Source organism: Streptomyces sp. NPDC019443 (assembly GCF_044389785.1).
In the GTDB taxonomy this organism is placed as follows: domain Bacteria; phylum Actinomycetota; class Actinomycetes; order Streptomycetales; family Streptomycetaceae; genus Streptomyces.
In genome coordinates, this window is the sequence record NZ_JBIRYJ010000011.1 from 113,229 (window position 1) to 228,571 (window position 115,343).

The following is a 115,343-nucleotide window of genomic DNA, read 5'->3' on the forward strand; positions in this document are numbered from 1 at the left end:
CAGCGATACGCGACCTGGTCCCTGATGCCGACAAGGGTGTGCGGTTCATCGCCGCCCGCGACTACAAGGGCAAGATCGACGGAAATTCGACCGTCATCGACCTCGCCCTCGCACTCGCAGCTGCCTCGGAGGAGGGCCTGCAGGCCATGGGTCAGGTACTGGCGGATGCAGAGCACGCGGCCGACGACACCTTTCTGTGGGCCGCAGTCCAGTTCCTCGCGGATCGGCTTCCCGACAACGACCCAGACTCCGTCCGCTTCACCCGCGTGCTGCGCAACCGGGCCGGCGTGGTCAGTGCCGCCGAGACAGTCGCTGAGAACAACTACGAAGCATCCCAGCTCCAACTCGACGTCCAGTTGCGGCTCACGCGATGACGACCAACACCACCTCCGTGATCCTCGTGTCCACCAGCCCAGGAGAGAAGCCATGACGACCAGCGTGACGCCGTGGTGGAAGGCACTCAAGCTCCGCCAGGAGATCCGGAGCGCCTCCGGGCAGATCGATGACGTACAGATGTCGCTGTTCCGAGCCGTTCACGCCACGGGAGCCGACCGGCCGCCCTATGCCGACGCCGACTACTACGGTGACATCACGCACCCGACCGAACGGCTCATTGACCTGCTCACAGAAATCGCAGTCCGCATCGGTGGTGGCGACGACTACTTGAAAGCCCGAGCAGTCACCCGACTCGACCAGGGCATGGGCGGCGGTAAGTCGCACGCGTGCATCGGCGCCTACCATCTGGCCGCCAATCCAAGGGCGCTGCTGGGAACCGAGCTCGGCCAGAAGGTGACCGAGCGCGCGAGGGCCAGAATCGGCCACCCGCTTGCCGGCGGCCTTGGACGTCCACATGTCGTCGTGCTGCCCTGCGACAACATGACCCCAGGGGCCGCAGTACAGGAGCTCGATGGGCCCGCGGTCAACCTCTACGAGCGTTTCCTGTGGCGTCTTTTCTCCAAGGACTACACCCTCTTCGAACGCTACCGGCGGTTCTGGAGCGACAAGCACAAAATCGCTGAGGCCATCAGCGCGCTGAACCGACCCGTGCTGATCATCGTCGACGAGGTGCTCGACTACATCGGCAACGGACTGGACGGCGCAAACCAGATCGACCTGGCGGCCCAGGACATGGCGTTCCTACGGGCTCTGCTCGATGTCGTCAACGATGTCCCCCACGTCGCAATGCTGGTCGTGATGATTGCCTCCGACATCGATAAGACCGCGCTCTCGCCCGCCGCTCAGGCCCGCCGTGACGACGTGAATAGCCATCTCGACCGCAACGGCCTGCCGACCACTGTGACCGGCGTGGGCGACTTCGCCGACATCCTCCGCCGGCGGCTGTTCGACGCCGAACCCGCCGGCGAGGTGCTGGCTGCGACTGCTGCGCTCTACGAGGAAGTGCTGACGGACAAGACCTGGAGCAAGCAGGTCTGGGACCCGATCGGAGCCGCGTGGCGCCGCAACTGGCGTGCGGAGATGACATCTTGCTACCCGTTCCACCCCATGCTGCTGAGCCTGGCGCAGGAGGAGTGGAGCAAGGTCACCGGATTCCAACGGGTCCGGTCCACGATCCGCATCTTCGCCGCCACGGTCTATGCCCTGCAGCAGCGCGGCAAGTCAGGCGAGTGGGTGCCGGCTCTCATAGGGCCCGGCGACCTGCCGCTGTCGGACAGCACCGTCCGAGAGGCGCTCCTGGGCAGCGGCCTGGTCGAGGACGACCGCACCATCGCGAACTATCGGAGCCTGGCCGAGATCGAGGTCATCAACCACGACGGCTCGTCAGGCGCAGCGCGCCGCCAGGACCTCGAACGGCATTCCAGCACTTGGGGCACGAACAATCCGCGCGCGGCTGAACGGGCGGCCACCTTCATCTTCCTGGCGAGTGTTGTCGGCACACTGCGCCCGGGGCGGGGCCGCGGAGCTAGTGCTCCTGAGGTCAAGGCCGCCACCAGCGTGCCGGAGGCCACGTACACCGTCACCGACGCCGACGGCGTCGTCGATGAGCTGGTCAACCCGAACCAGGGGATGAGCGCGCTCGACATCACTCCCGGTCAGGGCAACAACAAGCCGGCCCGTTACTTCCTCTCCACCCGGCTCACCCACCGCATGCTGGTGAAGAACATCCGGCGCACCATCACCGAGGCCGAACGCGACCAGGTCATCGCCGATATCGCGAAGAGGCTGGCCAGCAACGGCCCGTTCCGCGATCTGCAGTTCGTCCCTGCGGACTCTCAGCGCAGTCCCGCCGACGTCCTCGCCACGGCCGGCCTGGACACCGCCTACACCACACGGCTCATCGTCCTCGACCCGGCGCAGTACAGCCTGCGAAACGGCATGGAGAAACCGACCCTCGAGGCACTCACTGTCGCCATGGGGCTCGGGCAAGGTGCGCAGCAGCTCCCCATCCAGTGGGCCAGCAGCGCGGTGTACGCCGTGGTGAACACCCAGCAGCGTGCTCTTGCGCGGAACTTGGCGGTGGAGTACCTGGCAAGGCAGAAGGCTCTGCAGGCGCCCGAGATTCAGAACGACGCCGAACTCAAGACGATCGGTGCCAAGGAGCTCGCCGAGGCCAAGACTCAACTGGAGAGAGCGCTCAAGCGGGCGTACCAGCATGTCGCCTACCTGGCCCAGCCCGACCCGGACGGGGAGCGGTACCTCGACCAACTTACATTCGACAAGGACAACATCACCGCCCTCGACGGCATGCTCGTCTGGAAGGGCCTCGCTGCTCGGGACAAGGTTTTCGACACTGGCCAGTTCAGCGCCAAGGCCCTCCTGCATAACCTTCGCGACCACGACTACGGCAAGACCCTCTCTGACATCCGAGCCGCCTTCTACAGCGCCCCACGATTGCCGCTGCTGTACGGCGGTGACCGCGACCTTCAGCAGGCGATCTACGATGCTGTCAGCCAGGGCCTGCTGAGCATCGTCGACGGAGCGGGCACCGAGGTGGAGGTCACAGCACCCGGACAGGTCAACCTCGCGAGCACGGGCCTGCGCCTCGCCAAACCACAACCCAAGACGTGCGCCAGCTGCGACCAGCTGGTTCACGAAGGTCGATGCTCCTTGAGTGCCGACGACACCGTCGATAACGGCTCGACGCGCAAGACAGGCAGCCCGGGGGGCGACACACCGAGCGTGCCCCGGCAACGGGAGACCGATGGGCCGAGTCCGGAGCAATCCCCGAAAAGGGAGCAGGCCAGGGACCGGCAGGTCGCCTTCTCGTTCACCAAGAACCTCCTGGCCAACAGCGACAGCGCCGACGGTTTTGCTGCACTCTTCCGGGCGTTCTACATGGCCCTAGACGAAAGGCAGATCAGCTATCTGCAAGGCACACTCCAGTTGGTCATTCAGGCCGATGAGGCCGAGCAGATCCAGCAACGCCTAGAAGAACTTGGCATAAATGGGATGTTCAAGGAGGTCTAATGCAAAAGTGCCTCAGCTCTCTTGAGGCGGAGCAGGGGTCCCGACAGAAGACGTCGAGCACGTCGTTAGCAGCCGGTCCGTCTCATATCGGCCAGTGTCCCGACGGGCGCCCTTACGGCTCCACAGTGAATCCCGAGACTGCTTCTGGACCTGGGGAGGATCATGGCAAGGGCACGGAAGCGGCGAGGATCGGCTGCGCGGAAGCGTCGCCAGCGACGGCTCAAGACCGGCGGCGTCAGTGGGGGCGTGATCGTCGTCTTGCTGGTGGTGTTCTGGGCGGCGATCTGGCCGTATCTCGTGGGCGCGCTCGTGTTCGGCGCCGCCACTGTCGGCGGGTGGTGGCTGTGGCGGACGGATCGGCTGATCAAGGGTAGTGATCGGCAATGGCGACAGGACGAAGCCGTGAAGGCCGGGCACCGGACGCTCGCCGAGGTCGATGCGATGACGGGCACGGAGTTTGAGGGCTTCGTGGTGGAACTCTGTCGGCGGGATGGCTGCACCGAAGTGCGGAGGGTCGGCGGCTCCCACGACAACGGCGCTGACGTGCTGGGTCGGCTCCCTGACGGCCGCAGCATGGTGATCCAGTGCAAGCGCTACACGCCCAAGAACAAGATCCCCAGTCGGGAGGTCCGTGACCTTCTCGGGGCGAAGGTGCACTTCAAGGTCGACGTGGCGATCTTCGTGGCCACGACGTACTTCAGCGGGCCGGCTGAGAGCTTCGCCACGGAGAACGACATCCTCGCCGTCCACCGTGATCACCTCGGGCTGTGGAACAACGGCGCATCGTTGGTGTCCCTCGGTGCGGTGAACGGCTCGGGGCAAGGGGACCGCCAGCATCGGGCTCGATGGAAGGAGACGTACGAGTAGGAGCGGAGGACTGCCGGAAAGCGTCGGCACTGGGGTGGGTGGAGTGGCCGGGGCGGGTGTCCGGCGTCGGTACCCTGGAGCGCATGTCTACTGCCCCGGTTCGCGTTCGTTTCGCCCCGTCCCCGACCGGCATGTTCCATGTCGGTGGTGCACGGTCCGCTCTCTACAACTGGGCGGTGGCACGACAGTCCGGCGGCACGTTCGTCCTGCGCATCGAGGACACCGACGCGGCCCGGAACAAGCCGGAGTGGATCGACGGCATCATCAACGCTCTGGCCGCGATCGGCATCCACGGCGAGGACGCCGCATTCGAGGGCCCGTACTTCCAGTCGCACAACGCCGCCCGACACAGCGAGGCCGCTCAGCAGCTGTACGCGGCGGGCCGGGCGTACTACTGCGACTGCACCCGGGAGCAGCTGAAGGAGCGCACAGGTTCGGAGCACCTCGGGTACGACGGGTTCTGCCGTGAGCGCGGGCTCGCGTTCGAGGAGGGGCGCGCGCTGCGGTTCAAGACCCCGAACGAGGGCGAGACTGTCGTTGTCGACCTGATTCGCGGGGAGCCGGCGTTCCCGAACAACGCGATCGAGGACTTCGTGATCGCGCGTGGTGACGGGTCCCCGGTCTTCCTCATCGCCAACGTGGTCGACGACCTGGACGAGGGCATCACGCAGGTCATCCGCGGAGAGGAGCACCTGTCGAACACGCCGAAGCAGCAGTTGCTTTGGGAGGCGCTCGGCGCCAAGCCGCCGGTGTGGGCGCACCTGCCGGTGATCGTGAACGAGAAGCGGCAGAAGCTGTCCAAGCGCCGAGACAAGGTGGCGCTGGAGGACTACCTCGGCGAGGGCTTCCTGCCCGAGGCCATGGTCAACTACCTGATGCTGCTCGGCTGGGGGCCGGGCAACGACCAGGAGATCCTTCCGTACGAGGAGCTGGAGCAGCTCTTCCAGATCGAGGACGTCAACACCGCCCCTGCCTTCTTCGACGTGAAGAAGCTGACGGCCTTCAACGGCGACTACATCCGCGCTTTGGCACCGGAGCAGTTCGCCGCCGCGTGCGCGCCGTGGCTCGTCGCCCCGTACGCGCCGTGGCAGCCCGAGGCTTTCGACCGGGCCGTCTTCGAGACGGTGGCGCCGCTGGCCCAGACTCGGCTTGCGCTGCTGTCGGAGATCACCAGCTATGTGGACTTCCTCTTCCTCGACGAGCCGGTCGAGGAAGAGGCGTCGTGGAACAAGGCGATGAAGGCCGGTGCCAACGACGTCCTGAGTGACGCACGCGCCGAGCTGGCTGCTGTCGCGAACTGGAGGGCGGACGACCTGAAGGCCGTTCTGCTCGCCGTCGGTGAGAAGCACGGGCTGAAGCTGGGCAAGGCCCAGGCGCCCATCCGGGTTGCGGTCACCGGCCGGACGATCGGGCTCCCGCTGTTCGAGTCCATGGAGCTGCTCGGCCGGGACCGCATGCTGGCCCGTCTGGACGCCGCGGCCAAGAAGCTGGCCGCGCAGGCGTAGCCGCCGGTCAGGCGACCTTCGCGAGGAGGTCGCCCCAGGCGTTGCCGAAGTAGTTCAGATCGAACCCGGCCAGGGCCTCGTACGCGGCCTTGGCCTCACTCTGGCGCGCCGCCGCGCGTTCCCAGACCTGCGCCGGCAGGCGGCCAAGGTCCGGGGCTGGCTGGCCGGCCAGCGTGGCAAGGTCGCCCAGGCCAGCCACCGGGCGGATCAGGCAGGGCAGGCCCAGCAGCAGGGCCTCGGCCGCACAGCGGCTCCAGCCCTCTCGCATCTGCGGGAGGAAGACGCCGACGTCGCAGGCGAACAGCAGCCGCAGGTACCGCTCGCGCTCCACGTCGAAGTGCGCGCCGTCGAAACCGATGGTGTTGCTGCCGCTGGTGATCACCCGTAGTCCGGAAGCGCCGGCCAAGGCTGCCGAGACCTCCTCCGTGCCCTTCCAGTGCACGGCCTTACCCGCATACACGCCGATCACGTCCGAGGGCAGTCCGAACTCCGCACGGCACTCGGCTCGGTCGAAGCCGCGAGCACGCTCCACCTCGGCCATGTCGAAGGCGTTGTAGATCACCCGTACGTTGCGCACTCCTCGGGCGCGGAGGAAGTCGGCCCAGTACGGGGCAACGCACACCACGGCGGCGCACTGCGGCAGCACCTGGAACATCCGTTCCCAGAGCATGGCCTCGACGGGGGCGGAGTCATGCTGCAACGGCTCGTAGTGGTGGAGAAGAAACACTGTGCGGGCCCGCATCGCGGGCGTGAAGAGCAGCAGGCTCAGGTCGTCCCACACGAACGAGCCGGTCGCACTGTGCAGTGCCCGCACGGTCGGGACCAAGCGGGCGAGGTGGCGCAGCTTGCGCCATCGGCGGACGCGGTAGGTGCGTTTGTGGTCCGGGACCGTGCGCCACTCCACATCGTCGGCCGTCGCCTCGTGGAGCATCCGCAAATAGACCCGGCCGCCGGTACGACCGACCGGCTCCATCGAGTAGACGACCCGTTTCACGGACGTACCTCCTGTTGGTGTCGGACGTACTCGGCGTGAAGCAGTGCGTGCGCGGCTCCATGCTCCGGGCTGAGGGGACGGGCGGCCTCGGCGAGCGGGAGATGGAACTCGGTCAGGTTCCGTACGAACTTCCGCCGGCGCTCGTGATTCGGCGAGGCAGCCAAGTCGCGCAGGTTGTGGATGCGGTCGGCGAGCCTTACGAGGAGTTCCTCGCCGGGAAGCGCGGCCGTCTTCCTGCGCCAGCGGGTCTCGTCTCCAGGCGCCTTCGGGCGGCGTTCGAGCCGGTGGTCGGGCGTCATCGCGCGCAGCCGGGCGGTGAACGCTTCGCCCAGCTGATGGGTGACGAGAGCTTCCGAGCCCGGATCAACCTCCAGGGCGTCGTGCAGGAGGCCCAGGAGGAGCGTCTCGGACTGCGTGACGCCGAGCTCGGAACGCAGGATCGTGACGACGGCGAGCGGGTGCTGGAGGTAGGGGGTGCCCTGGTCTCGGGTATGGCCGGCGTAGATCGTCAGGGCCAGGCCGGCGGCCACGCGGGCGCGGGAATGCTCATTGGCGGGGCATGCGGCGGTTCTGAGCGTGGACAGAACGTGGGCCAGATCGATGGCGCCCATCTGCGTCACCCTTCCCCTACGAACGAGCGGGCCTGCACACGGGGATCGGGGACGTGGTCGGCGAGCAGCAGCGTGTCGCCGACGGCGAGTGCGTCGAGCCCGAGGTCGACCGCAGCGGGTACGGCATCCTCGACGGTGCGCAGGATCGGCGTGCCCTTGCGGTTGAAGGAGGTGTTCAGCAGGAGCGGAAGGTCGGTGCGCTCGTGGAACTGCTCCAACAGCTCGCGCAGGCCCTGGTGGTTGTCCGCAACGGCCTGGACGCGGGCCGTGCCGTCATGGTGGGTCACTGCGGCGATGCGATCGGCTCGGCACTGGCGGACGCGGGCGACGCGGTTCATGAAGGGGTCGCCCTCCGACATGAACCACTGCGTGGCGTGCTCGGCGAGAACCGCCGGGGCGAACGGGCGGTACGCGGCTCGCTGCTTGATCGCGTTGAGTCGGTCCCGCGTGGCGGCGTGGCCCGGGTGGGCGAGGATCGACCGGTGTCCGAGGGCCCGGGGCCCGAACTCGAGCGGCCCCTGCACCCAGCCGACGATGCGGTGCTCCGCGAGCAGCGCGGCCACCGTGGGCGCCAGCTTCGCCCCGAGGCCAGTCAGGGCGCGGTAACCCGACGTCATCGCCCCCGCCGACAAAGTGCCGGGGCACGGGCCCCAGGCCGCGTCGGTCGGCACCGGAAGGCGCTCCTGTCCGAGCTGGTAGTGCCAGCCGTACAGCGCGGTGCCCACGGCGGTGCCCGCGTCGTGCGGCGCCGGCGCCACGAAGAGGGTGTCGAACCCGCTGTCGGCGGCCAGCTGGCCGTTGAGGTGGGAGTTCAGTGCGCATCCGCCAGAGAACACCAACGCGGAGGCCCCAGTGAGGCGTTGCAGGTGGCGGGCGATGTGGACAACCGATTCGGCGAAGACCTCCTGCACGGCGGCTGCCAGGTCGGCCTGCACGTCTTCGGGCTGCTCCGTGACGTTGTCGGCTGTCCAGGCCCGGCCGCCGAGCAGCAGCGGAGTGGCGCTGTCCGCCGAGCCCCAGGGGTGGTCGATCCGGACCTCGCCGTCGTCGCCGAGCCGGACGAGTTCGCGGACCTGCGCTCCGTAACGCTGGGGATCACCGAAGGCTGCGAGCGCCATCATGCTGCCCTCGGGCTCGTCCCCGGGCGGGATCACCCGCCGGGCGAGGTTCCGATAGAAGTGCCCGAGGGAGGAGTGGATACGCCGCGGCCCGGCGGGGCCGGGGACCACGGTCGGCATGCCCTGGTGAAGGCGGTCGATGTGATCGGGCCGCAGGTCGTAACCCGTGATGCGCTCCCGGCCCGGCCCGAAGTCGGAGCCGAGGGAGGAGCCGCCGGCGTCGATGACCAGGCCCGCCGCGTGCTCGTGCTCGGAGAGCAGGTAGCCGGAGAGCACGTGGGCCGTGTGGTGGGAGAGGAGGCGGAGGTGTTCGCCGAGCGGGGCGGGCAGGAGGGCGGCAAGTTCGTCCCGTTCCTCGGCCAGCCACCAGCCGGCGGCGGGGTTGGGGCGCATGGATGCCGCCCAGACGGCGTCCACGTCCTGCGGTTCGATGCCGGCCGCCTCCAGGCACCACTGGAGCCCACGGGTCGGGGCGGTGAGCGTGCCCTTGCGGTTGGGGTGGTTGTGCTTGATGCCGCTCCAGCGTTCCTCTTCGGCCGCGTAGAGGCGGCCGTCGATGACTAAGGCGGCGCTGGTGTCGTGGTGGAAGTTCAGTCCGAGGACTGCGGGCATGGTGGTGGACCTCCGGTCTGGGTTCAGATGGCGAGGGCCGGGGCGGGGAGGAGAGCGGCGCGGGAGTCGGTGTACTCGTGGCAGCGCAGGCAGAACTGGAAGTGGTGGCCGCGGGGCGCGAACACTTTGGCCGCGAAGTCCTCGTCCCAGATGCTGAATTCGCTGTCGTCCTTCGCCATGGCGTTGAAGCAGCGATAGCAGGACCCATCCATCTCGATCATCAGGTGCTGGTCGAGGTAGCGGTCGCAGATGCCGCGCAGCTCGTTCGCCGGCTGGCCGACGTCGACGTGGTGCACGTGGTTGGTGACGTGGATGGCGCCGTACGTGTCGCACAGCCTCGCGAGCTGCGTGAGGCGGGAGGAACTGATGCCTTCCAGGACGCTGTTGATGACCACGGTCTTGTCGGCCTCGCGGAGGCGGGGCACTACGGCGTGGACCTCGTCGTAGTTCTCGTGCTCGTCGTCGCAGCCGATGAGGACCTGGTCGTACGAGCGGAGGGTGGCCTCCATGATCCGCTTGTTGCGGGCCAGGGTGATGGCGTTCGTGCCCAGGACCATGACCTTGTCCGGCAGACGGGTACGGGCCGCGTCGCTGAGGGCGAGGAAGTTCCGGTGCACGGTGGGCTCGCCGCCGTTGATGTGCAGCTGCTGGAAGGGGATGGTCTCCAGCCGGGTCAGGATGGTGGAGAACAGCTCCTGGGACATGTTCTCGCCCTGGGCGCCGTCGGCGAAGATGCAGAAGTCGCAGGACCGGTTGCACTTCGTCGTGATCTTGATCTTCGCCGTCTTCAGGGCGCGGGGCAGGGGCGCACGCGCGGGCATGGTGGGACTCCTTGTGTCAGGGGTGGATGTCACCGGGGGTGAGGCTGAGGAAGTCCTGCACGGTGGACTTCTGCCGGTGCCAGAGCGCGAGGGTCGAGCGCAGGGTGCCGGCGGTGGTCGGTCCGGTGGGGATCAGCGTCGCCATCCGGGCGGCCAGCCGTTGGGCGGAAGTGGCCTCATCCGCCGCGAGCGCGTTCAGGGTCCGCGCGGCGGCTCGGAGTTCCTTCGCCTCGCGCCGGATCAGGTAGTCGGTCACTACGCCGGGCGGCGGGTCGAGGTAGTACAGCCAGCGGGCGACGCGTACGCGGAGCATCCCGGCGGTCATCACCCAGTCGGTACGGGCGTGCTCCTCGTCCTGGCCGGCGGGGCGGTCCGCGTCGGGGACGCGGCGCATCGCCGCCTCCAAGGCGACATGGGCCGTGCGGAGCAGGTGACGCGGGCCGCGAGGACGGGCGTTGGGTTGGTCTTCGGAGTGCCCGAGGAACAGCTCGGCGTACCCGTCCAGCCCGGTCGGCCGCCATTGCGTGAGGGCGGCCGTCTTGCCGGGACAGCGGGTCCGTGTCGCGAGCGCGGCTGCGGCGAACCAGCATGGGGCGAGGTAGTGCCAGGCCACGCAGTGGCGCCGGTACGCGGCGATGTCCTCCACCACGTTGTCCGTACTGTCCGCCGCCAGCTGGTACCGGCCGCCGAGCCGGGCCTGGAGGATTCCCCGGTAGAACCGCTCGTCGACCTCGCACCAGGGCGCCATCTGAGCCCGGGACTTCCAGCGCTGGAATTCCCGGGCGCTCCCGCTGATCAGCGACCAGGTCGCGAGCTCGGGCGCGGAGACGTGTCGCCCGTCCGCCTCGGCCAGGGTGAACGCGAAGCCGGGCGGATGCTCCAGAAGGCGCCCGTGGGAGATCTCCCGGCCGACCGCGGCGGTGTGCGCGGCGGCCAGTCGGTGGTTCCACTCCTCCCAGTCTTCAGGTGCCTCGCATAGGAGGACGCGTACGTCGACGTCGGAGTGGGGAGCCAGCAGGTCGGCCGGCTGCCACTTGTGGGTGAGCATCACCGCCCCGACGCCGTGGGCCTCCAGCTCGCGTTCGTACAACCCTCCGATCCCCGCGTAGAGGGGCGGCGCCTCGACCACGACCATCACCGCTCCCCGGTGGCGGGGCGGGCGCAGGAGGGCCGGGCCGTGTCCGTGGCGAGCACGGGGAGCAGGGGCAGGACCGGGGTGCCTTCGGGACGTTCCATCCGGTCCCAGCGCAGGTCGTAGTCGACGTAGTGAAAGCCTTGCCAGGCGTCGTTCGCGTTGCGTTCGAGCATGGCCTGGAAGAGGTGCGCGAAGGCGTCGTCGAGAGTGCCGCCGGCGAGGTGGGGCTTCAGGGGGATGTCGCGGTTGTGGAGGATGCAGGGGCGGGCCACGCCCGTGGGCGTGATCTTGATGCGGTTGGCGTCCGAGCAGGTGGCGCAGCTGGAGTTGGAGATGAATGCGATGGAGCCGGCCCAGCCTTCAGGGCTCAGGTAGCGGCCGGGGCTGCGGACGCCGAGCTGGTCCCTGGGGACCTCGCCGGCGTTCGCGAACCACTCGTGGAGACGGTCGCGGACCTCCGCCTCACTGATGAACTCGGTGTCGAACAGCGCCTGGGCCGGGCCGATGTTCTGGAGTTCGATCAGGCGGACGGCGATCGGCAGTTCCCTGGCGAGCTCGGCCACGGCGAAGGCGTCGTCCAGGTAGGTGCGCTGGAGGACACAGTTGATCTTCACGCGTAGGCCGAGGGAGAGCGCGCTGTCCACCGTGGCCCGAGCGAGGCGGGGGTCGCCGCCACCCATGATCGCGGCGGACCGTTCCGGGTCGAGGCTGTGGAGGCTGAGGTTGAGGTACGTCAGGCCGGCGCGCTGGAGCTTTTCGACGCTCAGCCCGCGGCGCAGGTTGCCGTGGCTGGTCATGCCGATCGCGGCGTCGGGCCCGAGGCCGTCCGCGAGGCCCGCGATCACGTCGAGGATGTCCGCCCTCAGGGTCGGTTCGCCGCCGGAGCAGTGCGCCTTCCTGATCTTCCAGGCTCCGGCCTCGGCGGCGATGGCCGCGTAGTCGGAGGCGGTCAAGGGACGGTCCTTGTGCCCGTAGTCCGGCATGCAGCGGGGCTTGCAGAACACGCAGTCCAGGTTGCACAGGGAGTTCAGGGTGAAGGCCAGGTAGGGGTGGTTGCGGCCGGTCGCGGCGAAGGCGGCGGCCAGGTCGTGGTGGCGGGTGGTGAGCATCGGGTCAGCCTCCTGCGAGGGGAGAACGGGCAACGGGGACCCCGGCAAGGCCGTCGAGCGGCTGGCCGGAGAGGTAGCGGTGCAGGTTGTCGGCGAAGAACGCGACCGCCTCGTCCAAGTACGTGCGGCAGAGCGTCGAGCTCTTCGGCGTGAGCACGACCCGGGGGTGGAGCCGCAGCGGATGGCGGGCGGGCAGAGGTCTCGGGTCGGAGACGTCCAGGGCGGCGCCGCGAAGGTGGCCGGCGTTGAGGGCGGCCAGGAGGGCTGGCTGGTCGACGGTTGCCGCACGGCCGAGGTTGAGGAAGAGGGAACCAGGCTTGCAGGCAGCGAAGAGGTCGTGGTCGAAGAAGTGGTCCGTGGCCCGGGTGGCGGGCAGCAGATCGACCACCACGTCGGCGACGGCGACCGCCTGGTGCACCGCCGAGGCGTGCATCCAGGTGATTCCTTCCCCAGCAGCCGCGGGCGGTGTCCGGCGTACTCCGATCACGTCCATGCCGAAGGCTCGGGCGGCGCAGGCGAGGTGTCCTCCGATGCTGCCGCAGCCGACGATGGTCATCGTTGCTCCGGCCAGGTCGAAGAACTCCTCGGCGAGGTCGTCCTTCCACCAGGTCCGGTTCCGCTGAACGCGCTGGCTCATGAACAGCCCGCGGGAGAAGCCCAGGACCAGCCCCATGGCGTGCTCGGCCATGGGCCCGCCGTGGAACCCGTACGAGCGGGTCAGGGCCACCCCGACCGAGTGGGCCTCGGCGACGGGCAGATGATCGGTGCCGGCGGCCGGGGAAGCAATCCACTTCAGCCGAGGCGCGCCGAACAGCCACGACGGCTCGAACCTCCAGCCGAAGTAGACATGCGCCTCGGCCAGCCGGTGCGGCACGTCCCCCTCGGTCGCCGTGTGGAACTCGACGTCGGGGAATGCGGCACGCAGGGAATGCTCGTGTTCGGCAGACAACCGCCAGAAGGAGTGCGGGGACTCCAGGCTTATCAGCACCGCCGGCCGGTTCATCGTGACCTGTCCTCAGCAGTAGGCGCAGGAGCCAGCGCCCACGGGGCGATCCGGCCCATGACGGAGGCGATGCTCGCCTCGTAGTCGTGGTGCGAGCGCACCAGGGCCGTCCCGGCTTGCCGAAGGCGATCGCGTTCTCGGGGCAGGGCGGTCAGGGCGCGGTGAATAGCGGAGGCCAGGGACCTGGAGTCCCGTGGCGCGGCGGTGAATCCGGTCTCACCCTCGACGACGGTCTGGGCTAGCCCGCCCGCGGTGGTGGCGACGACTGGGCTGGCACCTGCCGCGAATGCCTCCAGGGGTATCCGCCCGAAGGGCTCCTCACGCGAGGGAACGACGACCGCACGCAGTGCCGGGCTGTGCAGCCAGGCACGGACGGCGGGAGTGAAGCGAGTGATCAGCGTCGCGTCCAGGCCGTACGCACGGATGGTTGCGGCCAGGTCCTCTTGGTACGCCGTGGGTCGCTCGCGATCCTCCGAGGTCACGGCCGTCAGCACCAGGTGCGGAACACGGATCCCTCGTTCCTTCAGAACGTGGAGCGCCTCCAAGAGGTCTTCGAAGCCCTTGGTGGGCACGGCGCGTCCCATGGCCAGGAGGAATCCGGCTCGGGCGTTGGAGGGCAGGGGTGGCAGGCTTGCCGGCCTGGTCATCTCCTCCGGGATCAGCCCGTTCGGGATGCTCACGATGCTTGCTCGTGGGACGGTGCAGCTCACGGCGAGGTGGCCTCGCATGTGGGTGGAGATGGCACCGATCCGCGCGCCTCGGGCGGTCGCCGTCCGCAGGGCGTCGCGCTCCCAGCGGATTCGTGGCAGGTCCCTGGGCCGCGTCAGTGCCGCTGTGGAGCGCGGGACGAGCAGCAGGTCCATCGTCGGAGATGTGTAGGGGGCAAGCCCGAGGAAGGGGACATCGAGGCCGATGAGGAGGCATCGGCTGGCGCGATCGGCGATGCGTACGGCTGCCTCGCCCGCCAGGTCACACAACTGCACGGAGCCGTGGACCGAGTCCGGCGGCGCCTGGATCTCCGGGAGGGTGACGACCTCGGCCCCGGCCCGCCGAAGCATCTGCTCGACCTCGTCAGTCCAACGTCGATCGTGTGCTCCCGCCGTCTCCGGAACATGCGGGGCGATCACGGAGAGGCGCCCCGCCGGCAGCAGGCGGGTGAGCGCCGTGAGGAAGGCGCGGTTGCTGAAGCCGGTGCCCGACGCGGTGCCGTAGAAGCCCTCATGGAGGGCGACGACCACCCGGGGCTGGCGAACCGCTCCCGGCTCGTCCGTGGGCGTGAGTGGCGGGGTCGCATGGTGGATGCGCACCGTGTGGTGCCTCCTTCGAAGCGGGATCTCGGGGGCGGGGATCAATTGGTGTCGGCGGGCGAAGAGAGAACCCCGCGTGTGAGTCGGCACCAGGCGCGGGTGCCGTGGGTGCCGGTCGTCAGCGACCAGGCGTCGGCCAGGGCCTCGACGATGACCAGTCCCCGTCCCGATTCGGCCTCATCCTCGGGTGCCGGCAGGGAGGTAGGACCAGGGAGCGGGCAGCCGCCGTCGGTGACAGTGATCTCGACTTCCAGGCCGCCGACGGTCGGGCTCCTGCGGTCGACGCACAGGACCAGCGGCGGGCTGCCCGAGGTGAACGCGTTCGTCGCGAGCTCCGACCCGATCAAGCGGGCATCGTTGAGCAGGTCCGTCTGCATGGGGCCGTGGAGCGCGACCGCTACGGCCTCCCGAGCGACTTCCGCCGCCCTCGGCCCGTAGGGGAGATCGGTGATCAGCGTGGTCATGTCGCCGCCATCCGCGCGGCGCTGCGTCCGTGCGGCGGCGGGTCGCCCGCTGTCGCGTTGCAGCACACTGCCCGGACGGCCTCGGGAGGTACTCATGCTGTGTTCCAAGGCCCATCCCTTTCTCCGTCGGCGTCGAAGGCGGCGCCTTCTGCCGGGAACCAAGAACACCGGAGGAAGGTGGTCCCGCAGGACCCCATCAGTGGGTCAACTCGGTCAACTTCCTTGCGATGGCGGTGTTTCAGTCACCTGTGGGCATCACCATGGGGAGCGCGAGTGGATCGACGAGCCGCTGGGGCATGAGGTGGTCGCACGTGGCACTACAGGCAGGGCAGCAACCCAACGCGTTACTGGCGGGGTGCCTTGACGAACTCGGGTGGAGCCCGAAGGCGCTCGCACGGAAACTCAACAGGGTGTTCGGCGCAGGGACGGTGGCCGAATCGGCGCCGTACCACTGGAGGGACGCCGGCTCACTGCCGCGCTCGCCGCTGCCGACGATGGCGGCCTATGTGCTGTCCCAGGAACTGGGCAGAACCGTCTCGGTGGCAGAGCTGTGGCAGGGCCGCGTCGGCGACTCCTCGGCGCTCGTCTCGGCGGACACCGATCTCGCGCGGCCTTGGACCGCGCAGGGCATGGAGGCGATCGTGGAGGACTGGGTGATGGGCGGGCTCGTCGACCGGCGCCGCTTCCTCGCGATCTCGGGTGCGGGGCTCCTCGCGGTCGTCGCTCAGTATCTGGACGGCACTGCGGGACGCGGCCAGTACGCGTCCCGGATGATGCCGGCGATCGGGGTCGATCCGCTCGTGGACCAGGTGGAGCAGCACCTACCTATGCTCCAGATGCTCGACGACGAACACGGAGGAGCGCGGCATCTCCCCTACGTGGGGGCCCAGTTCCGTGCGGTGGGGCTGTTGATTCACGAAGGTGGTCACTCCCCCGCCGTGGCAAGCAGGCTGATCCGCGCTCTCGCTGAGATCGGCCAACTCGCCGGCTGGATGGCCTTCGACGCGGCGGATCACGGTCTGGCGCAGCGCTACTTCGCCACCGCGCTACGGGCTGCGCATCAAGTCAACGATCTGCCCCTGTGCGCCCACATCCTCGGCGATCTCTCCTTCCAAGCCGCGAGCCGGGGACACCCTGCGGACGCCATCGCGCTAGGTGAAGCAGCCCGCCGCGCGAGCGACGCTGCCCCGCCTGCCGTCCGGGCATCCGTCTTGTCCCGTCTCGCCTACGCGTACGCCGCGGCAGGCCGCGAAGACGACTTCGCCCACACACGCGGCTCCGCCCGCGAACTGATCGCGATTCGCGACGGCAGCCAAGAGGAGCCCCGCTGGATGTACTTCCTCACCGACAACCACCTGGACTGCCAGGCTGGCTACGGGCTTGTCCAGATGGGCCGGGCACAGCAGAAGAACGGGAACAGCGCGAAGGGCCGACGTCTCCTCGCTCAGGGGACGGAGATGCTCCGATCCGGGGCGTACGACGTTCCGCGCGGCGACCCCAGCCAGAGGAGGGCCATGTTCGAGGGAGCGTGGCTGGCACTCGGTCACAACGCCCACGGGGAGCTGGAGGCCGCCTGCGAGACCGCCCAGATCGCGGCGGACCGCCTCGACGTAGTGCGCTCACCGCGCAGCGCGGCCCTGCTCCACCAGCTCGCCGTCGACCTCCGCCGCCGCCAGCGCAACGCCCACGTGCGCAGCTTCCTGCCGGCCCTGGAGAACGCCCTCGCCCAACACGCGCCGTTGGCACCGCCCGGCCGCTAGGGTCGAGACCATGACCGCAGGCGGGCGCGTTGTCGTTGTCGGGGCCGGGGTGGCAGGGCTCACCACGGCCGTCGTTCTTGCCGAGGCCGGGACACCGGTGTACGTGATCGCCGAGCACGTACCCGGCGACACGTCACTGGCGGCCGGGGCGATGTGGGGCCCGTACCTGGTCGAGCCGAAGGACAAGGTCGACCAATGGGGACAGCGGTCGCTGAAGACCTTCCGGGAGCTGGCCGAGGATCCGGGCACGGGTGTCCGGCTGACCAGCGGCATCGAGGCGTCCCGCACGGCCGACGCCCCGCCAGACTGGGCCACTACCCTGCCGAGCTTCCGGCCCTGTGACCCGGCCGAGCTCCCGGCCGGGTTCACGGCGGGGTACCGATTCACCGTGCCGCTGATCGACATGCCGGTCTACCTGGACTACCTCCTCCGCCGGCTCCGCGCCGCCGGGGGAACGGTCGAGCAGCGGCGCCTCGCCTCGCTCGCCGACGCCGGCCCCGTCTCGGTGATCGTCAACTGCACCGGCCTCAGCGCCCATGACCTGGTTCCGGATCCCGACCTGCGGCCGATCCGTGGCCAGCACGTCGTCGTCACCAATCCGGGCCTGACCGACTTCTTCTCCGAGGACACCGGCTCCTCGCCGGACCTGCTGTGCTTCTACCCCCACGGCGACACCGTCGTCCTGGGCGGCACGGCCATCGACGGCGAAGGCGACCTGGCCCCCGACGACAAGGCGGCGGCCGGCATCCTCTCTCGATGCGCCGAGGTTGAACCTCGCCTCGCCCAGGCCCGCGTCCTGGAGCACCGGATCGGTGCTCGGCCGACCCGTTCCACGGTCCGAGTGGAGGCGGAGCAGCGGGAGGACGGCACCTTGGCCGTGCACAACTACGGGCACGGTGGTGCCGGCGTCACGCTGTCGTGGGGGTGCGCTACAGAGGTCCAGCTGCTACTGGCCTGACGTGAACTGACCGGGTACGCGTTTCAGATCGCCTGTTCGGCTCGAAGGCGTTGATTCTCTTCCTCCAGGGCAGCGATGCGCCGTTCCAGCTCCGCTCGGCTGGGCTTCCTCGGCGCCGATGGTGTCGCAGTTTGGGACTGTGGAGGTTCGCCAGCGAGGCCGATCGGCTCGAACGCAACGATCGTGGATGGGTCTTTGCCACATTCGGGGCACTTCGTAGAGCGGGGCGGCTCGTCGTTCTCCGCGTGACGCGAGGTCGTGACGATGTGCCCGCAGTAGAGCCGCACACGCCACCGCATGATCCTGTGGGGTGGCGTCTTGGACGACTGGATAAGCTTCCATACCTTCGTGAGCTGCTCGTGGTGGGCGGCCGTCAACTCGGGGTCTGCGTAAACCTCGTCCAGGTGCTTGGCGACCTGCTCGTGGGCGGCTCTCCGGATGCCCTCCAGATCCTTCTGCCACCGGTGATCGCGCCGGGTGAGTTCGTACGCCTCAAGCGGCACACCACGGCTCATGTACTGAACATCGCGCATGCGAGGCACGGTAGTTCCAGGGGACTGACTGGCATGGCCTGGGACCGTTCTTGCTCGTTTGGCGGTCAGGACGGGCATGCGCTGATCAGCTGGCGCGCGGTTCGCATACAGAAACGGATCGGCACGCACTCCGCCGCGCTCAACCGCCGGAGCTACCGACGGCGTCGGTTGTGCTGACGAGGTGTATGCCTTGGCGATGCTTTCCTGAGCCGATCCGGTTGCCCCTGATCCCGTCCCACGGCCACGAGGTGCTTGCCCCGGGTCGTGGGACGCGGCCGGCGGCTGGTTACGGGGTGAGCCGGTTCGGCCCGCGGAAGAGGAAGGTGGCCTCTCGGATGGAGTCGAGGCCGAGCATGACCATCAGTACCCGCCCGAGGCCCATGCCGAGGCCGCCGTGCGGCGGGCACCCGTATCGGAAGGCGTTGAGGTAGTCCTGCAGCGGCTCGGGACTCATGCCCTTCTCGGCGGCTTGCTTCAGCAGCACGTCGTACCGGTGCTCACGCTGCGCGCCGGTGGTGACCTCCAGCCCCTTCCAAAGCAGGTCGAAGCTCAAGGTCACGCTCGGGTCGTCGGCCGGCCGCATGTGGTAGAAGGGCCGGATGCCTACCGGGTAGTGCGTGATGAACACGAACTCGTGCCCGGTGGCCTCCTTGATGTGGGCCGAGATGCTCCGCTCGCCCTCCGGGTCCAGGTCCTCCTTGATACCCGCCGGGTCCCAGCCGCCCTTGCGCAGGATCTCGTGCGCCTCGGCCATGGTGACGCGAGGGAAGGGCGTGGTGGGGACGGTGACCTCGATGCCGAAGTGCTCGGCGATCGCCTCGCCGTGCGCGTCCGCGACCTTGGAGATCGCGTGGGCGAGCATCTGCTCCTCGAACGCCATCACGTCCTCGACCCCGTCGATCCAGGCCAGCTCCACGTCGACTCCGGTGAACTCGGTCGCGTGCCGGGAGGTGAACGACGGCTCGGCACGGAAGACCGGCCCGATCTCGAAGACCTTGTCGATCCCGGCCGAGATCGCCATCTGCTTGTAGAACTGCGGCGACTGCGCCAGGTAGGCGCTGCGGTCGAAGTAGCCGAGCTTGAAGACCTCCGCACCGGACTCCGAGGCGGTGCCCATCAGCTTGGGCGTGTGCATCTCCGTGGCGCCCAGCTTGTAGGCGTACTCACGCATCCCCTTCTCCAGGGTGGTCTGCACGGCGAACATCAACTGGGTGGCGGGACGGCGGCGCACGTCCAGGAAGCGCCAGTCCAGCCGCTGCTCCAGGCCGGTGTGCTCGTCGATCGGAAGCGGTGTGGCGGCCAGGTTCAGGACCTCGACCATCTCGGGGACGATCTCCAGGCCGCCGAGCTTCACCTGGGTGGCGTTGACGACGCGGCCGGTGATTCGTACAGCGGATTCCGGGGTGAGGGCTTCGAGCTGGGCTTCCAGGGGCCCGCCGTCGCGCTTGTGGGTCACCTGCACCATGCCGGTGCTGTCCCGCACGATGACGAACTGTATCTTGCTCTGCAGTCGGAGGGTGTTCACCCATCCGCAGACGGAAACGGTGCGGCCGACGTGTTCTCGCAGGTCGGAGACGTGTACGCGGCTGTGGATCATTTCGGTCCTCCGAAGGACGTCGTCATGATCCCTTGGGAGTGCGGGCGAGAAGGGCAACTCGCGGTACCACCGCACTTTCGCCGCCACCAGGTGGCGGCCTCATTCGAGCCCGGTGACGGGGGCCGACCGGCGGGGCATTAGACCATCAGGCGCGATCGTTCCTCCCCGCGCTCGGGAGGGTCTTCGCCTCGGGGTGCGAGACCGCCTTCACAGCTACCGGCGGCTCTCTCGGCTCGCGTGATCCGTGGCTACTCGTCTCCGTCAACGCGTTGCCCGGAAGGATAAGTAGAGCGCGATCGCGCCCGCAATCCAATAGAGCCGCACGGCCGCCTTACGCATGGACTCGGAGGCCGGGAAGCAGCCTGCCCCTGGCCTCGCGGCCACAGCCGCCGAGGCGCGAGATCACGGCACCCGGAGGCCGGTGGTCGGGCACGGACAGGACCGATGGGGAACGAGAATCAGGCAACTTCTTGACGCTCATCCGGCGAGGGACGACGAGGACGCCACCAACGTCGAGGCGTTCGGCTCGGGCGCCCCGGCGTGCGATTCGGCCGACGGCTGGACCAGCCACCTCCGCAGCGCCGGGGCCCGGTCCTCAGCGAGCTGCTGGTCGTGGAGGTCACATCTCCCACCATGACCCGGCCCCCGGAGCCGCGACCTCTACGACGTCCCGCTTCTCACGTTCGGCTGGCCGGCAGAAGCGACAGTCGCCAGGGGTGGTCTGGCGCGATCACCTGGATCGCGTCCGCCAGCCAGACGCGTTGCGACGCGTCCAGCAGCGGCAGCACCGCTTTGAAGTCGGTCTCGTCCTTGTCCCGGGTGGCCTTCGCCTTGTAGAAGAGCTGCACTTCGGGCACCAGGTAGGGAGTTCCGGTCGGGCTCGTCCGCCCCAACCGCACGATGGGAAGCCGGATCTGCGGGGCGCGCCGCGAGACCCATTGGTCGCCCTCAGCCTCATCCAGCATGAGCTGCACCGACCAGGGCGCCACCGGCGTGCGCCGGCACCAAATGTCGTGAAGCGGTGGGGGCAGCGACTCCCTGGAACGCCATGGTCGTAGCTGCCCCTGGCCGGGTGGGTCCGCTACGTACAGGTCCCAGCTGGCCAGGAGGTCACGGGCGAGGGCTTGGTCGCGACGGAGAACCAGGACGTCGAGATCGGCGTGCGGACGCAGCTCACGACCGACGGCGAGCTCGATCGCGTATCCGCCGGCGATCCACCAGGGGAAGGCCGCCTTGGCGAACACCTTGGCGACTTCTTCGGGGCTGTCCGGCACCCAGTGCCCCAATTCGTCAGCACTCACATGTCCATGCTCTCAGTAACCTGGATCTGGATCTGGATCTGGATCGGGGAGGTCGAGGCGAGCCGACTGCGTCCGCGAACCCGTCAGGATGCGGCGTCGGGCATGCGTGCCGTCGATCGGCGGAAACTGCTGCGCTGCTGTGACCTGCGCTGGAGCCCTGGGAGCAGACGTGCGTGATGCACGACCGCTCCCTAACGCTGGCCTCGCGCCCGACGGCAAACTCGTTCATGGAGTTCCACCGCGCTTGTAGCCGACCCAGAACCGGCCGCCGATCTGCGCCATCACATCGTCCACGACGGCCACGAGGGGCTCTATCCGCCCCTCCAGTACCTCGCGTAGGCCATGGTGCAGGCGCATGCTGAGCCCCGGCGCCGAGGTCTCAAGACGGCGTGCCAGCCACTTTCCGCCTCCACCCCAGGACCCGTCGATGGTCAGCGCCAACTCGCCGGTTCGCCGTACCAGTTCGGTGGCGATGAACAACCGCTCGTTCTGGTCGGTGCTGCCCGCGAGGTCGTCGAGCAGGTCGGTGATTGCGTAGCGGCAGTCGTCGATCTCTTCAGCCGACGCCATGGGCGGACCCGCGGCGGTCAGCTTCCCGGCCTCAGCGGCGAGGTGTGCCCCGACGCCATCGGTGTCGAAGAGCAGCAGTCCGTCGGCACACATCCAGAGCAGCGGTGACCGGCGCTTGCGTACTTCCCGCTCGACGTACGAGTGCCATGTTGCTTCGGTGTGCACGAACAGCTCCACTGGCCAGTCGTCGTGCCGGAGGCTTGCCCGGTACGGGGCCGGGGCACCGTGGAGCAATACCACGATGTCGAGGTCCGACATCGCCGTACGGCGGCCCGTCACGACGCTGCCTCCCAGGAACGCCGCCCGAGCGTCAGGGTGGTGTTCCTCTACAACGGCACGCGCAGCGTCAATCGCATCCATGCGGCAACTATCAGCACTCTGCTCACCGTGCGCACGGGGTTTCTTCGGGGACGGCAGTGCTGTCTCACGACCTTGTCCCCTGAGGCTGGCCTCCGCCGGCGGTGCCGTGACGCGGCTCACGGTGATGCCGTACAGAGGGGCGTGGCTGGGGGCGGACTCCTCGTACGTGGCGCTTCGGGCGCTGTAGGGGAGTGGCCCGTGCCCCGGTTGTCCGTTGACCGCGAAGTTAGTCCGCTGTTGGTCTGTGATCTGGGCGGACTAACTTGGTTGGCAAGAAGCTCCCTTGGTTGGCCTAGAGCAGGAGGCTCTTCGAGCCGGAGGAGCCAGGTGCAGGTCGAACTCCTGCGTCACCCCTCATGGAAACCCGAGGCGCACGAGCGGGCCGCGCTGGCAGGATCACCGCATGCTCATCACACCGCGCCCCGGCGCAGACCGGAAGAACATCCGGCAGGCCCTCAGCGGCGTCCACACCACGGCGATGAACCTGCAGCGGCCGTACGGCAGCGCCTTCGAGGGGCTGCTGACGTATCTGGAGTGGGCCACGGAGTCCGCGCGGATGCTGCGCTCCCAGATCAGCGACCGGGACCTCGACCAGCTCGTGTTCACCGACCGCTACCGGGCGCTGCTGGGCAGCTGCGGCACCCTCGCCGGGACCGCCCAGCAGCGGCCTCGTGAACGGCTTGGTCCAACTTGAGGTCGCCGAACGGATCGAGGCGTTCGAGGCGGCCGTGGCCGCGCTGGATACCCGGATCGGCCGCTGGAGCCAGCGGGAGGTGTTCGTCGTGGCCGACTCCAGCTTCTACATCCAGAACGAGGTGAAGCTGGCCGACGTCGACCTGCACGAGGTGCTCGACGTGCCGCGCTGGCAGTTCGTGCGCCTGCTGTTCCCGATCGTGGTGGTCGACGAGCTGGACGACCTCAAGGACGCCAGCAAGCAGCGGGCCCGCTGGCGTGCCGCCCACACGCTCGGTCTCCTCGACGGGGTCCTCAACGGCGGCAGCCACGGGGTCCTGCATGAGGGGGAGCACACCGTTCAGGACGGCGAGACCCGCGGCAAGGTCAACGTGGAGATCGTCCTCGATCCCCCCGGCCACGTGCGCCTGGACCGCCCCGATGTCGAGATCATCGACCGGACGGTGGCCATCCAGGGCCTGGCCGGCCGCGACGTTTGGTTGCTGACGTGCGATACGAGTCAGCACACCCGGGGCCGAGCTGCCGGACTGAAGGTGTCCAAAGTGGCGACGAAGGACCCCGGGCCGAGCCAGACTGGTCGGCCCCGGACAGGTCTGGCACTGGCGTCCGCGCGCAGCGGCGCGCCCGACTGGCCGAAGCCGAGGCTCCTACGGTCAGTTGAGAAACGAGGACCACGGCAGTAACACTGCGCTACACGCCACCTGACGGTAGTTAGCGAAGTGGCCGCACCGCAGCCACGTGCTCGAACAGCGCGCCGTCGCGCAGTCCAGAAGCGGACGTCGCTGACGCTCGTGCGCAGCATCCACGTACGACAGCTCGACGTACGGCTTCGCAAGATCCACCCCGATCGGTACGGCCACCCACCCCCAGCACATCACCTCGCACGACTAGGTTCGCTGGCAAGGAACCCAGGACGACTGGGTTCAATGTCAAACGCCTCGATCGGATGACAGCGGACACCGGTTCGCCGGGGGCAGACAGGAAAGAGTCTCGAAAGACTGGTCAACGGGTGCAGAGGGATGTCAACGTAGACGACCTTCCGGAACCCCAGGTCAGAGAGGTGATCGCCGTGACCGTGGCTCCCAGGAGCCCCGGCTTCTCCACCACCGTCAAGGCTCTGAAAGTGCGTGACTGGCAGCTCGGCCCGGGCGAGCCCACGCTCGTGATGGATCAGTTCTGTGCCGAGGATTTCCACATGGTGGTGGACGACCGCGCCGACGTGCACGTCAATTCGAAGGATGGTCGGTTCTACTTGGGCTGGTCTCCGCTCGGCCGTCCCGGAACCGACGGCGAGGGCTGGAAGATCGCAGTCACCGGTACAGCGAAGGTCCCCGGGTACAGCATCTCCTTCGACACCGAGACGCCGGCCGACATCGTCGCCGCCGCTGTGAAGCGCGTGCTGCAAACCACCCATCCCTGATGAGCACGCCAGCAGGCGTCAGCTGACTCGGTGCCCATCGCGCTCCACAGGTTGTGGAGGCCCGCGACGAGACCGGACGGCCGGCCCGTTGTCTGTCTGGCTGAGACGCGGGACGCTGACAGCCAACTCGGGTATCTGCCGCCCGAGGTAGCCGTAATCCTGACCTGCCAGGCTCCCGTCCCGGCGCCGCAGTGCAGCGCCGCGCCGCCCCGCCGCATCGCCGGCGGCAAGTAGACCCGCGCCAAGCCCTTGGAGGCGCCCCTGTATCCCGACCCTCTGCTCGACCCGTCCACCTCGAACCGGGGCGCCCTGCCCTCGTACTGGGTCGGTCCGCGGCACCTGGCCGGTGACGACGGACGTCTCTACGACGCCATCGCCGACACGCTCGCCGGCCTCGGCTGGACCAGCCTTGTGATCGTCCGCGGACGCCAGGAGCCCGACGAGGCACCGGAGGACCGGCAGGTTCTGCGCAGCACCGTCCTCCACATCAGCCCCGACAGCCTCCGCTGGGCCCAGTGGGTGCTGCCCGACGAGCCGTTCCAGCTTGGTGGGCTGCCGATCGCCTGGCAGGTCTCCGCACGCTCCGACGCGAGCAGTCCGCTCGCGGAATGGTCCGCCTACTTCACCCTCGATGTCCCCGGCGAGGTCCTCACCGACTTCCTCCTCGCGCTCGACGAATGCGACCATCCCACGGCCTCGTTGACCGGGCCCGAGGTGGTCCTCGACGCGGTCACCGCACAGGGCTGGCTCCGCGAGGCCGACCAGCCCCACTCGACGGCGGTGCATCCCACGTTCACCTCCCGCCTCAGCCTCAGCGAGGTCCCGCCCCTCATCCAGGACGCTGACCCCAGCGCCCTGACCACCGGGCCGGATGAGACAGGGCCCTTCGGATGGCAGGCGTGGGCTGAGCCCGCGGTGGGCGCCCCGTATCTGTGGGCTGTGTCGTTCGGTGCCAGCGTGCCGCACGACCTCGTCGCTGCGTTCGCCCACTCCCTCAGCTCCACCGCACCGGTCCTGCGCCGGGTGCTACCGGAGAGCACGCGGGAGCGCCTCCTGCGCGTCCCCGCTGGTTGATTGTCGCTCCGCGCTACGAAGCCGGGCCTCCCGAATCGGGAGGCCCGGCTTCGTGCTGTATCGGCCTGACTGAACATGACGGTGCTCTCGGCCGCGTTCACCATCCGCAGTCACGGCCTGCGGGCGCGGGTGACGGTCCGTCCCTGTGCCGGGCGCTGCGCACGGCGTCGACTGCATTCCCCTGTGCTCGTGGGGCCACATGCCGGTGGTGTCGGCGGGCAGGTCGGCAGCCCGGCGGAGCCGCCATACGAGCACGTCGCTGACCGACTCCGCGCTCTCCAGTTCCCGTTTCCCTGCCGCCTCCGAGAGGAGCGTGGCGGGGGAGTGGCCAGCGTTTTCGGCGTCGGTGAGAGTGACGGCGAGGGCGTACCAGCCGGGTTCGGCGAGGATCTTCTCGGCCAGCTCCGGCAGCGCCTCGCGCAGCGCCGCCGTTTGCCGCTGCAGCAAAGGATGGCCCAGGTGTCGGCCGCGCTGGTAGAGGACGCCGAGGGGCTGGGCTGCGGCGGTCTGGTAGGCGGCGCGCAGGTGATCGGCTGCTTGGCGGGCGGCGGCGGCCTGCTGGGCGTGGCCCTTCTTCGCGTGCCAGTGGGCGGCGGCGATGATGAGGAAGAACAGCATGTCGATCGCCATGGCGGTGGTGGCGCCGTCCTCGCTCCGGCCGAGCGCTGGGCCGCTGCGGACCAACTCTCGGGCTGCCCGGCGTAGCTGCTGGCTGTGACGGAAGTCCTCGCGAGCGTGGGAGCGGGAGGCTCGCTCGAATGCCGACGCCGCCTTCTGTAGCTGGTGCCGGGTGTGGAGGGCGGAGGTTCTGGCGAGGGCGTCGAGGACCTCGCCGGTGGCGGTGATCTGCGCGGCGGCTGCCCTGTCGTTCCCCTGGTCGAGAACGAGAAGGGCCGCCCATGCCGCGTGCGTGGCGGTGCGCCGTGCTGCGGACGGCGCGGGCCACTGCAGTGGATGGTCCTGGTGGTCGGTGCCGGTCTGCGCCGACGCGACGGCAGACGTGTCGAAGCGGGCTTGGAGGCGGGGCAGGGACAGGTCGGGTGCGAGCGTGGAGCCGGAGTAGAAGACCGGTTCTCCATCCTTGTTGCGGTCGCCGGGCAGGGCGACGGTGTAGCCGCGCAGGTCACCCGAGGGCAGGACGCGGGTGCGCACGAGGAGGCCGGCGGCTTTGAGGCGGTCGAGGAACTCCTGCTCGGTTTCAGCGCCGGCAACTGCGCGGCGGACGGTCTCGCGCAGTTCCTCCCGTACGGTGCGGTCCCGGCCCTGGCGTTCAGCTTTGTGCCGTTCGGCGCTGGTGGGCCGCTTGGCGGCGGTGCCGTCGCCTGGGGTGACGCGGTGGAGGTCGTAGTCGGCTTCGATGAGGCGGGCTTCGGCCTGGGCACGTTTGCCGGAGCGGTGGTGGTCGGGGCGGCGGCCGTCTTCGCGTACGAGCGTGGCGATGATGTGGATGTGATCGTCGGCGTGGCGGACAGCCGCCCAGCGGCAGCCCGCGCCGTCGCCGGGGTCGATGCCGGTGGCGGCGACCATGCGGCGGGCGATGTCGCCCCACTGTGCATCGCTGAGGACCGGGTCGTCGGGAGCGGCGCGCACGGAGCAGTGCCAGACGTGCCTGTCGGGACGCTGGTCCGCATCGAGGAGGGACAGGGGCTGGTCGAGAAGGTGCTGGAGAGCCTTCTTCGTCGCCGAGGGGTCGCGTCCGGGGTCCGGAGCCATGTTGTCGAAGGAACGACCAGGTGCGGGTCGACGTGTTCCTCGTGGGTGCCCTTGCCGTACAGGTAGTGAAGAAGGCCGAGGGTGTTGCTGCCCTGCTTGTGGATCCGAGGGATCAAGCTGCCTCGTTCTCCTGTCGGCTGGTGATCCTGTCGGACGCCCGCTGGACGGCCTGCGCGGCGCGTTGCAGATCGTCAAGAGCGGTGACGAAGTGTGGCGCGTCAGCACCGGAGTTGAGCGCCTTGGCGATTTGGTTGACGTTGCCGCCGGCCCAGCCGAGCTGACGGCGTACGCCGAACAGGGCGGTGAGGACGTCGCGCTCGGTGGCGATGGCGGCTGCGGTCCGCGCTTGGTCACGGGCGGCGGCCAGGGCGGAATAGGCGAGGAACCCGGCCACGCTCATGCCGACGTGTTCGGCGCCGGCCTCGATGATGGCGAGTTCTTGCTCGTTGAGACGGACGCTGTGAGCGGGGCGCTGCTTCTTGTCGCGCGGGCGCGACTTCCCCGTCTTGGCCTTGCCCTTGTGGCTGGCCCTGACTGGCTGCGATCCGCCCTCGGTCGCAGCCTTCCCGCCCGGTGCCCCCTGGCGCCGGTCGGGCCCCGTCACCCCTGGGGCGGTGTCGGGTTCGGGCGCTCCCCCTGCGGGGGAGTGTCCGAACCTCCAACTTGCTCCCTCTGGGGCAGGGGTGGTTGGTAGGGAGTTGACGTGGGTGGTGGGTTCTTCGCGGTGCGGGTCGTGCATCGGGCCTCCATCTCAGGGTGTGGTTGTTGGAGCCGTTGGACGTTGGGCGCGGCCTTGAGTTGGATCTTGAACTCGCGGACGACGCGTCCGGCGTCGTCGCTGGAGACGGTGTAGTCGGCGTCGCGCAGGGCGCCCTCCACCCGGTCGCGGCTGACGCTCCCGGTCTCGTCGTACATGCGGCGGGCGACGTCGAGGATGACCTCTTCCGAGGCGCGGGGTTTGCGGTCCTCACGTTCCTTCCGGGCAGCCCGTTTTCGTTCGCGCCTGCCCGGTGCGCTGCCCGAGGTGTCGCCCGTGAGCGACGGGCCGTCTTCGGGCGGGCGGACCGCAGGCTCCGCCCGTGAAGGCGGTCCTGGCGTCGGGCGGGCAGGCTGTGGGCGGGCAGCCGGGGGCAGTTGGTCGTCGCCCGGTTCCGACGGGTGCGGGCGGGCGGTGTCCTCTGCCTGTTGCGCTGGTTCCGGGTGGACGGAGTGCGGGCGGCTGTGTCCGAAGTTACGGGCGGCATACGAGGTCGGGGCGTGCCAGCGCGGCGGCAGTGTGATGGAGCCGAGGCCGAAAGCCTGCTTGCGGGTGGCGAGCTTGCGCAGCAGCAACTCGTCCTGGAGGGGATCACTGTCGACATCGGCCCGCTCCAGGGCCCCGTGCAAGCGCTCTGCCAGGCGTCGTCCCCGCCGCTTACCGCGCTGCTGATCGGTCATCGCCTCGACGCGCAGGATCAGGGCAACGGATTCGCTCAGCGCCTGCTCGCGGATGAGTCGGGCGGCATCCGCGTCCTGGTCGGCTATGCCCAACCGGGCCAGCAGGTGTTCGCGTGCCTGGCGGACGAGGACGGCAGCCAGGCTGCGTGAGGCGGCCTCGGGGGTGCGGTGGCGCAGCTCGATGCCCATGGCCAGGTGCCACAACATCGCGGCCATAACCGGCCCTACCAAGGCCCGCACAGTGCCGCCGACCGGTCCGAACTCGGCGTAGGCCGGGATGATCTGCACTGCGGTGATCACCCATACCAGGACTCCGGGCAGCCCCGGCGCCCGTGCGGGCCCGTTGAGGTTCTGGCGAGCCATCAGAGCAGTGGCGAACAGGGTCAGTTCGGCGGTGGCGAACATGAAGGCGCGCTCGACGGTACTGCCCATGTCCAGGTAGTCGGCGGCGAACCGCCAGCTGGTGTCCGCGCTGTAGGCGGTGCAGCCAAGCGCGGCAACGGCAGCGACTCGCACTGCGACAGTCCCGCGCCAGCGGTTGGCGCTGGGCGGCTGGCGGCGCTGCTGGCGGATCATCCATCCGGCAAACAGCGCGAGAAGCACGAGCAGCACGAGCAGCACCGCTGTCATCGTGGGGGAGGTGGCCCAGCCGCGGAGGAGCGGAGTGCCGGCACTCCCGGCAGCCAGGGGCGCGAAGGCGATAGGGGGCATGGATGGGTCTCCAAGGTCAGAGGAAGCGGAAGGGGAGGACGATCACGGCGGGGCGCTTACGCGACCCCTCCTGCAAGGAGGCGGCCACGCGTAGGTGCCGCGCAGCGGCGCGTCATACAGGGGCCCTCCAACGGGCCCGCGCGGTCCAGGGCAGGTGCGAGCCTGGGCGGTGAAGCGAGGCAGGGCGGGGGAGGAGGCGCGTGGGCCGGTTAGGCGGTGGGCGCGGTGCGGCGTCGGTCGGGGCCGGTGAGGATGACGCGTTCGGTCATCTCGGCGAGGCGGGAGGCGACGCGGTCGCCGAGTGCGGTGCGCAGCTCGGCGGTGGGGAGGTTGGTGGTGATGAGAGTGGGGCGCAGGTGCTCGTACCGGTGGTTGATGAGCCGGTAGGTGAGTTCCTCGGTCCACTCGCTGGTCTTGGCCGCGCCGAGGTCGTCCAGGAGCAGCAGCGGGCAGCGGGCCAGCGTCTGCAGGTCGCGTTCGGCGTCGTGCCCGGCCCGGGGGCGGAGGCGCGCGTACAGGTCGGCGGTCGTGATGGCTTCCCAGCGCAGACGGACGCCGCGGGCGAGGAGGGCGCGGATGGCGCCGTACGCCTGGTGGGTCTTACCGGTGCCGGTGGGGCCGGCGATCAGCAGCGACGGGCCTTCCGCGATGCCGGGTCCGCCAGGGCCGGGGCATCCGGCGTGGGCGACCTGGTCGGCCCAGGCGGTGACCTGTGGGTGGTCGGCCAGGGCGCGGCGATAACGGGCGGGGATGCGGGAGTCGGCGAGTTCCAGCGCGGTGAGGGCCGGCTCGGTAGGTTCCTCGGCTGCGGTGCTGGCGTCGATGCCGCGGCTGGCCAGGATGCCGTTGAGGCGGTCGGCGAGAGGGCCGACGCGCTGGGGCGCGCGGGTGAGGGTGTCGGTCAGAGCTCTTCTCCGTAGGCGGTGGCGATGTCGCCCGGGTTCGTCCACGGCTTGTGGGCAACCGGCATGGTGGGCGTGGGCGTGGGCGTGGCGTTCATGGCCTCGTGCACCAGGCTCGGCAAGACGCTGGCGTGCAGGCCCTTGGCGCGGTGCCGTTCGAGCCCGGACCGGATGTGGGCGGGGGCGATGCCCTCGTCGAGCAGCTTGCGCACTTCCCGGCCGAGATGGCCCAGGACGTCCCTGGGCGGGCGGTGGGTGCAGGCGGCGGCGTACTCGGCAATGAGCTGCTGGGCCGAGACGGTGTCGGGTGCGGGGGCGCTTGCGCCCCCCGAAGGGGTAGTTCCTAGATCCATGATCCTAGGTCCTAGATCCGGACCGTGAGGCGTCACCGCAGCCGCAGGGAATCCTCCGTGCTCCTTCATGGAGGGCTCCGTGAAATTCGTCTGACCTGCGGTTTCGTCATCAGCGTCTGGGTTCACCGCAGGCTCCAGCACTTCGCCGGAGCCTTCACGGTGGGCTCCGTGAGGCGGCGGTGCGGGCTCCGTGACGCTGCCGCGTGTGGCGCGCTCGGCGGTGCTCGGCATGATGCCGGCCGGGGCGTCGTGGTGTGGGCAGGCTGGGAGGCGGCTCTTGCTGGGCCGGTTGATCTTCTGATGCTGCTGCCAGGTCACGATGTGCAGGTAGCGCTTGTGATCCGGGCCCTGGTAGCGGCAGATGAGGCCGGCGTCGGCGAGTTGGGCGAGGTCCTCCTCGACGTAGGCGGGGGTGTGGTCCGGGCGCAGGACCCACAGCTGTCCGGCGATGATCGCGGCGTGGTCGCGGTGGCGACCCTGGTCGTCGGCTTGGGTGAGCAGGCCGAAGAAGGTGCGCTCGGCGGTCAGGGTGATGGCGGCCAGGGATTCGGAGACGAAGGCTTCGGGCTTGATGGTGCGGATTCGTGCCAAGAGGTGGCGGTCCTCACTCGGTTACTCGTGGGCGGGCACCCACGGCTCACCGTCGATCGCGGCTGTTCGGGTGCAAGGGCAGGGCGTTGACCGGCTGTTGGCGCCGGGTGCGCTGAGAGCCGGTCGCGTTTCCAGGGGGTGTCGTCAACATAGCCACACCCAGGTCGCGCAAGTCCAGCCCAATCCAGTCGAATCTCTGACGGCAGAAAGGCTGCCGGGAATCGGGCTGCAAAGGACGGTGCGAAAACGGTAGGGCACGATCGCCGGTTGACCAAAAAGTTGCCCCGGATGCCGAGCCAGAAGCATCACATCGCCAAGTCGTTGACGTGCTAGCGACGAGGAAGCTACAACACAACACCCCACGTCAGAGCCGTCTCTGGGTGCCGCGCAGCATTGCGGAACCAGGGCTAAAGAAGCGGCGAATCTCCACACGTGCGAACTGCGCGCGGCGGAACATAGGCCACGATCGCCGGTTAACCAAACCGGCGAATGGACGCTACAACTGGAGCCATGGCAGCACGATCATTGGAAATCGGGTCCGCAGGAATACGGGCCGCCCGAACCATCGAAATCCTCCGCATCGAACGCGGCCTTGCCCAGCGTCAGTTGGCCGACCGCGTGACCGTCCTCGGGCGCCCCATGTCCAACACGATGCTGTCCCGCATCGAACGCGCCCAGCGCCGCTGCGACGTCGACGACCTCGTCGTCATCGCCGAAGCCCTCCTCGTCTCGCCCCTCGTGCTGCTGCAGGGGCCGAGCGCCCTGTGACGAGGTCCGTCCAGCACCGCTGACCGAGCACACCCGTCACCGAGATAGGACCCGCCTCCCTTGCATCACTCCGCGATGCCCCCTGCCCGCACGCCCGGCCTTTCCGGCACAGAGGGCGAAGCTGCGCTGCCGCGCCTCTACCGCCCCGAGGAGATCGCCGAGATCCTCGGCTGCTCTGCCTGGTGGGTCAAGGACCGAGCGCGACGCCGACTGATCCCGCACACCCGGGTCGGCCGCGCCTACCGATTCACCGTCGGTCATCTCGCCGAGATCGTGCGCCTCTACGAGGAGCGTCCGGCGCGGCCTCGGCAAGGCGTCGCAGCGGTGGCTGCTCCGATCTCGACGCCGACGGCTCAGGCCACTCCGCAACCTCGCCGGTCGCTCGGTGCCTCGGCGCCGCGCCTGCGTGCCCGGCCGCCGCGTCGGACGCAGTACGACACCGTCGCGTAGCGCGCCACCAACGAAAGCGGAACAAGGGGAGGAAAGCGGGACTTGGGTTTCGCGGAGAAGCGCGGAAACTACTGGCGCGGCCGATACAAGACCGCGCCCGGCAAGCACCTCACGGTCGTCGATGACAACGGCAAGGCGATCAAGTTCGCCACCAAGGGAGAGGCCCAGCGCGCCGCGAGTGAGGCCGAGAACAAGTACCGGCGCGGGGACTGGCGCGATCCGGCGCTCGGCCAGGAGACCTTCGGCGAGTACGCGAACCGCTGGTACGAGGCTCAGGACCTGGCCGCCTCGACCATGCAGAACTACAAGCGCCACATCGAGGAGCACCTGCTCCCCGAGTTCGAGGACAAGGCCCTCGCCGGCGTCCTGCGCACGGACGTCGACCGGTGGGAGAAGAAGGAGAAGGCTCTCTACGCGGCCTCCAGCGTCAAGACCTGGCGCTCGACACTCCACCTGATCTTCGAGGACGCGATCGACGAGGGCCTGATCACGTCCAACCCGGCGGCCAGGCGGCGGGGGCGCGGTAAGCGCGCCGGGCGCTCCAGGGACCGAGGCCCGGAGAAGGTCGTCACCGACGCGCTCGGCATCCTGCTGACCGCCGAGAGGGCCGCCCTGCTCTCCGGCCGCGACGACGAGTTCGTCGCCGTCGTCCTCAAGGGATACACCGGCATGCGCTGGGGCGAGATCGTCGGCCTGGAGACCGAGTTCGCACGTCCCGGGGCTGTCCGCGTTGAGTGGCAGCTGTACGAACTCGACACAGGGGTGCTGGTGCGCTGCCCGCCCAAGGACGACAGCTATCGCACCATCGATTCCATGGACTGGCTGTCGGCCCTGGTCGCCAACCACGTCGCCCGCACCAAGCCGACGCCCTGCTCGTGCCACGGCAGGACCTACGTCTTCCGCGGGCAGGGCGCGGGTCGTACCGGTGGCCACCAGGGCGCGAAGCTCACCGACGTCGCGCACCGCGCCGGCATCTCCACGGGGACGGTGTCCAATGTCCTCAACCACCCCGACCGTGTCACCGAAGCCACGCGTGTACGGGTCGAGAAGGCCATCGCGGACCTCGGTTTCGTACGGGGCGGCGCGGCGCCGACGCACGCAGTCCATTGGCGCAGGAACGGTTTCGCGACGTGGCTGTTCACCCCTGCGGTCTCCGGCTGGTACCCGAAGAAGGCGCCGCAGGAACCACGGCCTGTGCCGCTACTCGGCGAGCCTTGGCCCGGTGTCCCGGCGCGGGGGCGCGGCGCCAGTGCGCGGGCCGACGCATGCTGGCTCCCGATCGCCAAGGGCCTCACACCCCACGGGCTCCGCCACACCCACCGGACCATGATGGAGGACCTCGGCACCGAGAAGGTGCTCATGGACGAGCGCATGGGCCACATCGACGCCTCGGTCTCGGCGCGCTACGCCCATGTCACGCCCGGCATGCGCAAGCGGCTCATGCTCGGTCTGACCGAACAGTGGGAGGCTGCGCTCGACGCGCGGCTTGCCATGCGTCCCACGTCACCGGTGCGCGTGCTCGATGACCTTCTGCGCGCACGGAGGCAGACACGTGGCCTGGCGTAACGCCAGCGGCGAGTTGCGCCTGTGCCTCGTACGGTGCACAGGCGCTTCCTTTTCGCTCGAAGCACGGTCGGCCTACCCACTGGGCCTGATCACGTCGACGGGAACCTGGTGCGCTCGGTTCCTTCTGGTGGTTTTGGCGAATCGACGGGCGCCGGAATCAACGGACCTGGCTCAATGGGCACATGGAGATGGGCGAGCACTGGGCATACCGCGCGAGGCCGAAGGAACTGGGCAGCGCGGTTCGCCAGGTAGAGATCGTTCGTGTGGGCGGACCCGGCAGGACCGGCTGGGTCCACGTGCGGTTCCTCGAAGGCGACGCCGCCGGCCTGCAGGAATGGGTCAATCCCACTTCCCTCGTAGCGCCGTGGGCGAAGGTTGGAACGTTCCGCGCGGACGACGAGGCGGAATTGGCATTGGCCGAGGCGTCGCGACACGTGAGGGGCAGCACGGACTTCGAGGCCGCGCGGCTGATCCTCGGGTTCGTCCGACCGAAGAGCAAACTACGTCTACGACGCGGCGTCCCGGATGCCGGGATTCTGGACATGGGCCGGCTGGATGAGACCGCAACGCTCGTCGGCATGGACGCCGCGGAACTGCGGGGCGACCCTATGGTCTATGAGAACCGCGACGGCCTGTGCCTGGCCGGTTGGCCGGTCACTGAACGCCTCGCCCGTCATGTGGCCGACCGCCTCGCCGAGACGATCCTGCCGGAGGTGGACCGCAAGCAGCAGAGCCTGGAGCAGGAACGTGCCCAGTCCTCCTGGTACTCCTATAGCCGCCGGGACGACTGCAAGCTGGACGCGGAAGCGGCCGTCCTGAGAACTGTGCGGGCGTGGTGTGGCGAGGACAAGTCCGAGCGCTACGACGAACTGGTTGCCCTGCGCGCCGAGGTTATTCGGCTCGGGCAATTGGTCGAGCGTGCGGTGACGGCCCTACGTGACCGCGGGCATGGTGTCATCGCCTCCACCATTGAGCGCGACCTTGGCGTCCATATCTCCAGCCTTGGTCCAGAAGTTCGTCGCTGAAGTCGCGCCGCCGGTCTGGCTCCGGCTTGGGTGGCGCGACGTCCGCCTGAGGCTTCTCCTTCTCCGGCAGCTTCTCCTTCTCCGGCCGCTGCGGGTGCCAGCCGTCGAGAAACGGCCGCAGCTGGTCTCCCGTCGGCTTCGCGTGGAAGTTGTGGCCAGCCAGTCCCCTGCCGCTCACTGTGGGGTCGAGCCGGTCTGCCTCGGCCTTCCCCCACGCCGACCACTCCCGCAGCCTTTCGGCGTCGAGGACGTCTTCGGACGTGGTGGCGGCTTTGTCCAGAGCTGCGCAGAAGTCCCTGATCTCCCCTGCGCCTCGCCACTGCTCCATGGCCGTGCCGAAGCGCTCGGCACGCACCGCGTCCACCGCCTTGATGGACGCGACGCTGACGGCCACCTCCCACTCCCGCTGCCTACGCTCCTTCTCCTCCGCTTCCCGACGACGGCGCTCTTCCTCCTGCCGCTCCTGCTCCTCGCGCAGTCGCTGCTGTTCCGCTTCCCGCTCTTCCCGCAGCCGTCGCTGCTCAGCTTCGCGCTCCAGCCGAGCCCGCTCCTGCTCTTCCGCACGGGCCTTGAGCGCTCGGAAGACCGAACCGATCTGGTCCTCCAGCGGCTTCTTGGCGGTGTCGGCCCAGTCCTTCTTCCAGCCGGAGGCGTAGCTGTAGCCCGAGTGCTGGCTGAAATGCAGCTCCAGCTCGCCGGACGGCTCGAACTGTTGCGCCGGAGTGACCCGCTGCCAGTCGTACGTACGTCGGCCCGGCTGCTTGGGCACGTATCGAACCTGCTTCTGCCGCTCGCGGAAGCTGATCTCGTACGTCCTGCCGTGGATGGTGAGCAGGGGTCTCGGCTGCCTGCGCTTCTTGGACACCGCGATCTCGCCATGGCGGACGAGGGCCTGCTCGGCGAGGAGCCGGAGCAGTGAGAGCATCCGGGGGAGGACCTCCTCGGAGATCTCAAAGGCGCTGTGGTCCGCGGTCACCGCGGCGATCACGTCCTCAACGTCGGTGATCACACGGCTGCGTGCCAGGCGAATCCGGTTCCACTCGGTGTCGTCCTCGCCGGTCACCCTGAGCAGGCCGAGGAAGAAGTCCCCTTTCGCCCGCCCGCTGTGCCTGAGGTGGTATCCCTCGGGGGCACACTGCCGCGCGGCGTCGAATGCTCTCCGGTAGCGGGCCCGCTCCTGGTCGCTAGGGTTCGGGATCCGAAGAAATCGTCCGGCTTCCTGCACCTGCGCGATCAGTGCGGCTCCGACTTCTGCTGGTGACGGGCGTGGGGGTTTGACGGCACGCTGCGGGGCTGGGTTCGCCTTGGGCGGGGGAGTAGCGTCCTGCTGAGGGCGAGGGGTAGCCGGCGCCTTGGCTCCAGACGCCGCCGAACGAGGTTTGCGTGGAGTCCGCTCCGGGTGGTCGGGATGTTGCCCGTGCTCCAGGTAGAAACGTCCCGCGTCAGTGATCTCCGCCTGCCACTTTCCAGCCTGCTTCGGCATGGTGATCAAACCCCGGCCCTTCAGAGCGCGGGCGGTGACGGCGAGCTCGGGGCTGTCCGAGGTAACGGGCTCGGTGTCCTTCCCGATACGGGTGAGGAGCGCGAGCTGGCGGTCGTTTATCGGAGACCAAGGGTGCATGGCGATCGTCGTACCGTCTGTGGTCACGTCAGCACAACCCGTGCAGGGTGACTCCTCCTGCGCGTTCAACGCGGCCATGCGTCTTTGAAGAGTGTCCAGTTGGACAGAACGGCCGGCCCTGTACGTAGCCACCGCGTCTGCGGGGCCAAACGGCCCATAGCACGCCGGTGTGACAATCTGGCCTCAGGAACGGGTGATTTTGGCCGTTCGTGAACTGCAGCCTGGGCTGATGGCTGTGAGCCTGCGCGGACTGCGACCTGCGGCCTGACGTGTGGTTGACGGGCTGAGCGGGGAGTTTGCGGTTGCCGGCCTTTGGCGGGATTTAGCCGGTCATGGCCAGATGGATCGTCCTCAGCCTTGAGGCTTGGGCGGGGCGTGGGGGAGCGCTCTCGACAACAGCCTATGGGGAGGAGATTCGCGTGAACGAGGACGAGGAGCTCATTGCAGCAGTGGAAGCACTGCTGTCGGATCCGCGGACGGATCCGGGCCTCGGCGTCGAGAACGTTGGGCAGGCCGTTCGCGCGGTGGGGCTCCTCGATGAGGGCCTTCGGAGTGGGCCTGGCGTCTTCCGGCTGATGGCCGAGGGAGGGCAAAGGGGTGCCGAAACCCTCTCGTCGGATCGACTGCAGGTCCTGTCTGAGATGGTGCAGAACGCCGACGACATGGGGGCTGGTCAGGTCCGGTTCATTTGGCGCCCCGAGGAGCTGTTGATCGCCCACGATGGCAAGGGCGTGCGACTGGCCGACGTCCTGCTGCTCGGCCTGCCGTGGCTCAGCGGGAAGACCTCCGACGCGGAGGCCACTGGGCGATTCGGCATCGGGCTGGCGACCTTGCGCGCCCTCGCGACCATCTGGGAGGTGCACTGTTACCCCTTCCACGTGAGGTTCGCCGACCTATCTATTCGGGCGGTCGAGCCGCTGATGGTGCCGGAGCAACTCGCAGGGCCCGAGTGGACAGTCTTCCGAATCCCTCTAGCCGCCGACGTACTGTCCGCCTCGGAGCTCTTCGAGTGGTTCGAGACGTGGAACGACAGCTCCTTGCTCTTCCTCCGGCACGTGAGGCGGGTCGAAGCCCTCAGCGACTGCCCTGATGAGCAGGGGGCCGATGATGAAACGCCGTCGGTGACGCTCAGGTTGAGCTGGACGGAGATCGACCGGCGAAGGCTCCGTATCGACGGTGAGGAAGCGGACGTCCGGGTCCGTGAGGCCCGGACGACCAGCGGGGGATTGTGGCGGGTCTACGACGCCCATGTCGCACCGCACGGCACGAGTACCCGTCGGCACAAGGCGGTGGGAGCCTCCATGCCGGTCGCCGTTGCGCTGCCGGTGCACGGACCGGAAATGGGGAGTGTGCACGCTGGGCTACCCGTGGTCGAGTTGAGAGCCGCAGCCCGCGTGCACGCCCAGTTCGACCCCGTCGTCAGCCGTGAAGGATTCGCTGCCAGCCGATGGAACGAGGACCTCGTCCCGCTCGTCGCGGACCTCTGGGCTGCTGCTGCCCTCGACGTACTCAGCGACGTCGAGCCGTCGGCTTGGCACCTCGTTCCGCTACCCTCCTCCGACCCCTCGTCAACCCCTCGACTCCAGGACAGCATCCGTGCGGCGTTGGTCGACCGTTCCCGCACGTGGCTGGCATCCCAGCTCTCCCTGCCCTGCCCGGATGGGAACACGAAGCCACTCTCGGCGCTCGCCGTTGAGGAGCCGCAGCTGTCGGGCGTGCTGGGCGACGAGGATATCGCCCGGTTGGCCGGGCTGCCGACTACCTTTCCACAACGCGCTCGCGACGTTGCCCACCAGTGGCGCGAAGTCCTCACCGACTGGCGCGACGAAGGCACCGCGGAACTCGCCGATGAGGTGCGGGTCAGTGACGCGCTCCTCTCACTCGACGACACCGAGTACGGCGTCGAGCAGACCATCCGCCTCACGGCGGTTGCCATCGAGGAGGACCTCGACTACCTGGTGCGCAACCAGCCGTGTGTCATCACAGCCGACGGTCGGCGTCTGCGGCCAACGGCAGTCGGCGTCGCGTTCGCGGAGCACCAGGACGCCGAGCCACGCGGTACCAGCCCGCTGGACGCGCTGGGCATCGTCGTGAACCTCCATGCCAGCTACTCGCAGGACTCGCAGTGGTCCCGGAGTGTCCTCGGCTGGCTGCGGAAACAGGACTGTCTCGTACGGCGTGACGACACTGCGGCCGTACTGCGCCGAATTGAACGGATGGGACGCGCGGGCAGACGAATCGGCGGTGACACGGTATGTGGAGTCGAGCAACTCGTTGCCATCCAGCGGGGCTTGGGAGAAGTGTCGAAGAAGGTACGTGAGCGACTCGGTCCTGGCATCGGACGGGCCGTACTCCTCGACGGCTACATGCACGACCCCGAAGGCAACGAAAAGCCGTGCATGGTGCAGCCCGCACACGCCTACCTTCCGCAAGCGCTGGAGAGCACCGACGGAGATCGTTTCGCCGCCGCCGCGGGGAAGACCCCCGGCATCAGGTGGGTGCATCGCTCATATGCGCGCACACTGCTGTCCCAAGCACAGTGTGGGCTGAGCCGTACGGCTTTCCTACGCCTCCTCGGGGTGGCGGACGCACCCCGGCTCAAGGAGCTTCAGCCAAGCTGGGAGACCAAGGAGTACGAGACGGACTCCCGCATCGGTCTGTCGCGCGACTGCCAGCTATCGCCAGCTGCGCGCAGGAGGGAATTGCGCCGATTGGGCGCGCACTACACGCTGGACGACCGAAGCAGCCCGGACCTGGACGCCGTGGTGCAGCACATCATCGCCGAGCAGAACCCTCAGGATCGCAGGCGTCGTACGGCGGCCTTGCTGCAGACGCTGGGCAAGCCAGGCATGATCACGTTCTCCGAACACGCGGACGTGCAGGCGGCGGAGGCGTACTACCGATGGAACGTGCGTGGCCAGACGGCAGCTCTCTGGGTTTGGCGGCTCCGGGAGACCGCCTGGTTGGAGGACAGCAGCGGCAAACTTCGCACTCCGGGGCAGGTGCACTTGCGCACGCGCGACGCGCAGGCGCTCTACGGCCAGGACGACCCGGGGTACCTGCATCCTGCGATCCATCAGCCCACGTCCAACCGAATTGATGTCCTGGCGGCTCTGGGGGTGAACGGAGACCCCGACGTTCCTCAGCTGATCCATCGATTGCGGGAACTGCGGGAGCGCTCCACGGCTCCCGGCCCGGTGGACGATCATCTCAAGGCCGAGGTCTATCTCGTCTATCAGGCACTGGCGGGGCGACTGCGAAGCGAGGCGGCGGGAACGTCCCGCAGCGAGCTGCGGAAGAAGGTCCGGGATGCCTTCAGCGGCACCGACTTCGTGCTCACCGACCAGGGGTGGCAGAGGGCGGGTGACTGCTTCCGTGGTCCCACGATCCTCCGCGGCTTCCGGCCATTCGCCATCCCTGACCCTGAGTTGAACCCGCTCTGGGATGCTCTCTGGATCGAAGAGCCGAGGCCCGAGGACCTTGCTGATGTGCTGAAGGAGATCGCGCAGTCCGGCACCCAGCTCCAGGCGGACCACCAGCGCGTGACGCTGGAGGCGCTGAGGTCCCTCGCCGACACTGTCACTTCGGCTGATGGTCCCGTCTCTCCCGGCCTGCGTTCCAAGCTGCGCTGGCTGCCGCTGCGCACCACCCTCGGCTGGACGAAGGCACGGCCCGTCTACGCGGTAGACCACCCCGCCATCGCGCGCACGCTTGGCGAGCACCTGCACGTTTGGCAGCCGGGCGGAGATCTGCAGCAATTCATCGGCCTGTTGGGTCTCCTCAAGGTGCACAAGTTGGAGGCGTCGGAAGCATGTGTCGTCGCCCCGGACCGTGCACGTCCTGATCGGCAGCTGACCGAGGACTTCCGATGGGCGGTGACCAGCCTGCAGGACACTCTCGTACGGGACGAGCCGGCCGCCGCCGAGGCTTTCACGGACTGGGCCTGGCTGATGGAGCTTGAAGTACGGGTCTTGCCGGAGCTGCGGATCCGGCTGAACCCGGGCGAAGACCATGAGGTGATCGAGGTCCCGGTCGATGCGCATGTCGACCCGGAAGCCAAGGCGCTCTTCGTCAGTAGCCCTGAGGCTCTGAGAACCACCCGGGGAGGCGGGTTGGCCGTGGCCTCCCTCTTCTCAACGGAGCGCGCTCACGTAGGGCATCGCTGGCGCGATCTCTGGGAGACGGACTGGCCGCAGGACGCTCCTGTCGCTCCGCTCGTCCCGTCCGGTCAGCAAGATCACGAGGACCGCGAGCGTTTGGCTTCGCAGTTGCGGGAGCGGGAATTGTCGCGGCCCTCCGGCCCCGCGGTTCCATCCCAGCCGCGCGGCCCGGTGAATCCACCTGCCGGTGTCTCGTCGATCCCGGCACCTCCGCCGGCTCCCATGCTTTCCGGCGTGGGAGCCCCACCTACCCTGCCGTCGGCCGAGCCTCGCAAGCTGGTCTCCTTGGCCGAACTGCAGGCGCGTACCCCACAGTCCACCTGTACCAATGCCTCGTCGCAGACTCGCTCCGCGTCCTCATCGGGGAAGCGTCGTGCTGGCTCGCTGCCGCAACCGCGTCAGGGCGGGGCTGCACCCACCGAGCGATCCGGACCGCTCGGCTACCAGGACCGGGACAAGGAGAAGGTCGTCCTCGAACTGCTTGCGCGGATTCTTCACGAGCAAGGGCGGACGCTGGAAGACCAGCGAGGTCTTCTTCGGTTGGGGGCGGACGCCGTCGACTCGGCAGAACACTTCTACGAGATCAAGGCTCATGGCGGGGCAGAGCCCACCGACGTTTCCCTCACCAGCGCGGAACTCACGCGTGCGCTCGCAGAGGGAAGCAACTACTCACTCGTCATCGCCTCGAACCTGGAAGAGGGCAGGGGGACCCCGACGCTCCGGATCATCACCGATCCGTTGCGCTTCTTCGAGGTCGAATCCACGGCTGAAGTGAGGCTCAAGGGCGTACGCGACGCGGATGCCGACGCAACGGTGTGGCAATGGCCGGACGCTGAGGCGTGAGAGATATGAACGGTGTCCCGCTCGTGTTCACGAACGCATGCTGATCGCGACGGGGCGAGGAGCCCGGGTTCTTTCCTCGGCTGAGGACTGGGCAGCGCCTGGCGCGGTTGTACACCTGCGATGTCTTCGAGGTCATGCGGTCGCGCTCGACAAGGGCTTCTCAGATCTGGGCTTCACACCGCAAAGGCTTGACCACATACGAGGCAATGGTAGGGCCCTGATGCGTCTTCGGGGACCTTCACTGGCTCGTATGTGTGACAGGGAGAAGCCACGATGACCATGTCGTCCGGCTCGGTGGGCGGAGCCGGTACATCAGGTGTGTCGAAGCCGCCTTTGAAGTTGAACTTCACGTACTTGGTGCTGGCGCCCTTGAACGCGTCTCGCAGTCCTCGTTCGACCTCCCGCATTGCCGCAGGAGCGGCCAAGCCTCCGGCGTAGTCGAGTTGTTCCTGCGTCCACCAGGAGTTCGGTCCTGCCGGCTGCCCGCACAGGGGGCAGTAGTAGGTCGTCGGGGTGGGCTGTTGCTCAGCCTCCTCGTTCGCCGGACCAGGATGCCACTTGAACTGGCGTACGCAGTGCGGGCATTCCCGGCGGAGGAACCCATCGTGGTCCAGGGGCAGGGTCATTGGGATATCCATGTCACGCTCCACCCACGAACTCGTCGATCTCGATCGGTGTCCCATCGACGGTCTTGCCGGTGATGGTGATGTTGAAGTACGAGTTCGAGCGCGATGCGAGAGAGTCCGAGGACATGCGCAGCACACTCACGGACTTGCCGGCGGGCAGCTTCGGCACGGGGAACTCGCCGGAGTTTCGGGTGACGAGCCCTACCGCGCCCTCCGCATCCACGTCTAGGTCGTACACGTCTCCGGGCCCGTGGTTGGTGATCTGAACGGCGCCCATCTTGTTGCGCCCATTGTCGACGTACCGGGCTTCCAACCGGGGTGTACCCGTCGCCTGCGATGACGGCAGCTTTCGGCCCATCGGGAGCCCGCCACCTGGGGGGACGGGCGGGGTCAGGTCTCCGGCCTCGTGCCAGTCCGTTCCGGTCAGCCGCGTAGCACACCCTGCGCTTTCTAGACGGGTCGCAAGGTCCTGCCGCTTCTTGACGCTGTTGTCGAGGCGTACGGCATGCCGACCGTGGATGTCGCTGAAGATCTTCACCTGCCCGAGTTCCACGATCACAGTGCGATCCGCGTCGCGACCCATGGCCATGCCTGCCTCGAAGAGCACATTCGGGCGGGGCTGCATCTGCGGGTTGCACTCTGGGTCGCCTGGGTGAGTCAGGCTCTCGTGCAGATAGGTGACATCGTCCGGGGTCTGCAGGACGATGACCGCCTGGGCGCTGCCGAATGCCGCATCGAGGATCTCACCGATATACGGGGAGCCCTTCCCTGTCATGCGGCCTGCCTCCGACCACTCGATCGGGTCGAGCCCGATGGCGCGCAGGAACTCGAACAGTCCCCGGCGTGCGTGCTCGTTGCGTCCGTGGATCACGAACACTTTGCGGCGGTTCACCTCACGCCCGTCTTCTGCTGTGGTCGGCATGCCTTGCTCCCTGCTGATGTACGAGAGACCTATGCCATTCGACGTTAGCGGCAGGGTCTGACAACGGACTCAGCTGACGAGATCGGGAGCCGGATCTGGGGCAGGGCTTCGGCGTAGTCGCCTGACGCCTGGTTTGTGATCACTTGAGGCCGAGGAAGTGCGAGGGGGTGACGGAGTCGCGGGCGTTGCGGCGGAGGCCGGCCGCGATGTTCTTCGCTCCGGCTGCCCGGAGGGCTCGAACAACCCAATGGGCCCGAAAACTGAACTGGCGAGCCGTCAACGAACATGGGCTGGGCTACTTGCTGGCCGCCTTCAGGAGCTGCTCCATTGTCTGCCCCTTCGATATGTTAAGGGTCTTCATACCGTAGGGTTCCTGTTCATCATCGGAGAGTTGCTGCTCGGCTTCGGGGTCTCTCGATATGCTGACTGTCATGTAAGGATCCGTATCGCCTTCAGCCCAGTCGGCCCCCTCGCGCCACTTCGGAAGGACCCACCACGCGCTCGCATAGTCGGACGCCCGGGTCATGTTCAAGAGTTCGCTGCTGCGATAGATTCTCGATGCATAACGAAAAAAATCATCCCCGGGTTCAGCGACCCATCCAGGCGCATCCCACGAGTGCTGCTTGTCATTGGATTCAGGATCCCAGGAGAAAAGATAGGAGTTTTTGTAGCTGTTGCTGAGCTTGCATCTATCCGCTCGTATATAGGATAGAAATGAACCTATTTCCACCCTGTTGATCCCGGTATCTGTCGGCACCTTGACGGTGACGTCTGCGGAGAAGTCATCTCCCGGATCGAGCCATGCCCCTCCATTTACAATTTCTCCAGCGCCGAGCAAACGGGAGGGCGCGAGATTGTCGTGGCGCAGAGTTGGTCGGGCGGCCCACATGTCGTTCTTCCAGTCCTCAACACTGCTTCCCTCTTTGGAGAACTTGCCGGGCAACCCTTTGGCCTTCCAAAGCGTCCCGACTACGTGGATGCGCACAGTTCCTGTGTTGCGCAGCACTAGACGGACCGGTACATGGAGAACTTTGTTTTTTGAATCCAGGGTCGGCTTGCCAAATGACGAGGAGAATGGAATGATGGTCGGCGTTGAATATGGAACATACATTTGGGAATAAGTCAAGCTTACTGCGCCAACCGCTGTGGATGCGGCAACGCCGACCGCAAATTGCTTGGGATAGGGGATTCCGCGCCATACTCTCTGTTTGTTCAATGCCCATAGCGCCCAAGCCGACCAGAGAAGGAGGCCGACCCAGAGCCATAACCACGGTGTGTAGTCGCCGCCCTCTATCTGTGTGATCAAGCACATTAGATTGGTACCCGTCACGGCTAGGACGCCGAGCAGGACAGCCTCTCCGGAGTACCTTACTGTTCTCTTTCCCCAATAGTTAATGAGGGCCAGCAGCCCGAGCGCCTCAACCAGGGCTGCGGCCACGAAGGTGACTCCGACGAGACGTCCTCCCCACGTGAGAGCTCGAAATGCGTCCTCTGACCCAACCATAAAGAGCACAGTGGCTGATGCCAGGAATCCAAGCGCCATGAAGGAGGCTGTTGCCCGCCTTCGCCAGGGCCGATCTGGCCACAACGTCTTTTCGGCCATCCAGTGGACATGCGCTCGATCGTCGAGATTCACGTTAGGAAAGCCCGCACGGCGCAGCATTCTGCGTAGATCTCGAACTGACCACGCTTTGCCGACGGATTCTCCTTGGACGGTTACCGCACGCAGGCCGCGCTCATCCGGGACGTGGACTACGATCAACGGACGATCTCTCATGGCGTCAGTGTCAAGCTCGGTCAGCGAGCGCGCATCTTGACTCGGCTGTCCACACGATGACCGTCTACGCCGTCAGGGCCTCGGCGTAGTCGCGTGAAGTCCGGTCCGTAATCAGTTGAGGCCGAGTAGAGCGAGCGGGCGTTTCGGGTCGCGGCCCTGGGATCTGGGGACTGGCTCCCAAATGGCTCCCAAGACGGCCCCCGGAACCACTCAGGGGCCCGACCCGCACTGCGGATCAGGCCCCTGACCTGGTGTTTCGCTGTCGGGGTGGCGGGATTTGAACCCACGACCTCTTCGTCCCGAACGAAGCGCGCTGCCAAGCTGCGCTACACCCCGATGTCACCGGCATCGCGGCGACATCGATTACTTTAGCCCACCCGCGCCCGCAGGCGAAATCCGGTTTTCGCGCCCCCGCCAGGGCCTCATCCGGCACCTACACCGGCGCCCCGTCCCCAGTCCCCGCACCGCCCTCAGTCCCGCGTCGTCAGCGTCAGCAGCGTCGCCTCCGGCGGGCACGCGAACCGCACCGGGGTGTAGCGGTTCGTGCCGCAGCCCGCCGAGACGTGGAGGTACGAGACGTTTGAGTCGGACCGGTGGGTGGACAGGCCCTTCACGCGGGCCGTGTCCAGGTCGCAGTTGGTGACCAGCGCCCCGTAGAAGGGGATGCACAGCTGGCCGCCGTGGGTGTGGCCCGCCAGGATCAGGGGGTAGCCGTCCGCCGTGAAGGCGTCGAGCGTGCGCAGATACGGGGCGTGGACGACGGCCAGTGACAGGTCGGCGCCCGGATCCGGGCCGCCCGCGACGCTGTCGTAGCGGTCGCGCTTGATGTGGGGGTCGTCGAGGCCGGTGAAGGCGAGTTCGTAACCGTCCAGCTTCAGGTGGCCGCGGGCGTTGTTCAGGCCCACCCAGCCCGCCGCGTCGAAGGCGTCGCGCAGGCCTTCCCACGGGTTGTGGACCACGCCGACGGCCGGGGTGTTGCCGTTCAGGCCGTGCCGGCCCTGCGCCTTCTCGAAGAGATAGCGGGCGGGGTTACGGAGCTTGGGGCCGTAGTAGTCGTTGGAGCCGAAGACGTACACGCCGGGGTATTCGAGCAGCGGGCCGAGCGCGTCCAGGACCTCCGGCACGGCCTCCGGGTCGGACAGGTTGTCGCCAGTGTTGATCACGAAGTCCGGGCGCAGGCCCGCGAGCGACTGGAGCCAGGCGCGTTTCTTGCGCTGGCCGCTCACCATGTGGATGTCGGAGACCTGGAGTACGCGCAGCGGCCGCATCCCCTGCGGCAGCACCGGAACCCTCAGCCGTCGGAGGCGGAAGGAGCGGGCCTCGAAGCTGGCGGCGTAGGCGAGGCCGGCCGCGCCGACTGCCGTGATTCCCAGGGGTACTCCGTAGCGTGCGCGCATGCGCCCATCGTTGCAGACCCCGCAGGCTGGGGGAGGGGGTGGGCGGCCGCCGCGGGCGCGCCTTCCCGGAGTGGGAGTGCGAGCAGCAGGCCGAGCGAGATCCAGACGTACGTATTGCTGCCGAGGAAGCCGTCGACACCCGTGGCGTCCCAGCTCCACAGCCATACGACGCTGCTGCACAGCACCACATAGATCGCCACGGCCCACCTCAGCAGTCGCCGTCGCCTCGGGTCGTCCTTCCTGTGGCGCAGACCCGCGTCGATGAGTACGGCGAGTGCCGGGAACAGCCAGACCAGATGGTGCACCCAGGTGACCGGGCTGATGAGACAGGCCGTGAGGCCGGTCAGCGCGAAGCCCGCCATCTCGTCGCCCGCGGCGACCGCGCGGCGTGCGCGCCAGGCCCAGACGCACAGGAGGACGATCACGCCGACCGCCCACACCAGGCGGCTGGGGGCGCCCGGTTCCGAGAGCCGGGCCAGGACTCCCTGCCAGGACTGGTTGGAGACGTACGCGAGCGAACCGACGCGGTCCGTGTCCCACATCGCCTCGGTCCAGTAGACGCGCGACGCGTCGGGGGCCGCCCACAGAGCCAGCAGCGTCGCGGTGATCGCGACGCCCGAGGCCGTGGCGGCGGCACGCCAGCGCCGGGTCACCAGCAGGTAGCAGATGAAGATGGCGGGGGTGAGCTTGATCGCGGCGGCGAGGCCGATGCCGAGGCCCGCGAACCGCTCGCGGCCCGTGGACAGCAGCCAGGCGTCGGCGAGTACGAGCGCCAGCAGCAGCAGATTGACCTGGCCGAAGCTGAAGGTGTCGCGGACCGGCTCCAGCAGGACGAACAGACAGCCCGCAACGGCGAAGGCGAACCACCGGGACCAGCCCTGCCGGCGGACGGCGGCGCCGGCCGTCCAGTACAGGATCGCGCCCGCCGCCGCGAGATTGAGCAGCGTGCTGATCGCGACGGCGCTCGGCCAGTCGAGCAGGGTCATCGGCAGCATGCACAGGGCGGCGAACGGCGGATACGTGAAGCCGTAGTGCGTCCCGGGAACCAGATAGTCGTAGATGCTCCCGCCGTGCTTCCAGCTGTCGACGGTTCCGTAGTAGACGCCGAGGTCGAACCAGTCCCGGTGGAGCGGGACCGTCGCGAGGAAGAGCCCGACGGCCGCCGCGAGACCCACCACCAGGAGCAGCCGTCCGCGCGTGCCCGTCGGCAAGGTCATGCTCGCCCTCATACGGCGCTCCCCAGCGGTCCGGTCCCGGCGCGGGACGAGGCCCGTCCCGCGATGCGGTGCGTGCACCACAGCGCGAGCACCGCGAGGATTCCGCCGAAGGTCGCCAGCGCCACCTGCGGCCCCTCCGGTGCGAAGCCACTGGGCAGTACGGCCAGGGCCAGTACGGCGCTCGCCGCGGCGACCGCCCGGCGCACCGGTCTGTCGGGCCCGGCGGCGGCAATCAGGAACAGGCCCCACAGCACGTACCAGGGCCGTATCGCGGGTCCGAGGACGGCCACCGCGGTCAGGCTCAGCCCGAGTGCGTACACCGGGCGGGGCAGATGGCGCCGCCAGGCGATCAGTATGGCCAGCGCGGTGGCGGCCAGGCCCGCCAAGTGCCAGGCAGGGGCGGCGAATTGGGCCAGGCCGCTGCCCGCGCTCTCCAGCAGCGCACCCGTCATCCGGCCGAGTGACGAGGTGATCGACCAGTTCTGCGGCGAGACCGGGGTGTCGAGGGCGGCTATCCACCCGTATCCCGTACCTGCCACGGCTGTTGTCGCCCCCGTCGTTGCTGCGCAGACTCCGAGCACGGCCAGCGCGGCCTTCACGCGTGGGGCCTTCAACTGAGGGGTACGGCCCACGAGCTGTCGGCCCCAGAGCAGGGCGATGGCCAGTAGCCCCAGCGCGGCCGGGGCCTTCACCAGGGCGGCGAGGGTGACCAGTACGACGGCCAGGATCGGCCACCGGCCCAGCGCCGCCACCAGCCCCGCGCCCAGCAGCCCGAGCATGATCGCGTCATTGTGCGCCCCGCCGACGAGATGCAGCAGCACCAGCGGGTTGAGCGCCCCGAGCCAGAGCGCGGTGGCCGGGTCGGCGCCGCAGTGCCGGGCCAGCGTGGGCAGGCAGAGGACCATCACGGCGACCCCGAGCAGCGCGACCAGCCGCATGCCGAGCACTCCGGTGAACACCTCGGTACGGGAGAAGTCGGTTATCGCGGTCGCGAAGGCGAGGAAGAGCGGTCCATACGGAGTCGGGGTGTGCTGCCACAGTGGCGCCACCTCGGCGTTCAGCGGCCCGCCGAGCCGGGATGGCCCGTTCGCGTACACATCGATCTGTGCGTCGACCATCGCCCCCTGCGCGAGATAGCTGTACACGTCCCGGCTGAACAGCGGCGGCGCCAGCAGCAGCGGCGCGGCCCACAGCCCGAGCGTGAGCAGCAGGGTTCGGCGACCCGGCGGCTCGGGACCGCGCACCGCCCGCCCGAGCAGCGCCCAGGCGGCGACCAGCAGTACGAGTCCGAAGTACGCGGCGACCAGGCCGAGTGCGGCGCGGCCGGACTCGGGGGCGAGCGCATCCCGTACGGGCAGCGCACCCGCGGTCACACCGCCCGCGGCGAGCGCTGCCGAGCCCAGCAGCCCCAGCAGTTGGCAGCGGCGGGTGTCGAGGGGGACGGGGACGGCCAGCATCTGGGCAGACTGTCAACGGGCGGTGTCCTAAAGGCGACGCAGGCATCGCCATCGAGCGGCCGCCGTATGTCGGCCGTATTACGAACGTACGGACAGCCGTACACGAGGCACGTCCTTCCAAGGCAACCCCAGGGAAATGCGCGGGCAAGGACATCACCGCACCTGACACACTTGGCCCATGACCACGCTCAAGTCCAAGCTGCACGAAGACCTCACCGAGGCGATCAGGGCGCGTGACGAACTGCGCTCCTCCACGCTCCGGCTGACCCTCGCCGCGATCACCAAGGAGGAGGTCTCGGGCAAGACGGCCCGCGAGCTCTCCGACGACGAGGTGCAGAAGGTGATCGCCAAGGAGGCGAAGAAGCGCCGCGAGGCCGCGGAGGCCTTCGCCCAGGGCGGCCGCCCCGAGCAGGCCGAGCGGGAGCAGGCGGAGGGCGTGCTGCTCGACGCGTACCTGCCGCAGCAGCTGACCGACGACGAGCTCGGCGCCATCGTCGCGCAGGCCGTCGAGGAGGCGAAGGCCGCGGGCGCCGAGGGCCCGCGCGCCATGGGCGCCGTCATGAAGATCGTGAACCCGAAGGTGGCGGGACGCGCCGAGGGCGGCCGGGTGGCCGCCGCGGTGAAGCAGCTCCTCGCGGGCTGACGGAGGTTACGAGATGTACGAGATGAGGGGGACCCGGCCACCGGCCGGGTCCCCCTCATCGTGATCTTCTGCGCGCGAACCGCCCTACGGCCAGTTGCCGCCGCCGCCGTTGCTCTGGCCGCGGTTGTTCCCGCCGCCGATCAGGTCCGGCGGGATCGAGATCCCGGGCCACGGCTGCTGCCCGCCGTTGCTCTGGCCGCGGCTGTCACCGGGCTTGCCGTCACCCGGCTTCTTCTTGTCGTCCTTCTTCGGCGGGTCCGGGATTACGACGCTGTTGAACGCGGGAGCGGGCTGCCCGTCCAGGGCACCGGTCATCGCGTCCTTCCAGATCGGTCCGGGGACCTGACCGCCGAACACCTTGGCGTGGTACTGACCGCCGATGGTGATGTTCTCCATCTCCACCTGCTGGCTGGGGCTGCCGACCCACACGGCTCCGGACAGGTTCGGCGTGTAGCCGACGAACCAGGCGTTCTTCCGGCCGTCCGTCGTACCGGTCTTGCCCGCGTTGTCACGGCTCTGGAGACCGGCCTGCTGACCCGTACCGGAGTCGACCACGCCGCGCAGCAGCGTGTTGATGGTGTCGGCCGTCCGCTCGCTCATGGCCTTGCCGCAGGTGGAACTCGGCACCTCGAGGCTCTTGCCGTCGGCCGTCCTGATGGACTCGATGGCGGTCGGGGTGCAGTACGTGCCGCGGTTGGCGAAGGTCGCGTACGCGTTGGCCATGGTCAGCGGTGAGATGCCGGTGGAGCCCAGAGTGAGCGGGGAGGGCTCCTCGGGGAGCTTCTTGCCGTTGCCCTGCACCACACCGAGCTTCTGGGTCATCTCCATGACCGGGCACAGACCTATGTCGGCGATCATCTGCACGAAGTAGGTGTTGACCGACTTCTCCATCGCTTCCCTCAGGGCGTACGGACCCACCTCGGCCTTGTTCTCGTTCTCCAGACGCTGCTTGTTGTCGATGTTGACCCACGGCTTTCCGCTGCAGGTCGGGATCGACGACGGGTACGGCATCTGGTACGGCGCCGGATACATCTGCGTCGGCGGCTTGCCCTGCTCTATGGCCGCCGAGGCGACGAACGGCTTGAAGGTCGAGCCGACCGGGAAGCCGTAGTTCGAGCCGCCCATGCCCTGGTTGACCGAATAGTTTATCTGGGTCTCGGTCTTGCCGAAGCCGTACGGCCTGGACTGGCCCATGGCCATGATCTTGCCGGTGCCGGGCTGGACCATCGTTATGGCGGTGGCGACGTTGTCCGTCTGGTAGACGTGTTTCTTGATTGATTTCTGCGCCGACCGCTGTGCCTGCGGATCCAGCGTCGTCTTGATCGTCAGACCGCCTTGGTTCCAGACCTTGGCCCGGGCCTCCTTGGTCTTTCCGAAGACCGGGTCGGAGAGGAACACCTCGCGTACGTAGTCGCAGAAGAAGCCCGCGCCGTTGGCGGCCGTGATGCAGCCGTTCTTCGGCTTGCTGACCTTCAGCTCGACCGGGGTCGCCATTGCCCGCTCGGCTTCCTCCTGCGAGATGTCGCGGACTTGGGCCATGCGCTGCAACACGATGTTGCGACGCTTGGTCGCCTCCTGTGTGTCATTGACCGGGTCGTAGCGGCTGGGGGACTGGACGATGCCCGCGAGCATCGCCGCCTCCTCCAGCTTCAGGTCCTTGGCCGACTTGGAGAAGTAGCGCTGGGACGCCGCCTCGATGCCGTACGCCTGCTGCCCGAAGAAGGTGATGTTGAGGTAGTTCTCGAGGATTTTCTTCTTGCCCAGCTCTTCCTCGACCTGGATCGCGAACTTCAGTTCCTGGATCTTGCGGCCGAGCGTCTGCTGGGTGGCCTGGGCGACCTTGTCGGGGTTGTCGCCGGCCTCCTCGACGAAGACGTTCTTCACATACTGCTGGGTGAGGGTGGAGGCGCCCTGGGAGACGCCGCCCGACTGGGCGTTGCGGTTCAGCGCGCGCAGGACGCCCTTGAGGTCGATCGCGCCGTGCTCGTAGAAGCGCGAGTCCTCGATCGCGACGATCGCCTTCTGCATGTACGGGGAGACGTCCTTGAGCGGCACCACCGTGCGGTCGCGGGAGTAGACCGTGGCGATCTGCCCGCCCTTCGAGTCCAGGATGGTGGTGCGCTGGCTCAGCGGGGGCGTCTTGAGGTTGGCGGGGATCTCGTCGAATCCCTGGACCGTTCCCTTGGCCGCGAGCCCCAGCGCACCGGCGGCGGGCAGGGCGATGCCTGCCAGCACCGCTCCGGAGAGCACGCTGACACCGAGGAACTTGGCGGCCTGCTGGGTCCCGGTCAGACCTCCGCCCGAGCGCTTCTTTGGCATGGGGGCAGCCTACGTTCTCATTCGCCGGACACGCGTATAGGCCTTGGCCTAAGCTGCTCTCAACTGTCACAGCTGTGCGGTTTCGCATCAAGGCCTCCCCACAACTTCCGCCGTACCCGAACCTGGCGGACCCCTGTCCGAATCCGCCTCATGCGTCGTTCGACGTCCGTTGTGACCCAACTGAACTGTCCCGCTTTGTCGGGATAGTCGTGTATGCCCCCAGCTCACTCCCCTGGGTGATCTGCCGCGTACCCATAGTCCGTTCGGGCCATTCAAGATTGGGCCCGAAGGGGGTGTTGCGCTGTGCCCACCTTCCGTAACGTCCTCAACTGGCAGCGGTGAATATGCCGCTGCCGCCGTGGGGGAGCCTCGATTCGGGAGAGGACGGCGCCGGCATGGGCTGGGTAACCGACTGGAGTGCGCAGGCAGCCTGCCGCACTACCGATCCGGATGAACTGTTCGTACAAGGGGCAGCGCAGAACAGGGCCAAGGCGGTGTGCACCGGTTGCCCGGTGCGGACCGAGTGCCTTGCCGATGCACTCGACAACCGCGTCGAGTTCGGCGTGTGGGGGGGTATGACCGAGCGGGAGCGGCGCGCACTGCTGCGCAGGCGTCCCACAGTCACCTCCTGGCGCAGACTGCTCGAAACAGCGCGCACGGAGTACGAGCGCAGCGCGGGCATCCTGCCCGTGGGCCTCGACGACGACGAGACATACGAGACGTACGCAGCGGTGGGATAGCCCCTGCTGTTGTTCTACGCAGCTCCGGCCGGGGTATGACCACCGGTCGCGAGCCGATCACCGATGGCCCGCAGGCCGGCGAGGTCATGTACATCGCCGGGCAGCGCGGGCACTTGGGCCACCGCCACCTCGGGGTGGAGCGCGGTGAAGCGGTCGCGCGTTCGCTGTTCACGCGCGAGCACCTGCATTCGTTCGGCGTGCAGGCGCAGCAGACCCGCCGTCAGCTGTTCTGTGGTGTGATCCGCGGCCGGGTGATTCAAGGCGGTGTGATTCACGGCATCGGTATGAGCCACGGGCGGGGATTCGGGAGAGGCGGCCGTGGCGTCATGCACACCAGCCTTCCCGGACCTCTGATCCACAATGCGGCCCTCGTCAAGATTTTCTGCGGCGGCAAGCGCCCGCTCGGCCGACAGCCGGGCAGCGCCGCTGCCATGGACCCTGTTGAGGACCAGACCGGCCAGCGGCATCTCCTCCGCCGCCAGCCGCTCCACGAAGTACGCCGCCTCCCGCAGCGCGTCCCGCTCCGGCGCCGCGACCACCAGGAACGCCGTGCCGGGTGCCTGCAGCAGCCGGTAGGTGGCGTCGGCCCGGGTGCGGAAGCCGCCGAACATGGTGTCCATCGCGGCCACGAAAGTCTGCACATCGCGTAGAAGTTGACCGCCGAGCAGTTTGCCGAGCGTGCCGGTCATCATCGACATGCCGACATTGAGGAACTTCATCCCCGCCCGGCCGCCCATCTTCGCCGGGGCCATCAGTAGCTTGATGAACTTCCCGTCCAGGAACGACCCGAGGCGCTTGGGCGCGTCCAGGAAGTCCAGCGCGGAGCGCGACGGCGGGGTGTCGACGACGATCAGGTCCCACTCGTCGCGGGCGCGCAGCTGGCCCAGCTTCTCCATCGCCATGTACTCCTGCGTGCCCGCGAAACCGGCCGACAGGGACTGGTAGAAGGGGTTCTCCAGTATCGCGCGGGCCCGCTCGGCGTCCGCGTGCGCCTCGACGATCTCGTCGAAGGTCCGCTTCATGTCGAGCATCATGGCGTGCAGTTCGCCGTCGCCCTCGATGCCCTTGACCCGGCGCGGGGTGTTGTCGAGGGAGTCGATGCCCATGGACTGCGCGAGCCTGCGGGCCGGGTCGATGGTGAGGACGACGACCTTGCGGCCGCGCTCGGCCGCCCGTACGCCAAGAGCCGCGGCGGTTGTCGTCTTGCCGACGCCGCCCGCGCCGCAGCACACGATGATGCGGGTGGCGGGGTCGTCGATCAGCGGGTCGACCTCGAGAGCGGCCGACGCGTCCAGGGTCATGAGCCGGTCCCTTGCTTTCGCAGTTCCTTCGCCAGTTGGTAGAGCCCGGCCAGGTCGACTCCCTCGCTCAGCAGGGGGAGTTCGTACGCGGGCAGGTCGAGGACGGACAGCGCCGCGCGCTGCTCGCGCTCCAGCTCGACACGCTGGGCGTGGTCGGCGGCCTGCTCCAGGAGCGGTGTGACGAGCTTCGCCGAGCCGCTGACGCCGGCTGTGGTGAGCGCCTTGGCGATGTCCGTGCGCCGGTCGCCCGCCGCGCTGCGCACCGCCCCGTCGTCGAGGATGTGCGGGCGCACCATGTTCACGATCACCTTGCCGACGGGGAGGTCGGCGGCGCGCAGCTCTGCGACGCCGTCCGCGGTCTCCTGGACCGGCATCTCCTCGAGCAGCGTCACCATGTGGACGGCCGTCTCGGGGGACTTGAGGACACGCATCACGGCCTGGGCCTGATTGTGTATCGGGCCGAACTTGGCCAGGCCCGCCACCTCGTCGTTCACGTTCAGGAAGCGGGTGATGCGGCCGGTGGGCGGGGCGTCCATCACCACGTAGTCGTACGCGAATGTCCCCTGCTTCGTCTTGCGGCGTACGGCTTCGCAGGCCTTGCCGGTCAGCAGTACGTCCCGGACGCCGGGTGCGACGGTCGTCGCGAAGTCGATCGCGCCGAGCTTCTTGAGCGCACGGCCCGCGCTGCCCAGCTTGTAGAACATCTGGAGGTAGTCGAGGAGCGCGCGCTCGGCGTCGATGGCCAGCGCGAACACCTCGCCGCCGCCCGACGAGACGGCGATTTTCCGCTCCTCGTACGGAAGCGCTTCCGTCTCGAAGAGCTGCGCGATGCCCTGCCTCCCCTCGACCTCGACGAGGAGAGTCCGCTTTCCCTCGGTCGCGAGGGCGAGCGCGAGGGCGGCGGCGACCGTCGTTTTACCGGTACCGCCCTTGCCGCTGACGACCTGGAACCTGCTCACGTATTCGAGCCTAACCAGTCGGGCCGCCGCCTACGCACGAGGCTGCCTGCGGGCTGCGTCACGAGGCTGCCCTTCGGTACGGCTACAGTCGGCTCCATGACCAAGTGGGAATACGCGACCGTGCCCCTTCTCGTGCACGCGACCAAGCAGATTCTGGACACCTGGGGCGAGGACGGCTGGGAGCTCGTCCAGGTCGTTCCCGGGCCGAACAACCCCGAGCAGCTCGTGGCGTACTTGAAGCGGGAGAAGACCCCGTGAGCGACGCGCGCGCGGCTGCCGGGCCGCAGTCGGACACGATGCCTGCACCTCTGCGCCGCGTGGGCGGAGACGGGGGCACCACCCAGGCGTCAGCTCTGGGGGAGATCGAAAGGGTAGGGGCATGAGCGGTGTTGTCGACGCGAAGCTCGCCGAGCTCGGGCTGACGCTGCCGCAGGTCGTGCCGCCGCTGGCCGCGTACCAGCCGGCCGTGATCTCGGGTGCGTACGTCTACACCGCGGGCCAGCTCCCGATGGTGGAGGGCAAGCTTCCGGTCACCGGCAAGGTGGGCGGTGAGGTCACCCCGGAGGAGGCCAAGGAGCTCGCCCGCACCTGTGCGCTGAACGCGCTGGCCGCCGTGAAGTCGGTCGTCGGCGATCTGGACCGGGTCGCGCGGGTTGTGAAGGTCGTCGGCTTTGTCGCCTCTGCCGCGGACTTCACCAGCCAGCCCGCCGTGATCAACGGCGCGAGTGAGCTGCTGGGTGCGGTGTTCGGCGACAAGGGTGTGCACGCGCGCAGTGCGGTGGGCGTCGCGGTGCTGCCGCTGGACTCTCCGATCGAGATCGAGATCCAGGTGGAGCTCGTCCAGGACTGAACCTCGGGACTGAACCTGGACTGCACCCCAGGACTGAACCTCGGGACTGAACCTGGACTGCACCCCAGGGCTGAACCCGGACTGAACCGCCGGTCAGCCTGCATATGGCCCCGTGCCTGCCGATTCTCCGGCGGGCACGGGGCCTTGTTCGTCTGTGGCAATGCCCTGCATCGCTCTTGACGTGGACGCGTCGGCTGGTGTGATCTGTCCATGGTTAGGAACGTTTCCTAACCATCTGAACGCCGTACGTCTCCATCTCCCTCGTCCCCCAACGAAAGTGGGAGGGATCCGTGGCACCAATCCCCCGTCGGTCGCGCAGAGCGATCGGCGTTCTCGCGGCTGCGGCCACCGCAGCGATAACCGTGGCCTTACCGACCCTGAGCAACGCCCAGCCCGCCGACCCCGCGAAGGCAGGGGCGGTCAAGGCCGCACCCGTCCGCTACGAAGCCGAAGCGGCGACCATCTCGCAGGGCGCCGCCGAGTCCAACCACACCGGCTTCTCCGGCACCGGTTTCGTCAACTACACCAATGTCGCCGGTGGCTATGTGGAGTTCACCGTCAACGCCCCGGCGGCGGGCAGCGCCACCCTGGCGCTCGGCTTCGCCAACGGCACCGCCGGGAACCGCCCGCTGGACATCTCCGTCAACGGAGCCGTCGCCGCCGGCAACTTGGCCTTCCAGCCCACCGGCGCCTGGACCACCTGGTCCTCCGCCACCACCACGGTCACGCTCAAGGCCGGCGCCAACACCATCCGGGCCACCGCAACCGCCACCGAGGGCGGCCCCAACCTCGACTTCATCGACGTCACACCCGCCGACGGCCAGGCAGGCACGGACTACGAGGCCGAGTCCGGGACGGTCTCCCAGGGCGCCGTTGAGTCCAACCACGCCGGCCACTCCGGCACCGGCTTCGTCAACTTCCAGGCCGTGACGGGCGCGTACGTGGAGTTCACCGTCGACTCCGCACAGGCCGCGCCCGCCAAGCTGGACTTCCGCTACGCCAACGGCACCACCGCCAACCGTCCGCTGGACATCACCGTGAACGGCACCTCGGTCGCCGACGACCTCGCCTTCCCCGGCACCGGCGCCTGGACCACCTGGAAGACGGCCACCGCCAACGCGACCCTCAAGGCGGGCGCCAACAAGATCCGCGCCACCACGGCAGCGGGCGACGGCCCGAACCTGGACAAACTCACGGTCACCGCGAGCGGCCCGGCCGACACCGAGAAGCCGACGCCGCCCGGGAACCTGCGCAAGGACAAGGAGCCGACGGCGTCCACCGTTTCGCTGGCCTGGGACGCGTCCACCGACAACGTCAAGGTCACCGGTTACGACATCTACCAGCACGGCCAGCTGATGAAGCAGGTCGACGGGAACACGCTCGCCGCCACGATGGAGAACCTCAGCCCGGAGACCTCGTACGACTGGACCGTCTTCGCCCGTGACGCGGCAGCCAATGTCTCGGCCGCGAGCAACGCCGTCACCATCGCCACGCTGCCCGCCCCGCCGGACGACGAGCCGCCGAGCGTACCGGGCAACCTGCGCTCCACCGGCAAGACCGCGACCAGCGTCGACCTCGCCTGGAACGCCTCCACGGACAATGTGAAGGTCACCGGTTACGAGATCCACCGCGACGGCGCGGCCGCCGGAACCGCCGACTCGACCTCGACGACCATCGCGGGCCTGAAGGCCAACACCGCGTACAAGTTCAAGGTCAGGGCCTTCGACCTGAAGGGCAACAAGTCCGACTTCAGCCCGGAGATCACCGTCACCACCGGCGGCAGCCAGCCGGGCGGTGTCCCGGACCCCGGCAATGTCTCGACCCTCGCCAGCGGCGTGGATGTCGGCTGGGGACTGGGTTTCCTGCCCGACGGCACCGGCGTCTACACCGAGCGGAACACCTTCAACGTCTACAAGCTCACCAAGGCGGGCCAGAAGACCCTCCTCGGCAAGGTGCCCAACTCCCAGACCACGGGCGGCGAGGGCGGCCTGATGGGCATCGAGATCAGCCCGAACTTCAACACCGACCACTATCTGTACTTCCTGCACACCTCCTCGGACGGCAACCGCCTCGCGCGGATGAAGCTGGAGAACAACGCCCTGAGCGGCTACACGGTCCTGCTCGACGGCATGGAGAAGAGCCGCTTCCACAACGGCGGGCGGCTGCGCTTCGGCCCCGACGGCAAGCTGTACGCATCCATGGGTGACGCCCAGAGCAGCAGCCGGGCGCAGGACAAGAACTCCCTCAACGGCAAGATCCTCCGCATCAACCAGGACGGCTCCATCCCGTCGGACAACCCGTTCGGCAACGCTGTCTGGTCGCTCGGTCACCGCAACCCGCAGGGGCTCGACTTCGACTCCAAGGGCCGGCTGTGGCAGGCGGAGTTCGGCAACAGCAACATGGACGAGGTCAACCTCATCCAGAAGGGCGGCAACTACGGCTGGCCCAACTGCGAGGGCACTGCCGGTGACTGCTCCGGCTACATCGCGCCGAAGAAGACCTGGCCGACCGCCTCGGCCTCACCCAGCGGCCTGACGATCATCAACGACCATGTCTTCGTCGCAACGACGAGGGGCGAGCGCGTCTACCGGCTGCGCATTGACTCCAGCAGCAACCTGGTCGAGCAGAAGACGTACTTCCAGGGGACGTACGACCGGCTGCGCACGGTCGAGGTGGACCACGACGGCGACATCTGGCTCACCACGTCGACCGACAAGGACGGCACGAACGGCAACGACCGGATCCTCTTGATCGACATCGTCTACTCGGGCGGCAATCCGCAGCCCGGCGACTTCAAGCTGGCCAGCAGCGCCTTCAGCGACAACGCCACCATCCCGGCCAGGTACACCTGCGCCGGCGACGGCACGGCGGGCCAGGATCCGTCGCCGCCGCTGGCCTGGGGAGCGGGAAGTACCGGGGCGAGGAGCTACGCGGTCGTCTTCGCCGACGTCGCGAGCGGCGGCAACAAGCTGCACTGGGCGATCTGGGACATCCCGGCGGCGAACCTCTCCCTGCCGGAGGGTCTCGGGTCGGGCTTCAACGTCCCGGGCCAGGACGGCGCGAAACAGAAGGCCATGGGCAGTGGGGCCAACTCGCAGAAGTTCTTCGGACCCTGCCCGGGCGGCTCCACACACCCGTACACCTTCACGCTGTACGCGGTGAACGCGGCGACCGTGCCGGGGCTCACCTCGGGCTCGTCCATGGCTCAGATCGAGACGGCGATCAAGAACGCGAGCACCGCGAATGTGAAACTGCGCGGCAACTCCAACGCCGGTACGTGACGGATGGCTCGAGGGGCGGCCTGCCTGGCCGCCCCTCGAACATCCCGACGGATGCGCATAGCATCCGTCCATGTCCAATGGTCAGTGGTACCCACCGGAGTGGCCGGACCGGATTCGTGCGCTCGCGAGCGGTGAGCTCACCGCCGTGCCGCCGAAGCGGGCCGCGACCGTGATGCTGCTGCGCGACACGCCGGACGGCCCTGCCGTCCACATGCTGCGCCGACGCGCCTCCATGGCTTTCGCCTCAGGCGCGTACGTATATCCGGGCGGCGGCGTCGACCCGCGCGACGACGACCATCTGGTGCGGTGGGCGGGCCCCTCGCTGGACGACTGGGCGGCCCGGCTGGGAACCGGTCGGGCCGAAGCCCAGGCCATTGTGTGCGCGGCGGTCAGGGAGACGTACGAGGAAGCGGGCGTCCTGCTCGCGGGCCCCACGCCCGGCACGGTCGTCGGCGACACGACGGGCGACGACTGGGAGGCCGACCGCAAGGCGCTGGTCGACCGGGACCTCTCCTTCGCGGACTTCCTGGACCGGCGGGGCCTGGTGCTGCGCTCGGACCTGCTGGGCGCGTGGGCGCGCTGGATCACCCCGGAGTTCGAGCCGCGCCGCTACGACACGTGGTTCTTCGTGGCCGCGCTGCCGGAGGGACAGCGGACGCGGAACGCGTCGACGGAGGCGGACCGCACGGTCTGGATCCGCCCGGCGGACGCGACGGCCGGCTACGACAAGGGCGATCTGCTGATGATGCCGCCGACGGTCTCGACGCTGCGAGGGCTGCAGCCGTACGGAACGGCGGCCCAGGCGCTGGCGGCGGCGGGGGAGCAGGATCTCACTCCCGTACTGGCGAAGGCGCGGCTGGAAGGCGGGGAGCTGGTGCTGAGCTGGCCGGGCCACGATGAGTTCACCAAGCACGTGCCGACGGGCGGCACCACGGCGGAGGGCGAGCGATGACGGAAGCCGCCGCGTCCCGCCGCCACACCGGAGGTGTGCGATGACCGACGCCGCTGCGCTGCCCGGACAGCCCCGTGGGGGTGTGCTCTCCGGGCCCGCCACCGCACGCGCCGTCAATGTCCTCGCGCCCAACGCCTCCGTGATGACTCTCGACGGCACCAACACCTGGATCGTCTCCGAGCCGGACTCCGAGCTCGCCGTCGTCATCGACCCCGGGCCCCTCGACGACATACACCTCCAGGCCGTCATCGCCACCGCCGAGAAGGCGGGCAAGCGGGTCGCCCTGACCCTCCTCACCCACGGCCACTCCGACCACGCCGAGGGCGCCGCACGCTTCGCCGAGCTGACGCGTACGCACGTCCGCGCCCTCGATCCGGCGCTGCGGCTCGGCGACGAGGGGCTCGCGGCGGGGGATGTGATCCGTGTCGGCGGGCTGGAGATGCGCGTGGTCCCCACCCCCGGCCACACCGCCGACTCGCTCTGCTTCCATCTCCCCGCCGACCGGGCCGTGCTGACCGGCGACACGATCCTGGGGCGGGGTACGACGATGGTCGCGCACCCGGACGGGCGGCTCGGCGACTACCTCGACTCGCTGCGCAGGCTGCGCTCGCTGACGGTCGACGACGGGGTGCGCACGGTGCTGCCGGGCCACGGGCCCGTACTCGACGACGCACAGGGCGCGGTCGAGTTCTATCTGGCGCACCGGGCGAACCGGCTCGCCCAGGTGGAGACGGCGGTCGAGGCCGGCCATCTCACGCCGGCGGACGTGGTCGCCCATGTGTACGCGGACGTGGACAGGTCGCTGTGGCCGGCGGCCGAGCTGTCGGTGCGGGCGCACCTGGAGTATCTGCGCGAGCACGGCCTGATCTGAAACCGCCGCCGGGCCCCAGGCGTCGGATGCCTTGACCCATGCTTTACGCTCCGCTTACTTCTGGCATCCGTTCCTGGGGGGAACCACGTGTTTGTCCTGTTCATCGTGCTCGTCATAGCCGCGGCCGTAATGTTTTTCGCCGCCCGCGGCAGCGAGCGCCGCGGCCTGAAACTCGGCGCCCTCGGCGCGCTGATCGCCGGCCTGTTCTCCGGAATCTTCAGCTGTGTGCACATCGTCAGCGCCTACGAGGTCGGCGTCCCGGTCACCTTCGGCAAGGTCGGCGCCCCTATGAACCCCGGCGTGAACCTCACCTCGCCGTTCACGAACGTCACCACGTTCTCCACCCGCCCGGTGGACCTCAACCTCTCCGACAAGGACGTGGTCGAGGTGCGCTCCTCGCAGGGCGGTGTGATGTACGTGGAGCTCACCGTGAAGTGGGCGGTGACCCCGGCCAAGGCCGTCGAGCTCTACAGGCTCGCCGGCAGCGAGGACGCCATCCAGCAGCGGCTGGTCTTCCCGGACAGCCGCGAGATCATCCGTAACGTCTTCGCCCGCCACACCAGCGAAGAGGGCTACACCTCGGCCCGCGAGAAGATCAACACCGAGATCGGCGACCTGATCAAGGAGCGGCTCGCCCCGCGCGGCATCGACGTCACCACCGTCAACCTGCGCAATGTGAAGCCGTCCGACCGGCTGCAGGACCAGATCGACCGCAAGATCCAGCAGCAGCAGGCGACGGAGCGGGCGACCGAGGCGGCGCGCACCGCCAAGGCGGAGGCCGAGCGCCGCAGGATCGAGGCCGAGGGAATCGCCAGGGCCAACAAGATCCTGAACGAGTCGCTCACCGACAAGGTGCTCACCAACCAGTGCATCGACGCCTTCAGGGAGGCCGCGGCGAAGCACCCGGTGTACGCGGTGCCGTGCGGCGGCGGCAGCGGAAACCCGCTGATCGTCGACGGCACGAAGAACTGACGGCACGAAGAACTGACGGCACGAAGAACTGACGGCACCAAGAACTGACGTACCTGCCCGTACGAACGCGAAAGGGCCGCCACGGTCGACTCCGGGGCGGCCCTTTCGCGTTCGTACGTCAGATGCTCAGCGTGAACGCTTGGCGAGGCGCTCCACGTCCAGCAGGATCACGGCCCGCGCCTCAAGTCGCAGCCAGCCGCGCTGCGCGAAGTCGGCCAGCGCCTTGTTCACCGTCTCGCGGGAGGCGCCGACCAGCTGAGCCAGCTCCTCCTGGGTGAGGTCGTGGACGACGTGAATGCCCTCCTCCGACTGCACGCCGAAGCGGCGCGACAGGTCGAGGAGCGCGCGGGCCACGCGGCCCGGCACGTCGGAGAAGACCAGGTCGGACATCTGGTCATTGGTCTTGCGCAGCCGGCGGGCGACCGCGCGCAGCAGCGCGGTGGCCACCTCGGGGCGTACGTTCAGCCAGGGCTGGAGGTCACCGTGGCCCAGGCCGAGGAGCTTGACCTCGGTCAGCGCGCTGGCGGTGGCGGTGCGCGGCCCCGGATCGAAGAGCGACAGCTCACCGATCAGCTCGCCCGGGCCGAGGACGGCGAGCATGTTCTCGCGGCCGTCGGGGGAGGTGCGGTGGAGCTTGACCTTGCCATCCGTGACCACGTACAGGCGGTCGCCGGGGTCGCCCTCGTGGAAGAGAGCATCGCCGCGGGCGAGCGTCACTTCACTCATCGAGGCGCGGAGCTCCGCGGCCTGCTCGTCATCGAGCGCCGCGAAGAGCGGGGCGCGCCGCAGAACGTCGTCCACGAGTTCTCTCCTTGTCGACCTGCTCAGGGGACCGTGGCCCCCATGATGCCGGACCGTGCTGTGCTGGTCCGGAGGACAACCCCCGGACCCCCGGCAGTAAAAATTCGTGCGATCAGTCACAACAAGTTTGACGCACGGGAGCGCCTGTTCGTACGGCAGGGGCCCGATTGGGTCCTGATTACCAGGGACTGGGGCGGATGTCAGCGGTGGCCCGTAGGCTGACCGGGTGTCCAATTCGCCGGTGAGAGCGCAGGCCAAGGGGGCTGGGAGAGTGTCCGGAAAGCAGAATTCCGCTGTGGGCGAACGGTCCTCGCCCAACCCTAAGAAAGCGACAAAAGTCACTAAATCGGAATCGCGACTGGCGATGGTCCGCCGCGCCCGCCGGATCAACAGAGAGCTGGCCGAGGTCTATCCGTACGCCCATCCGGAGCTCGACTTCCGAAATCCCTTCGAGCTGCTGGTCGCCACGGTCCTGTCCGCCCAGACGACGGACCTGAGGGTGAACCAGACCACGCCGGCGCTCTTCGCGAAGTACCCAACGCCCGAGGACCTCGCCGCCGCGAATCCGGAAGAGGTCGAGGAACTCATCCGCCCGACCGGCTTCTTTCGCGCCAAAACCAAGTCGATCATGGGACTCGCGGCCGCCATCCGGGACGATTTCGGCGGCAAGGTCCCCGGCCGCCTCGACGACCTGGTGAAGCTGCCCGGAGTGGGCCGCAAGACGGCGTTCGTGGTTCTCGGCAATGCGTTCGGAGTGCCCGGCCTCACCGTCGACACCCACTTCCAGCGCCTCGTGTGCCGCTGGAAGCTGACCGAGCAGCAGGACCCGGTGAAGATCGAGGCCGAGATCGCCGCGATGTTCCCCAAGAGCGAGTGGACGATGCTCTCGCACCGGGTGATCTTCCACGGGCGCCGGATCTGCCACGCCCGCAAACCGGCCTGCGGCGCCTGCCCCATCGCGCACCTCTGCCCTTCCTACGGAGAGGGCGAGACGGACCCTGTGAAGGCGAAGAAGCTGCTGAAGTACGAGATGGGCGGCCAGCCGGGCCAGCGCCTGAACCCGCCCCCGGACTACCCGGGCAAACCGGCTCCGGCCCTGGGAGCGGCCGGGTGACCTCGCACGTCGTACGACTCACGGAACGATCCAAGCGCCCCAAGGCGTTGTGAATGAGGGGGTGCCCATGATGCGCGCTGAAGGAGAAACGTACGACCGCGATGTGGCCGTCACGACCGACGGCCTGCCCGCGTGGCTCGACCCCGTCGTGCGCGCCGCGGACACCGTCGAGCCCCAGCAGCTCAGCCGCTTCCTGCCGCCCGAGAGCGGCCGCGGCCGGCAGTCCGCCGTCCTGATCCTGCTCGGCGAGGGCGCCAAGGGCCCCGAGCTGCTGCTCATGGAGCGCGCCGGCAGCCTCCGCTCGCACCCCGGGCAGCCCTCCTTCCCCGGCGGCGCGCTCGACCCCGAGGACGGCGACCCGGCCACCACCGGACCTCTGCGCGCCGCGCTGCGCGAGGCCGAGGAAGAGACCGGCCTCGACCCGACGGGCGTCCAGATCTTCGGCGTACTGCCCAAGCTCTACATCCCGGTGAGCAGTTTCGTCGTCACACCCGTACTGGGATGGTGGCGCACCCCGAGCCCGTTCGGAGCGGTCGATCCCGCGGAAACCGCGCGGGTCTTCACCGTGCCCGTGGTGGATCTCACGGACCCGGCCAACCGTGCGACGGCCGTGCACCCAAGCGGCCACACAGGACCGGCGTTTATGGTCGAGGGGGCTCTGGTCTGGGGTTTTACCGCCGGTGTGATCGATCGCATTGTGCACTTCGCAGGATGGGAACGACCATGGGACCGCGCCAAGCAGGTCCCGCTCGACTGGCGCTCATGACAGGCTGACCCCGTGCCGCGCCCCTGGGGCGCGGCATCGAAGGCGGCTCAGCAGCGGGCGGCCAGGACCCCCAGCCGGACGGAGCACCCGGCGACGAATCTGCGAGGCTAATGACGGTGAACGTGCTGGACATCCTGTTGCTGGTCGCCGCCGTGTGGTTCGCGATCGTCGGCTATCGCCAGGGCTTCGTCGTGGGCATCCTGTCGGTGATCGGTTTCCTCGGCGGCGGACTTGTGGCGATCTATCTGCTGCCGGTCATCTGGGGCCAACTGACGAACGATTCCGAGGTGTCCACCACGGCCGCGGTCATCGCCGTCGTCCTGGTGATCGTCTGTGCCTCGGTCGGCCAGGCCTTCACCACCCACCTCGGCAACAGACTGCGCCGGCACATCACCTGGTCGCCCGCCCGCGCCCTGGACGCCACCGGCGGCGCGCTGGTCAACGTGGTCGCGATGCTGCTGGTCGCCTGGCTGATCGGCTCCGCGCTCGCCGGGACCTCGCTGCCCACGCTCGGCAAGGAGGTCCGTAACTCCAAGGTGCTCCTCGGGGTCTCCCGGGTGATGCCAAGTCAGGCGAACACCTGGTTCACGGACTTCTCCTCCGTCCTCGCGCAGAACGGCTTCCCACAGGTCTTCAGCCCGTTCGCCAACGAGCCCATCACCGAGGTCCAGGCCCCGGACCCGGCGCTCGCGGGCAGCCCGGTGGCGGCCCGCGCCCAGCAGTCCATCGTCAAGGTCGTCGGCACCGCGCAGAGCTGCGGCAAGGTCCTCGAAGGCACCGGCTTCGTCTTCTCCGACCGCCGGGTCATGACCAACGCGCACGTCGTCGGCGGCGTGGACGAGCCGACCGTGCAGATAGGCGGCGAGGGCAGGCTGTACGACGCGAAGGTCGTGCTCTACGACTGGCAGCGCGACATCGCCGTACTGGACGTACCCGACCTGAGGGCGCGGCCGCTCCAGTTCGCCGACTCCGACGCGCGCAGCGGCAACAGCGCGATCGTCGCGGGCTTCCCGGAGAACGGCTCGTACGACGTGCGCTCGGCCCGCGTCCGCGGCAGGATCAACGCCAACGGCCCCGACATCTACCGCCGCGGCACCGTGCAGCGCGACGTCTACTCGCTCTTCGCGACGGTCCGGCAGGGCAACTCCGGCGGTCCGCTGCTCACGCCCGACGGCAGGGTGTACGGCGTCATCTTCGCCAGGTCACTGGACGACCCGGACACCGGCTACGCCTTGACGGTCGACGAGATCCGCGACGACATCGCAGTCGGCCTGACCGCCAACCAGCAGGTCGACAGCCAGGGATGCGCGCTGTAGCGGGAGGGGGCCGGCGTCAGCTTCGGGTATGCCGCAGTCGCGCCGAGACCCAGCGGGCCCGGCGCCTCAGGATGCGGGAAATGCCGATCCCTTGCCCCGGATGCTCATGGCCCTCGCTCTGAGGGCCACCCCTCTCGTGGGTGATCGGCCCACTGGCCGAGCGGCGGTTGCGTGCTGCGTCACCGTAGTCGTGCGTCCAGCCCATACCCCGAGGTCTGCCCGTGCCTCATGGTCGGTAATCGCGTCAGGGGCGGCCAATTGGCCTATGCGCCGGGCATTTGGCTACTGGTCGTACAAGCGTTCACGGGGGCGTGTGGCGGCGGGGCCTAGCAGCGGCTAGCGGTCGGGCTCGGGGTCCTTCAGCCAGTTGATGAGCTCGGTGGAGAACGCCACGGGGTCCTCCTCATGAGGGAAGTGACCGAGGCCGTCAAAGAGCCGCCAGCGGTACGGCGCTTCCACGTACTCGCCCGACCCCGCCGCGCTGCGCGTCCGCATCGCCGGGTCCAGCGAGCCGTGCAGATGCAGCGTCGGAACCCGCACCGGCCGCTTCATCCGGCGGTTGAACTGGATCCCGTCCGGCCGTGCCATCGACCGCACCATCCACCGGTACGGCTCGATCGAGCAGTGCGCCGTCGACGGGATGCACATCGCCCGCCGGTAGACGTCGACCGCGTCCTCGTCCGGCAGCTGCGGCCCGGACCAGTCCTGGATCAGCTTGCCGACCAAGGCCGCGTCGTCCGCCACCAGCTGACGCTCCGGCAGCCACGGCCGCTGGAAGCCCCAGATGTACGACCCCGCACGGCTCTGCGAGAAGTCGGAGAGCATCGCCGAACGCCAGCGGCGCGGATGCGGCATCGAGGAGACCGCGAGCCGGCGCACCAGCTTGGGCCGCATCACCGCCGCGGTCCAGGCCAGATAGCCGCCCAGGTCGTGCCCGACCAGCGCCGCGTCCGGCTCGCCCAGCGAGCGCACCACGCCGGTGATGTCGAGCGCGAGGTTCGCGGGGTCGTAACCCCGCGGCGTACGGTCGCTGCCGCCCACACCCCGCAAATCCATCGCCACCGCCCGGAACCCGGCGTCGGCGAGCGCGGTCAGCTGATGCCGCCATGTCCACCAGAACTGCGGAAAGCCATGGAGCAGCAACACAAGCGGCCCATCGCCCATCTCGGCGATATGGAAGCGCGCACCATTGGCAGCCACGTCGCGATGTGTCCAGGGACCATCGATGCGTACGGGGCTTCCAGTACCGGTATCAGGGGCCGTCATGCAGACGAGCGTGCCACAACTGAGCGCCCCACGGTCACCAAGCCCGTCCCCAACAGGGCGACGGGCCGCCCCCGAGGCCCGCTGCGCCGGTGCTCACCGGCTCCACGACCGTGGGCCTCAGACCGGGACCTTGTCCTGCGCCGTCCGGGGGTGCGGCTTGACGCCCTGCAGTACGGCCGCTGTCTGCTTGGCCGAAGCGATGGACCTCTCCGGCGGCTTGACCTTCTTGAACTTGGCGATGGCGAGCAGCGCCAGCAGCCCCGCAAGCAGCAGGAATGCCACGCCCACGATCAGGAACGACCAGGCGAGACCGAGCCCCAGGTTGTGAATCCCGTACGCCGCCGCGAAGCTCAGAACCGGCAGCGAGAAGAGCGCGAACACTCCCGCGATGGTGATGGCCAGTCCGCCGATCGCGCCGCGCTTGACGTCCTGCCGCAGCTCCGCCTTGGCCAGGGCGATCTCGTCGTGCACGAGCGCGGACATCTCGGCGGTCGCCGAGGCAACCAGCTGGCCGAGACTGCGTTCGGCGCCGACAGCCTTCGCAGCGCTGTTGCCGGGGTCGCTCATCGCTGACTCCCTCTCCTCATCAACGGATCCGTCGTCAGATCATGCCGGACTGTCGGGCATTCTGCGCCGCCAGGGGTCTTGTGGCGCTGCCTGCTCGTGACGTGCTGCCGGGTGGTGGACGTCGGTCGTTGTTGGTTGCTGTCGGCGGTCCTCCGACGGCCCACAGACGGCCCGAGCGCGAGCTTCGCCGGCCATCGGTGAAGCTTCTCTGTTCACAGGACACTTGCGAGCGAGAGCTCAAGGACGTCGAGCGATGGCTGGCTAGCGGCGCAGGGCGATGGGACCGGGCCCCACTGGAACGACTGAAACGGTAGACACAAGGGACTCGGCGTGGCTTCGGCAGCCCTCGCGGGGGTACGTGAGCCGTACCTTCGTCCGATCACAGGAGGCGGCAGCAGGGCACCTGCGTGCCTACTTCGACCAGCCGCTGGAATTCTCTCGATACCTCGCGGCGGAGCGGCTGATCGCTGACGCCGATTTAGGAGAGGAGCGGCGGGCACAGATCCGGACCACTCTGGTGCAAGCGATGATCGCTGGACCGCCTTCGAGTGCCTCACCGCCGCCGGACGCCGATCCGGGGGCATAACAGGTCAAGTGGTTTCCTGCGGGTCGCTGGCCAACTATCGATCGGAATGGTCAACCATCGTGAGACGCCACATCCGCGGGGGGCTCGTGGGTGTCATGTGTTCGATTTTTCGCGCAGGCTCCCGCGCTCTCGGCGACACACCTGCGGCTACTCCTGTGTGACTCGGGATGCTCGGGATCAGGGGCGACGGCCGAGCACGACAAGCGGGACACCCCGTGCGCTGGCGCTGTGACTGCCGTCGGGAATCGCGGTGCTGCGTGTATCGAGGGCGCCGCAAGGGGAATGTCTCCTCAGCATTCGTAGGCGTAATACGGCACGTCACCGGACTCGAGGGAGACGACGCCGACGCCGTAGCCGGGGATCCGGGTGCAGTCCGGGTCGAAGCCATCCACCTCGACGGTGGCGTTGATCTCGTGAGCACATTTGTTGGCGATCTCTGCCCAGCCGTCGCCGTAGCCTGCGAGGACGGCGCAGCCGGCCGCTCTCTCGACGTTCTCGGCCGCTACGGCGGGGGTCGTGGGCACGGCGAGCAGCATGGCCGTCGTGAGGGTGGTCAGTGCGGTGCGGATCCGGATCATCAGGGCGCCTTCCATTTCCGACAGAGGCGGGCATTACTTAACGTATCTGATCCGACACTCTGTGCATGCAAGGGTTAGTCGGCGTCGCACTTCGCCATGACGCTTGCGGGTCGGGGGCGACGCGCCCTATCGCTCAACATTCACTGGCACGCACTCAACGTTGGGCGACACGGGACAACTCCGGAACCAGTTCCCCGCCGCGCGCGCCTGGCCGGTCGCCAAGAGCTCGCCGCCGGGCGGGCCATCGTGGGAGAGTTGTCAAAATAACTCAGAAAGGGATAAGAGGAGCAGAGGGGTAAATACGCCCCCTGGAATATGCGGGCTGGACTTGCCACAATTCCCGTGGCGGCAAATTGTGTAGACCAATTCTAGAAACCGAAAAGGCACCCGCCGCGGATATTGACAGCGACAGGTGCCTTCGGAGACAGGTATTCCGCTTTCGTTACAGCGACGCCAGGGTCCGGGCGAGGCTGCCCTGCGGGAACTGGAGCTCGCTGGTCTCCAGCAGTCTGCGGACCGACGGGAACTCGTACGACCGGTAGCCGGTCACCACGATCTCTCTTTTGCGCAGCGACTTCACCGCCGCTTCCACTGAGCCGATGCTGAGCGAGAGCGCGTCAGCAAGATCGGTCTGCGACGGGCCCTTGACCATGAAGTCGTAGCTCCGCCCCGGGACCGCGCAGTGCATCAGCAGGTGCCCCAGCAGGCCGCACAGGCGCTGCTCGGGCTTCAGCGCATGGCGGTTGTAGATGCGCTCCGTCGCCTCTATTCGGTCAGTGACCGAGCTCCCGATCGCCTTCATCAAGCCGGGGTTGCTCTCGGCCATCGCCCGCATCCTCTCGATCGGGACGGCGAGCGTCCACGTCTTGTTGAGGCAGGTCGCCGTCGGCAGCGGAGCGCGCTCATCGAAGATCTCAGAGCATCCGAGTACCGCGCCGGCGCCCAGGAAGCGCGCGGTGGAGGAGGGGCCGAACTGGGTCCGCTCCAGCACACATCCGCTCAGCACGACATGCACCGCTGTCCCTATGCCTACTCCGCGCAGTTCATCCCCGCGGCGGTGCGCTCGGGAGATGGGTGCGTCCTCCAGGAAGCTGTGGCGGGCCTCCTTGGAGAGCTTGCGCAGGAAGGGGTTGCGGTCGAAGACCGTGCCCAGACGGCTGGGAGTCTCCTCCCGGTCGATCCGTCCGGTGGCTATGTCCACGTTGTAGAAGGAGGAGCCGATCTGTATGGGCTCGTCCGGCTTCCAGAAGGCCACTACTGACCCACCACCCCTGCCGTTCCCGGCTGCGCCGGGCGGACATCGGCAGGCGGCGGAGTCGGCGGGGTCTGCGGCTCAAGGGCGTTGATGATCGCGGGGAAGCCCACGATCATGCCCGTCATCGCCGTCATCACCACCGCGATACGCGCGGGGGTCGAGGACAGCACCTTGACGGTGAAGGCGATCGTCGCCGCCATGATCGCGAAGATCATGACGACGGCGATCAGGAATGCTGACATTCTTTATCGACCTCGTTCTTTAGCTATGCCCGGTCCTGCTGCTGAAGGAAGATCACGATCCGGATTGGTAGTCCGAAGAAAGTTCGCGGTCCGCCATTAGCCAAAGACGATATCCCACGGTGCGGAGCCCTCAGGTTCGGCCAGTCGACAAAGCGGCACAGTCGCGCGCGAGTCGCGGATCCATGGGGGAAACCCCCAGAGGACAGGACTTCGATGGCTACTATTCGGTAACTCCCGAAATTTGAGGAATGAGCCTCGGGGGGGCGCCGTTACATTATCCGTGCTGACGTTGAGCCATGCCCGGTCCAACAGCAGCTGTCGGGCAGCGGCCCCGGGGGGTGGTACCCCAGGGGCCGCCCGACACCTCAGAAACCACCAGCCCCACGGGGTTACTCACGATGTTCGTGACATCACGCAGAGTGGTGATGTTCCTGTCAAATCAGGAGCCTCGCCACTCTCCTCATTTATGGGGTGAAGTGCCGGGCCTGGGTGCTCACATGAGTCCACCGACCGGTCTCCGGGAGTCGAGCGGTACGAAATCCGCAGCGAGATCACTCCGCGAGACATGCGTCACATGGAGCGACTCCCTTGCCCTAAGGCCTTCTTGACCAGCCGTCACCCAGAATTGAGTGGGCGACTCCGTCTTCGGGCGGACCACAATCCCGCAGACGGCGACCCCCGCAAGCGAGCATGCGGGCGAGTCAGGAACAGTCGTGCCCTGCCTGAAGGCCGCACCAAGCCGACATCCTGCATACGGGCGCGCGGGACGTCCTCCGCAGGGGCCGCTTGGCGCTCTGCTGTCCGAGGTGGGCCGGACGAGGAGGCGGAGGCGATGCTCAACGAGTCGCGTCTGCGTCGTCCGGCACGAGTCGACTCGTGAAGCCCGCACGGCACAACCTGTCGTACGCCGTTGCAACCTCGACGGGCACCGTCTGACTGATCATGAAACCCTGCTCGGGTTAGATCAACAGCCTCTGTAGCGCACCGACAAGCATGTCGATTACCAGGCGCGCATCCTGGATGGAGTCCACGTACTCCTCCAGGGTCATTGGCGTGGACGCGCTCACGATCTCAGCCTCAGGCCACAGTTTGCGCGCCGTGGCGTACGCGCGCCGTTCCTCGTACGGCTTGCTGATCAGCAGCACGGACGAGACTTCGACATCGGCAGTTTCCAGGACCGCCCGGGAGAAGCGGATGTTCTCGCCCGTGTTGCGGGCGCGCGGCTCGACCAGCACCGCGTCGCCGGGAACGCCCAGCTCCAACGCGCGCTCGCGGTAGCGGACCGCCTCGCCGCGCGGCATGCGGTCCTGCGTCGTGCGGCTCGTAGCCCCCGTAAGGACGATGAGGGGCACCAAGCCTCGCTTGTAGAGGTTCACCGTGGTGTCGGCGACGCCGAGGTCGTGGCTGCCGAGACCGATCGCGACCGAGCACGGTTGCAGCTCGTGGTGCATCTGGTGGTAGTCCCAGAGAAGTTGCGCATCCGCCCACGCCTGCTCCGAGATCACTCCCCCGCCTCCTGGTCCTGCGCCGAGTCGGGCACCTTGAAGTCGTACTCCCATGCGAAGCGTGAGGCCGCGTGAAGTCCGATGGCGAACTCAACCACCGTGCCGTCAGCGGTGAACGTGGCGCGGTGCAGCTCGACGACCCATTCTCCCGGGGGCAGCTGAAGGAGCTTCGCCTCCTCTGCCGTGGGGACGCGGGCGAAGAGCTGTTCCTTCATGTGGTCGATCTCGTAACCCGCGTCGTACGGAACGCGAAAGCTACCGCCGCGTCCGGCCGGACCCGGTGCCGGGTCGACGATGCGCGTGCCCTCGACGTGCTGAGGGCGGTAGTAGCTGGTCAGAGTGTGCGGGCGACCCGGGGTTCACGCTGAGGACGTATACGCACCTGATGCCCAGCAGCGAGGGACGCACCCGGAAGGCCGTGGACAGCGTCTATCGGCCCGGGACTCCTGTCTCTGACCCAAGGGCAAAGTAGCGGTGTCCCCACCCACTGGTCCGCTCGACATGTGCGCGTCGCGCCCCTGCCACACGCTGTAGGCATGACCAACGATGTTCAAGAGGGGTTCCACCCCGCCCCCGTCGTCGTCCTTGGCGTCGTGCCGGGCGACCCGCCGTACCGGGTGGTGCAGATCAACGGGGAGGTGGCCGGGCCTGCCTACGACATGCTGGATGTGATCAGGCTGACGCACCAGGCGGGGCTGACCCATCTCGACCTCGACGATCCCGCGGTCGTGAGATGGGTCGGCGGAGGCAAGTACAAGTGGGTCCCCTGAGCGGGTGGGTTTCCGGCGTATCTGGGTCATGTCCCCGATAGCGCCCGCTTTCGCAACACGGACCCGGACCCCTACCTCGGACAGGGGACAAGTAACCGGCGAGTCGGTCCGTCGGAGTCCAGCGTTATGGGATGCCGGGCCACTGACCAGTGGGGACCCTGGGGTCAGAGACAAAAGTCCCGGGCCCTATCGGACGACCACCGAGGCGAACGACGGCCCCGACACGGCCCAGGGGCATGACCGAGCCCCCTACTGGTGGGAAATCCACTGGTAGGGGGCTTTTTCATGGTCGGATGCCGTCAGATCATGCCGGACTGTCGCCGCCGTCGTGCGACGCCCCCGCAAGTTCGGCCATGCGCCGGTGCTCAGCGGCCTTCTCCTCGTAGATCGCGGCCATCCGCAGGTGGTACTCCGGTTTGTCCTGCTCGTAAATATCGGGGATGCCGTCCTGGTCGTCGTCGCGCTCCTCCTCATCGGTGAGCGCGCGGTACTTGCGGTCCCGCAGCTTGAGCAGGATTCCGGCGAGTACGGCGGCGATCAGCGAGCCCATCAGGACCGCGGCCTTGACCTCGTCGGTCAGCACCGGGTCGCCGGAGAAGGCCAGTTCGCCGATGAGCAGCGAGACGGTGAAGCCGATGCCGGCGAGCGAGGCGACGGCGAAGACGTCCGGCCAGGCCAAATCGTCATTGAGCTCGGCGCGGGTGAAGCGCGCCGCGAGCCAGGTGCCGCCGAAGACCCCGACGGTCTTGCCGACCACCAGACCGAGAACGACACCGAGGGTCTCGGGCCTGGAGAAGACGTCGGTGAGCGAGTTGCCGGAGACCGAGACACCCGCGGAGAAGAGCGCGAAGAGCGGTACGGCGAGTCCCGCCGACAGCGGCCGTACGAGGTGCTCGATGTGCTCCCCGGGGGACTGCTTCTCGCCCTTGTGCTTGGTGCAGCGCAGCATCAGGCCCATCGCGACACCGGCGATGGTGGCGTGCACGCCGCTGTTGTACATCAGCCCCCAGATGACCAGGGCGAGCGGCACGTACACGTACCAGCCGCGGACGCTCTTGCGCAGCAGCAGCCAGAAGACGCCGAGGCCGATCGCGGCCCCGCCCAGCGCCGCGAAGTCCAGGTCGCCGGTGAAGAAGACCGCGATGATCAGGATCGCGAACAGGTCGTCGACGACGGCAAGGGTCAGCAGGAACGCCCGCAGCGCGGACGGCAGCGAGGTGCCGATGACGGCGAGGACGGCGAGGGCAAAGGCGATGTCGGTGGCGGTCGGGACGGCCCAGCCGGCGGCGGATCCGCCGCCGGTGGTGGCGACCAGGACGTAGACGAGCGCGGGCACCGCCATGCCGCAGATCGCGGCGATCACGGGGAGGGCGGCGTCCTTGGGGTCGCGCAGGTCGCCGGCCACCAGCTCACGCTTGAGCTCGATGCCGGCGACGAAGAAGAAGACGGCGAGCAGTCCGTCGGCGGCCCAGTGCTGGATCGAGAGGTCCAGGCCGAGGGCGGAGGGGCCTATGTGGAAGTCACGTACGGATTCGTAGCTGTCGCCCAGCGGTGTGTTCGCCCAGATCAGAGCGGCGATCGCGGCGGCGAGGAGGAGTACGCCGCCGACGGTCTCTGCACGCAGCGCGTCCGCCACGAACGTCCGCTCGGGCAGGGACAGACGCCCGAGAAACTTACGGTCGGTGGGGGTCGGCGCGGCCACGTCGGGGGACCTCCGGTCGGGTGGGCAGGACAGAGCACATGCCGACCAGACTTCCCGGCGCACCTAGGTTCTCTTGTCGCGTCGTTGACGCATTCGTTAGCTTACCCAAGCGCGAAAGGGGCGTATCCGGTGAGTGTCACTTTAGGTGCATAAAGGGCACCCGGCGCGGCTTCGCCGGGTGCCCTTCAGTGCTGTTCTCAGTGGCTCTTCCCTGGTCAGTCCTCGCTGGCGGCGGTGGGCAGCCTCGACTGGATCAGGTCCATCACGGACGAGTCGGTGAGCGTGGTGACATCGCCCAGCTGGCGGTTCTCCGCCACATCGCGCAGCAGCCGGCGCATGATCTTGCCGGAACGGGTCTTGGGCAGCTCCGCCACCGGCAGGATCCGCTTCGGCTTCGCGATCGGGCCGAGTGTCGCGCCCACGTGACTACGCAGGTCGTTCACGAGGTTCTCGTCCTCGCTCGCCGTACCGCGCAGGATCACGAAGGCCACGATCGCCTGGCCGGTCGTCTCGTCCGTCGCGCCCACGACGGCCGCCTCGGCGACCTTCGGATGCGAGACCAGCGCCGACTCCACCTCGGTCGTCGAGATGTTGTGGCCGGAGACCAGCATCACGTCGTCGACACGGCCGAGTAGCCAGATGTCGCCGTCGTCGTCCTTCTTGGCGCCGTCGCCCGCGAAGTACTTGCCCTCGAAGCGTGACCAGTACGTGTCGAGGAAGCGCTGGTCGTCGCCCCAGATGGTGCGCAGCATCGACGGCCACGGCTCGGTGAGGACGAGATAGCCGCCGCCCCCGTTCGGAACCTCGTTCGCCTCGTCGTCGACGACGGTCGCCGAGATGCCGGGCAGCGCGCGCTGCGCGGAACCGGGCTTGGTCTCGGTGACGCCCGGCAGCGGCGAGATCATCATCGCGCCGGTCTCGGTCTGCCACCAGGTGTCCACGATCGGCGTCTTGCCGGCGCCGATGTGCTCCCGGTACCAGATCCAGGCCTCCGGGTTGATCGGCTCACCGACCGACCCCAGGACGCGCAGGCTGCTCAGATCGAACTTGGCGGGGATGTCATCTCCCCACTTCATGAACGTACGGATCGCGGTCGGCGCCGTGTAGAGGATCGTGACGCCGTACTTCTGCACGATCTCCCAGAAGCGGCCCTGGTGCGGGGTGTCGGGCGTGCCTTCGTACATGACCTGCGTCGCGCCGTTGGCAAGCGGCCCGTACACGATGTACGAGTGGCCGGTCACCCAGCCGATGTCGGCGGTGCACCAGTAGACATCCGACTCCGGCTTGAGGTCGAAGACGGCATGGTGGGTGTAGGCCACCTGGGTGAGATAGCCGCCGGAGGTGTGCAGGATGCCCTTCGGCTTACCCGTGGTGCCGGAGGTGTAGAGGATGAAGAGCGGGTGCTCCGCCTCGAAGGGCTCCGGGGTGTGCTCGGCGGACTGGCGGGTGACGATGTCGTGCCACCACACATCGCGGTCCTCGGTCCACGCCACGTCCTGGCCGGTGCGGCGCACCACCAGCACATGCCGGATGCGGTCGACGCGGTCGATGGCGTCGTCCACGGCGGGCTTGAGCGCGGCGGGCTTGCCGCGCCGGTAGCCGCCGTCGGCGGTGATGACGACCTTGGCGTCGGCGTCCTCGATACGGGTGGCGAGCGCGTCGGCGGAGAAGCCGCCGAAGACGACCGAGTGCGCGGCGCCGATACGGGCGCAGGCCAGCATCGCCACGACGGCCTCGGGGATCATCGGGAGGTAGACGGCGACCCGGTCGCCCTTCACAACTCCCAGCTCGGTCAGGGCGTTGGCCGCCCGGGAGACCTCGTCCTTGAGCTCGGCGTAGGTGATGGTGCGGCTGTCGCCAGGCTCGCCCTCGAAGTGGATGGCGACGCGGTCGCCGTTGCCCGCTTCGACATGGCGGTCCACGCAGTTGTACGCGACGTTCAGCTTGCCGTCCGCGAACCACTTCGCGAAGGGCGGGTTGGTCCAGTCGAGGGTCTCGGTCGGCTCGGTGGCCCAGGTGAGCCGCCTCGCCTGCTCGGCCCAGAAGCCAAGCCTGTCTACCTCGGCCTGCTCGTACGCCTCCGCCGTCACGTTGGCGTTCGCGGCCAGCTCGGCCGGCGGCGCGAACCGCCGCTCTTCCTTGAGCAGGTTGGCCAGGCTTTCGTTGCTCACGACATCTCCCTTTCCCAGGGCGTCCTATGTGCCTATGTGTCCCAGGCCATAGCTCATCAGCCAGATGGCCGGGTGACAAGAGCCTTCCGGAAATTGGTTTAGACCTGTGGGTGAATCCCGGGGTGAAGCTATGAGTGGCCCCTCCTCCCCGGGCGGTGGGAAAGAGGGGCCATACGTTCTCACGGACAGGACCGGTGAGCGGTTCAGGCTCGCGACTTCTCCAGCGCCGAAGGTGCGGGAGCGACCCGGTCGAAGACCTCGTCGATCTCGTGCTCGTCGCTGCTCGCGAGCAGATACGCCTGGGCCTCGCCGACATGGAAGTACATGCCGTGCAGCGCCAGCGTGCCCTCGGCGAGCCGCCTCGCCACCGCCTCATGGGCGCGCAGATGTTCCAGCTGCTGCACCACATTGGTCAGGCACAGCTGCTCCACCGCGTCGCTGGGCATCCGGCCGGAGATCCTGGCCCAGGAACGGTGCCGGCTCCGCATCCGCTCCAGGCTCGGCATTCCGTGCCGCAGCCACCGCCACAGCGGAGTCTGGGTGCCTCCGGGCGGAGTGCTCAGCAGGGCTTGCATCGCGCCGCAGCCGGAGTGTCCACAGATGGTGATCGAGTCCACCTCCAGCACATCGACGGCGTACTCGATCGCGGCCGCCACCGAGTCGTCGCTGCTCTCCGCGCCGGGTGGCGGCACGAGATTTCCTACGTTTCGTACGGTGAACAGATCGCCCGGACCGCTGGCCGTGATCATGCTGGTGACCAGGCGGGAGTCGGCGCAGGTGAGGAAGAGCTGGGAGGGCCGCTGTCCTTCCCGTGCCAGCCGGGCCAGCTCCTCGCGCACCAGTGGGGCCGTATTGCGCTGGAAGGTGCTGAGCCCGCTGGCCAGTTGATGCGTGGTGGCGTTCCGGGGGCTCGCGTCGCAGTGGTGGTTGCGCCAGGGCGTCCAGGGGCGGCAGGAGCAGTGCGTCTCCGTGGCGGGCTCGCTTATCCGGCCCCCGGACCGGCCGGTGAACTCCACCGTCCCGCCCTGCGCGACATGCGAGGTCTGCCAGTCGTGCAGCGCCTCGTACGCGGCGTGGTCCATGAAGGAACCGTCCAACTCCACGACACAGTCGGTTCCATGGGGCACCTGCCCCAGCGTCCGGCTCAGCCGCGGCACGGCAAGGAAGGTCAACTGGCCGCGCACCCGCACCCGGTGGATCCCCTCCTGCTCGTCCGCGGTGATCCGTGTCCTGGTCAGCCGGTGCAGCGCGACCGCGACCGCCACCGCGACCCCGATCACCACGCCTTCGAGTACGCCGGTGACGACGACGGCGGCCAGCGTCATCGCGTACACCAGCATCTCCCGGTTCCGCTTCACGCTGCGCAGATGCGTGATGCTGACCATCTGGATGCCCACGACCATCACCAGCGCGGCCAGGGCGGCCAGCGGGATCAGATCGAGCACGGGTACCAGCAGCAGCGCGGCGACCGCGATCCACAGCCCGTGCAGCATCGTGGCGTTACGGCTCACCCCGCCCGCGGACACATTGGCGGTGCTGCGGACGGCGACCCCGGTAATGGGCAGCCCGCCCAGCGCGCCGGAGACGACATTCGCCGCCCCCTGCCCGGCCAGCTCCCGGTCGAGCCGGGCGCGCGGAATGCGAACGTCCGGCTCCTTGCGGGCAGCCACCAGCTTGTCGACGGCGACCGCCGACAGGAGTGACTCCACGCTGCCGACCAGGGTGATGGTGAGGACGGCGGCGAGGACGCCGAGCATCGGCCCTTCCGGCAGCTGGGGCAGGGCGTGGTTGCTCCAGGACGGCAGGTCGACGCGCGGCAGGCTCAGCCCGGCAACCGCGGCGAAGGTGGTCGCACCCGCCACCGCGGCGAGGGCGGCCGGGATCTTCCGTACGAGCTGACCCGCGCGCCCGGGAATCCGTGGCCACAGCAGCAGTACGGCAATGGTCAGGACGCTGGCCGAGAGCGCGGCCGGGTGGAGCTCGGCCAACTGGGCGGGCAGAGCACGGACGTTGTCGACGGCGGAGCTCTGCGGGGTGCCGCCGAGCACGATATGGAGTTGTGCGAGGGCGATAGTGACGCCGATGCCGGCCAGCATGCCGTGCACGATCGCCGGGCTGACGGCGAGAGCCGAGCGGGCCACCCGCAGGGCGGCCAGCCCTAGCTGGGCGAGTCCGGCGAGGACGGTGATGGCGCAGGTGGTGCGCCAGCCGTACTGCTGGATCAGATCGGCGGTGACGACGGTGAGCCCGGCCGCGGGACCGCTGACCTGCAGCGGTGACCCGCCGAGCCGCCCGGCGACGATGCCGCCGACGGCGGCGGCCACCAGCCCGGCCTGGAGTGGTGCGCCGGTGGCCAGTGCGATGCCGAGGGAGAGCGGCAGCGCGATCAGGAAGACGGAGATCGAGGCGGACAGGTCGCCGCCCGCGACGCGGAAGCGGCGGCGGCCGCCGGGCGATGGCGGGCTGTGCGGGCGCTGGAAGCGCGAGGGGAGAAAAGTGCGGGACGGGCGGACCTCGCGTGACGTGCCGGCGGTGCCGTCCTTCTGCGGCGTGCCGGGCTTGCGGTTCTTTTGGGGCTTGTCGTTCTTTCGGGGCTTGCCGTTCTTTCGGGACTTTCGGGATTTGCGGGTCTTGCGAGATGGGTCGTCGGTGCGAGTGGGGACGCAGGCAGACATGGTTCCCGTCTCCTCCGGGGCAGCGCGGTCGCGGAATGTGGGGGACGCGGCCGTGGGTCACGGCGTGCAGCGGCGGGATTCTCAACTCTCGGTAAATGGATAGTAATGCAGAGTAAAGACCGAGGCGGGATTATCGGGGCAAATGGGGCACTCTTTCACCCGTACTGGTGATTAGTGATTTGAATGCGGCTCGTCGCACCTCCCCCCTCACCACCTCGATGCGAGCTTGTCGGCGCCGTACGTAATGCGTCGTACAGGCATATATGCATAGAAAGAGGGTGGGCTAATGAATGCCGCCACGAGGAGGATCGCCGTCGGCGCAGTCGCCACGGCGCTGATCGCAGGACTCGCCGGCTGCTCCGGATCGGACGACCATCGCGCGGCAACGAAGGGCGCCCCCGGACCGAAGGGCGCCGCGGCTCCCGAGAGCGCGGTACGTCTCATCGGCGACGGATCCACCGCGTTCACCGGAGTCCAGCCGGGGCTGCTCAAGCCGGTGCGCCTGAAGCCCGGTCAGCAGCCCCCGCAGTTCGTGGTCTTCTCCTGGGACGGGGCCAGCGAGGACAGCCAGAAGCTCTTCTCCCACTTCCGCAACGTCGCCAAGAGGTACGACGCGACGATGACCTACTTCCTCAGCGGGGTCTATCTGCTCCCCGAGGAGAAGGCGAGCCTCTACGACCCGCCCCAGCACTCTCCCGGGCGCTCCGACATCGGCTTCAATGACACCCAGGGCATCAAGGACACCGTGCGTGAGCTGCGCGGCGCCTGGCAGGAGGGCAGCGAGGTGGGCACCCACTTCAACGGCCACTTCTGCGGCGAGGACGGCGGGGTCGGCAACTGGTCCGTCCCCGAGTGGAAGAGCGAGATCAGCCAGGCCAAGTCCTTTGTGAAGAACTGGAGGACGAACGCGGAACTGCAGACCGAACAGCCGCTGCCCTTCGACTACGAGAAGGAACTCATCGGCGCCCGCACCCCCTGCCTGGAGGGCCGCGCGAACTTTGTGCGCGCCGCGAGCGAACTGGGCTTCCGCTACGACACCAGCGGTATCAACGACCAGGTCTGGCCCAAGAAGGAACTGGGCCTGTGGGACCTGTCACTGCAGATGGTGCCGGTGCCCGGCCGCGCCTTCGAGACGCTCGCCATGGACTACAACTTCATGGTCAACCAGTCGGGCACGTCCAAGGGTGACCCCTCCCAGTACGAGTACTGGGGCGACCAGATGCGCGACGGCCTGGTGCAGGCCTTCGACCGTGCGTACCAGGGCAACCGGGCCCCGCTGATCATCGGCAACCACTTCGAATCCTGGAACGGCGGCACGTACATGCGGGCCATCGAGGAGACGATCGCCACGGTCTGTGTGAAGCGCGACGTGAGGTGCGTGTCCTTCCGTCAACTCGCCGACTGGCTGGACGTCCAGGACCCACAGGTCCTGGAGAAGATGCGCACGCTCGGAGTCGGCGAGGCCCCGAAGGGCGGCTGGGCGACGTTCCTCGCCGCCCAGCCGGCGAACTCGGCAGTCTCGCCCGCGGTCAAGCAGGTCCAGCAGGACTGACGACCGACATCCGCCTCCCGAGCCGTTTCCTCAGCTGGGCTGCGGAACTGCCGAATGCTCGCCCAGCACGAAGGTGGGGTCGACCTGCGCGGCAAGGTCGGCGCCCGTCTTCGCGTTGCCCCAACTCTCCGCGTTCTTCAGGTGGAAGTGCACCATCTGGCGTGTATAGCGCTCCCAGTCGCGGTGGGCGTACGAGTCCTCCGCGGCGTTCTGCAGGGTCTGCAGCGACATCCGGTTCTCGGCCTCCAGGAGCTCGAAGCGCGCCGGCCGGCCCTTCTCCATCCCCCGCACCCAGTCGGAGTGCCCGACAGTGACGAGCAGGTCGTCCCCCAGCTCCTCGCGCAGGAAGTCCACGTCGTCCTGGCCCTGCACCTTGTTGCCGATGACCTTCAGCGCGATGCCGAAGTCCCTGGCGTACTCCTTGTACTGGCGGTACACGGACACGCCCTTGCGGGTCGGTTCAGCCACCAGGAAGGTCATGTCGAAGCGGGTGAACATCCCGGACGCGAAGGAGTCCGACCCGGCCGTCATATCCACGACCACATACTCCTCGGGGCCGTCGACCAGGTGGTTGAGACAGAGCTCCACCGCGCCGACCTTGGAGTGGTAGCAGGACACCCCGAGATCCGACTCGGTGAAGGGACCGGTTGCCATCAGCCGGATGTCCCCGTCGTCCAGCCGGACGGTGCGGGCGCAGGCCTCGTAGACCGGGTTGTCCTCACACACACGCAGCAGACGCGAACCTGTGCCGGGTGGCGTGGTCTTGATCATCGTTTCGGCTGAGGCGATCCGGGGGTTCGTTCCCCGCAGATAGTCCTTGATCAGCGGCAGATGCGCGCCCATCGCGGGCAGTGCGGCGGCCTCCGTCTCGTCGAGACCGAGCGCGGCCCCCAAATGCTGGTTGATGTCGGCGTCCACCGCGACGACGGGGGCTTCATTGGCGGCCAGGTGGCGGATGAAGAGCGAGGACAGCGTCGTCTTTCCGCTGCCGCCCTTCCCTACGAAAGCGATCTTCATGTTCACAAAGGGTAGTGGGTCGATCGCGTGACGCAATCGAGCTGAGTGAGGAAGACCACTCCAAGGTGGGACGTGCGGCGGGGGCGCGTAGCCTCGCTACCTATGAGTACGAATGCCTCGTCGGTCGACCCCCTAGCCACACTCGGCTCCCTGCCGGGCGTCGCCGACTCTGTGGACTCCGTACGCAAGGCCGTCGACCGCGTCTACGGCCATCGGGTCATGCGCCGTCGCAGCAACGAGGTCACCTCGGAGGCGGCGCTGCGCGGAGCGCGTGGTTCCGCCGCGCTGTCCGGGGCGGACTGGGCGCTGGAAGAGGTCCGCAGGCGCACCGACTTCGGAGTCGAATCCGAGGCGCGCACGGTCGGGGCCGCGCTGCGGTTGACCGCCGAAGCCGGTCAACTCCTTTCCATATGGCGGCAGTCGCCGCTACGGGTACTGGCCCGGCTGCATCTGGTCGCGGCGAGCGGCGCGGGCGACGACGACACGGTGGGCCGGCCACGTCTCGCGGGGGAGACGGTCGACGAGCCGCTGATCGAGGCGCCGCTGCCGGACGCGAGTGAAGTGACCGGCCGGCTGGACGGCCTGGCCGGACTGATCATCGCGGGCAGCTCCGCACCGGCCCTGGTGACCGCGGCCGTGGTCCACGGCGAGCTGCTGGCGCTGCGCCCCTTCGGCTCGTACAACGGGCTCGTCGCCCGTGCGGCCGAGCGCATCGTGCTGATCGGCAGCGGGCTGGACCCGAAGTCGATCTGCCCGGCAGAGGTCGGGCACGCGGAGCAGGGCCGGGCCGCGTACGTCGCGGCCTTCGAGGGGTATCTGACGGGTACGCCGGAGGGCATGGCCGCCTGGATCGCGCACTGCGGGCGCGCGGTAGAGCTGGGGGTCAGGGAGTCGACGGCGGTGTGCGAGGCGCTGCAGCGCGGGGCCGCCTGAATCTCCCCGTAGAACTACCGCTTGACTAACCCCGGAGAAGCCCCTGAACAGGGTTGCGGCGGTACCAGAATTGGTACCGCCGCTGGCACGTCCACCGAGTTACCATGCGTCCTCGAATGTTGCCCATCAGGTCGGGAACTCCTGCCCGTCACCTGGTGCGGCTGGCCCGTAATCGACGGGTCGACGTCGCGTGGGTGCTCGGTTTTCATGCTCGGTCCGTGGGGCCTTCATGCGTTAAAGGTGATCCTCTCGGATGTCCTTGGTCTCGCGGGCCGTTGACTCATTTGTACTCCTGCGCGAGGGCAAGTGGAAGCCCTAGCTGCAGTTCTTTACTTTTAGGTTCAAATACGAGCGAATTGTTTCACGCGGTTGCGGTAGCGATTTGAGCGGCCGCGCTGCGCCGCCGGCTCGCGTACCAGACCAGTCCGGCGGTGGCGGCCGCCGCACCCACTGCGGCCACGGCGACAAGGGCTGGGCGCGTGGGCATGGAGAACGCGGGCAGCCGCTGCTTGAGGCGGACCGGCCGATTGAAGACGAGAATCGGCCAATCCCGCGCCGTCGCCTCCCGGCGTAGCGCACGATCCGGATTCACGGCATACGGATGGCCGACGGACGCGAGCATCGGGATGTCCGTGGCCGAGTCGCTGTACGCGTAGCAACGCGCCAGGTCGTACCCCTCGGAGGCGGCGAGCTCCTTGATCGCCTCCGCCTTGGTCGGTCCGTACGCGTAGTACTCCACCTCCCCCGTGAAGCAGCCGTCGTCGCCGACCACCATGCGGGTGGCCACCACCCGGTCAGCGCCGAGGAGGTCGCCGATCGGCTCGACCACCTCCGCGCCGGAGGTGGAGACGATGACGACGTCGCGGCCCGCGGTGTGGTGCTCCTCGATGAGGGAGGCGGCCTCGTCGTAGATGATCGGGTCGATCAGGTCGTGAAGGGTCTCGGCGACGATCTCCTTGACCTGCTGGACGTTCCAGCCCTTGCAGAGCGCGGAGAGGTACTCGCGCATCCGCTCCATCTGGTCGTGGTCGGCGCCCCCGGCGAGAAAAACGAACTGGGCATAGGCGGTGCGCAGTACGGCGCGTCGGTTGATCAGCCCGCCTTGGTAGAAGGACTTGCTGAAGGTCAGCGTCGAAGACTTCGCAATGACCGTCTTGTCCAGATCAAAGAAGGCGGCTGTGCGCGGCAAGGAGTGGTTTTCCACGAGCCTGAGCATAGGTGCCCGCCATTCGGCGTACGCTCGGGCGTGTGGGTTTGCCTGAGAAGGCTCTCGGGTACACCATGGAAGTCACGGATCGTTCGCGACCGTGCTAACCCGGTCCGGCTCCTCCCCCCCCGAGTCGGCCGGAGAGACGACCCCCGCTCTCCCCCCCGGCGGGGGTCGTCGCATGTCCGGACGCGTTTTCGTCCATCTGCTGCGATCCCCTTTGATCGTTCTCCTCTCGTGTGAGCCGTGTCGGCGTCGGCCTTCCATCACTCTGCACCGTCACTGTGCGTAGCGGAAGGGCTGCTCCCGGGAGTCACCGGTATGGGCGACGGGGATATTCACAAGTGGCTAGTTGTCCACAGCTTTTCAGCAAGATCCACACGATTTTCCGGTGCGCTGCACGGTGATTCCACCCGCGTAGTTCGCGGACCCAGGAATCGCAGATCTCGGAACGAAGCGAGATCGAAGTAAGTAGGGGGTGGAGATCGTGGCTGGATCCATCACATCGCAGCGGCCGCCGGTCGTCGAAGGGCGGCGGGACGGGCCTCTGATCGTCACCGAAGATATGGAACTGCTCGACGATCTGCTGCGGCTGTGCGCCGCGGCGGGAGCCGAACCGGACGTCCATCACTCGGTGCCGGAGCGAAGCGGAAGCTGGGAGGGCGCGCCGCTGGTGCTCGTCGGCGACGACGCGGCGGCGCGCTGCCGCGGCGCCACGCGCAGACGGGGTGTGCTGCTCGTGGGGCGGGACCAGGACGACCCGGACGTCTGGCGGCGGGCGGTGGAAATCGGGGCCGACTGCGTGCTGCGACTGCCCGATGCGGAAGGCTGGCTCGTCGACCGGATCGCCGATGTGGTCGAGGGCGTAGGACGGCAGGCGCTGACCGTCGGTGTGATCGGCGGCAGGGGTGGAGCCGGGGCATCGACGCTGGCCTGCGCGCTGGCAGTCTCTGCGGCCCGGGTCGGCCGACGCACCATGCTGGTCGACGGGGACCCGCTAGGCGGCGGGCTGGACGTGCTGCTCGGCGGAGAGCAAGTGGAAGGCAGACGTTGGCCGGATTTCGCCGCTTCCAAGGGACGGGTCGCCGGCGGGGCGCTGGAGGAGTCGCTGCCCGAGTTGCATGCTCTGCGGGTGCTCAGCTGGGACCGCGGGGACTCGGTGGTGATCCCGCCTGAGGCGATGCGTTCGGTGCTGGCCGCGGCACGTAGGCGCGGCGGGGTGGTGGTCGTGGATCTGCCGCGCCGGGTCGACGAGGGCGTGGCGGAGGCGCTGGCCCAGCTCGATCTCGGGCTGCTGGTGGTGCCGGGCGAGCTGCGGGCGGTCGCCGCGGCGAACAGGGTGGCGTCGACGGTGGGCATGGTGCTCCAGGACCTGCGCGTGGTGGTGCGCGGCCCGTATGCGGCGGGGCTGGACGAGCAATGGGTCGCGGACGCTCTGGGACTTCCGCTGGCGGGCGAACTGCCCGTGGAGGCCGGACTGTTGGCCGCGCAGGACGGGGGTGCTCCGCCGGGCCGTGCGCGTGGGCCGCTGGCCAGGTTCTGCACGGCCTTCTGGGAGCGGGCGCTGACCGGGGGCGGTGTCTCGTGAGCACCGGACTCCTGGACGCCGTACGACAGAGGCTCGCGGAGAGCGGGGCCGAGCCCACGCCTGCCCGGGTGGCGGCCGCGCTGCGGGCCCAAGGGCGGCTGCTCGGGGACGCCGAAGTGCTCGGCGGCACCGAGAAGTTGCGGTGCGAGCTGGTGGGGACGGGACCGCTCGAGCCGCTGCTGGCCGATCCGTCCGTGACCGACGTCCTGGTGTCCGCGCCCGACCGGGTGTGGGTGGACCGGGGGCGTGGTCTCGAGCTCACCGGGGTCACCTTCGCGGACGCGGCGTCGGTGCGCAGGCTGGCACAACGGCTCGCCGCGGTGGCGGAGCGGCGGCTGGACGACGCCCGTCCCTGGGTGGACGCCCGGCTGCCGGACGGGACGCGGATGCATGCCGTGATCCCGCCGGTGGCGGTCGGCTCGACGTGTCTGTCGCTGCGGGTGGTGCGGCCCAGGGCGTTCTCGGTGGGGGAGCTCGTCGCCGCGGGGACGGTGCCGCCGGGCGGGGACCGTGTGCTGAGGGCGCTGATCGACGCCCGCCTGTCGTTCCTCATCAGCGGCGGCACGGGCTCGGGTAAGACGACCTTGCTGTCCAGTCTGCTGGGGCTCGTGGGGGAGCGGGAGCGGATTGTCCTGGCCGAGGACTCGGCGGAGCTCAGACCCGAGCATCCGCATGTGGTGCGGCTGGAGTCGCGCGCGGCGAACCAGGAAGGCGCCGGCCGGGTGACGCTGCGGGACCTGGTGCGCCAGGCGCTGCGGATGCGGCCCGACCGACTGGTCGTCGGGGAGGTGCGAGGAGCCGAGGTGACCGAGTTGCTGGCCGCGCTCAACACCGGGCACGAGGGCGGTTGCGGGACCGTCCACGCCAACGCGGCAGCGGATGTGCCCGCGCGACTGGAGGCGCTCGGGACGGCGGCGGGGCTCGACCGGGCGGCGCTGCACAGCCAGTTGGCGGCGGCCCTCTCGGTGGTGATCCATCTCGTACGGGACCGGGGCGGGCAGCGGCGTATCGCTGAGGTGCATGTGCTGGAGCGGGACGCGGCAGGGCTGGTGGTGACCGTGCCCGCGCTGCGGTGGGGCGCGGAGGCCTTTGCGTACGAGCGGGGCTGGGAGCGGCTGCTGCCGCTGATCGGGGGTGCGCGGTGATGGCCAGTGAGTCAATGTACGCGGCCGCGGTCTGCGCGGGTGCGGCCGCATGGCTGACGGTCGGGCGGGACCAGGGGCTCAGGCGCGCGCGGCTGCTGCTCGCGGGCGGCGGTGCTGTGGAGGTCTCTCCGAGGCGGTCGTGGGAGCGGGTGCTGCCATGGGTCGGGCTGCGGCGGGAGTGGCTGTGCCTGCCGGTGGCGCTCGTCCTCGCCGTGCTGGGGGAGTCGGTGCTGCCGCTGGTCGCGGGGGCGGCGGCGGTGCCGCTGGTGAGGCGACGGCTGCGGGCCCGGGAGCGGAGGCGGGAGCAGGACCGGCGAGCCGAGGGGGTGATCACCTTGTGCGGTGCCGTCGCCGGGGAACTGCGGGCAGGGCTGCAGCCGGGACAGGCGTTGCTGTTCGCCGCCAGATCCACAGGGGCGCTGGGTGGCACGGAGGCCGCCGTGCTGGCCGCGGCGCGGTTCGGGGGCGATGTGCCCCAGGCGCTGCGGGAAGCGGCGCGCGAGCCGGGCGCGGACGGGCTCGCCGGAGTCGCGGCCTGCTGGCGGGTGGCCGTGGACAGTGGGGCCGGACTGGCCGCGGGGCTCGACCGGCTGGAGGCGGCGCTGCGGGCGGAGCGGGACCAACGGGCGGACTTGCGCACCCAGTTGGCGGGTGCGTCGTCGACGATCGCCCTGCTGGCGGCGCTTCCGCTGGTGGGCCTGGGGATGGGCTGGGCGCTGGGCGCCGATCCCCTGAGGGTCCTGCTGCACACCCCCGCGGGCCTGGTGTGCCTGGTGGTGGGCGGACTGCTGGAGGCCGCGGGCCTCTGCTGGGCCGCGCGGATCGTGCGGCGGGGGGAGGAACCATGACCGGGGACGCCGTCCACAGGCTGGGGGCAGTGGTCTTCTTGCTGGCCGTGGTGGCCTGCCTGGGCTTCACGATTGCGGGGCGGCGGGACGGGCGCAGGGTGCGCAAGCGGATCGAGTCGCTGCTGGCGATGGAGCGCGAACGGCAGCGGTGGCGACCGGAGTACGGGACGTGGGTGCGGCAATGGGCCTACCCGCTGGGCGCGGTGATCACCGGCTATGTCCTCGTCGGCGGGGTGATCGGCTGTGCCGTCGGGCTCGGCGGGGCCTATGGCGTATGGCGCTGGCAGCGGAACCGCAAACCGGACCCAGGTCCCGTGGACCGGGATGCCGGCCGTCAACTGCCGCTTGCCGCCGACCTTCTGGCGGCCTGCATCTCGGCCGGGGCGGGGCCACGGGAGGCGGCGGAGGCGGTCGGGGAGTCGCTGGGCGGGCCGGTCGGCGAGCGGCTCGTGCGGGCGGCGGCCGAATTGCGGCTCGGAGGTGAGCCGGCACGGGCCTGGGGGTGGTTGGCGCAGATACCGGGCGCGACGGGGCTGGCCCGCTGTCTGGAGCGCGCCGACTCCACGGGCGCGCCGGCCGCGGAGCCGGTGTCCCGGCTGGCCGAGCGCTTCCGGGCCGACCGGGCGCGGTCGGCCACCGCCCGGGGCCGCAAGGCGCAAGTCCTGATCACCGCACCTGTGGGGCTGTGCTTCCTGCCCGCCTTTCTGGCGGTGGGGGTGGCTCCGGTGGTGATCGGTCTGGCGGACGGACTGCTGAACGGCAACTGAGCAACTGAACGAGATCTCTTGGGGGTTGACATGTGGAATCAGATGCGGGGATGGCTGCGCGGGCTTTCGCGCAGGATGCGCAGGGACTCGGGGATGACGACGTCCGAGTACGCGATGGGGACGATCGCCGCGTGTGCCTTCGCGGCCGTTCTGTACAAGGTCGTCACGAGCGGGGCCGTCTCAGGAGCGCTCCAATCGGTGATCGGAAAAGCCCTCAATGCGCAGTTCTGACGTGCGCGACGACGTGCGGTACAAGATGCGCGACGAGGTGCGCGGCAGGGCGCACGACCGGGGGTCTGTGACTGCGGAGGCGGCTGTCGCGGTGCCCGCCCTGGTGGTCTTCGCCATGGCTCTGGTCTGGGCGCTGACGGCGGCCTCCGCGCAGATCCAGTGTGTGGACGCGGCTCGGGCCGGGGCCCGGGCGGCCGCCAGGTCCGAACCACGAGCGGCCACGCTGGCCGCCGCCCGCTCGGCGGCCCCGGCTGGTGCGCAGGTCACGGTGAGGCGGGCGGGGGACCTGTGGCGGGTACGGGTCGAGGCGCACACCCCGGGCCCGGGCGCGCTGGCCCTGACGCTGAGCGCGGAGGCGGCGGCCCTCGCCGAGGACACGGTGGGCCGGGACGCGGCGGGGCGGGACGCCTCCGCCGAGCAACCGGCTACCGGTGAGGCAGCCACGCGCCGGACCGCCACCGCGGGCCCGGCCACTCTGGAGACTCCGGAGGTGACCCGATGACCCGGGACCGGGGGCCCATGACCCGGGACCGCGGGTCGGCGACCGTCTGGGCTGCCATGGTCACCACCGTGCTGTGTGCCGTCTTCGCCGTCGTCCTGGCCATGGGGCAGGCGGTCGTCGCCAGACACCGGGCCGGCTCCGCCGCCGACCTGGCGGTGCTTGCCGCGGCCGATCACGCCCTGCGGGGCACGGCCGCGGCCTGCGCCAAGGCGGCCGAGGTGGCCACGGCGCAGGGTGCGGCGGTGCTGCGGTGTGCCGTGCGGGGCGAGATCGCCGAGGTGACGGCTCAGGCCCGCTTCGGGCCGTACACGCCGACCGTCAGGTCGCGGGCGGGGCCGCCGGTGCTTCCCGGAGCCCGGGCGGGGCCACCGGCGCTCCCCGGAGCAGTTCCGTGAGGAGGCGCACCGCGCCGCGCTTGTGCAGCGGGTCGTTGCCGTTGCCGCACTTGGGCGACTGGATGCAGGACGGGCAGCCCGCGTCGCACTCGCAGGAGGCGATCGCCTCACGGGTGGCCGCGAGCCACTCACGGGCGGTGTGGAAGGCCCGCTCGGCGAAGCCCGCGCCACCCGGGTGGCCGTCGTACACGAAGACCGTCGGCAGCAGCGTGTCCGGATGGAGCGGCACGGATACGCCGCCGATGTCCCAGCGGTCGCAGGTGGCGAAGAGCGGCAGCATCCCGATGGAGGCGTGCTCGGCGGCGTGCAGGGCCCCGCCCAGCTGCTCCGGGCCCACCCGGGCGGCGTCCAGCTGGTCCTCGGTGACCGTCCACCACACGGCCCGGGTACGCAGGGTGCGCGGCGGCAGATCGAGTTTGGTCTCGCCGAGCACCTCACCGGTTATGAGCTTGCGGCGCAGGAAGGAGACGACCTGGTTGGTGACCTCGACGGAGCCGTAGCAGAGGCGTCCGTCGCCCCACGGGATCTCGGTGTCGGTTTCGAGTACGGAGATGGAGGTCGTGTCGCGGGCGGTGGTGGAGTACGGCGGGTTGGCCTCCTCGACGAGGGCGGCCGAGTCCTCCAGGTCCAGGTGTTTCACCAGGTACGTACGGCCCTGGTGGAGGTGGACGGCACCGTTGTGGACTGCAGTGTGGGCGGCCGACTCGTCGACCGTGCCCAGCAGCCGGCCGGTGGCGGCCTCGACGATCTGGACGGGTCTGCCGCCCTCGCCCCGGATGTCGGTGAGGTCGGCGGCCCGCTCGCGGCGGGTCCAGTGCCAGCCCGACGCCCGGCGGCGCAGCAGCTTGGCGGACTCCAGCTGGGGCATGAGCTCGGCGGTCGCCGGGCCGAAGAGATCCAGGTCGGCGTCCGTGAGCGGGAGCTCGGCCGCGGCGGCGCACAGATGGGGGGCGAGGACGTACGGATTGTCGGGGTCGAGGACCGTGGACTCGACGGGCTGCTGGAACAGCGCCTCGGGGTGGTGGACGAGGAAGGTGTCCAGCGGGTCGTCGCGGGCGACGAGGACGGCCAGGGCGCCCTGGCCGGAGCGGCCCGCGCGGCCCGCCTGCTGCCACAGGGAGGCGCGTGTGCCGGGGTAGCCGGCGATCACGACGGCGTCGAGACCGGAGACGTCGACGCCGAGTTCGAGGGCGGTGGTGGCGGCCAGGCCGAGGAGCTCCCCGGAGTGCAGGGCCCGCTCCAGGGCGCGGCGCTCCTCGGGGAGGTAGCCGCCCCGGTAGGCGGCGACACGCGGGGGCAGTGAGCGGTCCACTTCCGCCAGACGTTCTTTGGCGATGACGGAGATGAGCTCGGCGCCACGCCGGGAGCGTACGAAGGCGACAGTGCGGACTCCCTGCACGGTCAGGTCGGTGAGGAGGTCGGCGGTCTCGGCGGTGGCAGTGCGGCGTACGGGCGCGCCCTTCTCGCCGTGCAGCTCGGTGAGCGGCGGCTCCCAGAGGGCGAAGACGAGCTCGCCGCGGGGCGAAGCGTCGTCGGAGACCTCCCGGACGGGCAGTCCCGTGAGCCGGCCGGCGGCCACAGCGGGTTCCGCGGCGGTGGCGGAGGCGAGGAGGAAGACGGGATTCGCACCGTAGCGGGCGCATACGCGGCGAAGGCGGCGCAGCACCTGGGCGACGTGGGAGCCGAAGACACCCCGGTAGGTGTGGCACTCGTCGATGACGACGTAGCGCAAGGAGCGCAGGAAGGAGGACCAGCGGGCGTGGGAGGGAAGTATCCCGCGGTGGAGCATGTCCGGGTTGGTGAGGACGTAGGTGGCGTACTGCCGCACCCATTCGCGCTCCTCGACGGGCGTGTCGCCGTCGTAGACCGCGGGGCGGATGCGATTGCCGAGTGGCGCGCCGAGCGCCTTGACCGCGCGGAGCTGGTCGGCGGCGAGGGCCTTGGTCGGGGCGAGGTAGAGGGCCGTCGTACCGCGTCCATTCGGGGCCTCGGCTCCGTCGAGGAGGGTGGTGAATACGGGAGCGAGGTAGGCCAGCGACTTGCCCGAGGCGGTTCCGGTGGCGATGACGACCGATTCGCCGTCCAGAGCGTGCTCGGCGGCGGCTGCCTGGTGGACCCAGGGGTGGTCGATGCCCGCATGCTGAATGGCGTTGATCACTTCCGGGCGGATGCGGTCGGGCCAGACGGCATGGCGGCCGGGCCTCGGGGGCAAGTGCTCCGTATGAGTGATGCGCGCGGCTCGGCCCGCCCCCGCGGTGAGCCGGTCAAGGACCGTACCGGGGGAGGGGCGGGTGTCCCCGCTCTCGGGAGGTCGTCTGGGACGGTGATTCATGGCCATCGGCACCGAGTCTGTCACCGGCGTGACGGACAATGGTCCCAAGGCGTCGTGCATGGCTGCTGGTAAGTGATTGAATGCCATCGCGGCTGGCGACCGTCCTCCGGCTCCGCCGGGGAGACCTCAGGGGGCGGCCGCTCGATAGCAAGGTGCTGGAGGATCCGTGGACCTGTCCCTGTCGACTCGCAATGTGTCCGGCCCTGGTGGCGACCGTACGGTCGTCGAGGTCGGTGGCGAGATTGATGTGTATACCGCGCCCAAGTTGCGTGAGCAGCTGGTCGAGTTGGTGAACGACGGCAACTATCACCTGGTTGTCGACATGGAAGGTGTGGACTTCCTCGACTCCACCGGCCTCGGCGTGCTTGTGGGCGGCCTGAAGCGCGTTCGCGCGCACGAGGGCTCGCTGCGCCTGGTCTGCAACCAGGAGCGCATTCTCAAGATCTTCCGGATCACAGGTCTGACCAAGGTGTTCCCCATCCACACCACGGTCGACGAAGCTGTCGCGGCCACCGACTGAGGTCGGCCGGAGACTGCCGGAAGAAGGGAGGGGCACCGGGCATCCAGCCCGGGCCCCTGAGATGCACGCCCGTACGTCCAAGGGGGATTGCATGGCCACCGTTGAACTCCGCTTCAGTGCTCAGCCTGAGCATGTCAGGACCGCCCGCCTGGTGGCCGCTGCCGTGGCTCGCCGGGCCGGGGTCGACGAGGCCGTGCTGGACGAGGTCCGGCTCGCGGTCGGCGAGGCGTGCAGCCGTGCTGTCGGGCTGCACCGCAGCTATGGCATCACCTCCCCCGTGAAGGTCGCGCTGTCCGAGGAGGAGAAGACCTTCTCCATCGAGGTCAGGGACGAGGTCCCGGGTGCGGGCGCCGAGGGGTCCACCGCGGCCCCGGGCGGGCGCAGCGGCACGGACGAGGACGCGGACGCCGAGGGTGAGGACGAAATGGGCCTCGCGGTCATCAGCGGTCTCGTCGACGACGTGGAGGTCAGTTCCAGTGAGGAGGGGGGCGTAATCCGGATGAGTTGGCCGACGACGCCCGTCACCGTGCTGCCCTGACTCCTGATGATCGACAACGGGCGCATACCGTCGACTCTTTGATCGTTTTTATTGGATACGGCCCTGCTGAGCAGGGCCTTTTCCCTTTTCTCTAGATCATTTAATACGCGTCAATGCCTTTGCCCCATTACTTCTTTCGGGGGCTGTTTCGGGACCCGATCATTTGCTGAGTAGCAAGCGAAGGTCAATTTCATTTGCCGCGCCCTGTTTCGATCAGGTTCCGCTCCCTACAATCCGTCCACATCTTGAGCTTGAGCGTCAAGGAGGACGAATGGCGGGGCTCGTCAATACAGAACTGTCCGATCAACCCACTTCTCTCGCAGCCGCGGTACTGACCGACGACAACCGGCTGATCGTGATCGTCATCGCCGCAGTCGCGGTGGCGGCCTTGATCGTCGCCCAGCTGCTGGTGCGCCAGGTGCTGGCCGCCGGCGAGGGCACCGATTCCATGAAGAAGATCGCGGCAGCCGTGCAGGAGGGCGCGAATGCCTATCTCGCACGGCAGTTGCGCACCCTCGGCGTCTTCGCCGTCGTGGTGTTCTTCCTGCTGATGCTTCTTCCGGCGGACGACTGGTCGCAGCGCGGCGGTCGATCGGTGTTCTTCCTGGTGGGTGCGCTGTTCTCGGCGGCCACCGGATACATCGGCATGCGTCTTGCCGTAAGAGCAAATGTGCGCGTGGCCGCGGCCGCGCGTGAGGCCACACCGGCGGAGGGCGAGCCGGAAAAGGATCTGACGGCCGTATCGCACAAGGCTATGAAGATCGCTTTCCGGACGGGAGGCGTGGTCGGCATGTTCACGGTGGGCCTCGGCCTGCTTGGTGCCTCCTGCGTGGTTCTCGTCTACGCGGCCGACGCCCCCAAGGTGCTCGAGGGCTTCGGCCTCGGCGCCGCACTGATCGCCATGTTCATGCGTGTCGGCGGCGGCATCTTCACCAAGGCCGCCGACGTCGGCGCCGACCTCGTCGGCAAGGTCGAGAAGGGAATCCCCGAGGACGACCCGCGCAACGCCGCGACCATCGCGGACAACGTGGGCGACAACGTCGGCGACTGCGCAGGCATGGCGGCCGACCTCTTCGAGTCGTACGCCGTCACGCTCGTGGCGGCGCTCATCCTCGGCAAGGCGGCATTCGGCGACGCCGGACTCGCTTTTCCGCTGATCGTCCCGGCGATCGGCGTGGTCACCGCGATGATCGGCATCTTCGCGGTCGCCCCGCGGCGCGCCGACCGCAGCGGGATGACCGCCATCAACCGCGGATTCTTCATCTCCGCGGCTATCTCGCTCGCGCTGGTGGCCGCAGCGGTCTTCACCTATCTGCCGTCCTCGTACGCCAAGTTGGACGGCGTCACCGAGGCCGCGATCCGTTCGCACCCAGGGGACCCGCGAGTTCTGGCGCTCGTCGCTGTCGCCATCGGCATCGTGCTGGCGGCCCTGATCCAGCAGTTGACGGGGTACTTCACCGAGACCACCCGCCGTCCCGTGCGGGACATCGGCAAGTCCTCGCTGACCGGACCCGCCACGGTCGTGCTGGCCGGTATCGCCATCGGTCTTGAATCCGCCGTCTACACCGCGCTGTTGATCGGCCTGAGCGTGTACGGGGCGTTCCTGCTCGGCGGTACGTCGATCATGCTCGCTCTCTTCGCGGTGGCGCTCGCCGGCACCGGCCTGCTCACCACCGTCGGTGTCATCGTCGCCATGGACACCTTCGGTCCCGTCTCCGACAACGCGCAGGGCATCGCCGAGATGTCCGGCGACGTCACGGGCGCGGGCGCGCAGGTGCTCACCGAGCTCGACGCCGTCGGCAACACCACCAAGGCCATCACCAAGGGAATCGCCATCGCCACGGCCGTACTGGCCGCTGCGGCGCTCTTCGGCTCGTACCGCGACGCCATCGCGACCGCGGCCCGGGAGGTCGGCGAGAAGGTCGGCGACGGCGCCCCGATGAACCTGGTGATGGACATCTCGCAGCCCAACAACCTGGTGGGGCTGGTCCTCGGCGCCGCGGTCGTCTTCCTCTTCTCGGGTCTCGCGATCAACGCGGTGTCCCGGTCGGCGGGCGCGGTGGTCTACGAGGTGCGGCGGCAGTTCCGCGAGCACCCAGGGATCATGGACTACACCGAGAAGCCGGAGTACGGGCGCGTCGTCGACATCTGCACCAAGGACGCGCTGCGCGAGCTGGCCACACCAGGTCTGCTAGCCGTACTGACCCCGATCGCGGTCGGCTTCTCGCTCGGCGTCGGAGCCCTGGGCTCCTTCCTCGCGGGCGCGATCGGCACCGGCACCCTGATGGCCGTCTTCCTGGCCAACTCCGGTGGCGCGTGGGACAACGCCAAGAAGCTGGTCGAGGACGGCCACCACGGCGGCAAGGGCAGTGAGGCCCATGCCGCGACCGTCATTGGCGACACCGTGGGCGACCCGTTCAAGGACACCGCGGGCCCGGCCATCAACCCGCTGCTGAAGGTGATGAACCTGGTGGCGCTGCTGATCGCGCCCGCGGTCGTCCAGTTCAGCTACGGGGACGACTCCAGTGCCGGATTGCGTGCGCTGGTGGCGGTGCTCGCCATTCTCGTCATCGTCGGCGCCGTGTACATCTCCAAGAGGCGCGGCATCGCTGTGGGTGACGACGACAACCTCGCGGAACGGAGCGCGAAGTCGCCTGATCCAGCGGTGGTTTCGTAACTCCTGCTCAAGAGGCGGGCGGGCGGCACGTATTGACGTGCTGTCCGCCCGTTTGCATGGCGCCGTGGGCCGTCGTGAGCCTTGTCTCCCTTGGTGCAAATAGTCACAAAAAGCCATCAATCGGATGTGCGACATGCGGTTGTCGCCCACTTGGCGTGTATGTTCCGGGGCCGAGAGCCTTGGAAGGGACCAATCCGGTGAACAAGAAGCTTGCGGCCGCACTGTCCGGCGGCGCGGTACTGGTACTGGCACTGTCCGGCTGCAGCAGCGACGGTGACAGCAAGGTGAATGCCTGGGCCAAGAAGGTCTGTGACCAGGCACAGCCGCAGATCCAGAAGAGGGCCAACGCCCAGCAGACCATCATCTCGACGGCGGCGGACGGCAAGCCGTCCGACATCCAGGCCGCCGACTCGAAGGCCTTCCAGGACATCGCCGACGCGGACAAGGCGCTCGCCACCGCTGTGCAGGGTGCCGGTACGCCGCCGGGCGACAACGGCGAGAAGCTGCAGCGGGACGCGGTCAAGGAGCTCAACGACACCGCCGCCGCCTACCTTGCCCTGAAGAAGCAGGTCGACGCTCTCGACGCCAAGGACCAGCAGAAGTTCGCGGACGGTCTGCAGGATGTCGCCGACGGTCTGAAGAAGATCGAGAAGATGGACCAGGACGCGCTGAGGAAGCTGCAGTCCGGTGAGCTCGGCAAGGCGATGGCGAAGGAGCCGGGCTGCCAGGCGGCGAAGACGTCGAGCCCCGCCGCCGGCGGGACAGGATCGACCCCGTCCGCACCGGCCAAGCCGTCCGGATCGGCGTCCACGAAGGAGTAGGGCCACCCCGTAGGCGGCGTTTGTCAGTGGTGGCCGCCACAATGGGCAGGTGAGTACGACCAGCCTTGTCCCAGGCCTTCCCTCGCCCGACCGCTCGCCCCGGCTGCGTGAGGCGCTCCTCGCCGCCGCCTTCACCGCCGACGGGCTGCTCGAGCTTCTCGGCGCACCCGCGTACGCCGCCCTCGCCCGCAGCGAGACCGTGCCCGCCCTGCGCGCCACCCGCGGGGACGGCGTCCTGGACACGCTCGTACGACTGTTCCTGCTCCAGCGACCCGTCGCGTACGAGCGGGCACGGGCCGTGCTGCCGATCGAGGAGTGCCTGGCCGGCGGCTGGCTGGTGCGGGACGGCGATGACGTACGTGCCACGGTGGATGTGCGGCCGTACGGCGGCCCGGAGGGGCAGGACTGGTTCATCGTCTCCGACCTCGGGTGCGCGGTCGGCGGCGCCGGCGGTGCGAGCGGCCAGGGCGAGGGAGTCGTCCTCGGCGTCGGCGGGGCGTCCACCACGCTCGCCGGGATCACCGTCCGTACACCCGTGTCCTCCGCGCTCGACGTGGGCACCGGCTCCGGCCTCCAGGCGCTGCACGCAGCGCAGCACGCGACCCGTGTCACGGCCACCGATCTGAACCCGCGCGCGCTGCACTTCGCGCGGCTCACGCTCGCGCTCTCCGCGGCGCCGGAGGCCGATCTGCGCGAGGGCTCGCTCTTCGAGCCGGTCGGGAAGGACACGTACGACCTGATCGTGTCGAACCCGCCGTTCGTGATCTCACCCGGTGCCCGGCTGACCTACCGGGACGGCGGGATGGGCGGGGACGATCTGTGCCGCTCGCTCGTTCAGCAGGCGGGGGACAGGCTGAACGACGGGGGTTACGCCCAGTTCCTTGCCAACTGGCAGCACATGGAGGGGGAGGAGTGGCAGGAGCGGCTGCGCTCCTGGGTGCCGCGCGGCTGTGATGCCTGGATCGTGCAGCGCGAGGTGCAGGACGTGACGCAGTACGCCGAGTTGTGGCTGCGCGACAGCGGCGACCACCACGACGACCCGGCAGAGTACGCGGCTCGGTACGACGCGTGGCTGGACGAGTTCGAGGCGCGCAAGACCAAAGCTGTCGGCTTCGGCTGGATCACGCTCAGGAAGTCCGGTTCCGATCGCCCGTCGATCGTCGCCGAGGAGTGGCCGCATCCGGTCGAGCAGCCGCTGGGTGAGAGCGTGCGGGCGCATTTCGCGCGGCAGGACTATCTGCGTACGCACGACGACGCGGCGCTGCTCGCCGACCACTTCACGCTGACGGCGGAGGTCGTCCAGGAGCAGGTCGGGCTGCCGGGCGCGGAGGACCCCGAGCATGTGGTGCTCCGTCAGAACCGCGGAATGCGCCGGGCCACCAAGGTCGACACGGTCGGCGCGGGCTTCGCCGGCGTGTGCGACGGGACGCTGAGCGCCGGGCGGATTCTGGACGCCATCGCCCAGTTGCTCCACGAGGACCCGGTGCTGCTGCGCGACCGCACGCCGCAGGCGCTCCGGCTGCTGGTGGAAGAGGGCTTCCTGGAGCCGGTCCGCTCATGAGGTGAAACCGGCCAACATCCAGAAGAAGAAGCCAACATCCAGAAGAGGAAGAGGAGCGGTCGCCGCCTCCGCCAAGTCCTCGGCGGGCCCCCGCTCCGAGCGGCACCGCGCGGCGCCGACCGGCATCGCGACCGGGCGGGTGAACCCACGCGGCGTTCACCCGCAATTCGCATCCGTGACGCCCGGAGGTGCCAGCCTCGGCCTCCGGGGCAGCACCTTGGCATCAGCGAAAGGCCGGGTACGGACATGGAGAGCGGGCCAGCGATCTTCGCCGGGACGGCGTTCACGCTGTTCGGGGCCGGGCTGCTGCTGTGGACGGGAGCGCGTCTGCGGCACCGGGCACCTGTCGCGCACGGAGTGAGTCCCGCCACGGCCGTCGCGCTCGCGACATTCTTCGGAGCCGCGTTCCTCGCCCTCGGCGTGTGGTGCTTCGGCCGCGTCTGATCTGCGTCCGATTCGCCCCTGACCCGCGGTCTGATCCGCGGTCTGATCTGGGTCTGGTCCGCGGTCCGATCTGGGGGCCGAAGCCCGGCCGAAGCCCTGTCGTGCCGGTCTTGTGCCGGTCCGGGCGGCAGGAATAGCCGGAGTCGGGTTACCGTTCGAGTGGCCGTTGCGGGCTTTTGCCGTTTGACACGGGGGCGGGTTGTACCGTCACACTCCGCAGCGACAGCAGCGTCACAGCCGTGCCGCACCCAGTGCCGTACTGCCGTGAACGCCCACAGAGCGTCGACCGGAGAGAAGAGCGAAGTTGTCCCCGACCAGCGAGACCGCACAGGGCGGCCGCCGACTCGTGATCGTCGAGTCGCCTGCCAAGGCGAAGACGATCAAGGGCTACCTCGGCCCCGGCTATGTCGTCGAGGCGAGTGTCGGGCACATCCGCGACCTCCCGAACGGCGCCGCCGAGGTGCCCGAGAAGTACACCGGCGAGGTGCGCCGCCTCGGTGTCGACGTCGAGAATGACTTCCAGCCGATCTATGTCGTCAATGCCGACAAGAAGGCCCAGGTCAGGAAGCTCAAGGAGCAGCTCGCCGAGTCCGACGAACTCTTCCTCGCCACCGATGAGGACCGCGAGGGCGAGGCCATCGCCTGGCATCTCCTCGAGGTCCTCAAGCCCAAGGTCCCCGTCCACCGGATGGTCTTCCACGAGATCACCAAGGACGCGATCCACGAGGCCGTCGCAAACCCCCGCGAGCTCAACAAGCGCATGGTCGACGCCCAGGAGACCCGCCGTATCCTCGACCGTCTCTACGGCTACGAGGTCTCGCCGGTCCTGTGGAAGAAGGTCATGCCGCGGCTCTCCGCCGGCCGTGTGCAGTCCGTCGCCACCCGCCTCGTCGTCGAGCGTGAGCGCGAGCGCATCGCCTTCCGCTCCGCCGAGTACTGGGACCTGACCGGCACGTTCTCCACCGGCCGCGCCGGGGACGCTTCGGACCCCTCCACCCTTACGGCCCGCCTGAACACAGTCGACGGACAGCGCGTTGCCCAGGGCCGCGACTTCGGTTCGGACGGGCAGCTCAAGTCCGGCCAGGTCCTGCACCTGGACGAGGCGAACGCCCGCGCGCTGGCCGCCGCGCTCCAGGACGCCTCGTTCGCCGTCCGCGCGGTCGAGTCGAAGCCGTACCGCCGCTCTCCGTACGCACCTTTCCGTACGACGACGCTGCAGCAGGAGGCCTCCCGCAAGCTGGGCTTCGGGGCCAAAGCCACCATGCAGGTCGCGCAGAAGCTGTACGAGAACGGCTTCATCACCTATATGCGTACGGACTCCACCACGCTCTCCGACACCGCCATCGCGTCGGCCCGGGCGCAGGTCACGCAGCTGTACGGCGCCAACTACCTGCCGGACAAGCCGCGCGTGTACGCCGGGAAGGTCAAGAACGCGCAGGAGGCGCACGAGGCGATTCGTCCTTCGGGTGATCGTTTCCGCACTCCGGCCGAGACGGGTCTGACCGGCGACCAGTTCAAGCTCTACGAGCTGATCTGGAAGCGGACCGTGGCCTCCCAGATGAAGGACGCGGTCGGCAACAGCGTCACCGTCAGGATCGGTGGCCGGGCGAGCGACGGCCGCGACGCCGAGTTCACCGCCTCCGGCAAGACGATCACCTTCCACGGCTTCATGAAGGCCTACGTGGAAGGCGCCGACGACCCGAACGCCGAGCTCGACGACCGCGAGCGCCGTCTGCCGCAGGTCGCCGAGGGCGACCGGCTTGCCGCCGAGGAGATCTCGGTGGACGGCCACGCGACCAAGCCGCCGGCCCGCTACACCGAGGCCTCGCTGGTCAAGGAGCTGGAAGAGCGCGAGATCGGCCGTCCGTCGACGTACGCATCGATCATCGGCACCATTCTCGACCGCGGCTATGTCTTCAAGAAGGGGACGGCGCTCGTCCCGTCGTTCCTGAGCTTCGCCGTGGTCAATCTGCTGGAGAAGCACTTCGGCCAGCTTGTCGACTACGACTTCACCGCAAGGATGGAGGACGACCTCGACCGCATCGCGCGGGGCGAGGCCCAGGCCGTGCCGTGGCTGAAGCGCTTCTACTTCGGCGAGGGCGACGACGCGGGCGCCGCGTCCGGCGTCGGCAATGGCAACGGCGACCACCTCGGCGGTCTGAAGGAGCTGGTGACCGACCTCGGCGCGATCGACGCCCGGGAGATCTCCAGCTTCCCGGTCGGCGAGGGCATCGTGCTGCGCGTCGGCCGCTACGGCCCGTACATCGAGCGCGGTGAGAAGGACGCGGAGGGCCACCAGCGCGCCGACGTCCCTGAGGATCTCGCTCCGGACGAGCTCACCGTGGAGTACGCGGAGGAGCTGCTGGCCAAGCCGAGCGGCGACTTCGAGCTGGGCACGGACCCGGTCAGCGGGCACCAGATCATCGCGCGGGACGGCCGGTACGGCCCGTATGTGACAGAGGTGCTGCCCGAGGGCACCCCGAAGACCGGCAAGAACGCGGTCAAGCCGCGGACGGCCTCGCTCTTCAAGTCGATGTCGCTGGACACGGTCACGCTCGAGGACGCGCTGAAGCTGATGTCCCTGCCGCGGGTCGTCGGCGTCGATGCGGACGGCGTGGAGATCACCGCGCAGAACGGCCGGTACGGCCCGTACCTGAAGAAGGGCACGGACTCGCGCTCGCTGGAGAGCGAGGACCAGCTCTTCAACATCACGCTGGACGAGGCTCTGGCGATCTACGCGCAGCCGAAGCAGCGCGGGCGGGCCGCCGCCAAGCCGCCGCTGAAGGAGCTGGGCACGGACCCGGTGAGCCAGCGCCCGGTGGTGGTCAAGGACGGCCGATTCGGTCCGTATGTCACCGACGGCGAGACGAACGCGACGTTGCGCACCGGTGACAGCGTCGAGGACATCACGCCGGAGCGCGGCTACGAGCTGCTCGCCGAGAAGCGCGCCAAGGCGCCCGCCAAGAAGACGGCGAAGAAGGCCCCGGCCAAGAAGGCGCCGGCGAAGAAGACCGCCGCCAAGAAGACGGCTGCGAAGAAGACGGTCGCGAAGAAGACCGCCGCGAAGAAGACGGTTGCTGCGAAGAAGACGGCGGCGTCGGCGGACGAGTAGGTACGTACGTCGTCGCGTATTACGGGTGCTTTGTGCCAGGGAGCTTTCTCATCCTCCGTACAAAGCGCCCGTATGTTCGGCCAGGCCTCCGGGGAGCGGGGCGCTCCGGATAGGCTGGGCGGATGACGCGAGCCGAGCAGCCAGCCGAGCAGCAGGCGGTCGTGAGCACCGTCTCAGAGACTGCCTCAGACTCCGACGCATCCGACGCACTTGCCGCGGACTCACGTGAGCGAGCCGTGCGCGCCCTGCTGCGCTTCCCTCCGCTCAGGCGGTTGTGGAACGCCCAGGTCGTAGGCGGTGTCGGCGACGCCGTCGCCGTTCTCGTGCTTCTGCTGCTGACGCTTCAGGCGGCGGTCGCCGCGGGCTCGTTCGGGTCCGGTTATCGCGGGGCGGCCTTCGCCGTCGCCGCCGTGCTCGGCGCGCGGGTCCTCGCCACGCTGTTGTTCGGAGCCGTACTTCTCGGCCCGCTGACGAGCCTCACCTCGCCCAAGGGGCCGCTCGACCGGCGCTGGACCATGATCGGCGCGGACGGGCTGCGTCTCGCGCTCCTCGTGATCGCGCCGCTGTGGATCGACTGGACCCCCGGCAACGCGCCCGCGATCCTGCTGATCACCGTCTTTGTCATGGGAGTCGCCGAGCGTTTCTGGACGGTCGCCCGTGACGGCGCGGCGCCCGCGCTGCTGCCCGCCCCACCGCTGGAGGGCGCTGCGGTGCGCCCGCTGCCGGACCACATCGACGCGCTGCGCCGGCTCTGGCTGCGTACGGGTTTCGCCGTGATCCCCGCCGGGGCCGCGGTCCTGCTGGTGGCCACGCTGATCGGCAATCTGCTCGGCTCGGGCATCGAGTGGTTCTCGCTGCACCAGGCGGCCCTCGGTTCGTATGTCGCGGCCGGTCTCTTCGCCGCGTCCGTGTCGACGCTGTACTTCGTCGAGCTGCCCGGCTCGCTGACGCCGCGGCCGCGCTCGCCGCTCGAAGGACTGCGCCGCCCGTCGACCGGCAACGGCCTGGACAAGGGGCGTACGGGCGCCATTCCGCTGTTCGTGCTCGCCTGCGCCGCGGTCGCGGGCGCGATCGCTTCCGCCGTCGCCGTCTCTGTACTGCACGCCTTTGACCTGGGCGGCGGGCCCGCCGCCTTCGCGCTGCTCGTGCTCGCGCTGACCGGCGGTACGGGGCTGGGCATCCGCGGGGCCGCGTCCGTACTGCCCACGCTCTCCCGCCGCCGTCTGCTCTCCCTCGCGGTCGCGGTCACCGGAGTCGCGCTGCTCGCCATGGGCCTGGTGCCGGACACCGCGAGCGTGCTGTTCATCGCGCTGCTCGCGGGCCTCGCGGCCGGTGTCGCCGCGAGCACCGGGCATGCGCTCATCGACCAGGAGGCGGAGGACTTCCGGCGCGCCCGGATCACCGAACACCTCCAGGCGGTCGTCCGGGTCGCCATCGGCCTCGGCGCGCTGGCGGCCCCGCTGCTGTCCGCCGCGATCGGGCCGCACCGGCTGGCGAGCGGTGACTTCGTCTTCGCGCACGGCGGCGCGGCGTTCACGCTGATGCTGGCCGGCGCGCTGCTGCTGCCCGTGGCGGCGATCGTGCTCGCGAAGACCGATGACCGGTCGGGTGTGCCGCTGCGCCGCGATCTGGGCGACGCGCTGCGCCGCGGGTCCGACCCCGCGCAGGCGCCGGCCGCCACCGGATTCTTCATCGCCATAGAGGGCGGCGACGGGGCAGGTAAGTCCACGCAGGTCGAGGCGCTCGCGGAGTGGATCCGGGCGAAGGGCCACGAGGTCGTGGTCACGCGCGAGCCGGGTGCCACGCCGATCGGGAAGCGGCTGCGGTCGATCCTGCTCGACGTCTCTTCGGAGGGGCTGTCGAACCGTGCGGAGGCGCTGCTGTACGCCGCCGACCGCGCCGAGCACGTCAGTTCGGTCGTACGGCCCGCGCTGGAGCGCGGCGCGATCGTCATCTCCGACCGCTACATCGACTCCTCGGTCGCCTACCAGGGCGCGGGCCGCGATCTGTCGCCGACGGAGATCGCCCGTATTTCCCGGTGGGCCACGGACGGACTCGTACCGCATCTGACGGTGCTGCTGGACGTCTCGCCGGAGACCGCGCGGGAACGGTTCACTGAGGCGCCGGACCGGCTGGAGTCGGAGCCGGTGGAGTTCCACCAGCGGGTGCGGGCCGGGTTCCTGACGCTGGCCGCGGCCGATCCGGGCCGGTACCTGGTGGTGGACGCGGGCCAGGAGCCGCAGTCGGTCGCCACTGTCGTACGGCACCGGCTCGACCAGATGCTGCCGCTCTCCGACGCCGAGGTGAAGGCGCAGGCGGAGGCGCGCAAGGCGGCCGAGGAGGAGGCCCGGCGCAGGGCCGAGGAAGAGGCCGCGCGCAAGGCGGAGGAAGAGCGGATCGAGCGCGAGCGGCAGGAACAGCTCGCGAAGCTCCGCGCCGAGGAGGAGGAGCGCCAGCGCCACGAGCTGGAGGAGGCGCGGCAGCGCGAGGCCGAGCGGCAGGCGGAGGAGGCCCGGCAGCGGGCGGAAGAGGCGCGGCGCCGGGCGGAGGAGGAACGCCGCCGGCGCGAGGCGGAGGAGAAGGCACTCCGGGCGGAAGAGGAACGGCGTCGCAGGCAGGCCGAGGAGGAGGCCCGGCTGCGGGCGGAGGCGGAGGAACGGCGTCTCGAGAAGCAGCGGAAGGCGGAAGAGGCGCTGCTGCGAGCGGAGGAGGCGCGGCGATTGGCGGAGGCGGCTGCTGCGGCTTCAGCTTCGGCTTCGGCTTCGGCTTCGGCGAATGACCTCACGGTGCCGACGCCGGTGGTCAGGCCGGACGAGGTGACGCAGGAGGTCCCGTCGCCGGTGACGCCGCCGTCGCCTGCGGCGGATGAGACGGCTGTGCTTCCGAAGTTCCCGGCGGACGCGGAGGAGACGGCGGTGCTTCCGCCGGTACGGGAGGACGCACGGGGCGCCGACCCCTCCGACAAAGTCCCGCCGGGCATCTTCCGCGACGAGGCGCCGAGCGCGGACGCGGGCGCGGGCGCGAACGACCGCACCCGCGAACTCCCCCAGGTCGACCCGGACTCGGGCCGCCGTCGCCGCTCGGACTGGGCGGAGGAGACGCCACTGGACGACCTCCCGACCCTGGCGGACGAACTGCTGGGCCCGCACGACGAGGACGACAACGGCGGCGGCCGGGGCAGGCGCTGACGGCCGGCGCCGCGAAGCCGGCGCTCTTGGGGGTGTGGGGGCGTCAGCCCCCCCAAACCTCCGTCCCCGGAGGGTCTGGGGCCCGCCCCCGGTTTCGGGAAGGGGCGGGGTGGGGGGAAACTCCCCGCCCCGGCCGCGCTGTCAGACCTCTCCCCCACAATGGGAGACCCCAGCACGAAAGGCGGTGACCCGCACATGGCCGTATGGGACGACGTCGTCGGCCAAGAGCGCGTCCGGGCGCAGCTTTCCGCCGCCGCGCGGGACGCCGACCTCCGCGTCACCGCCGAAGCCCGCGGTGAGCAGTCCTCCGACGCGTCGAAGATGACCCACGCCTGGCTGTTCACCGGCCCCCCCGGCTCCGGGCGGTCCACCGCCGCGCGGGCCTTCGCCGCCGCGTTGCAGTGCGTCAGCCCCGACCGTGCCCTCGGCGGGGAGCCCGGCTGCGGGTTCTGCGACGGCTGTCACACCGCCCTCGTCGGTACGCACGCCGACGTCGACGTGATCCGTACGGACCTGCTGTCCATCGGCGTCAAGGAGACCCGCGAGCTCGTCCGGCGCGCCCAGCTCTCCCCGGCCGGCCGCCGCTGGCAGGTGATCATCCTGGAGGACGCCGACCGCCTCACCGAGGGCGCGGGGAATGTTCTGCTCAAGGCCGTCGAGGAGCCCGCTCCCCGCACCGTGTGGCTGCTCTGCGCGCCGTCCCTTGAGGACGTGCTGCCCACGATCCGTTCCCGCTGCCGGCACCTCACTCTCCGTACGCCGCCCGTCGCCGCCGTCGCCGACGTACTGATCAGGCGCGACGGCATCGAGCCCGACGTCGCCGCGGCCGCCGCCCGAGCCACCCAGGGGCATATCGGCCGGGCCCGCCGCCTGGCCACCGACGAGCGGGCCCGCGCCCGCCGGGCCACCGTGCTCAAGCTGCCGCTGCGCGTCGAGGACATCGGCGGCTGCCTCAAGGCGGCCCAGGAGCTGATCGACGCCGCGGCCGAGGACGCCAAGCAGGTCGCCGAGGAGGTCGACGTCAAGGAGACCGAGGACCTCAAGGCGGCGCTCGGCGCGGGGGCCGGCGGGCGGATGCCGCGGGGGACCGCCGGGGCAATGAAGGAGCTGGAGGACAGGCAGAAGCGCCGCAAGACGCGTTCGCAGCGGGACAGCCTGGACCTGGCGCTCACCGATCTGACCGGCTTCTACCGCGATGTGCTCGCCCTCCAGATGGGCTCCGAGGTCGCGCTCGCCAATGACGATGTACGGGACGCACTCGACCGGATCGCCCGCGCATCGACTCCTGAGGGCACCCTGCGCCGGATAGAGGCGGTGGTCGCCTGCCGCCAGGCACTGGACAGCAATGTGGCGCCGCTGCTGGCAGTCGAGGCGATGGCGGTGGCACTGCGCGCCGGGTGACGGGCGAGGCGGGTGCCCGGCCGCGGGCGGGTAGCGACCGGCGGCCTGACCCGGGGCGCCGGCTGACCCGCACCTGTCACGGACGCCGCCGTCCCACTGACCGGCTCACCCGTACGTGCGCCGAAAGGCATCACCGCCCAGCGCGCACTACGCTCCGGGGATGGACACCAGGCGCCTGTTCCGCACCTCCGCCCTCGCGCTGGCCACGGCCGGTCTGCTGATCTCCGGCTGTACGGACGGGAGTTCGTCGCCGAGCGCCTCTGCGACCGCCTCCGCCGCGGGTGAAAGCGGGTCCACCCCCGACGCCGCGCTCAAGCCGTACTACGCGCAGCAGCTGAAGTGGCGGCCCTGCGGTGTTCCCGGATTCGATTGCGCCACCATGAAGGCCCCGCTGGACTACGCCAAGCCCGACGGCGAGTCGATCAAACTGGCCGTCGCCCGCAAGAAGGCCACCGGCCCCGGCAAGCGCCTCGGCTCGCTGCTCGTCAACCCAGGTGGCCCGGGCGGCTCGGCCGTCGGCTACCTCCAGGGGTACGCGGGCGTCGGCTACCCCGCCCCCGTCCGCGCCCGGTACGACATGGTCGCCGTCGACCCGCGCGGCGTCGCCCGCAGTGAGCCCGTCGAATGCCTCAGCGGCAAGGAGATGGACGCGTACACGCAGGTCGACCTGACTCCCGACAACGCTGCTGAGACGACCCGGCTCACCACGTCGCTGAAGGATTTCGCGGCGGGCTGCAAGAAGCGTTCCGGCGAGGTCCTGCCCCATGTCTCCACGGTGGAGGCGGCCCGTGACATGGACATCCTGCGCGCCGTGCTGGGCGACAAGAAGCTGAATTACGTCGGAGCTTCGTACGGCACCTTCCTCGGGGCGACGTACGCCGAGCTCTTCCCCGACCGCGTCGGCCGCCTCGTCCTCGACGGCGCGATGGACCCGTCGCTGCCTTCCCGCCAGATGAACCGCGACCAGACCGCCGGCTTCGAGACCGCGTTCCAGTCCTTCGCCGCGGACTGCATCAAGCAGCAGGACTGCCCGCTCGGCACCACGTCCTCCGCCGACGCCTCCAAACGCCTGAAGGCCTTCTTCTCCGCGCTCGACGCCCAGCCCGTCCCGACCGGCGAGAGCCGCAAGCTCGGCGAGTCGCTGGCCACCACCGGAGTGATCGCCGCGATGTACGACGAGTCCGCCTGGCCCCAGCTCCGCGAGGCCCTCGCGAGCGCCATGGACGGCGACGGCGCGCCTCTCCTCGCGCTGGCCGACAGCTACTACGAGCGCGAGGGCGACGGCTCGTACGAGAACCTGATGTACGCCAACGCCGCTGTGAACTGCCTCGATCTGCCGCCTGCCTTCACCGCCCCCGCGGCCGTGCGGTCCGCGCTCCCCGAGTTCGAGAAGGCGTCCCCGGTCTTCGGCAGGGGCTTCGCCTGGGCCTCGCTGAACTGCGGGTACTGGCCCACCCCCGCCACCGGCGCGCCGCACCGGATCGAGGCGAAGGGCGCGGCACCGATCGTGGTCGTCGGCACCACCCGGGACCCGGCCACCCCCTACAAGTGGTCGCAGGGACTGGCCGAGCAGCTCTCCTCCGGGACCCTGCTGACGTACGAAGGCGACGGCCACACGGCATACGGGCGCGGCAGCGACTGCATCGACACGGCGATCAACACCTACCTGCTGGAAGGCACGGTTCCGCCGGAGAACAAGCGCTGCCGCTGAGCGCAGGCCCGCCGGCCCGCAAGCCGCTGGTGGGCGCCAGGCCCGCCCGTGCCCGGCGTCCTTGAACTCGGGCAGCAGCCACCCCGATGGGGCGCAAGTCGACGGGGGTGTCGGGTGCCCCGGACCTGGTTCGGGGCACCCGAAACAACCCTGTAGACTTGGCGCCGCTGCTGATGCGAACGTGTCCTCGCGAGGACGGGTATATCCGCAGCTTGCCGCCTTAGCTCAGATGGCCAGAGCAACGCACTCGTAATGCGTAGGTCTCGGGTTCGAATCCCGAAGGCGGCTCAAGAAAGCCCAGGTCAGAGCCTTGAAAGCCCCCCACGAAGATCGTGGGGGGCTTTTTCTGCGTCCAAATGGGAACATCCTGGGAACGTTGATGCTCTGATAAATCTTCTATGTCCAGATTTTAGACATTCGAATACGGTTCATGCTAATCAAATGGTGGGTGCAGGGAGGACCGTTGGACTGGCGGCGGTCGTTGATGTCAGAGGGCGCACACTGCGGGCCATGGCCTCACACGACCGTTTTCGTTGCACGGCCCCCTCGCGCACTGCGCGATCCCGACGCCCTGCGTGCCCGCCTGCAGGCTGTCCGAACGGAACCTACTGCGCTTCCTTTGAACGACTGGGTGGAAAGGCTGCGCGGTCGGCTCGGTGGCGGCGAGTCCGTGCCGAGGTTCGACCCCGCTTCCGGGCGGAATCGAGGCCCGTAGCCTGTTCAGGAAAAAGCTGCGGGTAGGTGCAGCGCAGGGTCTGCTTGGAGTCCGGCGCCCGGTGGTCGACGAGGCGCGCTCGGCCCGGGTCTGGCGGCGTGTCGAGGCGCTGTCCGGCGCGTACGAGGTGGCGCCGTGACGCCCACTGCCCCCGTCCGCGCCCGTCCGCCCTCGGCCTCATCGAGGCTGAGGGCGGACGTATCGTTTCCCAATTCCCCAGACTCGGGGGAGGGGGGAGCCGGTCAGGCGGTGGTGGGGCTCGTGACGGCTGCTTGGGTGATGGCCTCGACCAGGCGCTCGCCCGTGTAGGCGCGGCCGCCCATGCCCCAGCCTCCGTCCGGGGCGTTGACGACGTTGATCCGGATGTCGTCGCGATCGTGGCCCGGTGCCATGAGCTTGTACGCGATGTCCGTGGCCCTCTCGATGAAGGCCGTCCGTGCTGCGACGGAATCCAGGCCGATGTCGGGCAGCTTCAGCTCGATCAGGACGAGGGATCGGTTGGTCCCGCCCGCGTACACGTGCTGAGGGTCGAGCAGGTGCAACGCGCCGGCGACCATGGGCGTGAAGAAGGTGTTGCTGGTCAGGCCGCTCACGTCGATGAGAGCGTCGCTGAGCTGCGGAATGATCTCCCGCTCGCCGGTCGGCGTGAGGGCGCCGGTGGGTGCGATGACGGCGATGGGCATGGGTGTGCTCCTCGATCTCGGGTGGGAATAGAGACTGTAGTACGTACGTCCTAGCGAGAATGACTCTGGAGTAGGATGGCCGTCCTAGTCAAGCGGTAAAGGGCAGAGGCGAGCGGAGGGTCGAGACGCGATGGCCAAGGAGACCCGGGGCCGGATGGTGGATGCCGCCGTTGGCGCGTTGCGCCAACGTGGCCTGCAGGGCATGTCGTTCACCGATGTGCTCGCGCGGAGCGGGGCGGCCCGTGGCGCCATCTATCACCACTTCCCCGGCGGCAAGAACGAGTTGGCCGTCGAGGCCGTCTCGCAGCACGGCCGCGAGGTGTGCGACCGGCTCGCGGAGATCGGCGCGGCCGGCCCCGGGGATGTCGCCGTGGCTTTCGTGGAGTTCGCACGGCCGGTCGCCCAGGCGGCGGCCGAGGGCGCCGGATGCGCCGTCGCGGCCGTGACCGTGCCCCCGGACGAGGACGACGGCGAGCTGTGCCGGGTCGCGGCGGTGGTGTTCGCCTCGTGGACGGAGCAGCTCTCCCGGGCCCTGCGGGAGGCGGGGCTGACGGCGGCCGACGCGGAGGAGAAGGCCGCCCTGCTCGTCGCCCTCCTCGAAGGGGCACAGGTGCTGTGCCGGGCGAGCGGCAGCACGGAGCCGTTCGAACGAGCTGTCCGGGCCGCCCTGCAGCTCTTCGCCGACTCCTGACGGCCGTCGGCCTCGGCGTGCGGTGGACCGCACGCCGAGGCCCTACGTCGGCACGAGCGGCCTGCGCAGAACCCGCTACCGGGGCTTGCCCAGAACCCACGTCCAGCACGTCCTGACCGCGCTGGCCTGCAACTTCACCCGCGTCGCCGACTGGATCGCCGAGCCGCCAATCACCCGCCGCCGATCAACACGCTTCCACGCTCTGTGCGCCGCCACCGCATGACCCGGGAACATCACCAACAGAGTCACGGCATTGGGACTAGGACTTCGGGGCTGGGAGGCGCCGTTGACCGTACAGGCCGGAGCAGTCTCTTGCGGTTCCTGCCCGACCCCAGGCGGGAACGCGGGTGCTGGTCGGGCAGGCTTGGCTGTCAGCAAGGCAAGGGTGTCACCCAGCTGGTACCAGCGGCGTCACACCCCAGTTGCGATACGTCGCGCCCCGCTGGCCCGGTCGCTCACTCGGTCGCGGTCGCGAGGTGGCGTGTCTGGGCTCCGTCGCCTCGGTGGAACGGATAGTCCGTGTAGCCAGCCTCGCCTCCGACATAGAACGTGGTCGGGTCGGCTGCGGTCAGAGGCAGGTTCTCCCGGTAGCGGTGGACCAGGTCCGGGTTGGCCAAGAACGGCGTGCCGAAGGCGATCAGGTCGGCGTTCCCGGTGTGCACTGCTGCCCGGGCGCGCGCGACGTCGTAGCCGTTGTTGGCGATGAACACACCAGCGAACCTCGTCCGCAGTGCGCGGTAGTCGATGGATGCCGTCTTCGTCATCATGTCGCCCTCCAGGATGTGCGCATACGCCAGGCCGCGCGGACTCAGCTGCCCCAGGAAGTACTCGAAGTGGGCCTGGGGATCGGAATCTGACATGGAGTTGAAGCTGTTCTCCGGCGTCAGGCGCACGCCCACCCGCTCGGCGGGCCACTCGGCGCACACCGCGTCGAGGACCTCGTTCAGCAAGCGCATGCGGTTGGCGGCGCTGCCACCGTACGCGTCGGACCGGTGGTTGCTCCCGTCGCGCAGGAACTGGTCGATCAGGTAGCCGTTGCCGGCGTGGACCTCGACACCGTCGAAGCCCGCGTGCTTCGCCAGCTCGGCTGCGTGCCGGAACTGCGCGACGATCCCTGGCAGCTCGTCGCGGCCGAGCTCGCGGGGCGTCACGAAGTCCTGCGGGCCGGCGTAGGTGGCGGCTTGGCCGGCGGGTTGCATCGCCGAGGGGGCGACGGGCGTTGCGCCGTCCAGCAGGCTCGGATGGGAGATGCGGCCGCAGTGCTGCAGTTGCACGAAGATGTGGCCGCCCGCCGCGTGGACTGCGTCGGTCAGGTGCCGCCAGCCGGTCACGTGGGCGTCGGTGTGCAGCCCGGGAGTGAAGGGGTAGCCCACCGCCTGCGGTGAGACCGTGGTGGATTCCGCGACGATCAAGCCCGCGGTGGCGCGCTGCCGGTAGTAGGCGACCATCAACTCGGGAATGCACCCGTCCGCGTCGGCGCGGTTGCGGGTCATCGGCGCCATCACCATCCGGTTGGCGAGTTTGAGGTCGCCCAGGGCGAACGGCTCGAACAAGTCGAGGGGCATGAGGAGCTCCAGTTTTCTGGCACGAGCATCGTAGGACAGCTGTCCTAGAGAGCCGTCACGCTAGGTCGGCCACGCCTGGGGTGTCAACGACTTGACGGCCTAGGACGGGCGACCTACGGTGAGTGCTCTAGGTCGGTTGTCCTACGACGAAAGGGGATCGGTGTGACTGCTGTGGCGACCCGTGAACAGATCGTGGCGGCGGCCGACCGGCTCTTCTACCACCACGGCTACGAGCACACCTCGTTCGCGGACATCGCCGGAGCCGTTGGACTGTCGCGGGGCAACTTCTACTACCACTTCAAGTCCAAGGACGCGATCCTGGACGCGGTGATAGATGCCCGCTTGGACGACACCCGGCGAATGCTGGCGCAGTGGGAGGCCGAGGCGCCCACCCCGGCCGGCCGCATCATGCGGTACGTCGAGATCGTGCTGACGAACCGCGCCGACATCCAGGACTACGGCTGCCCGGTGGGCACCTTGACCACGGAGCTGGCCAAGCTGGAGCACGCCATGCTCGGTCAGGCCGGCCGCCTGTTCATCCTGTTCCGCGTGTGGCTTCGTGAGCAGTTCGTGCTGCTCGGGCAGGCTGAGCAGGCCGATGAGCTGGCGATGCACGTGCTCGTCTTCAGCCAGGGCGTCGCCGTCATGGCCAACGCGTTCCGCGACGAGGCGTTCATCCAGCGGGAAGTCGACCGGATGCGCGATTGGCTGAGCACCTACGAGAAATGAGAGATCGCATGTTCGTGGTCCTGCTTCGGTTCTCCGGCAACTCACGCTCCGCCTCCCAGCACATGACCGGCCATCAAGAGTGGATCAAGCGCGGCCTGGACGACGGGGTCTTCCTGCTGGTCGGCAGCATCCAGCCAGGGCTCGGCGGCGCAGTCCTCGCCCACAACACCTCGCGCGAGGAACTGCAGAAGCGGGTCGACGACGACCCGTTCGTCGCCCAGGACGTCGTCACGGCGGAGATCATCGAGATCGCGCCCGGAATGGCGGACGAGCGGCTGGGCTTCCTGCTGTGACGGCGCCGTTCCTTGGCCCCGACGGCGCGCCGCGCTGCTCGTGGAGCGGAGCTGTCCCGGAGTTCCTCACTTACCACGACACCGAGTGGGGCTTTCCCGTCGGTGACGACCGGCGGCTGTTAGAGAAGCTGAGCCTGGAGGGCTTCCAGTCCGGACTGAGCTGGCGCACGATCCTGGCCAAGCGTGAGAACTTCCGCGCCGCCTTCGCGGGCTTCGACATCCCTGCCGTCGCCCGGTTCGACCAGCGTGACGTCGAGCGTCTCCTGGGCGACGCGGGCGTCGTCCGGCATCGCGGCAAGATCGAGGCGGTGATCAACAATGCCCGCCGGGCCGAGGACCTGGTCGAGCGGGAGGGATCTCTGGCGGCGTTCGTGTGGCGCTACGAACCCGACGCGGGCGACCTGGCCGAGCCGCAGACCATGTCGACCTCCCCGGCCTCGGTCGCGCTGTCGAAGGACCTGCGGAAGCAGGGCTGGAAGTTCGTCGGACCGATCACGGTGTTCGCGTTCATGCAAGCCATGGGGTTGATCAACGACCACGCTCGGGAATGCGCGATCAGGCCCGAGGTCCAGCGGATCCGTGAAGAATTCGACCGCCCAGGACGAGTCGGCACGATCAGGTGAACAGGAGACGCACGCGCGCTACATGCTGATCGAGAACTTCGATTCATGGGGAACGTGATGCCCCGGCAGTTCCGGCATCGGGCCGACCCTCCGTTGGTCAGCTCTGTTCCTGCTCGGCGTTCTGGTCGCGCAGCGGCCGAAGCGCATCACCCAATGGACCCCCGCAGCGCCACCGGACGGAGACGTGAGGCGGCGGAGTGGTCTGGGCGGACGCGGCTGACCAGCGAAAACGGTCAATGGCTCGACCCCGGGCTCAGGGGAAGTGAGCTCGCGTTCATCTCGATGCAGGTGCGAAGCTCCCTAGATCGGCCCCCCGCTCCCATCGGCAACGCTGCCGTTCAGCACTGTCCTGGGGCCGGAGCACGGGAACGGATGGGAACCTCGTGGGAACGGAAGGATCGGGAACGATGTGGCAAGGGCCAGCGAGGGCGGGCACCCGCACCCGCTCTGACCTGCTACTTTCCCTTGAATCAGGTCATGTGGATCAAGATCGTGATGATCACGTGCTGACTCGTAATGCGTAGGTCTCGGGTTCGAATCCCGAAGGCGGCTCCAAGGGAAACCGCATGTCAGGCTTCTGACCTGCGGTTTTCTTGGTTTCTTGACCATGGGAATGATAGTTCTGAGCGGCTAATGACCTACGCAGCCGAATGCGTAGGTCTGAGGTTCAACAGGGTGGCACGGGGCGGGCTCGGTCGGTGAGGAAATAAGCTCTGACCTGCTGGTTCTTCGGCGCCTGGCATCCAACACGTCATGCCTTGCGTGGAGTGGGGGTGCGCAGGGGGAGCGCATCAGTGCAGGGGTGGTGAAGGGAGCAACGCCGGAATGTCTGGAACCGCAGCGGCGAGATGGCTGTAGCGGGTCCTTTGGGATCGGCATGGTCTTTGTGGGCGTGTTACAGCGCAAGCATCGGTGGTGAAGTGGGTACGGCTCAGCCGAGTTGCCACGCCGCACCCGGAACATGTTGCCGACGGGGTGTGGGGTCGCGCACGAAACCTGCCCCCTGTCGCACGTTGGATCGACTCGACGACTACACCGGCTAAATGTGGCAACAACCGCCCCAAATCACTTGCACCGCGAACTCGGTAGATGCCCAACTCAGGCCGGCGGCATCGCAAGATCTCGGACAGAGCCGAGACTCGTGATCGTCGAGTTCCTGCCGCAGGTACAAGGTTCAACTTCGGCTGGATACAATCGAGTCAGCCTTGCCGACTCGAATCGCCGTCTGCGGCCACTTAAGATCACGTCACCCGATCCGATGGCACCTGGAGGGCGAACGCACATGACACATCAGCGTGTTGTGGTCGTGACTGGGGGAGGAACGGGCATCGGTGCGGCAACTGCACGGCTGCTTCGGGCGACTGGACATGACGTTGTCATCTCCGGCCGACGACCGGAGCCGTTGCACCGCATCGCCCAGGAAACCGGGGCTCTGGCTTGTCCAGCTGACACCGTCGACCCGGACGCTGTTCTCCGCCTCGTCGAGACTGCCGTCGCGCGATTCGGCCGACTCGACGGATTGGTTCTCAATGCTGGAGTGGGACGCAGCGGGGGTGTCGGGGAGCTGTCCGATGAGGACTGGGAGTTGGTGCTCCGCACCAATCTCACCGGCCCTTTCCTTCTGATGCGCGCGGCACTACCGCACCTGCTTCGGGCCCGGGGCTCTGTCGTCGCGGTTTCTTCGGTTTCCGCCCTGCGCAACGGGGTGGGCAATGCCGCGTACGCCACATCTAAGGCGGCATTGCTGCAGTTGTGCCGGTCGCTGTCTGTGGACTACGGGCCGCAGGGCTTGCGAGCCAACACTGTTTGCCCAAGTTGGGTACGCACAGAGATGGCCGACCGCCGCATGGCCCGGTTCGCGGAGGACGCTGGATTGGCCTCCGGCGAGGTCGACGAAGCCTACGAGGCAGCCACCCGGCTGCTGCCAGCGCGCCGCGCCGGGGATCCTCGAGAGGTCGCCGAGGCCATCTCCTGGCTGCTATCGCCGGCTGCGTCCTTCGTCAATGGTGCTGTCCTGACTGTGGACGGCGGAGTGACCGCGCTGGACCCCGGAACTGTTCCCTTCGAGTTCCACGTCACCCCGCGCGATAACGAAGGTTGACCTTGCCGCTGGACGGAGAGTCGGACTCGTGCCGGACCGCCGCGGGTCACGAGACGTACTTGAGGTCCGCGGCGGCAAAGGAACAGTCGGTTTACTCAAGGCCCATACGCGCTCAGAACTCCGAGCCCGAGCCCGGCCTGTCTCCGCCGGCGGCCTGCTCGATCGGCGGGACGTCCGGCAGAGCCGACTTCTCCTCACCCCGGAAGGTGAAGGTGGCCGTCTCGCCCTCGCCCTCGGTGTCCACGACCACGATGTGACCGGGGCGCAGCTCGCCGAAGAGGATCTTCTCCGACAGGATGTCCTCGATCTCGCGCTGGATCGTCCGGCGCAGCGGCCGGGCGCCCAGAACCGGGTCGTAACCCTTCTTGGACAGCAGCTCCTTGGCGGACTGGGAGAGCTCGATGCCCATGTCCCGGTCCTTGAGGCGCTCGTCGACCTTGCCGATCATCAGGTCGACGATCTGCAGGATGTCCTCCT

General features: G+C 68.8%; 95 protein-coding genes, 2 tRNA genes and 3 pseudogenes (2 of these 100 cut by a window edge). 54 read left to right on the forward strand and 46 right to left on the reverse strand.

Annotation, left to right across the window (positions count from 1 at the left end; all coding sequences use genetic code 11):
* From ACH492_RS28970 to gltX, 4 genes are all read left to right on the forward strand, one after another.
* Window positions 1-374, forward strand: the final stretch of a protein-coding gene (locus tag ACH492_RS28970) for a DUF1156 domain-containing protein (RefSeq protein ID WP_398990664.1). 2,374 nt of this gene lie to the left of the window's left edge; 374 of the gene's 2,748 nt are visible here — the last part of the coding sequence; its start codon lies beyond the left edge, outside the window; it ends in the stop codon at window positions 372-374.
* Between the two features lie 139 nt (window positions 375-513).
* Entirely contained in the window at window positions 514-3,426 is a 2,913-nt protein-coding gene (locus tag ACH492_RS28975; RefSeq protein ID WP_398990666.1) for a DUF499 domain-containing protein, read from the forward strand.
* A gap of 246 nt (window positions 3,427-3,672) precedes the next feature.
* Window positions 3,673-4,293 (forward strand): restriction endonuclease, encoded by a 621-nt coding sequence (locus tag ACH492_RS28980; RefSeq protein WP_398990668.1) that lies wholly within the window; start codon window positions 3,673-3,675, stop codon window positions 4,291-4,293.
* Window positions 4,294-4,424: 131 nt separating this feature from the next.
* The gene (gene gltX / locus ACH492_RS28985; RefSeq protein WP_398990831.1) at window positions 4,425-5,798 is read left to right on the forward strand and encodes a glutamate--tRNA ligase; all 1,374 of its coding nucleotides are present in this window, start codon (window positions 4,425-4,427) and stop codon (window positions 5,796-5,798) included.
* Window positions 5,799-5,805: 7 nt separating this feature from the next.
* Here gltX and ACH492_RS28990 read toward each other — a convergent pair whose 3' ends face one another.
* The 9 genes from ACH492_RS28990 to ACH492_RS29030 are packed head-to-tail and all read right to left on the reverse strand — an operon-like array spanning window position 5,806 to window position 15,068.
* Window positions 5,806-6,792: a glycosyltransferase gene (locus ACH492_RS28990; RefSeq protein WP_398990670.1), complete on the reverse strand. Its 987-nt coding sequence runs from the start codon at window positions 6,790-6,792 to the stop codon at window positions 5,806-5,808.
* On the reverse strand, window positions 6,789-7,403 hold the full coding sequence (locus ACH492_RS28995) for an HD domain-containing protein (protein ID WP_398990672.1): 615 nt from the start codon (window positions 7,401-7,403) through the stop codon (window positions 6,789-6,791). Before ACH492_RS28995 ends, ACH492_RS28990 begins: the two co-directional genes overlap by 4 nt.
* Window positions 7,404-7,408: 5 nt before the next feature.
* Window positions 7,409-9,133, reverse strand: coding sequence for a carbamoyltransferase (locus tag ACH492_RS29000; RefSeq protein WP_398990674.1), 1,725 nt, complete (start codon window positions 9,131-9,133; stop codon window positions 7,409-7,411).
* Window positions 9,134-9,156: 23 nt separating this feature from the next.
* Complete coding sequence (locus ACH492_RS29005; RefSeq protein WP_398990676.1) at window positions 9,157-9,954, reverse strand: radical SAM protein; 798 nt, start codon at window positions 9,952-9,954, stop codon at window positions 9,157-9,159.
* A 16-nt stretch (window positions 9,955-9,970) separates the two neighbouring features.
* A complete protein-coding gene (locus ACH492_RS29010) occupies window positions 9,971-11,089 on the reverse strand; it encodes a hypothetical protein (RefSeq protein WP_398990677.1) in 1,119 nt (372 codons plus the stop codon).
* Window positions 11,089-12,198, reverse strand: coding sequence for a radical SAM protein (locus tag ACH492_RS29015; protein ID WP_398990679.1), 1,110 nt, complete (start codon window positions 12,196-12,198; stop codon window positions 11,089-11,091). Before ACH492_RS29015 ends, ACH492_RS29010 begins: the two co-directional genes overlap by 1 nt.
* A 4-nt stretch (window positions 12,199-12,202) precedes the next feature.
* The gene (locus ACH492_RS29020; protein WP_398990681.1) at window positions 12,203-13,201 is read right to left on the reverse strand and encodes a D-2-hydroxyacid dehydrogenase; all 999 of its coding nucleotides are present in this window, start codon (window positions 13,199-13,201) and stop codon (window positions 12,203-12,205) included.
* Window positions 13,198-14,508 carry a glycosyltransferase family 4 protein gene (locus ACH492_RS29025; protein ID WP_398990683.1) on the reverse strand — a complete coding sequence of 437 codons (1,311 nt, stop codon included), beginning with the start codon at window positions 14,506-14,508 and terminating at the stop codon, window positions 13,198-13,200. Before ACH492_RS29025 ends, ACH492_RS29020 begins: the two co-directional genes overlap by 4 nt.
* A 41-nt stretch (window positions 14,509-14,549) precedes the next feature.
* The gene (locus ACH492_RS29030; RefSeq protein WP_398990685.1) at window positions 14,550-15,068 is read right to left on the reverse strand and encodes an ATP-binding protein; all 519 of its coding nucleotides are present in this window, start codon (window positions 15,066-15,068) and stop codon (window positions 14,550-14,552) included.
* Between the two features lie 215 nt (window positions 15,069-15,283).
* Here ACH492_RS29030 and ACH492_RS29035 point away from each other — a divergent pair, with 215 nt between their 5' ends.
* Both ACH492_RS29035 and ACH492_RS29040 read left to right on the forward strand, forming a co-directional pair.
* The gene (locus tag ACH492_RS29035) at window positions 15,284-16,732 is read left to right on the forward strand and encodes a carph-isopro domain-containing protein (RefSeq protein ID WP_398990687.1); all 1,449 of its coding nucleotides are present in this window, start codon (window positions 15,284-15,286) and stop codon (window positions 16,730-16,732) included.
* Between the two features lie 10 nt (window positions 16,733-16,742).
* Window positions 16,743-17,690, forward strand: coding sequence for an FAD-dependent oxidoreductase (locus ACH492_RS29040; RefSeq protein WP_398990689.1), 948 nt, complete (start codon window positions 16,743-16,745; stop codon window positions 17,688-17,690).
* A gap of 23 nt (window positions 17,691-17,713) precedes the next feature.
* On the opposite strand, the gene ACH492_RS29045 is transcribed toward ACH492_RS29040, so the two are convergent.
* The 4 genes from ACH492_RS29045 to ACH492_RS29060 form a co-directional block, all read right to left on the reverse strand.
* Entirely contained in the window at window positions 17,714-18,223 is a 510-nt protein-coding gene (locus ACH492_RS29045; RefSeq protein WP_398990691.1) for a hypothetical protein, read from the reverse strand.
* A gap of 286 nt (window positions 18,224-18,509) precedes the next feature.
* Window positions 18,510-19,820 carry an aspartate--tRNA(Asn) ligase gene (gene aspS / locus ACH492_RS29050; protein ID WP_398990693.1) on the reverse strand — a complete coding sequence of 437 codons (1,311 nt, stop codon included), beginning with the start codon at window positions 19,818-19,820 and terminating at the stop codon, window positions 18,510-18,512.
* Window positions 19,821-20,497: 677 nt separating this feature from the next.
* Window positions 20,498-21,121 (reverse strand): nucleotidyltransferase domain-containing protein, encoded by a 624-nt coding sequence (locus ACH492_RS29055; RefSeq protein WP_398990695.1) that lies wholly within the window; start codon window positions 21,119-21,121, stop codon window positions 20,498-20,500.
* Window positions 21,122-21,346: 225 nt separating this feature from the next.
* A complete protein-coding gene (locus ACH492_RS29060; RefSeq protein WP_398990697.1) occupies window positions 21,347-22,051 on the reverse strand; it encodes a nucleotidyltransferase domain-containing protein in 705 nt (234 codons plus the stop codon).
* A 403-nt stretch (window positions 22,052-22,454) separates the two neighbouring features.
* On the opposite strand from ACH492_RS29060, the gene ACH492_RS29065 reads away from it, so the two are divergent.
* From ACH492_RS29065 to ACH492_RS29080, 4 genes are all read left to right on the forward strand, one after another.
* A complete protein-coding gene (locus ACH492_RS29065) occupies window positions 22,455-22,745 on the forward strand; it encodes a hypothetical protein (RefSeq protein WP_398990699.1) in 291 nt (96 codons plus the stop codon).
* Window positions 22,723-23,427: a PIN domain-containing protein gene (locus ACH492_RS29070; RefSeq protein ID WP_398990701.1), complete on the forward strand. Its 705-nt coding sequence runs from the start codon at window positions 22,723-22,725 to the stop codon at window positions 23,425-23,427. The genes ACH492_RS29065 and ACH492_RS29070 overlap by 23 nt, the downstream gene beginning before the upstream one ends.
* A 386-nt stretch (window positions 23,428-23,813) precedes the next feature.
* A complete protein-coding gene (locus tag ACH492_RS29075; protein ID WP_398990833.1) occupies window positions 23,814-24,164 on the forward strand; it encodes a DUF317 domain-containing protein in 351 nt (116 codons plus the stop codon).
* A 249-nt stretch (window positions 24,165-24,413) separates the two neighbouring features.
* A complete protein-coding gene (locus ACH492_RS29080) occupies window positions 24,414-25,238 on the forward strand; it encodes a DUF317 domain-containing protein (protein WP_398990703.1) in 825 nt (274 codons plus the stop codon).
* Here the strand turns inward: ACH492_RS29080 and ACH492_RS29085 are convergent.
* The 5 genes from ACH492_RS29085 to ACH492_RS29105 all read right to left on the reverse strand — a co-directional run bounded on the left by ACH492_RS29085 (window position 25,191) and on the right by ACH492_RS29105 (window position 30,945).
* Complete coding sequence (locus tag ACH492_RS29085) at window positions 25,191-26,951, reverse strand: relaxase/mobilization nuclease domain-containing protein (RefSeq protein WP_398990705.1); 1,761 nt, start codon at window positions 26,949-26,951, stop codon at window positions 25,191-25,193. The two genes, ACH492_RS29080 and ACH492_RS29085, sit on opposite strands and share 48 nt — an antisense overlap.
* Before the next feature lie 112 nt (window positions 26,952-27,063).
* Window positions 27,064-27,555 carry a plasmid mobilization protein gene (locus ACH492_RS29090; RefSeq protein ID WP_398990707.1) on the reverse strand — a complete coding sequence of 164 codons (492 nt, stop codon included), beginning with the start codon at window positions 27,553-27,555 and terminating at the stop codon, window positions 27,064-27,066.
* Window positions 27,552-29,099, reverse strand: coding sequence for a hypothetical protein (locus tag ACH492_RS29095; protein WP_398990709.1), 1,548 nt, complete (start codon window positions 29,097-29,099; stop codon window positions 27,552-27,554). Before ACH492_RS29095 ends, ACH492_RS29090 begins: the two co-directional genes overlap by 4 nt.
* A 209-nt stretch (window positions 29,100-29,308) precedes the next feature.
* Complete coding sequence (locus tag ACH492_RS29100) at window positions 29,309-30,004, reverse strand: ATP-binding protein (protein ID WP_398990835.1); 696 nt, start codon at window positions 30,002-30,004, stop codon at window positions 29,309-29,311.
* On the reverse strand, window positions 30,001-30,945 hold the full coding sequence (locus tag ACH492_RS29105; RefSeq protein WP_398990711.1) for a hypothetical protein: 945 nt from the start codon (window positions 30,943-30,945) through the stop codon (window positions 30,001-30,003). Before ACH492_RS29105 ends, ACH492_RS29100 begins: the two co-directional genes overlap by 4 nt.
* Before the next feature lie 510 nt (window positions 30,946-31,455).
* On the opposite strand from ACH492_RS29105, the gene ACH492_RS29110 reads away from it, so the two are divergent.
* From ACH492_RS29110 to ACH492_RS29125, 4 genes are all read left to right on the forward strand, one after another.
* Entirely contained in the window at window positions 31,456-31,713 is a 258-nt protein-coding gene (locus ACH492_RS29110) for a helix-turn-helix domain-containing protein (RefSeq protein WP_398990712.1), read from the forward strand.
* Window positions 31,714-31,788: 75 nt separating this feature from the next.
* Complete coding sequence (locus tag ACH492_RS29115; RefSeq protein ID WP_398990714.1) at window positions 31,789-32,163, forward strand: helix-turn-helix domain-containing protein; 375 nt, start codon at window positions 31,789-31,791, stop codon at window positions 32,161-32,163.
* Between the two features lie 42 nt (window positions 32,164-32,205).
* The gene (locus ACH492_RS29120) at window positions 32,206-33,729 is read left to right on the forward strand and encodes a tyrosine-type recombinase/integrase (RefSeq protein ID WP_398990716.1); all 1,524 of its coding nucleotides are present in this window, start codon (window positions 32,206-32,208) and stop codon (window positions 33,727-33,729) included.
* A gap of 182 nt (window positions 33,730-33,911) precedes the next feature.
* The gene (locus ACH492_RS29125; protein ID WP_398990718.1) at window positions 33,912-34,754 is read left to right on the forward strand and encodes a PE-PGRS family protein; all 843 of its coding nucleotides are present in this window, start codon (window positions 33,912-33,914) and stop codon (window positions 34,752-34,754) included.
* On the opposite strand, the gene ACH492_RS29130 is transcribed toward ACH492_RS29125, so the two are convergent.
* Entirely contained in the window at window positions 34,684-36,375 is a 1,692-nt protein-coding gene (locus ACH492_RS29130) for a PE-PGRS family protein (protein WP_398990720.1), read from the reverse strand. The two genes, ACH492_RS29125 and ACH492_RS29130, sit on opposite strands and share 71 nt — an antisense overlap.
* A 419-nt stretch (window positions 36,376-36,794) precedes the next feature.
* On the opposite strand from ACH492_RS29130, the gene ACH492_RS29135 reads away from it, so the two are divergent.
* The gene (locus tag ACH492_RS29135; protein WP_398990722.1) at window positions 36,795-41,378 is read left to right on the forward strand and encodes an ATP-binding protein; all 4,584 of its coding nucleotides are present in this window, start codon (window positions 36,795-36,797) and stop codon (window positions 41,376-41,378) included.
* A gap of 639 nt (window positions 41,379-42,017) precedes the next feature.
* Here ACH492_RS29135 and ACH492_RS29140 read toward each other — a convergent pair.
* From ACH492_RS29140 to mptB, 6 genes are all read right to left on the reverse strand, one after another.
* The gene (locus ACH492_RS29140; RefSeq protein ID WP_398990724.1) at window positions 42,018-42,926 is read right to left on the reverse strand and encodes a TIR domain-containing protein; all 909 of its coding nucleotides are present in this window, start codon (window positions 42,924-42,926) and stop codon (window positions 42,018-42,020) included.
* A gap of 295 nt (window positions 42,927-43,221) precedes the next feature.
* The gene (locus ACH492_RS29145) at window positions 43,222-44,364 is read right to left on the reverse strand and encodes a hypothetical protein (protein ID WP_398990726.1); all 1,143 of its coding nucleotides are present in this window, start codon (window positions 44,362-44,364) and stop codon (window positions 43,222-43,224) included.
* Window positions 44,365-44,965: 601 nt separating this feature from the next.
* Window positions 44,966-45,039, reverse strand: a tRNA-Pro gene (locus ACH492_RS29150).
* Window positions 45,040-45,173: 134 nt separating this feature from the next.
* A complete protein-coding gene (locus ACH492_RS29155) occupies window positions 45,174-46,100 on the reverse strand; it encodes a metallophosphoesterase (protein WP_398990728.1) in 927 nt (308 codons plus the stop codon).
* A complete protein-coding gene (locus tag ACH492_RS29160; protein ID WP_398990730.1) occupies window positions 45,995-47,317 on the reverse strand; it encodes a glycosyltransferase 87 family protein in 1,323 nt (440 codons plus the stop codon). The genes ACH492_RS29155 and ACH492_RS29160 overlap by 106 nt, the downstream gene beginning before the upstream one ends.
* Window positions 47,318-47,325: 8 nt before the next feature.
* Entirely contained in the window at window positions 47,326-48,774 is a 1,449-nt protein-coding gene (gene mptB, locus ACH492_RS29165) for a polyprenol phosphomannose-dependent alpha 1,6 mannosyltransferase MptB (RefSeq protein ID WP_398990732.1), read from the reverse strand.
* A 178-nt stretch (window positions 48,775-48,952) separates the two neighbouring features.
* Between mptB and ACH492_RS29170 the strand changes: the two genes are divergently transcribed.
* Complete coding sequence (locus ACH492_RS29170) at window positions 48,953-49,417, forward strand: GatB/YqeY domain-containing protein (RefSeq protein WP_356227441.1); 465 nt, start codon at window positions 48,953-48,955, stop codon at window positions 49,415-49,417.
* Window positions 49,418-49,501: 84 nt separating this feature from the next.
* Here ACH492_RS29170 and ACH492_RS29175 read toward each other — a convergent pair whose 3' ends face one another.
* A complete protein-coding gene (locus ACH492_RS29175; RefSeq protein ID WP_398990734.1) occupies window positions 49,502-51,736 on the reverse strand; it encodes a transglycosylase domain-containing protein in 2,235 nt (744 codons plus the stop codon).
* Window positions 51,737-52,131: 395 nt separating this feature from the next.
* Here ACH492_RS29175 and ACH492_RS29180 point away from each other — a divergent pair, with 395 nt between their 5' ends.
* Window positions 52,132-52,476 (forward strand): WhiB family transcriptional regulator, encoded by a 345-nt coding sequence (locus tag ACH492_RS29180; RefSeq protein ID WP_177149633.1) that lies wholly within the window; start codon window positions 52,132-52,134, stop codon window positions 52,474-52,476.
* 14 nt (window positions 52,477-52,490) lie between these two features.
* Here the strand turns inward: ACH492_RS29180 and ACH492_RS29185 are convergent, their stop codons facing one another.
* Entirely contained in the window at window positions 52,491-53,777 is a 1,287-nt protein-coding gene (locus ACH492_RS29185; RefSeq protein ID WP_398990736.1) for an ArsA family ATPase, read from the reverse strand.
* Window positions 53,774-54,736, reverse strand: a complete 963-nt coding sequence (locus tag ACH492_RS29190) for an ArsA family ATPase (protein WP_398990738.1) — start codon at window positions 54,734-54,736, stop codon at window positions 53,774-53,776. Before ACH492_RS29190 ends, ACH492_RS29185 begins: the two co-directional genes overlap by 4 nt.
* Window positions 54,737-54,832: 96 nt before the next feature.
* Here ACH492_RS29190 and ACH492_RS29195 point away from each other — a divergent pair, with 96 nt between their 5' ends.
* The 6 genes from ACH492_RS29195 to ACH492_RS29220 all read left to right on the forward strand — a co-directional run bounded on the left by ACH492_RS29195 (window position 54,833) and on the right by ACH492_RS29220 (window position 61,662).
* On the forward strand, window positions 54,833-54,994 hold the full coding sequence (locus tag ACH492_RS29195) for a DUF4177 domain-containing protein (protein WP_307661985.1): 162 nt from the start codon (window positions 54,833-54,835) through the stop codon (window positions 54,992-54,994).
* Between the two features lie 121 nt (window positions 54,995-55,115).
* A complete protein-coding gene (locus ACH492_RS29200) occupies window positions 55,116-55,586 on the forward strand; it encodes a RidA family protein (RefSeq protein WP_398990740.1) in 471 nt (156 codons plus the stop codon).
* A 362-nt stretch (window positions 55,587-55,948) separates the two neighbouring features.
* Entirely contained in the window at window positions 55,949-58,867 is a 2,919-nt protein-coding gene (locus ACH492_RS29205) for a PQQ-dependent sugar dehydrogenase (protein WP_398990742.1), read from the forward strand.
* Window positions 58,868-58,937: 70 nt separating this feature from the next.
* Window positions 58,938-59,819 carry an NUDIX hydrolase gene (locus ACH492_RS29210; protein WP_398990744.1) on the forward strand — a complete coding sequence of 294 codons (882 nt, stop codon included), beginning with the start codon at window positions 58,938-58,940 and terminating at the stop codon, window positions 59,817-59,819.
* A gap of 40 nt (window positions 59,820-59,859) precedes the next feature.
* Entirely contained in the window at window positions 59,860-60,690 is an 831-nt protein-coding gene (locus tag ACH492_RS29215; RefSeq protein ID WP_398990746.1) for an MBL fold metallo-hydrolase, read from the forward strand.
* A gap of 87 nt (window positions 60,691-60,777) precedes the next feature.
* The gene (locus tag ACH492_RS29220) at window positions 60,778-61,662 is read left to right on the forward strand and encodes a prohibitin family protein (protein ID WP_398990748.1); all 885 of its coding nucleotides are present in this window, start codon (window positions 60,778-60,780) and stop codon (window positions 61,660-61,662) included.
* Between the two features lie 126 nt (window positions 61,663-61,788).
* Here the strand turns inward: ACH492_RS29220 and ACH492_RS29225 are convergent, their stop codons facing one another.
* Entirely contained in the window at window positions 61,789-62,463 is a 675-nt protein-coding gene (locus ACH492_RS29225) for a Crp/Fnr family transcriptional regulator (RefSeq protein WP_307661979.1), read from the reverse strand.
* Window positions 62,464-62,758: 295 nt separating this feature from the next.
* On the opposite strand from ACH492_RS29225, the gene nth reads away from it, so the two are divergent.
* The 3 genes from nth to ACH492_RS29240 all read left to right on the forward strand — a co-directional run bounded on the left by nth (window position 62,759) and on the right by ACH492_RS29240 (window position 65,659).
* Complete coding sequence (gene nth / locus ACH492_RS29230) at window positions 62,759-63,577, forward strand: endonuclease III (RefSeq protein WP_398990837.1); 819 nt, start codon at window positions 62,759-62,761, stop codon at window positions 63,575-63,577.
* Between the two features lie 67 nt (window positions 63,578-63,644).
* Window positions 63,645-64,343: an NUDIX hydrolase gene (locus ACH492_RS29235; protein ID WP_398990750.1), complete on the forward strand. Its 699-nt coding sequence runs from the start codon at window positions 63,645-63,647 to the stop codon at window positions 64,341-64,343.
* A gap of 116 nt (window positions 64,344-64,459) precedes the next feature.
* Complete coding sequence (locus ACH492_RS29240; protein ID WP_398990752.1) at window positions 64,460-65,659, forward strand: MarP family serine protease; 1,200 nt, start codon at window positions 64,460-64,462, stop codon at window positions 65,657-65,659.
* 16 nt (window positions 65,660-65,675) lie between these two features.
* Here ACH492_RS29240 and ACH492_RS29245 read toward each other — a convergent pair whose 3' ends face one another.
* From ACH492_RS29245 to ACH492_RS29280, 8 genes and pseudogenes are all read right to left on the reverse strand, one after another.
* On the reverse strand, window positions 65,676-65,864 hold the full coding sequence (locus ACH492_RS29245) for a hypothetical protein (protein WP_356227423.1): 189 nt from the start codon (window positions 65,862-65,864) through the stop codon (window positions 65,676-65,678).
* Window positions 65,865-65,995: 131 nt separating this feature from the next.
* The gene (locus tag ACH492_RS29250; protein WP_398990754.1) at window positions 65,996-66,925 is read right to left on the reverse strand and encodes an alpha/beta fold hydrolase; all 930 of its coding nucleotides are present in this window, start codon (window positions 66,923-66,925) and stop codon (window positions 65,996-65,998) included.
* A gap of 117 nt (window positions 66,926-67,042) precedes the next feature.
* Complete coding sequence (locus ACH492_RS29255; protein WP_398990756.1) at window positions 67,043-67,492, reverse strand: phage holin family protein; 450 nt, start codon at window positions 67,490-67,492, stop codon at window positions 67,043-67,045.
* Window positions 67,493-68,368: 876 nt separating this feature from the next.
* Window positions 68,369-68,656 (reverse strand): hypothetical protein, encoded by a 288-nt coding sequence (locus ACH492_RS29260; protein ID WP_398990758.1) that lies wholly within the window; start codon window positions 68,654-68,656, stop codon window positions 68,369-68,371.
* 442 nt (window positions 68,657-69,098) lie between these two features.
* The gene (locus ACH492_RS29265; protein WP_398990760.1) at window positions 69,099-69,911 is read right to left on the reverse strand and encodes a Crp/Fnr family transcriptional regulator; all 813 of its coding nucleotides are present in this window, start codon (window positions 69,909-69,911) and stop codon (window positions 69,099-69,101) included.
* Complete coding sequence (locus ACH492_RS29270) at window positions 69,911-70,153, reverse strand: hypothetical protein (protein WP_398990762.1); 243 nt, start codon at window positions 70,151-70,153, stop codon at window positions 69,911-69,913. The genes ACH492_RS29265 and ACH492_RS29270 overlap by 1 nt, the downstream gene beginning before the upstream one ends.
* Before the next feature lie 836 nt (window positions 70,154-70,989).
* Window positions 70,990-71,658: pseudogene (locus tag ACH492_RS29275) on the reverse strand (YdcF family protein).
* Window positions 71,655-72,002 (reverse strand): annotated as a pseudogene (locus ACH492_RS29280) (UTRA domain-containing protein); the annotation flags it as partial. The pseudogenes ACH492_RS29280 and ACH492_RS29275, both read right to left, overlap by 4 nt.
* A 5-nt stretch (window positions 72,003-72,007) precedes the next feature.
* Here ACH492_RS29280 and ACH492_RS29285 point away from each other — a divergent pair.
* Window positions 72,008-72,130 (forward strand): annotated as a pseudogene (locus ACH492_RS29285) (integrase); the annotation flags it as partial.
* Window positions 72,131-72,194: 64 nt separating this feature from the next.
* The gene (locus tag ACH492_RS29290) at window positions 72,195-72,428 is read left to right on the forward strand and encodes a hypothetical protein (protein WP_398990764.1); all 234 of its coding nucleotides are present in this window, start codon (window positions 72,195-72,197) and stop codon (window positions 72,426-72,428) included.
* Between the two features lie 304 nt (window positions 72,429-72,732).
* Here ACH492_RS29290 and nhaA read toward each other — a convergent pair whose 3' ends face one another.
* The 3 genes from nhaA to ACH492_RS29305 form a co-directional block, all read right to left on the reverse strand.
* Entirely contained in the window at window positions 72,733-74,130 is a 1,398-nt protein-coding gene (gene nhaA / locus ACH492_RS29295) for a Na+/H+ antiporter NhaA (RefSeq protein WP_398990766.1), read from the reverse strand.
* A gap of 215 nt (window positions 74,131-74,345) precedes the next feature.
* Window positions 74,346-76,301, reverse strand: coding sequence for an acetate--CoA ligase (acs, locus tag ACH492_RS29300; protein WP_398990768.1), 1,956 nt, complete (start codon window positions 76,299-76,301; stop codon window positions 74,346-74,348).
* A 203-nt stretch (window positions 76,302-76,504) separates the two neighbouring features.
* Window positions 76,505-78,976: a bifunctional SulP family inorganic anion transporter/carbonic anhydrase gene (locus ACH492_RS29305; protein WP_398990770.1), complete on the reverse strand. Its 2,472-nt coding sequence runs from the start codon at window positions 78,974-78,976 to the stop codon at window positions 76,505-76,507.
* A 286-nt stretch (window positions 78,977-79,262) separates the two neighbouring features.
* On the opposite strand from ACH492_RS29305, the gene ACH492_RS29310 reads away from it, so the two are divergent.
* The gene (locus ACH492_RS29310) at window positions 79,263-80,528 is read left to right on the forward strand and encodes a hypothetical protein (protein ID WP_398990772.1); all 1,266 of its coding nucleotides are present in this window, start codon (window positions 79,263-79,265) and stop codon (window positions 80,526-80,528) included.
* Window positions 80,529-80,558: 30 nt separating this feature from the next.
* Here the strand turns inward: ACH492_RS29310 and ACH492_RS29315 are convergent, their stop codons facing one another.
* Window positions 80,559-81,545 (reverse strand): ATP-binding protein, encoded by a 987-nt coding sequence (locus ACH492_RS29315; protein ID WP_398990774.1) that lies wholly within the window; start codon window positions 81,543-81,545, stop codon window positions 80,559-80,561.
* A 102-nt stretch (window positions 81,546-81,647) separates the two neighbouring features.
* Here ACH492_RS29315 and ACH492_RS29320 point away from each other — a divergent pair, with 102 nt between their 5' ends.
* On the forward strand, window positions 81,648-82,478 hold the full coding sequence (locus ACH492_RS29320; protein ID WP_398990776.1) for an oxidoreductase: 831 nt from the start codon (window positions 81,648-81,650) through the stop codon (window positions 82,476-82,478).
* Window positions 82,479-82,839: 361 nt separating this feature from the next.
* Here ACH492_RS29320 and ACH492_RS29325 read toward each other — a convergent pair whose 3' ends face one another.
* A complete protein-coding gene (locus ACH492_RS29325) occupies window positions 82,840-83,694 on the reverse strand; it encodes an HAD family hydrolase (protein WP_398990778.1) in 855 nt (284 codons plus the stop codon).
* Between the two features lie 478 nt (window positions 83,695-84,172).
* Here ACH492_RS29325 and ssd point away from each other — a divergent pair, with 478 nt between their 5' ends.
* The 7 genes from ssd to ACH492_RS29360 are packed head-to-tail and all read left to right on the forward strand — an operon-like array spanning window position 84,173 to window position 89,161.
* Window positions 84,173-85,273, forward strand: coding sequence for a septum site-determining protein Ssd (gene ssd / locus ACH492_RS29330; protein WP_398990780.1), 1,101 nt, complete (start codon window positions 84,173-84,175; stop codon window positions 85,271-85,273).
* Window positions 85,270-86,418 carry a TadA family conjugal transfer-associated ATPase gene (locus tag ACH492_RS29335; protein ID WP_398990782.1) on the forward strand — a complete coding sequence of 383 codons (1,149 nt, stop codon included), beginning with the start codon at window positions 85,270-85,272 and terminating at the stop codon, window positions 86,416-86,418. Before ssd ends, ACH492_RS29335 begins: the two co-directional genes overlap by 4 nt.
* A complete protein-coding gene (locus ACH492_RS29340; RefSeq protein ID WP_398990784.1) occupies window positions 86,418-87,266 on the forward strand; it encodes a type II secretion system F family protein in 849 nt (282 codons plus the stop codon). The genes ACH492_RS29335 and ACH492_RS29340 overlap by 1 nt, the downstream gene beginning before the upstream one ends.
* The gene (locus ACH492_RS29345) at window positions 87,263-88,033 is read left to right on the forward strand and encodes a type II secretion system F family protein (protein WP_398990786.1); all 771 of its coding nucleotides are present in this window, start codon (window positions 87,263-87,265) and stop codon (window positions 88,031-88,033) included. The genes ACH492_RS29340 and ACH492_RS29345 overlap by 4 nt, the downstream gene beginning before the upstream one ends.
* Window positions 88,034-88,063: 30 nt before the next feature.
* Complete coding sequence (locus ACH492_RS29350) at window positions 88,064-88,264, forward strand: DUF4244 domain-containing protein (protein ID WP_398990787.1); 201 nt, start codon at window positions 88,064-88,066, stop codon at window positions 88,262-88,264.
* A gap of 25 nt (window positions 88,265-88,289) precedes the next feature.
* Complete coding sequence (locus ACH492_RS29355; RefSeq protein ID WP_398990839.1) at window positions 88,290-88,766, forward strand: TadE family type IV pilus minor pilin; 477 nt, start codon at window positions 88,290-88,292, stop codon at window positions 88,764-88,766.
* Window positions 88,763-89,161, forward strand: coding sequence for an Rv3654c family TadE-like protein (locus tag ACH492_RS29360; RefSeq protein WP_398990789.1), 399 nt, complete (start codon window positions 88,763-88,765; stop codon window positions 89,159-89,161). Before ACH492_RS29355 ends, ACH492_RS29360 begins: the two co-directional genes overlap by 4 nt.
* On the opposite strand, the gene ACH492_RS29365 is transcribed toward ACH492_RS29360, so the two are convergent.
* The gene (locus tag ACH492_RS29365) at window positions 89,085-91,580 is read right to left on the reverse strand and encodes a DEAD/DEAH box helicase (protein ID WP_398990791.1); all 2,496 of its coding nucleotides are present in this window, start codon (window positions 91,578-91,580) and stop codon (window positions 89,085-89,087) included. The genes ACH492_RS29360 and ACH492_RS29365 overlap by 77 nt on opposite strands.
* A 79-nt stretch (window positions 91,581-91,659) precedes the next feature.
* Between ACH492_RS29365 and ACH492_RS29370 the strand changes: the two genes are divergently transcribed.
* From ACH492_RS29370 to ACH492_RS29420, 11 genes are all read left to right on the forward strand, one after another.
* Window positions 91,660-92,013 carry an STAS domain-containing protein gene (locus ACH492_RS29370; RefSeq protein ID WP_266533145.1) on the forward strand — a complete coding sequence of 118 codons (354 nt, stop codon included), beginning with the start codon at window positions 91,660-91,662 and terminating at the stop codon, window positions 92,011-92,013.
* Window positions 92,014-92,104: 91 nt separating this feature from the next.
* Window positions 92,105-92,551, forward strand: coding sequence for an ATP-binding protein (locus ACH492_RS29375; RefSeq protein ID WP_398990793.1), 447 nt, complete (start codon window positions 92,105-92,107; stop codon window positions 92,549-92,551).
* Between the two features lie 271 nt (window positions 92,552-92,822).
* Window positions 92,823-95,228, forward strand: a complete 2,406-nt coding sequence (locus ACH492_RS29380) for a sodium-translocating pyrophosphatase (protein ID WP_398990795.1) — start codon at window positions 92,823-92,825, stop codon at window positions 95,226-95,228.
* A 197-nt stretch (window positions 95,229-95,425) separates the two neighbouring features.
* Window positions 95,426-96,049: a small secreted protein gene (locus tag ACH492_RS29385; RefSeq protein WP_398990797.1), complete on the forward strand. Its 624-nt coding sequence runs from the start codon at window positions 95,426-95,428 to the stop codon at window positions 96,047-96,049.
* Between the two features lie 49 nt (window positions 96,050-96,098).
* Window positions 96,099-97,610 (forward strand): methyltransferase, encoded by a 1,512-nt coding sequence (locus tag ACH492_RS29390; protein ID WP_398990799.1) that lies wholly within the window; start codon window positions 96,099-96,101, stop codon window positions 97,608-97,610.
* A 246-nt stretch (window positions 97,611-97,856) separates the two neighbouring features.
* Window positions 97,857-98,054 (forward strand): hypothetical protein, encoded by a 198-nt coding sequence (locus ACH492_RS29395; RefSeq protein ID WP_307661955.1) that lies wholly within the window; start codon window positions 97,857-97,859, stop codon window positions 98,052-98,054.
* 304 nt (window positions 98,055-98,358) lie between these two features.
* Complete coding sequence (topA, locus tag ACH492_RS29400; protein WP_398990801.1) at window positions 98,359-101,166, forward strand: type I DNA topoisomerase; 2,808 nt, start codon at window positions 98,359-98,361, stop codon at window positions 101,164-101,166.
* A 122-nt stretch (window positions 101,167-101,288) separates the two neighbouring features.
* Window positions 101,289-104,354: a dTMP kinase gene (gene tmk, locus ACH492_RS29405; RefSeq protein WP_398990803.1), complete on the forward strand. Its 3,066-nt coding sequence runs from the start codon at window positions 101,289-101,291 to the stop codon at window positions 104,352-104,354.
* Between the two features lie 195 nt (window positions 104,355-104,549).
* A complete protein-coding gene (locus tag ACH492_RS29410) occupies window positions 104,550-105,755 on the forward strand; it encodes a DNA polymerase III subunit delta' (RefSeq protein WP_398990805.1) in 1,206 nt (401 codons plus the stop codon).
* A 160-nt stretch (window positions 105,756-105,915) separates the two neighbouring features.
* On the forward strand, window positions 105,916-107,466 hold the full coding sequence (locus ACH492_RS29415; RefSeq protein WP_398990807.1) for an alpha/beta hydrolase: 1,551 nt from the start codon (window positions 105,916-105,918) through the stop codon (window positions 107,464-107,466).
* A gap of 214 nt (window positions 107,467-107,680) precedes the next feature.
* Window positions 107,681-107,754 (forward strand) — tRNA-Thr (locus tag ACH492_RS29420).
* Between the two features lie 669 nt (window positions 107,755-108,423).
* On the opposite strand, the gene ACH492_RS29425 is transcribed toward ACH492_RS29420, so the two are convergent.
* Window positions 108,424-108,864: a hypothetical protein gene (locus ACH492_RS29425; RefSeq protein WP_398990808.1), complete on the reverse strand. Its 441-nt coding sequence runs from the start codon at window positions 108,862-108,864 to the stop codon at window positions 108,424-108,426.
* 130 nt (window positions 108,865-108,994) lie between these two features.
* Here ACH492_RS29425 and ACH492_RS29430 point away from each other — a divergent pair, with 130 nt between their 5' ends.
* Both ACH492_RS29430 and ACH492_RS29435 read left to right on the forward strand, forming a co-directional pair.
* Entirely contained in the window at window positions 108,995-109,555 is a 561-nt protein-coding gene (locus ACH492_RS29430; protein WP_398905826.1) for a TetR/AcrR family transcriptional regulator, read from the forward strand.
* Between the two features lie 85 nt (window positions 109,556-109,640).
* Window positions 109,641-109,778: a hypothetical protein gene (locus tag ACH492_RS29435; RefSeq protein WP_398990810.1), complete on the forward strand. Its 138-nt coding sequence runs from the start codon at window positions 109,641-109,643 to the stop codon at window positions 109,776-109,778.
* 232 nt (window positions 109,779-110,010) lie between these two features.
* Here the strand turns inward: ACH492_RS29435 and ACH492_RS29440 are convergent, their stop codons facing one another.
* Window positions 110,011-111,120, reverse strand: coding sequence for an alkene reductase (locus tag ACH492_RS29440; RefSeq protein ID WP_398990812.1), 1,110 nt, complete (start codon window positions 111,118-111,120; stop codon window positions 110,011-110,013).
* A 162-nt stretch (window positions 111,121-111,282) separates the two neighbouring features.
* On the opposite strand from ACH492_RS29440, the gene ACH492_RS29445 reads away from it, so the two are divergent.
* The 4 genes from ACH492_RS29445 (at window position 111,283) to ACH492_RS29460 (ending at window position 114,866) form a co-directional block, all read left to right on the forward strand.
* On the forward strand, window positions 111,283-111,849 hold the full coding sequence (locus ACH492_RS29445) for a TetR/AcrR family transcriptional regulator (RefSeq protein ID WP_398990814.1): 567 nt from the start codon (window positions 111,283-111,285) through the stop codon (window positions 111,847-111,849).
* A gap of 8 nt (window positions 111,850-111,857) precedes the next feature.
* Window positions 111,858-112,142, forward strand: a complete 285-nt coding sequence (locus ACH492_RS29450; RefSeq protein ID WP_398990816.1) for a YciI family protein — start codon at window positions 111,858-111,860, stop codon at window positions 112,140-112,142.
* Window positions 112,139-112,765, forward strand: a complete 627-nt coding sequence (locus ACH492_RS29455; protein WP_398990818.1) for a DNA-3-methyladenine glycosylase I — start codon at window positions 112,139-112,141, stop codon at window positions 112,763-112,765. Before ACH492_RS29450 ends, ACH492_RS29455 begins: the two co-directional genes overlap by 4 nt.
* Window positions 112,766-114,047: 1,282 nt before the next feature.
* Entirely contained in the window at window positions 114,048-114,866 is an 819-nt protein-coding gene (locus ACH492_RS29460) for an SDR family NAD(P)-dependent oxidoreductase (RefSeq protein WP_398990819.1), read from the forward strand.
* Window positions 114,867-114,978: 112 nt separating this feature from the next.
* On the opposite strand, the gene ACH492_RS29465 is transcribed toward ACH492_RS29460, so the two are convergent.
* On the reverse strand, window positions 114,979-115,343 hold part of the coding region annotated (locus ACH492_RS29465) for an ATP-dependent Clp protease ATP-binding subunit (RefSeq protein ID WP_398990821.1) (this coding region is incomplete at its 5' end). The annotated region continues 1,297 nt past the right edge of the window; 365 of 1,662 annotated nt are visible.

Excerpts from the sequence above, each read along its gene's own strand:
- ACH492_RS28975 (WP_398990666.1), top strand. The coding sequence starts at position 514 with ATGTCGCTGTTCCGAGCCGTTCACGCCACGGGAGCCGACCGGCCGCCC.
- gltX (WP_398990831.1), top strand. The coding sequence starts at position 4,425 with ATGTTCCATGTCGGTGGTGCACGGTCCGCTCTCTACAACTGGGCGGTG.
- ACH492_RS28995 (WP_398990672.1), bottom strand. The coding sequence starts at position 7,403 with ATGGGCGCCATCGATCTGGCCCACGTTCTGTCCACGCTCAGAACCGCC.
- ACH492_RS29000 (WP_398990674.1), bottom strand. The coding sequence starts at position 9,133 with ATGCCCGCAGTCCTCGGACTGAACTTCCACCACGACACCAGCGCCGCC.
- ACH492_RS29005 (WP_398990676.1), bottom strand. The coding sequence starts at position 9,954 with ATGCCCGCGCGTGCGCCCCTGCCCCGCGCCCTGAAGACGGCGAAGATC.
- ACH492_RS29010 (WP_398990677.1), bottom strand. The coding sequence starts at position 11,089 with ATGGTCGTGGTCGAGGCGCCGCCCCTCTACGCGGGGATCGGAGGGTTG.
- ACH492_RS29015 (WP_398990679.1), bottom strand. The coding sequence starts at position 12,198 with ATGCTCACCACCCGCCACCACGACCTGGCCGCCGCCTTCGCCGCGACC.
- ACH492_RS29020 (WP_398990681.1), bottom strand. The coding sequence starts at position 13,201 with ATGAACCGGCCGGCGGTGCTGATAAGCCTGGAGTCCCCGCACTCCTTC.
- ACH492_RS29030 (WP_398990685.1), bottom strand. The coding sequence starts at position 15,068 with ATGAGTACCTCCCGAGGCCGTCCGGGCAGTGTGCTGCAACGCGACAGC.
- ACH492_RS29040 (WP_398990689.1), top strand. The coding sequence starts at position 16,743 with ATGACCGCAGGCGGGCGCGTTGTCGTTGTCGGGGCCGGGGTGGCAGGG.
- ACH492_RS29045 (WP_398990691.1), bottom strand. The coding sequence starts at position 18,223 with ATGCGCGATGTTCAGTACATGAGCCGTGGTGTGCCGCTTGAGGCGTAC.
- aspS (WP_398990693.1), bottom strand. The coding sequence starts at position 19,820 with ATGATCCACAGCCGCGTACACGTCTCCGACCTGCGAGAACACGTCGGC.
- ACH492_RS29060 (WP_398990697.1), bottom strand. The coding sequence starts at position 22,051 with ATGGATGCGATTGACGCTGCGCGTGCCGTTGTAGAGGAACACCACCCT.
- ACH492_RS29065 (WP_398990699.1), top strand. The coding sequence starts at position 22,455 with ATGCTCATCACACCGCGCCCCGGCGCAGACCGGAAGAACATCCGGCAG.
- ACH492_RS29085 (WP_398990705.1), bottom strand. The coding sequence starts at position 26,951 with ATGGCTCCGGACCCCGGACGCGACCCCTCGGCGACGAAGAAGGCTCTC.
- ACH492_RS29095 (WP_398990709.1), bottom strand. The coding sequence starts at position 29,099 with ATGCCCCCTATCGCCTTCGCGCCCCTGGCTGCCGGGAGTGCCGGCACT.
- ACH492_RS29110 (WP_398990712.1), top strand. The coding sequence starts at position 31,456 with ATGGCAGCACGATCATTGGAAATCGGGTCCGCAGGAATACGGGCCGCC.
- ACH492_RS29115 (WP_398990714.1), top strand. The coding sequence starts at position 31,789 with ATGCCCCCTGCCCGCACGCCCGGCCTTTCCGGCACAGAGGGCGAAGCT.
- ACH492_RS29125 (WP_398990718.1), top strand. The coding sequence starts at position 33,912 with ATGGAGATGGGCGAGCACTGGGCATACCGCGCGAGGCCGAAGGAACTG.
- ACH492_RS29130 (WP_398990720.1), bottom strand. The coding sequence starts at position 36,375 with ATGCACCCTTGGTCTCCGATAAACGACCGCCAGCTCGCGCTCCTCACC.
- ACH492_RS29140 (WP_398990724.1), bottom strand. The coding sequence starts at position 42,926 with ATGCCGACCACAGCAGAAGACGGGCGTGAGGTGAACCGCCGCAAAGTG.
- ACH492_RS29155 (WP_398990728.1), bottom strand. The coding sequence starts at position 46,100 with ATGCGCGCACGCTACGGAGTACCCCTGGGAATCACGGCAGTCGGCGCG.
- ACH492_RS29160 (WP_398990730.1), bottom strand. The coding sequence starts at position 47,317 with ATGACCTTGCCGACGGGCACGCGCGGACGGCTGCTCCTGGTGGTGGGT.
- mptB (WP_398990732.1), bottom strand. The coding sequence starts at position 48,774 with ATGCTGGCCGTCCCCGTCCCCCTCGACACCCGCCGCTGCCAACTGCTG.
- ACH492_RS29170 (WP_356227441.1), top strand. The coding sequence starts at position 48,953 with ATGACCACGCTCAAGTCCAAGCTGCACGAAGACCTCACCGAGGCGATC.
- ACH492_RS29175 (WP_398990734.1), bottom strand. The coding sequence starts at position 51,736 with ATGCCAAAGAAGCGCTCGGGCGGAGGTCTGACCGGGACCCAGCAGGCC.
- ACH492_RS29180 (WP_177149633.1), top strand. The coding sequence starts at position 52,132 with ATGGGCTGGGTAACCGACTGGAGTGCGCAGGCAGCCTGCCGCACTACC.
- ACH492_RS29185 (WP_398990736.1), bottom strand. The coding sequence starts at position 53,777 with ATGACCCTGGACGCGTCGGCCGCTCTCGAGGTCGACCCGCTGATCGAC.
- ACH492_RS29195 (WP_307661985.1), top strand. The coding sequence starts at position 54,833 with ATGACCAAGTGGGAATACGCGACCGTGCCCCTTCTCGTGCACGCGACC.
- ACH492_RS29200 (WP_398990740.1), top strand. The coding sequence starts at position 55,116 with ATGAGCGGTGTTGTCGACGCGAAGCTCGCCGAGCTCGGGCTGACGCTG.
- ACH492_RS29210 (WP_398990744.1), top strand. The coding sequence starts at position 58,938 with ATGTCCAATGGTCAGTGGTACCCACCGGAGTGGCCGGACCGGATTCGT.
- ACH492_RS29215 (WP_398990746.1), top strand. The coding sequence starts at position 59,860 with ATGACCGACGCCGCTGCGCTGCCCGGACAGCCCCGTGGGGGTGTGCTC.
- ACH492_RS29235 (WP_398990750.1), top strand. The coding sequence starts at position 63,645 with ATGATGCGCGCTGAAGGAGAAACGTACGACCGCGATGTGGCCGTCACG.
- ACH492_RS29245 (WP_356227423.1), bottom strand. The coding sequence starts at position 65,864 with ATGGGCTGGACGCACGACTACGGTGACGCAGCACGCAACCGCCGCTCG.
- ACH492_RS29250 (WP_398990754.1), bottom strand. The coding sequence starts at position 66,925 with ATGACGGCCCCTGATACCGGTACTGGAAGCCCCGTACGCATCGATGGT.
- ACH492_RS29255 (WP_398990756.1), bottom strand. The coding sequence starts at position 67,492 with ATGAGCGACCCCGGCAACAGCGCTGCGAAGGCTGTCGGCGCCGAACGC.
- ACH492_RS29260 (WP_398990758.1), bottom strand. The coding sequence starts at position 68,656 with ATGATCCGGATCCGCACCGCACTGACCACCCTCACGACGGCCATGCTG.
- ACH492_RS29270 (WP_398990762.1), bottom strand. The coding sequence starts at position 70,153 with ATGTCAGCATTCCTGATCGCCGTCGTCATGATCTTCGCGATCATGGCG.
- ACH492_RS29290 (WP_398990764.1), top strand. The coding sequence starts at position 72,195 with ATGACCAACGATGTTCAAGAGGGGTTCCACCCCGCCCCCGTCGTCGTC.
- ACH492_RS29305 (WP_398990770.1), bottom strand. The coding sequence starts at position 78,976 with ATGTCTGCCTGCGTCCCCACTCGCACCGACGACCCATCTCGCAAGACC.
- ACH492_RS29310 (WP_398990772.1), top strand. The coding sequence starts at position 79,263 with ATGAATGCCGCCACGAGGAGGATCGCCGTCGGCGCAGTCGCCACGGCG.
- ACH492_RS29315 (WP_398990774.1), bottom strand. The coding sequence starts at position 81,545 with ATGAAGATCGCTTTCGTAGGGAAGGGCGGCAGCGGAAAGACGACGCTG.
- ACH492_RS29320 (WP_398990776.1), top strand. The coding sequence starts at position 81,648 with ATGAGTACGAATGCCTCGTCGGTCGACCCCCTAGCCACACTCGGCTCC.
- ACH492_RS29325 (WP_398990778.1), bottom strand. The coding sequence starts at position 83,694 with ATGCTCAGGCTCGTGGAAAACCACTCCTTGCCGCGCACAGCCGCCTTC.
- ACH492_RS29340 (WP_398990784.1), top strand. The coding sequence starts at position 86,418 with ATGGCCAGTGAGTCAATGTACGCGGCCGCGGTCTGCGCGGGTGCGGCC.
- ACH492_RS29345 (WP_398990786.1), top strand. The coding sequence starts at position 87,263 with ATGACCGGGGACGCCGTCCACAGGCTGGGGGCAGTGGTCTTCTTGCTG.
- ACH492_RS29350 (WP_398990787.1), top strand. The coding sequence starts at position 88,064 with ATGTGGAATCAGATGCGGGGATGGCTGCGCGGGCTTTCGCGCAGGATG.
- ACH492_RS29355 (WP_398990839.1), top strand. The coding sequence starts at position 88,290 with ATGCGCGACGAGGTGCGCGGCAGGGCGCACGACCGGGGGTCTGTGACT.
- ACH492_RS29360 (WP_398990789.1), top strand. The coding sequence starts at position 88,763 with ATGACCCGGGACCGGGGGCCCATGACCCGGGACCGCGGGTCGGCGACC.
- ACH492_RS29365 (WP_398990791.1), bottom strand. The coding sequence starts at position 91,580 with ATGGCATTCAATCACTTACCAGCAGCCATGCACGACGCCTTGGGACCA.
- ACH492_RS29375 (WP_398990793.1), top strand. The coding sequence starts at position 92,105 with ATGGCCACCGTTGAACTCCGCTTCAGTGCTCAGCCTGAGCATGTCAGG.
- ACH492_RS29380 (WP_398990795.1), top strand. The coding sequence starts at position 92,823 with ATGGCGGGGCTCGTCAATACAGAACTGTCCGATCAACCCACTTCTCTC.
- ACH492_RS29395 (WP_307661955.1), top strand. The coding sequence starts at position 97,857 with ATGGAGAGCGGGCCAGCGATCTTCGCCGGGACGGCGTTCACGCTGTTC.
- tmk (WP_398990803.1), top strand. The coding sequence starts at position 101,289 with ATGACGCGAGCCGAGCAGCCAGCCGAGCAGCAGGCGGTCGTGAGCACC.
- ACH492_RS29410 (WP_398990805.1), top strand. The coding sequence starts at position 104,550 with ATGGCCGTATGGGACGACGTCGTCGGCCAAGAGCGCGTCCGGGCGCAG.
- ACH492_RS29415 (WP_398990807.1), top strand. The coding sequence starts at position 105,916 with ATGGACACCAGGCGCCTGTTCCGCACCTCCGCCCTCGCGCTGGCCACG.
- ACH492_RS29425 (WP_398990808.1), bottom strand. The coding sequence starts at position 108,864 with ATGCCCATCGCCGTCATCGCACCCACCGGCGCCCTCACGCCGACCGGC.
- ACH492_RS29430 (WP_398905826.1), top strand. The coding sequence starts at position 108,995 with ATGGCCAAGGAGACCCGGGGCCGGATGGTGGATGCCGCCGTTGGCGCG.
- ACH492_RS29440 (WP_398990812.1), bottom strand. The coding sequence starts at position 111,120 with ATGCCCCTCGACTTGTTCGAGCCGTTCGCCCTGGGCGACCTCAAACTC.
- ACH492_RS29450 (WP_398990816.1), top strand. The coding sequence starts at position 111,858 with ATGTTCGTGGTCCTGCTTCGGTTCTCCGGCAACTCACGCTCCGCCTCC.
- ACH492_RS29460 (WP_398990819.1), top strand. The coding sequence starts at position 114,048 with ATGACACATCAGCGTGTTGTGGTCGTGACTGGGGGAGGAACGGGCATC.